This is a genomic window from Microbacterium sp. 3J1 (assembly GCF_001049495.1).
GTDB lineage: Bacteria > Actinomycetota > Actinomycetes > Actinomycetales > Microbacteriaceae > Microbacterium.
The window spans coordinates 113,726-226,401 of record NZ_CDWI01000010.1; the positions used below are offsets into that span (position 1 = coordinate 113,726).

At 69.4% G+C, this 112,676-nt stretch carries 111 protein-coding genes and 2 tRNA genes (2 of these 113 running past the window's edge); 70 read left to right on the forward strand and 43 right to left on the reverse strand.

All coding sequences use genetic code 11. The features are described 5' to 3' along the window. The 7 genes from BN2660_RS08295 to BN2660_RS08325 form a co-directional block, all read left to right on the forward strand. Positions 1-8, forward strand: partial view of a Gfo/Idh/MocA family protein gene (locus tag BN2660_RS08295; RefSeq protein ID WP_091230033.1) — the 3' portion only. Its footprint begins 1,084 nt before the window's first position; the window shows 8 of its 1,092 coding nt (coding positions 1,085-1,092); the start codon falls outside the window, past its left edge; it ends in the stop codon at positions 6-8. A gap of 225 nt (positions 9-233) precedes the next feature. Beyond that, positions 234-1,532 carry an ABC transporter substrate-binding protein gene (locus BN2660_RS08300; protein WP_091230036.1) on the forward strand — a complete coding sequence of 433 codons (1,299 nt, stop codon included), beginning with the start codon at positions 234-236 and terminating at the stop codon, positions 1,530-1,532. Positions 1,533-1,596: 64 nt separating this feature from the next. Further along, on the forward strand, positions 1,597-2,598 hold the full coding sequence (locus BN2660_RS08305; RefSeq protein WP_091230040.1) for a carbohydrate ABC transporter permease: 1,002 nt from the start codon (positions 1,597-1,599) through the stop codon (positions 2,596-2,598). Further along, positions 2,595-3,488, forward strand: a complete 894-nt coding sequence (locus tag BN2660_RS08310) for a carbohydrate ABC transporter permease (RefSeq protein ID WP_091230044.1) — start codon at positions 2,595-2,597, stop codon at positions 3,486-3,488. The genes BN2660_RS08305 and BN2660_RS08310 overlap by 4 nt, the downstream gene beginning before the upstream one ends. Positions 3,489-3,492: 4 nt before the next feature. Further along, positions 3,493-4,152 carry a hypothetical protein gene (locus BN2660_RS08315; protein WP_091230047.1) on the forward strand — a complete coding sequence of 220 codons (660 nt, stop codon included), beginning with the start codon at positions 3,493-3,495 and terminating at the stop codon, positions 4,150-4,152. 61 nt (positions 4,153-4,213) lie between these two features. Continuing rightward, positions 4,214-5,221 (forward strand): LacI family DNA-binding transcriptional regulator, encoded by a 1,008-nt coding sequence (locus tag BN2660_RS08320; protein ID WP_091230051.1) that lies wholly within the window; start codon positions 4,214-4,216, stop codon positions 5,219-5,221. Between the two features lie 88 nt (positions 5,222-5,309). Then, a tRNA-Ser gene (locus BN2660_RS08325) sits at positions 5,310-5,398 on the forward strand. A gap of 166 nt (positions 5,399-5,564) precedes the next feature. On the opposite strand, the gene BN2660_RS08335 is transcribed toward BN2660_RS08325, so the two are convergent. The 4 genes from BN2660_RS08335 to BN2660_RS08350 are packed head-to-tail and all read right to left on the reverse strand — an operon-like array spanning position 5,565 to position 8,429. Then, entirely contained in the window at positions 5,565-6,407 is an 843-nt protein-coding gene (locus tag BN2660_RS08335; RefSeq protein WP_091230060.1) for a cytochrome c oxidase assembly protein, read from the reverse strand. A 7-nt stretch (positions 6,408-6,414) separates the two neighbouring features. After that, positions 6,415-6,918, reverse strand: coding sequence for a DUF2243 domain-containing protein (locus BN2660_RS08340; RefSeq protein WP_091230474.1), 504 nt, complete (start codon positions 6,916-6,918; stop codon positions 6,415-6,417). A 30-nt stretch (positions 6,919-6,948) separates the two neighbouring features. Then, entirely contained in the window at positions 6,949-7,671 is a 723-nt protein-coding gene (locus BN2660_RS08345; protein ID WP_176697142.1) for a DUF2238 domain-containing protein, read from the reverse strand. Next, positions 7,668-8,429 carry an MBL fold metallo-hydrolase gene (locus BN2660_RS08350; RefSeq protein WP_091230063.1) on the reverse strand — a complete coding sequence of 254 codons (762 nt, stop codon included), beginning with the start codon at positions 8,427-8,429 and terminating at the stop codon, positions 7,668-7,670. The genes BN2660_RS08345 and BN2660_RS08350 overlap by 4 nt, the downstream gene beginning before the upstream one ends. 203 nt (positions 8,430-8,632) lie before the next feature. On the opposite strand from BN2660_RS08350, the gene BN2660_RS08355 reads away from it, so the two are divergent. From BN2660_RS08355 to BN2660_RS08370, 4 genes are all read left to right on the forward strand, one after another. Further along, positions 8,633-9,466, forward strand: coding sequence for a hypothetical protein (locus tag BN2660_RS08355; protein WP_091230066.1), 834 nt, complete (start codon positions 8,633-8,635; stop codon positions 9,464-9,466). Next, a complete protein-coding gene (locus tag BN2660_RS08360) occupies positions 9,444-9,857 on the forward strand; it encodes a phage holin family protein (RefSeq protein WP_091230069.1) in 414 nt (137 codons plus the stop codon). The genes BN2660_RS08355 and BN2660_RS08360 overlap by 23 nt, the downstream gene beginning before the upstream one ends. After that, positions 9,854-10,417, forward strand: coding sequence for a DUF3618 domain-containing protein (locus BN2660_RS08365; protein ID WP_091230073.1), 564 nt, complete (start codon positions 9,854-9,856; stop codon positions 10,415-10,417). The genes BN2660_RS08360 and BN2660_RS08365 overlap by 4 nt, the downstream gene beginning before the upstream one ends. Positions 10,418-10,497: 80 nt before the next feature. Next, on the forward strand, positions 10,498-11,571 hold the full coding sequence (locus tag BN2660_RS08370; protein WP_091230077.1) for a YihY/virulence factor BrkB family protein: 1,074 nt from the start codon (positions 10,498-10,500) through the stop codon (positions 11,569-11,571). 82 nt (positions 11,572-11,653) lie between these two features. On the opposite strand, the gene aztD is transcribed toward BN2660_RS08370, so the two are convergent. The 4 genes from aztD to aztB are packed head-to-tail and all read right to left on the reverse strand — an operon-like array spanning position 11,654 to position 15,922. After that, a complete protein-coding gene (aztD, locus tag BN2660_RS08375; protein ID WP_091230478.1) occupies positions 11,654-12,856 on the reverse strand; it encodes a zinc metallochaperone AztD in 1,203 nt (400 codons plus the stop codon). A 26-nt stretch (positions 12,857-12,882) separates the two neighbouring features. Next, on the reverse strand, positions 12,883-13,800 hold the full coding sequence (aztC, locus tag BN2660_RS08380) for a zinc ABC transporter substrate-binding protein AztC (RefSeq protein ID WP_255305091.1): 918 nt from the start codon (positions 13,798-13,800) through the stop codon (positions 12,883-12,885). A 3-nt stretch (positions 13,801-13,803) separates the two neighbouring features. After that, the gene (locus tag BN2660_RS08385; protein WP_255305092.1) at positions 13,804-15,033 is read right to left on the reverse strand and encodes an ABC transporter; all 1,230 of its coding nucleotides are present in this window, start codon (positions 15,031-15,033) and stop codon (positions 13,804-13,806) included. 28 nt (positions 15,034-15,061) lie between these two features. Further along, positions 15,062-15,922, reverse strand: a complete 861-nt coding sequence (aztB, locus tag BN2660_RS08390; RefSeq protein WP_091230080.1) for a zinc ABC transporter permease AztB — start codon at positions 15,920-15,922, stop codon at positions 15,062-15,064. 54 nt (positions 15,923-15,976) lie between these two features. On the opposite strand from aztB, the gene aztA reads away from it, so the two are divergent. Together aztA and BN2660_RS08400 are read left to right on the forward strand one after the other, a co-directional pair. Continuing rightward, positions 15,977-16,645, forward strand: a complete 669-nt coding sequence (gene aztA / locus BN2660_RS08395) for a zinc ABC transporter ATP-binding protein AztA (protein WP_141651264.1) — start codon at positions 15,977-15,979, stop codon at positions 16,643-16,645. A 9-nt stretch (positions 16,646-16,654) separates the two neighbouring features. Further along, entirely contained in the window at positions 16,655-17,629 is a 975-nt protein-coding gene (locus BN2660_RS08400) for an NAD-dependent epimerase/dehydratase family protein (protein WP_091230083.1), read from the forward strand. A gap of 71 nt (positions 17,630-17,700) precedes the next feature. On the opposite strand, the gene BN2660_RS08405 is transcribed toward BN2660_RS08400, so the two are convergent. Next, the gene (locus BN2660_RS08405) at positions 17,701-18,096 is read right to left on the reverse strand and encodes a VOC family protein (protein WP_091230085.1); all 396 of its coding nucleotides are present in this window, start codon (positions 18,094-18,096) and stop codon (positions 17,701-17,703) included. Between the two features lie 166 nt (positions 18,097-18,262). Here BN2660_RS08405 and BN2660_RS08410 point away from each other — a divergent pair, with 166 nt between their 5' ends. Then, on the forward strand, positions 18,263-19,087 hold the full coding sequence (locus tag BN2660_RS08410) for a sugar phosphate isomerase/epimerase family protein (protein WP_091230088.1): 825 nt from the start codon (positions 18,263-18,265) through the stop codon (positions 19,085-19,087). Further along, on the forward strand, positions 19,084-20,208 hold the full coding sequence (locus BN2660_RS08415) for a Gfo/Idh/MocA family protein (protein ID WP_091230090.1): 1,125 nt from the start codon (positions 19,084-19,086) through the stop codon (positions 20,206-20,208). The genes BN2660_RS08410 and BN2660_RS08415 overlap by 4 nt, the downstream gene beginning before the upstream one ends. Before the next feature lie 122 nt (positions 20,209-20,330). Here the strand turns inward: BN2660_RS08415 and BN2660_RS08420 are convergent, their stop codons facing one another. Both BN2660_RS08420 and BN2660_RS08425 read right to left on the reverse strand, forming a co-directional pair. Continuing rightward, on the reverse strand, positions 20,331-20,951 hold the full coding sequence (locus BN2660_RS08420; protein WP_091230094.1) for a TetR/AcrR family transcriptional regulator: 621 nt from the start codon (positions 20,949-20,951) through the stop codon (positions 20,331-20,333). Between the two features lie 73 nt (positions 20,952-21,024). Next, on the reverse strand, positions 21,025-21,969 hold the full coding sequence (locus BN2660_RS08425; protein WP_369690543.1) for an NAD(P)-dependent oxidoreductase: 945 nt from the start codon (positions 21,967-21,969) through the stop codon (positions 21,025-21,027). Between the two features lie 145 nt (positions 21,970-22,114). Between BN2660_RS08425 and BN2660_RS08430 the strand changes: the two genes are divergently transcribed. Continuing rightward, positions 22,115-23,176 carry a Gfo/Idh/MocA family protein gene (locus BN2660_RS08430; protein WP_091230097.1) on the forward strand — a complete coding sequence of 354 codons (1,062 nt, stop codon included), beginning with the start codon at positions 22,115-22,117 and terminating at the stop codon, positions 23,174-23,176. Between the two features lie 396 nt (positions 23,177-23,572). Here BN2660_RS08430 and xylB read toward each other — a convergent pair whose 3' ends face one another. Both xylB and xylA read right to left on the reverse strand, forming a co-directional pair. After that, a complete protein-coding gene (xylB, locus tag BN2660_RS08435; protein WP_091230100.1) occupies positions 23,573-24,859 on the reverse strand; it encodes a xylulokinase in 1,287 nt (428 codons plus the stop codon). Between the two features lie 5 nt (positions 24,860-24,864). Further along, positions 24,865-26,052: a xylose isomerase gene (gene xylA, locus BN2660_RS08440; RefSeq protein WP_091230103.1), complete on the reverse strand. Its 1,188-nt coding sequence runs from the start codon at positions 26,050-26,052 to the stop codon at positions 24,865-24,867. Between the two features lie 86 nt (positions 26,053-26,138). Between xylA and BN2660_RS08445 the strand changes: the two genes are divergently transcribed. The 4 genes from BN2660_RS08445 (at position 26,139) to BN2660_RS08460 (ending at position 29,837) form a co-directional block, all read left to right on the forward strand. Further along, positions 26,139-27,308: an ROK family transcriptional regulator gene (locus tag BN2660_RS08445; RefSeq protein ID WP_091230106.1), complete on the forward strand. Its 1,170-nt coding sequence runs from the start codon at positions 26,139-26,141 to the stop codon at positions 27,306-27,308. A gap of 82 nt (positions 27,309-27,390) precedes the next feature. After that, a complete protein-coding gene (locus BN2660_RS08450) occupies positions 27,391-28,254 on the forward strand; it encodes an AraC family transcriptional regulator (RefSeq protein ID WP_091230109.1) in 864 nt (287 codons plus the stop codon). 82 nt (positions 28,255-28,336) lie between these two features. Further along, the gene (locus tag BN2660_RS08455; RefSeq protein WP_091230112.1) at positions 28,337-28,969 is read left to right on the forward strand and encodes a GyrI-like domain-containing protein; all 633 of its coding nucleotides are present in this window, start codon (positions 28,337-28,339) and stop codon (positions 28,967-28,969) included. 70 nt (positions 28,970-29,039) lie between these two features. Further along, positions 29,040-29,837: a DUF1206 domain-containing protein gene (locus BN2660_RS08460; protein WP_091230116.1), complete on the forward strand. Its 798-nt coding sequence runs from the start codon at positions 29,040-29,042 to the stop codon at positions 29,835-29,837. 9 nt (positions 29,838-29,846) lie between these two features. Here the strand turns inward: BN2660_RS08460 and BN2660_RS08465 are convergent, their stop codons facing one another. Next, complete coding sequence (locus tag BN2660_RS08465) at positions 29,847-30,494, reverse strand: LysE family translocator (protein WP_091230119.1); 648 nt, start codon at positions 30,492-30,494, stop codon at positions 29,847-29,849. Between the two features lie 209 nt (positions 30,495-30,703). On the opposite strand from BN2660_RS08465, the gene BN2660_RS08470 reads away from it, so the two are divergent. The 15 genes from BN2660_RS08470 to BN2660_RS08540 all read left to right on the forward strand — a co-directional run bounded on the left by BN2660_RS08470 (position 30,704) and on the right by BN2660_RS08540 (position 47,929). Next, on the forward strand, positions 30,704-33,184 hold the full coding sequence (locus BN2660_RS08470) for a DUF7507 domain-containing protein (RefSeq protein WP_141651265.1): 2,481 nt from the start codon (positions 30,704-30,706) through the stop codon (positions 33,182-33,184). Between the two features lie 66 nt (positions 33,185-33,250). After that, complete coding sequence (locus tag BN2660_RS08475; protein WP_176697143.1) at positions 33,251-34,732, forward strand: SpaH/EbpB family LPXTG-anchored major pilin; 1,482 nt, start codon at positions 33,251-33,253, stop codon at positions 34,730-34,732. A 109-nt stretch (positions 34,733-34,841) separates the two neighbouring features. Further along, complete coding sequence (locus BN2660_RS08480) at positions 34,842-35,786, forward strand: class C sortase (protein ID WP_091230126.1); 945 nt, start codon at positions 34,842-34,844, stop codon at positions 35,784-35,786. Beyond that, a complete protein-coding gene (locus BN2660_RS08485) occupies positions 35,783-36,385 on the forward strand; it encodes a hypothetical protein (protein WP_091230129.1) in 603 nt (200 codons plus the stop codon). The genes BN2660_RS08480 and BN2660_RS08485 overlap by 4 nt, the downstream gene beginning before the upstream one ends. A 279-nt stretch (positions 36,386-36,664) precedes the next feature. Then, the gene (locus BN2660_RS08490; RefSeq protein WP_176697144.1) at positions 36,665-37,669 is read left to right on the forward strand and encodes an RNA polymerase sigma factor; all 1,005 of its coding nucleotides are present in this window, start codon (positions 36,665-36,667) and stop codon (positions 37,667-37,669) included. A gap of 364 nt (positions 37,670-38,033) precedes the next feature. Continuing rightward, positions 38,034-39,842: a sigma-70 family RNA polymerase sigma factor gene (locus BN2660_RS08495; RefSeq protein ID WP_091230135.1), complete on the forward strand. Its 1,809-nt coding sequence runs from the start codon at positions 38,034-38,036 to the stop codon at positions 39,840-39,842. A 113-nt stretch (positions 39,843-39,955) separates the two neighbouring features. Then, positions 39,956-41,293, forward strand: a complete 1,338-nt coding sequence (locus tag BN2660_RS08500) for a SufS family cysteine desulfurase (protein ID WP_091230138.1) — start codon at positions 39,956-39,958, stop codon at positions 41,291-41,293. Beyond that, positions 41,290-41,724 carry a Fe-S cluster assembly sulfur transfer protein SufU gene (gene sufU, locus BN2660_RS08505; RefSeq protein WP_091230141.1) on the forward strand — a complete coding sequence of 145 codons (435 nt, stop codon included), beginning with the start codon at positions 41,290-41,292 and terminating at the stop codon, positions 41,722-41,724. Before BN2660_RS08500 ends, sufU begins: the two co-directional genes overlap by 4 nt. Before the next feature lie 14 nt (positions 41,725-41,738). Continuing rightward, positions 41,739-42,677, forward strand: a complete 939-nt coding sequence (locus tag BN2660_RS08510) for a GNAT family N-acetyltransferase (protein WP_176697145.1) — start codon at positions 41,739-41,741, stop codon at positions 42,675-42,677. Positions 42,678-42,688: 11 nt separating this feature from the next. Further along, on the forward strand, positions 42,689-43,387 hold the full coding sequence (locus tag BN2660_RS08515) for an NADPH-dependent F420 reductase (protein WP_091230146.1): 699 nt from the start codon (positions 42,689-42,691) through the stop codon (positions 43,385-43,387). Positions 43,388-43,563: 176 nt separating this feature from the next. Next, entirely contained in the window at positions 43,564-44,178 is a 615-nt protein-coding gene (locus BN2660_RS08520) for a GntR family transcriptional regulator (protein ID WP_255305093.1), read from the forward strand. Positions 44,179-44,284: 106 nt separating this feature from the next. Further along, positions 44,285-44,494, forward strand: a complete 210-nt coding sequence (locus tag BN2660_RS08525; protein WP_091230152.1) for a heavy-metal-associated domain-containing protein — start codon at positions 44,285-44,287, stop codon at positions 44,492-44,494. A gap of 7 nt (positions 44,495-44,501) precedes the next feature. Next, positions 44,502-46,736: a heavy metal translocating P-type ATPase gene (locus BN2660_RS08530; RefSeq protein WP_091230154.1), complete on the forward strand. Its 2,235-nt coding sequence runs from the start codon at positions 44,502-44,504 to the stop codon at positions 46,734-46,736. Between the two features lie 73 nt (positions 46,737-46,809). Further along, complete coding sequence (locus tag BN2660_RS08535; RefSeq protein WP_255305094.1) at positions 46,810-47,055, forward strand: hypothetical protein; 246 nt, start codon at positions 46,810-46,812, stop codon at positions 47,053-47,055. A gap of 10 nt (positions 47,056-47,065) precedes the next feature. Further along, on the forward strand, positions 47,066-47,929 hold the full coding sequence (locus tag BN2660_RS08540; RefSeq protein WP_255305095.1) for a M48 family metalloprotease: 864 nt from the start codon (positions 47,066-47,068) through the stop codon (positions 47,927-47,929). Between the two features lie 31 nt (positions 47,930-47,960). On the opposite strand, the gene BN2660_RS08545 is transcribed toward BN2660_RS08540, so the two are convergent. Together BN2660_RS08545 and BN2660_RS08550 are read right to left on the reverse strand one after the other, a co-directional pair. Continuing rightward, complete coding sequence (locus tag BN2660_RS08545; RefSeq protein WP_091230156.1) at positions 47,961-48,695, reverse strand: phosphotransferase family protein; 735 nt, start codon at positions 48,693-48,695, stop codon at positions 47,961-47,963. Further along, positions 48,692-49,543, reverse strand: coding sequence for an SDR family NAD(P)-dependent oxidoreductase (locus BN2660_RS08550; protein WP_091230159.1), 852 nt, complete (start codon positions 49,541-49,543; stop codon positions 48,692-48,694). Before BN2660_RS08550 ends, BN2660_RS08545 begins: the two co-directional genes overlap by 4 nt. A 127-nt stretch (positions 49,544-49,670) precedes the next feature. Here BN2660_RS08550 and BN2660_RS08555 point away from each other — a divergent pair, with 127 nt between their 5' ends. Together BN2660_RS08555 and BN2660_RS08560 are read left to right on the forward strand one after the other, a co-directional pair. Next, a complete protein-coding gene (locus BN2660_RS08555; protein WP_091230162.1) occupies positions 49,671-50,252 on the forward strand; it encodes an asparagine synthase in 582 nt (193 codons plus the stop codon). A 67-nt stretch (positions 50,253-50,319) separates the two neighbouring features. Next, a tRNA-Arg gene (locus BN2660_RS08560) sits at positions 50,320-50,392 on the forward strand. Between the two features lie 271 nt (positions 50,393-50,663). On the opposite strand, the gene BN2660_RS08565 is transcribed toward BN2660_RS08560, so the two are convergent. Together BN2660_RS08565 and BN2660_RS08570 are read right to left on the reverse strand one after the other, a co-directional pair. Further along, positions 50,664-51,029: a cupin domain-containing protein gene (locus BN2660_RS08565; protein ID WP_091230164.1), complete on the reverse strand. Its 366-nt coding sequence runs from the start codon at positions 51,027-51,029 to the stop codon at positions 50,664-50,666. Next, complete coding sequence (locus tag BN2660_RS08570; protein WP_091230167.1) at positions 51,026-52,000, reverse strand: LysR family transcriptional regulator; 975 nt, start codon at positions 51,998-52,000, stop codon at positions 51,026-51,028. Before BN2660_RS08570 ends, BN2660_RS08565 begins: the two co-directional genes overlap by 4 nt. 72 nt (positions 52,001-52,072) lie before the next feature. Between BN2660_RS08570 and BN2660_RS08575 the strand changes: the two genes are divergently transcribed. Beyond that, on the forward strand, positions 52,073-53,803 hold the full coding sequence (locus BN2660_RS08575) for an L-aspartate oxidase (RefSeq protein WP_091230171.1): 1,731 nt from the start codon (positions 52,073-52,075) through the stop codon (positions 53,801-53,803). A gap of 3 nt (positions 53,804-53,806) precedes the next feature. Here the strand turns inward: BN2660_RS08575 and BN2660_RS08580 are convergent, their stop codons facing one another. Continuing rightward, the gene (locus BN2660_RS08580) at positions 53,807-54,118 is read right to left on the reverse strand and encodes a hypothetical protein (RefSeq protein WP_091230174.1); all 312 of its coding nucleotides are present in this window, start codon (positions 54,116-54,118) and stop codon (positions 53,807-53,809) included. 115 nt (positions 54,119-54,233) lie between these two features. Here BN2660_RS08580 and BN2660_RS08585 point away from each other — a divergent pair, with 115 nt between their 5' ends. Further along, positions 54,234-55,730, forward strand: coding sequence for an L-serine ammonia-lyase, iron-sulfur-dependent, subunit alpha (locus BN2660_RS08585; RefSeq protein ID WP_091230178.1), 1,497 nt, complete (start codon positions 54,234-54,236; stop codon positions 55,728-55,730). A 45-nt stretch (positions 55,731-55,775) separates the two neighbouring features. Continuing rightward, a complete protein-coding gene (locus tag BN2660_RS08590) occupies positions 55,776-56,531 on the forward strand; it encodes an AAA family ATPase (protein WP_091230181.1) in 756 nt (251 codons plus the stop codon). A gap of 31 nt (positions 56,532-56,562) precedes the next feature. Here the strand turns inward: BN2660_RS08590 and hrpB are convergent, their stop codons facing one another. From hrpB to BN2660_RS08605, 3 genes are all read right to left on the reverse strand, one after another. Continuing rightward, entirely contained in the window at positions 56,563-59,118 is a 2,556-nt protein-coding gene (gene hrpB / locus BN2660_RS08595; protein ID WP_091230185.1) for an ATP-dependent helicase HrpB, read from the reverse strand. 91 nt (positions 59,119-59,209) lie between these two features. Next, the gene (locus BN2660_RS08600) at positions 59,210-60,805 is read right to left on the reverse strand and encodes an SPFH domain-containing protein (protein ID WP_091230188.1); all 1,596 of its coding nucleotides are present in this window, start codon (positions 60,803-60,805) and stop codon (positions 59,210-59,212) included. 254 nt (positions 60,806-61,059) lie between these two features. Next, entirely contained in the window at positions 61,060-61,488 is a 429-nt protein-coding gene (locus BN2660_RS08605) for a MarR family winged helix-turn-helix transcriptional regulator (protein WP_091230191.1), read from the reverse strand. 292 nt (positions 61,489-61,780) lie between these two features. Between BN2660_RS08605 and BN2660_RS16445 the strand changes: the two genes are divergently transcribed. Continuing rightward, the gene (locus BN2660_RS16445; RefSeq protein ID WP_141651266.1) at positions 61,781-62,515 is read left to right on the forward strand and encodes a hypothetical protein; all 735 of its coding nucleotides are present in this window, start codon (positions 61,781-61,783) and stop codon (positions 62,513-62,515) included. A 358-nt stretch (positions 62,516-62,873) separates the two neighbouring features. Beyond that, the gene (locus tag BN2660_RS08615) at positions 62,874-63,650 is read left to right on the forward strand and encodes a CPBP family intramembrane glutamic endopeptidase (protein WP_176697147.1); all 777 of its coding nucleotides are present in this window, start codon (positions 62,874-62,876) and stop codon (positions 63,648-63,650) included. Between the two features lie 204 nt (positions 63,651-63,854). Here BN2660_RS08615 and BN2660_RS08620 read toward each other — a convergent pair whose 3' ends face one another. Continuing rightward, positions 63,855-64,478, reverse strand: a complete 624-nt coding sequence (locus BN2660_RS08620) for a GrpB family protein (protein WP_091230200.1) — start codon at positions 64,476-64,478, stop codon at positions 63,855-63,857. 161 nt (positions 64,479-64,639) lie between these two features. Between BN2660_RS08620 and BN2660_RS08625 the strand changes: the two genes are divergently transcribed. The 4 genes from BN2660_RS08625 (at position 64,640) to BN2660_RS08640 (ending at position 67,375) form a co-directional block, all read left to right on the forward strand. Beyond that, positions 64,640-65,224, forward strand: coding sequence for a 2'-5' RNA ligase family protein (locus BN2660_RS08625; protein ID WP_091230202.1), 585 nt, complete (start codon positions 64,640-64,642; stop codon positions 65,222-65,224). 419 nt (positions 65,225-65,643) lie between these two features. After that, a complete protein-coding gene (locus BN2660_RS16775) occupies positions 65,644-66,057 on the forward strand; it encodes a nucleoside/nucleotide kinase family protein (protein ID WP_255305096.1) in 414 nt (137 codons plus the stop codon). 287 nt (positions 66,058-66,344) lie between these two features. Continuing rightward, a complete protein-coding gene (locus tag BN2660_RS16450) occupies positions 66,345-66,962 on the forward strand; it encodes a hypothetical protein (protein ID WP_141651267.1) in 618 nt (205 codons plus the stop codon). After that, positions 66,959-67,375 (forward strand): hypothetical protein, encoded by a 417-nt coding sequence (locus BN2660_RS08640; protein ID WP_141651268.1) that lies wholly within the window; start codon positions 66,959-66,961, stop codon positions 67,373-67,375. The genes BN2660_RS16450 and BN2660_RS08640 overlap by 4 nt, the downstream gene beginning before the upstream one ends. A 40-nt stretch (positions 67,376-67,415) precedes the next feature. Here the strand turns inward: BN2660_RS08640 and BN2660_RS08645 are convergent, their stop codons facing one another. After that, a complete protein-coding gene (locus BN2660_RS08645; protein ID WP_091230213.1) occupies positions 67,416-67,679 on the reverse strand; it encodes a hypothetical protein in 264 nt (87 codons plus the stop codon). A gap of 187 nt (positions 67,680-67,866) precedes the next feature. Here BN2660_RS08645 and BN2660_RS08650 point away from each other — a divergent pair, with 187 nt between their 5' ends. After that, a complete protein-coding gene (locus BN2660_RS08650) occupies positions 67,867-68,670 on the forward strand; it encodes a MerR family transcriptional regulator (RefSeq protein ID WP_091230217.1) in 804 nt (267 codons plus the stop codon). A gap of 71 nt (positions 68,671-68,741) precedes the next feature. Here BN2660_RS08650 and BN2660_RS08655 read toward each other — a convergent pair whose 3' ends face one another. Further along, positions 68,742-69,731 (reverse strand): NAD(P)-dependent alcohol dehydrogenase, encoded by a 990-nt coding sequence (locus BN2660_RS08655; protein WP_218054108.1) that lies wholly within the window; start codon positions 69,729-69,731, stop codon positions 68,742-68,744. Positions 69,732-69,862: 131 nt separating this feature from the next. Between BN2660_RS08655 and BN2660_RS08660 the strand changes: the two genes are divergently transcribed. The 3 genes from BN2660_RS08660 to BN2660_RS08670 all read left to right on the forward strand — a co-directional run bounded on the left by BN2660_RS08660 (position 69,863) and on the right by BN2660_RS08670 (position 72,364). After that, positions 69,863-70,561: a DUF2306 domain-containing protein gene (locus BN2660_RS08660; RefSeq protein WP_091230220.1), complete on the forward strand. Its 699-nt coding sequence runs from the start codon at positions 69,863-69,865 to the stop codon at positions 70,559-70,561. 88 nt (positions 70,562-70,649) lie between these two features. Beyond that, on the forward strand, positions 70,650-71,681 hold the full coding sequence (locus BN2660_RS08665; RefSeq protein ID WP_218054109.1) for a sensor histidine kinase: 1,032 nt from the start codon (positions 70,650-70,652) through the stop codon (positions 71,679-71,681). Continuing rightward, positions 71,678-72,364, forward strand: coding sequence for a response regulator (locus tag BN2660_RS08670; RefSeq protein WP_091230226.1), 687 nt, complete (start codon positions 71,678-71,680; stop codon positions 72,362-72,364). The genes BN2660_RS08665 and BN2660_RS08670 overlap by 4 nt, the downstream gene beginning before the upstream one ends. Before the next feature lie 35 nt (positions 72,365-72,399). On the opposite strand, the gene BN2660_RS08675 is transcribed toward BN2660_RS08670, so the two are convergent. Continuing rightward, a complete protein-coding gene (locus BN2660_RS08675) occupies positions 72,400-72,741 on the reverse strand; it encodes an ArsR/SmtB family transcription factor (protein ID WP_091230230.1) in 342 nt (113 codons plus the stop codon). A gap of 57 nt (positions 72,742-72,798) precedes the next feature. Between BN2660_RS08675 and BN2660_RS08680 the strand changes: the two genes are divergently transcribed. From BN2660_RS08680 to BN2660_RS08690, 3 genes are all read left to right on the forward strand, one after another. Next, positions 72,799-73,206, forward strand: a complete 408-nt coding sequence (locus BN2660_RS08680; protein ID WP_091230234.1) for an arsenate reductase ArsC — start codon at positions 72,799-72,801, stop codon at positions 73,204-73,206. Positions 73,207-73,266: 60 nt separating this feature from the next. Continuing rightward, entirely contained in the window at positions 73,267-73,599 is a 333-nt protein-coding gene (locus tag BN2660_RS08685) for a DUF7882 family protein (protein WP_091230238.1), read from the forward strand. A 174-nt stretch (positions 73,600-73,773) separates the two neighbouring features. Continuing rightward, the gene (locus tag BN2660_RS08690) at positions 73,774-75,396 is read left to right on the forward strand and encodes an Ig-like domain-containing protein (RefSeq protein WP_141651269.1); all 1,623 of its coding nucleotides are present in this window, start codon (positions 73,774-73,776) and stop codon (positions 75,394-75,396) included. A 72-nt stretch (positions 75,397-75,468) separates the two neighbouring features. Here the strand turns inward: BN2660_RS08690 and BN2660_RS08695 are convergent, their stop codons facing one another. Next, complete coding sequence (locus tag BN2660_RS08695; RefSeq protein WP_091230245.1) at positions 75,469-76,023, reverse strand: small multidrug efflux protein; 555 nt, start codon at positions 76,021-76,023, stop codon at positions 75,469-75,471. 155 nt (positions 76,024-76,178) lie between these two features. Between BN2660_RS08695 and BN2660_RS08700 the strand changes: the two genes are divergently transcribed. Then, positions 76,179-77,402, forward strand: coding sequence for a sensor histidine kinase (locus tag BN2660_RS08700; protein WP_091230247.1), 1,224 nt, complete (start codon positions 76,179-76,181; stop codon positions 77,400-77,402). After that, positions 77,399-78,001, forward strand: coding sequence for a response regulator transcription factor (locus tag BN2660_RS08705; protein WP_091230250.1), 603 nt, complete (start codon positions 77,399-77,401; stop codon positions 77,999-78,001). The genes BN2660_RS08700 and BN2660_RS08705 overlap by 4 nt, the downstream gene beginning before the upstream one ends. Before the next feature lie 192 nt (positions 78,002-78,193). Here the strand turns inward: BN2660_RS08705 and BN2660_RS08710 are convergent, their stop codons facing one another. Together BN2660_RS08710 and BN2660_RS08715 are read right to left on the reverse strand one after the other, a co-directional pair. Continuing rightward, positions 78,194-78,853, reverse strand: coding sequence for a cation diffusion facilitator family transporter (locus BN2660_RS08710; protein ID WP_091230253.1), 660 nt, complete (start codon positions 78,851-78,853; stop codon positions 78,194-78,196). Continuing rightward, positions 78,853-79,185 (reverse strand): ArsR/SmtB family transcription factor, encoded by a 333-nt coding sequence (locus tag BN2660_RS08715; protein WP_091230256.1) that lies wholly within the window; start codon positions 79,183-79,185, stop codon positions 78,853-78,855. The genes BN2660_RS08710 and BN2660_RS08715 overlap by 1 nt, the downstream gene beginning before the upstream one ends. A gap of 115 nt (positions 79,186-79,300) precedes the next feature. Here BN2660_RS08715 and BN2660_RS08720 point away from each other — a divergent pair, with 115 nt between their 5' ends. Beyond that, the gene (locus tag BN2660_RS08720) at positions 79,301-79,807 is read left to right on the forward strand and encodes a GNAT family N-acetyltransferase (RefSeq protein ID WP_091230257.1); all 507 of its coding nucleotides are present in this window, start codon (positions 79,301-79,303) and stop codon (positions 79,805-79,807) included. On the opposite strand, the gene treZ is transcribed toward BN2660_RS08720, so the two are convergent. The 4 genes from treZ to BN2660_RS08740 are packed head-to-tail and all read right to left on the reverse strand — an operon-like array spanning position 79,788 to position 86,402. Further along, the gene (gene treZ / locus BN2660_RS08725) at positions 79,788-81,545 is read right to left on the reverse strand and encodes a malto-oligosyltrehalose trehalohydrolase (RefSeq protein ID WP_091230260.1); all 1,758 of its coding nucleotides are present in this window, start codon (positions 81,543-81,545) and stop codon (positions 79,788-79,790) included. The genes BN2660_RS08720 and treZ overlap by 20 nt on opposite strands. Continuing rightward, positions 81,542-83,890, reverse strand: coding sequence for a malto-oligosyltrehalose synthase (treY, locus tag BN2660_RS08730; protein WP_091230263.1), 2,349 nt, complete (start codon positions 83,888-83,890; stop codon positions 81,542-81,544). Before treY ends, treZ begins: the two co-directional genes overlap by 4 nt. Beyond that, positions 83,887-86,097, reverse strand: a complete 2,211-nt coding sequence (glgX, locus tag BN2660_RS08735) for a glycogen debranching protein GlgX (protein ID WP_091230265.1) — start codon at positions 86,095-86,097, stop codon at positions 83,887-83,889. Before glgX ends, treY begins: the two co-directional genes overlap by 4 nt. After that, positions 86,094-86,402 (reverse strand): hypothetical protein, encoded by a 309-nt coding sequence (locus BN2660_RS08740; RefSeq protein WP_091230269.1) that lies wholly within the window; start codon positions 86,400-86,402, stop codon positions 86,094-86,096. The genes glgX and BN2660_RS08740 overlap by 4 nt, the downstream gene beginning before the upstream one ends. A 208-nt stretch (positions 86,403-86,610) precedes the next feature. Between BN2660_RS08740 and thrC the strand changes: the two genes are divergently transcribed. Continuing rightward, positions 86,611-88,014, forward strand: a complete 1,404-nt coding sequence (gene thrC / locus BN2660_RS08745; protein WP_091230272.1) for a threonine synthase — start codon at positions 86,611-86,613, stop codon at positions 88,012-88,014. A gap of 47 nt (positions 88,015-88,061) precedes the next feature. Here the strand turns inward: thrC and BN2660_RS08750 are convergent, their stop codons facing one another. The 4 genes from BN2660_RS08750 to BN2660_RS08765 form a co-directional block, all read right to left on the reverse strand. Continuing rightward, positions 88,062-88,472: a VOC family protein gene (locus BN2660_RS08750; protein WP_091230274.1), complete on the reverse strand. Its 411-nt coding sequence runs from the start codon at positions 88,470-88,472 to the stop codon at positions 88,062-88,064. A gap of 96 nt (positions 88,473-88,568) precedes the next feature. Beyond that, positions 88,569-88,835, reverse strand: a complete 267-nt coding sequence (locus BN2660_RS08755) for a glutaredoxin domain-containing protein (protein WP_091230278.1) — start codon at positions 88,833-88,835, stop codon at positions 88,569-88,571. 64 nt (positions 88,836-88,899) lie between these two features. Next, on the reverse strand, positions 88,900-89,298 hold the full coding sequence (locus BN2660_RS08760; RefSeq protein ID WP_091230281.1) for a DUF1801 domain-containing protein: 399 nt from the start codon (positions 89,296-89,298) through the stop codon (positions 88,900-88,902). A 37-nt stretch (positions 89,299-89,335) separates the two neighbouring features. Continuing rightward, positions 89,336-90,346, reverse strand: a complete 1,011-nt coding sequence (locus tag BN2660_RS08765; RefSeq protein WP_176697148.1) for an FUSC family protein — start codon at positions 90,344-90,346, stop codon at positions 89,336-89,338. 85 nt (positions 90,347-90,431) lie between these two features. Between BN2660_RS08765 and BN2660_RS08770 the strand changes: the two genes are divergently transcribed. Continuing rightward, positions 90,432-91,766: a M20/M25/M40 family metallo-hydrolase gene (locus BN2660_RS08770; RefSeq protein ID WP_091230515.1), complete on the forward strand. Its 1,335-nt coding sequence runs from the start codon at positions 90,432-90,434 to the stop codon at positions 91,764-91,766. Between the two features lie 56 nt (positions 91,767-91,822). Beyond that, a complete protein-coding gene (locus tag BN2660_RS08775; RefSeq protein WP_091230284.1) occupies positions 91,823-93,277 on the forward strand; it encodes an MFS transporter in 1,455 nt (484 codons plus the stop codon). Positions 93,278-93,279: 2 nt separating this feature from the next. On the opposite strand, the gene BN2660_RS08780 is transcribed toward BN2660_RS08775, so the two are convergent. Both BN2660_RS08780 and BN2660_RS08785 read right to left on the reverse strand, forming a co-directional pair. Beyond that, on the reverse strand, positions 93,280-93,612 hold the full coding sequence (locus BN2660_RS08780) for a hypothetical protein (RefSeq protein WP_255305097.1): 333 nt from the start codon (positions 93,610-93,612) through the stop codon (positions 93,280-93,282). Between the two features lie 177 nt (positions 93,613-93,789). Further along, on the reverse strand, positions 93,790-94,557 hold the full coding sequence (locus tag BN2660_RS08785) for a siderophore-interacting protein (RefSeq protein WP_091230291.1): 768 nt from the start codon (positions 94,555-94,557) through the stop codon (positions 93,790-93,792). 102 nt (positions 94,558-94,659) lie between these two features. On the opposite strand from BN2660_RS08785, the gene BN2660_RS08790 reads away from it, so the two are divergent. The 4 genes from BN2660_RS08790 to BN2660_RS08805 are packed head-to-tail and all read left to right on the forward strand — an operon-like array spanning position 94,660 to position 98,464. Beyond that, positions 94,660-95,652: a siderophore ABC transporter substrate-binding protein gene (locus tag BN2660_RS08790; RefSeq protein WP_091230295.1), complete on the forward strand. Its 993-nt coding sequence runs from the start codon at positions 94,660-94,662 to the stop codon at positions 95,650-95,652. Between the two features lie 55 nt (positions 95,653-95,707). Further along, positions 95,708-96,694: an ABC transporter permease gene (locus tag BN2660_RS08795; protein WP_091230519.1), complete on the forward strand. Its 987-nt coding sequence runs from the start codon at positions 95,708-95,710 to the stop codon at positions 96,692-96,694. Further along, positions 96,687-97,712 (forward strand): iron chelate uptake ABC transporter family permease subunit, encoded by a 1,026-nt coding sequence (locus tag BN2660_RS08800; protein ID WP_091230298.1) that lies wholly within the window; start codon positions 96,687-96,689, stop codon positions 97,710-97,712. The genes BN2660_RS08795 and BN2660_RS08800 overlap by 8 nt, the downstream gene beginning before the upstream one ends. Next, positions 97,709-98,464: an iron ABC transporter ATP-binding protein gene (locus BN2660_RS08805; protein WP_091230301.1), complete on the forward strand. Its 756-nt coding sequence runs from the start codon at positions 97,709-97,711 to the stop codon at positions 98,462-98,464. Before BN2660_RS08800 ends, BN2660_RS08805 begins: the two co-directional genes overlap by 4 nt. A gap of 25 nt (positions 98,465-98,489) precedes the next feature. Here the strand turns inward: BN2660_RS08805 and BN2660_RS08810 are convergent, their stop codons facing one another. From BN2660_RS08810 to BN2660_RS08820, 3 genes are read right to left on the reverse strand one after another with little or no spacing between them, the layout of a single operon-like run. Then, complete coding sequence (locus tag BN2660_RS08810) at positions 98,490-98,687, reverse strand: hypothetical protein (RefSeq protein WP_091230305.1); 198 nt, start codon at positions 98,685-98,687, stop codon at positions 98,490-98,492. Positions 98,688-98,736: 49 nt separating this feature from the next. Then, positions 98,737-99,696: a DNA-3-methyladenine glycosylase family protein gene (locus BN2660_RS08815; protein ID WP_091230307.1), complete on the reverse strand. Its 960-nt coding sequence runs from the start codon at positions 99,694-99,696 to the stop codon at positions 98,737-98,739. A 34-nt stretch (positions 99,697-99,730) separates the two neighbouring features. Further along, positions 99,731-100,432: a winged helix-turn-helix domain-containing protein gene (locus tag BN2660_RS08820; protein WP_091230310.1), complete on the reverse strand. Its 702-nt coding sequence runs from the start codon at positions 100,430-100,432 to the stop codon at positions 99,731-99,733. Between the two features lie 397 nt (positions 100,433-100,829). Here BN2660_RS08820 and BN2660_RS08825 point away from each other — a divergent pair, with 397 nt between their 5' ends. The 4 genes from BN2660_RS08825 to BN2660_RS08840 all read left to right on the forward strand — a co-directional run bounded on the left by BN2660_RS08825 (position 100,830) and on the right by BN2660_RS08840 (position 107,044). After that, positions 100,830-101,069: a GNAT family N-acetyltransferase gene (locus BN2660_RS08825; RefSeq protein ID WP_091230524.1), complete on the forward strand. Its 240-nt coding sequence runs from the start codon at positions 100,830-100,832 to the stop codon at positions 101,067-101,069. Between the two features lie 202 nt (positions 101,070-101,271). Then, entirely contained in the window at positions 101,272-102,717 is a 1,446-nt protein-coding gene (locus tag BN2660_RS08830) for an MFS transporter (protein WP_091230314.1), read from the forward strand. A 115-nt stretch (positions 102,718-102,832) separates the two neighbouring features. Continuing rightward, positions 102,833-103,987 carry an exonuclease SbcCD subunit D gene (locus tag BN2660_RS08835; protein ID WP_091230317.1) on the forward strand — a complete coding sequence of 385 codons (1,155 nt, stop codon included), beginning with the start codon at positions 102,833-102,835 and terminating at the stop codon, positions 103,985-103,987. A 51-nt stretch (positions 103,988-104,038) separates the two neighbouring features. Then, a complete protein-coding gene (locus tag BN2660_RS08840) occupies positions 104,039-107,044 on the forward strand; it encodes an AAA family ATPase (RefSeq protein ID WP_091230320.1) in 3,006 nt (1,001 codons plus the stop codon). A 48-nt stretch (positions 107,045-107,092) separates the two neighbouring features. On the opposite strand, the gene BN2660_RS08845 is transcribed toward BN2660_RS08840, so the two are convergent. Beyond that, entirely contained in the window at positions 107,093-107,650 is a 558-nt protein-coding gene (locus BN2660_RS08845; RefSeq protein ID WP_091230324.1) for a phosphorylase family protein, read from the reverse strand. A 112-nt stretch (positions 107,651-107,762) separates the two neighbouring features. Here BN2660_RS08845 and nadE point away from each other — a divergent pair, with 112 nt between their 5' ends. The 3 genes from nadE to BN2660_RS08860 form a co-directional block, all read left to right on the forward strand. Further along, entirely contained in the window at positions 107,763-108,581 is an 819-nt protein-coding gene (gene nadE / locus BN2660_RS08850) for an ammonia-dependent NAD(+) synthetase (protein ID WP_091230326.1), read from the forward strand. A gap of 73 nt (positions 108,582-108,654) precedes the next feature. Next, positions 108,655-112,125, forward strand: coding sequence for a TM0106 family RecB-like putative nuclease (locus BN2660_RS08855; protein WP_091230330.1), 3,471 nt, complete (start codon positions 108,655-108,657; stop codon positions 112,123-112,125). Between the two features lie 10 nt (positions 112,126-112,135). Next, positions 112,136-112,676: the 5' portion of a hypothetical protein gene (locus tag BN2660_RS08860; RefSeq protein WP_091230333.1), read on the forward strand. Its footprint extends 239 nt past the window's final position; 541 of the gene's 780 nt are visible here — the first part of the coding sequence; the start codon lies at positions 112,136-112,138; its stop codon lies off the right edge, out of view.

A 112,676-nucleotide genomic window follows, 5' to 3' on the forward strand; every position in this document is an offset into this window, starting at 1 on the left:
GGCGGTAGGCGGCACCGATCCGGATCGGTGTGCGGCGATCCTCGTGAGAGGATCGAGGGCGGAACGGTAATCGATGTAATCCACCCTTCCCGATTGCCGGTTGCGAAACGTTTCAATCTGGTCTAGCGTGCAGGTAAGCGTTTTCCCTGCACCCGTGGAGACCGCATCGCATGACATGGACAGAGACGTTCCGCGGCTCAGCCGAACGAGGACGTTCACCAGAGAGGACAACGATGTTCAGCAAGAAGCGTCTGGCGGCCGCAGCGGCCGTCGCGACCAGTGCGGCGCTGGTTCTGGCCGGCTGCGCCGGTGGCGGCGCCCCCGAGGGCGACCCCACCTACGACCCCGACGAGAAGGTCACCCTCGATCTCGCGTTCTGGGGCAACGACGTCCGTGCCGACCTGTACAACCAGGCGATCGAGGCGTTCAACGAGGAGTACCCCAACATCACGGTGAACGCGACCTTCCTCGGGTTCCCGGAGTTCTGGGAGAAGCGTCAGACCGAAGCCGCCGGCGGCGGGCTCCCCGACGTGATGCAGTTCGACTACTCGTACCTGCGTCAGTACTCCGAGAACGGGCTGCTGCTCGACCTCGAGCCCTACCTCGGCAGCATCATCGAGACCGAGCCGCTCGCGCAGAACATCCTCGACATCGGCGTCGTGAACGACACCACCTACGGCATCACCACGTCGACCAACGCGTGGGGCATCTTCACGAACCCGGCCCTGCTCGAGACCGCGGGCGTCGAGGAGTTCGCCGGCGGCGACTGGGCCGACTACAACGACTGGGTCGCCGAGGTCACCGAAGCCGGCGGCGGCGCGTTCTGGGGCGGCTCGGACTACACGGGTCGCATCCAGAACCTCGAGCTGCAGCTGCGCAGCGAGGGCAAGAACCTCTTCGACGAGGATGGCACGCCCGGCTTCGACGAAGAGCGCCTCGCCGAGTTCTGGGAAGAGGGAGCGGAGGCCCGCGACGGCGGAACCGTCGTCCCCCAGCAGGTCGTCGAGGAGCTCACCCCCCTCACCGCCTTCGATGCGGCGAAGAACGCCAGCGAGCTGACCTGGGACAACTTCGGCGCCGGCTACCTCGGGAACCTCGGCGAGGGCTACAGCGAGCTGGGCCTCGTCGCACCGCCGGTCACGGAGGAGGGCGCGAAGGACCTCTACCTGAAGCCCTCGATGCTCCACTCCATCTCGGCGAAGACCGATCACCCCGAGGCCGCGGCCACCCTCGTGAACTTCCTCGTGAACTCGCCCGAGTCGGGGGAGATCTTCGGAACGAACCGCGGCCTCCCGGCATCCGAGACCGCGCTCGAGGCCGCTGACCTCGACCCGCTCAGCGAGCAGGTCAAGGCCTACGAGGAGTCCATCGCCGACCGCCTCGGTGACGCGCCTCCGGTGCCGATCGTCGGCTACGGCACGCTCGAGGAGAAGTTCCGTCAGCTCGGCACGGAGCTGAACTTCGGCACCATCACGGTCGACGAGGCCGTCTCGCAGTTCTTCTCCGAGATGGACGTCGTTCTCAACCAGTGATTCCTCCGGTGGGCCGGGTCGTCAGGACCCGGCCCACCGGTCCACACCGTCGGAAGGAGCCGTCATGACCACGACGGAGACGAGAACGATCGTCACGGACAAGGCGTCCGGCAAAGGCCGGTCGCTCCGCAGCGGCCGTCGCCCGGAGAAGGAGCTCGATCGGCCGGGCCAGCGCTCGCGGCTGCGTCGCGAGACCGCCACGGGGTACGCGTTCCTCACGCCGTGGCTGATCGGATTCTTCGGCCTGACGGCCGTGCCGATGATCTACTCCCTGTACCTCTCGTTCACGCGGTACAACATCTTCCAGCCGCCGAAGTGGATCGGGCTGGACAACTACATCCGCCTGTTCACCGACGACCCCAACTTCATCCAGTCGGCGCAGATCACCCTCGTCTACGTCTTCATCGGCACTCCGATCACCCTCGCCGCGGCGCTGGGCGTCGCGATGCTCCTGAACTACCGCGACAAGGGCGCCGGATTCTTCCGCTCGGCGTTCTACGCCCCGTCGCTCATCGGCGGATCCGTCTCGGTCGCGATCGTCTGGCGGGCGATGTTCGGCTCCGAGGGCCCGGTGGACAGCGGACTTCAGGTCCTCGGCATCGACCTCGGCGGCTGGATCGGCAACCCCTCGCTCATCCTCCCCATGATGATCCTCCTCGCCGTGTGGCAGTTCGGATCGACGATGGTCATCTTCCTCGCCGGCCTCAAGCAGATCCCGAAGGAGCTGTACGAGGCGGCCGAGATGGACGGCGCGAACGCATACCGCCGCTTCACGGCCGTCACCATCCCGATGCTCTCGCCGGTGATGTTCTTCAACCTCCTGCTCGGGCTGATCGGAGCCTTCCAGGTGTTCGCGTCGGCGTACATCATCTCCAACGGCACCGGCGGCCCCGCCGGGATGACCAACTTCATCACCGTGTACCTGTACAAGCGAGGATTCTCCGACGGACAGATGGGCTACGCGGCCGCGATCGCGTGGGTGCTGCTCATCGTCGTCGCGATCATCGCCTTCATCCTGTTCCGCACCCAGCGCTCGTGGGTGCACTACTCGGGAGACGACCGATGACCACCACCGAAGCCGTCGTCACGGCATCCGCACCGTCCAGCCGTCGACGCGTCTCGCGCAAGACCTGGCAGACCGTCGTCTGGTTCATCGGCCTGATCGCGCTCACCGCGCTCGTGCTCTACCCGCTCGTGTGGCTGTTCCTGTCGACCTTCAAGCCGAACGCCGAGTTCGGTCAGAACCCGGGTCTGCTGCCGAACGCGCCGACGCTCGACAACTACGTCAAGGTCACCGAGGGCATCGCCGGAGTGCCCATGTGGCGGTTCTTCATGAACTCGCTGATCCTCGCCGCATCCGCCGTGATCGGCACGGTGCTGTCGTCGGCGCTCGCCGCCTACGCCTTCGCCCGTGTGCAATTCAAGGGCCTCGGTGTCCTGTTCGCGGCGATGATCGGCACCCTGCTGCTGCCGTTCCACGTCGTGATCATCCCGCAGTACATCATCTTCAACCAGCTCGGGTGGGTCGACACCTTCATCCCGCTGATCCTGCCGAAGTTCCTCGCCACCGAGGCGTTCTTCGTCTTCCTCCTCGTGCAGTTCATCCGCCAGATGCCGCGCGACATGGACGAGGCGGCGCGCATCGACGGCGCCGGACACTTCCGGATCTTCTGGTCGATCATCCTGCCGCTCATCAAGCCGGCGCTCATCACCTGCGCGATCTTCGCCTTCATCTGGGCGTGGAACGACTTCCTCGGACCCCTGCTCTACCTCACGAGCCCCGAGAACTACCCGCTGCCGATCGCCCTGCGTCTGTACAACGACCAGACGTCGTCGTCGGACTACGGCGCCACGGTCACGGCCTCGTTCGTCGCCCTCGTTCCCGTGCTGCTGTTCTTTGTCGTCTTCCAGCGCTTCCTCGTCGACGGCGTCGCGACGCAGGGACTCAAGGGGTAGCGCCATGTCGGTCGTCAGCAGCGAACGCCGGGCGCACCGGGCCGCGAAACGCGAAGCGCGATCGGGTGCGGGTCCGACGGTCACCGGCATCGAGCCCGGAGCCAACCCCGGAGCGACGGCGAAGTTCGGCCTGTTCGGCGAGGTCCTCACTGTCGGACTCCTCATGACGATCGTCGCCCTCGGCGTCGTCACGCTGCCTATCGCACTGGCCGCCGGCATCCGTCATCTGCGTCGTTTCGTCGCCGCGGAGGACTCTCGCGCCACCCTGTTCTGGAGCGACATCCGCGTCGGCATCCTGCCGTCTCTGGCCGTCGGCGTTCCCGTCGTGCTCCTGGCCGGCGTCCTCGCGGCCGACGTCGCGCTGGCATCGTCGGGGATGCTGCCCGGCGGTGGGGTCATCGTCGTGGTCGGCTGGGCGGGATCGCTCGCGCTCGCCGTCGCTCTGCTCGCCGCCGCCGGCGCCTGGACGCCGCAGAGCGGCTGGGTCGCCGCGGTGCGCGCCGTGCCCGCGATCCTCCGAGCGGATGCCGTCGGCGCCGCGTATCTCGCAGCAGCCGCGATCTTCACGGGCGTCGTCACCTGGGCGCTCGCACCGCTGTTCATCGCCGGGATCGGCTGCGCGGCGCTCGCCGTCGTCGCCGTGCCCGCGCGTCGCCGGCGCTGACACCGCCGCCGGAGATGAGAAGGTTGTCGTTGGCGGACGAGCCGACGAGCGGAGGGGTGCCATGGCGGTAGGAGTCAAGGACGTCGCCGCTGCGGCCGGCGTCTCCGTCGGCACGGTCTCGAACGTGCTCAACCAGCCCGAACGGGTCTCGGCCGGGACGGTCGAGCGTGTGCAGCGAGCGATCCAGGAGCTCGGCTTCGTGCGCAACGACGCGGCGCGGCAGCTGCGCGCCGGACGGAGCCGCAGCATCGGACTCATCGTCCCCGACATCGGCAATCCCTTCTTCGCGGAGGTGGCGCGAGGGGCGGAGGACCGAGCGGCGGATGCCGGCATGACCGTCCTCCTGGGGAACAGCGACGAACGCGACGAGCGTCAGCAGGCCCACCTCGAGCTCTTCCAGGAGCAGCGGGTCAACGGCGTGCTGCTCACTCCCGCGTCGGACGACCTCACCGCCGTGCACCGCTTCGCCGCAGGAGGCACCCCCGTGATCCTCGTCGACCGCGAGGTGGAGGAGGGCGTGCTGCCGTCGGTCTCGGTCGACGACGTCGAGGGCGGGCGCCTCGCCGCCGAGCATCTGCTCTCGGCAGGGCGGCGTCGCATCGCCTTCGTGGGCGGCCCCGCGTCGGTGCAGCAGGTCGCAGATCGTCTCCGCGGCGTGCGGGCGGCCGTCGCCGAGCATCCCGACGCATCGCTCGAGATCATCGAGCAGTCCGCGCTCACCGTGCTGCAGGGAAGGGCCGCGGGGGAGGCACTGGCGGCGAGACCCGTCGAATCACGACCCGATGCCGTGTTCGCCGCGAACGACCTGCTCGCCGTCGGGCTGCTGCAGGCGTTCAGCTTCGTGTCGGGCATCCGCGTTCCCCAGGACATCGCGATGGTGGGATACGACGACATCGACTTCGCCTCCGCGACGATCGTTCCCCTCAGCTCGGTGCGTCAGCCCGCACGCCTGCTGGGGTGGACGGGGGTCGATCTGCTGCTGAAGGAACTGGACGGCGTCGCGCACGACCGGCGGGTGCGCTTTCAGCCCGAGCTCGTGGTGCGGGAGTCGAGTTCGGTCTCCGGGTGATCCGTCCGAGATCGGTGCGCGGTTCGTGACAGCCGCCGAGACCCGTTATGATTGCAGGGTGCATCCGATCTTCACGGAGCGGATGCCTGGAGACGTCGCATAGTCCGGCCGAGTGCACCACCCTGCTAAGGTGGAGTCCCCTCACGGGGACCAGGGGTTCAAATCCCCTCGTCTCCGCAGTAGATTCCCTGATCAGTGCTGAGTTCCCGAGGCCGACGATCCTCGAACCATCCGTGAATGTGGGTCGCGGCGGAGCTGCTCGCCGACCTCGACCGCCGGATCCAGCGGGCCATAACGGCCTGAGTCGCCTGACTCCCGTCGCGGGGGAGGTCCCGATCGATGGTCAGACGTGTCGCCACCTGGCCCGGATCGCCGTCGTCGCCGATCGATCTCGATCCCGCGTCGCCCGGTACCAGCCGCCGAGCAGCAGGACGATGAGGACGACGTCGATCGCATCGCCGCCGTAGTACATCACCTGCGCGCCCGTGCGCGCATCGACGACGTCGACGCCGGCCGGAGGATGCGCCCACAGCCACTTCGCGAGGATGGAGTGCAGGGCGATGAATGCGATCAGGACGGCTGAACGGACCGTGATCGACGCGCGGTGCGGGTTGGGGGCGGTTCCGACCATGGCTTCGGTGAAGAGGCAGCCCGTGAGGATGACGTGGGCATGCACCGCCGCGTGCGCCAGGGGGGACTCGTGCATGAGTCCGAACAGCGGAGTCGTGTAGAGGACCCAGAGCCCACCGATGTTCAGTGCCGCCGCGACGACGGGGTGGGCGACCAGTCGGATGACCGGGTGACCGAGCAGTCGAGTCAGCGATCTCGCGTTCTCGACAGTGAGCGCTCGAAGAAGGAGCGTGACCGGGGCGCCCAGCACCAGGAGGAGAGGCGCGAGCATTCCGAGGAGGAGATGTCCGACCATGTGCGCGGTGAAGCTGACATGAGCGGCGTCGGCGAGCGGTCCGAGAAGGCTCATCGCCGCAGCGACGAGCCCGGCGAGCCACGCCGCCGTCCGCCAGTGCGGCCAGGGGCTCCGGTTCCTCGAGGCCCAGAGAGCGACGGCATATGCGGCGGCGGCCGCGAGCAGCGCCAACAGCACGAGTCCCTCGAACAACGGCAGCGCGAGCTCGCTGCCGTTCACCGTCGAGCTGCCGGGATGATCGTGTGCGTCGTGTCTGAGCATCAGCGGGCTATGTCGCGCGGTGGGTCGGCCTCGTACGCCAGAGCATGATGAGCCCGAGCAGGAGGAGAAGGACGGCAGAGCTGATCCACACGGTGTCGTACAGGCGGAGGTCGACGCCGTAGCGGATCTGGTGGATGCCGAGGATCTTATGGTCGACCACACCGTCGAACAGCTGGAAGAAGCCGACGCCTGCGATCACCGCACCGCTCCATCGGCCCCAGCGGACAGCGCCTCTCCGGCGGACATCGGCGAGGAGGAAGAGGCCCCAGATCGTGATGAACCACCCGAACGCGTGGAGGAAGCCGTCGGAGATCAGCGCGACCTCCGACGTCGACAGGTCGTAGAAGTGATGCCACCGCAGCACGAGATGGAAGATGAACAGGTCGATCATCGAGGCGGCGATCCCGCATCCGAACAGGAAGCCCGCGAGGATCAGCCTGCGGTCGGGATCGCTCCATGAGCCGGCCCTGGAGGCGCCGTCACGGCCTCGACCGACTTCCGCTGCGCACATGCCCGAATCCTGCATCGCGGATCGGTTCCCTCAGAGGTGGTTGACCTCGCTGCCGGCATCCGGTATCTCGCGAACCGGTCCCTCTTGCCGCCGCCCACCGCCGGTGGAGCCCGGACGACTACGAGGACCTCTGACGTCCGACCGATCGACCGTCACCCGCGAGAGGATGACGCCCGCCACGATTCCGCCGAGACCGCCGAAGGCCATGTCGCCGATGGTGTCCTCGTAGGCGACGAAGATCTCGTCGCTGACGAACGCCCACCCCAGCCACTCGATCATCTCCCACACGGCGCTGATCGCGAGGGCGATGAGCGGCAGGAGCACGAGCGGCACGCGCGCCGGCTCGGCGGGGGAGATCGCGGCGACGCCGGTGCGGGTGAGGATCACGGCGACGGCGATCGCCAGGGCGCCCGTGCAGGCGAAGTGCAGCAGGAGGTCCCAGCCGGCGATCGTCTCGTACAGGCCCAGGACGTTGCTCCATGCCGCCGCGAGCACCGTGATGCCCAGCGTCACGTCGAACCAGGCCCGGAGCCCGAGAACGCGCGGGACCGCCAGCGCCGGGAGTGCCAGCGCCGCGATGCCGACGTCGGTGGGGTCGAACCACACCGCAGCGACCACCACCCCGAGCACACCGAGCACCCGCACCGCATCGGCCACCCATTCAGGGAGCGACTGCGGAGGGCGCAGGAGGTTCTCCGTCGCGCGGGTGCGTCGCCGCGGGGCGTTGCGCGGGGGGCTGCTCGTCGACGTCAATGCGGGCCGATCCGGCGGGCCGCGGCGACGTCCGCCCGGATGCCCTCCCGCGAGGGCTCGCCATGGCCCGAGAGCACGAGGGAGGCGTCGGTCTGCGCGAGCACGTCGAGGGAGCGCATGGCCTCGTCGCTGTCGGCGGTGGCGGCCCGCGCGACGATCTGCGCACCCCTCCTGCCCGTGTACGGATCGAGCGTCACGAGGGCGTCGCCGGAGATGAGCACTCCCCGATCCTCGAGGAGGTACGCACAGTGGCCGTCGGTGTGTCCCGGCGTCCACAGGGCGAGAGGCGAGCCGGGAGCGTCGACCGGCCGCCCGTGCTCGACCCTCGCCGAGGCGTCGACGCCCTTGACCGTCAGCGCGCCGTGCATCGCCATGCGCGTGATCACCGGGATGCCGCGGGGATGGCCGAGCACGTACGGCACCCGCGGAGACGCCGGACGGTAGCGGTACGGATGCCGGGCCAGCTTCGCGTCGCGGGGATGAACGAGGACGTCCGCGCCCTCTGCCCGCACATGACGGGCGATCCCGACATGGTCGAAGTGGCCATGCGTGAGGATCAGCGCATCGATGTCCGCCGTCGTCGCTCCGAGGTGCCCCAGCAGGTCGTCGAGCGGGCGCCTCATGCTCGGCAGGCCGGCGTCGAAGAGCGTGAGGCCGTCGGAGGTGCGCCACAGGTAGCAGTTCACGTCCGCGACGCAGATGCGGAAGAGGTCCACGTCGACCTCCGTCCAGGCACGGTCGGTCCGAGTGGGGGTCATGCTCCGACGGTAGGAAGAGTTCTCACGTACCGAGGAGGGGATTGACATCCGCGACTCCGGATGAAACGCGAGGCGGCCTCTGTCGCCCGTCGCGTTCTCCCACACAATCGGACCTCACGCAAGCCCCACTTCTCTTGGCATGGGACGCGGTACACCAGTAACTCCACCGAGCGAGATGCTCGATTCCGACCGAAGGAGAGACCATGTCAGACGGCAACATCGCCGCAAGCGGCGGCTCACCCCACGACGCCACCGGCGGCTCCTATGACGCCACCGGCGGACCCTACGACGCCACCGGCGGCTCCTACGACGCCAGCTCCGGTTCCTACGACGCCAGCTCCGGCTCGAACGACGCGAGCGGCGGCTCCCACAAGGTGGAGGACGCGAAGCAGGAGGCGGCGGATCTCAAGGACACCGCCACCGGCGCCGCCAAGGACGTCGCGGGCACCGCGAAGGACGAAGCCGCATCCGTCGCCCGCGAGACCAAGGCGCAGGCCAAGGATCTCTTCGACCAGGGCCGTCAGGAGTTCACCGACCAGGCGTCGAAGCAGCAGCAGCGCATCGCCGCGGGCCTCGACTCGCTCGGCACCGAGCTGAGCTCCATGGCGCGCAATTCCGACGGCTCGGGCATCGCGAGCGACCTCGTCCAGAAGGCGTCCGACCGGATCTCCGGAGCGGCGTCCTGGCTGGGCAGCCGCGAACCGTCGGGCGTGCTGCAGGACCTGAAGTCCTTCGCCCGTCGTCGGCCCGGTGCGTTCATCGGCGGGGCCCTGCTCGCGGGCATCGCAGCCGGACGCCTGACCCGCGCCCTCGCCGCGAACGCCAAGGAGTCCTCGACCGAGTCCTCCTCGAGCCCGGCTCTGACGAGCGGAGCATCGGCGCACAGCGTCTCGGCTCCCGTCGGCGGAGCGGTTCCGGTGGTTCCGGTCACGCCGCCGCCCCCCGCGCCGTACGAGACGCCGGTCTACACGGAGTCCGCTGCCCGCCTGGGCGGCACCGGACAGGGGGTGGCAGATGAGCGACCAGACACCCTCTGAGGAGCGCGCCGCATCGACCTCGCTCGGTGAGCTGCTCGGAGAGGTCACCCGTGACCTCTCGACGCTGATGCGCCAGGAGATCGCGCTCGCCAAGGCCGAGCTCAAGGAGTCGGCCACAGCGTCGGCGAAGGGCGCGGGGATGCTGGGCGGTGCCGGCTACGCGGCATCCATGGCGGTCCTGTTCCTGTCCATCGCCCTCTGGGCAGCCCTCGCCACGCTCGTCGGCGGGGGATGGTCGGGAGTGATCGTCGCGATCATCTGGCTGATCATCGCCGCCATCCTGTTCGTGGTCGGCAGGAACCAGACGAAGAAGGTGAAGGGGGCTCCGCAGACAGTGGAGACGCTGCAGGAGATCCCCTCGGCATTCAAGCGAAATGAGGAGAACCAATGACTGATTCACCAGACGCCATCCGCGCCGACATCGAGCGCACCCGTGAGGAGCTCGGTCTCGACGTCGACGCTCTCGCCGACAAGGTCACCCCGTCGAAGATCGCCCACCGTCAGGCCGACAAGGTCCGCGGTGTCTTCGGCTCCGTCCGCGAACGGGTGATGGGCGCGGCGGACGACGCCTCGTCCTCCGCATCCGGACTCGCACACGGCGCCGGAGACGTCGCACACACCGTCAAGGCGAAGGCCGAGGGAGCGCCGCTCGCGGTCGGTCTCATCGCGTTCGGGGCGGGCCTGCTCATCTCGTCGCTCATCCCTGCATCGCGCAAGGAGAAGGAGCTCGCGGAGTCCGTGAAGGATGCCGCCCAGCCCCTGGTCGACGAGGTGTCCGGCGTCGCGAAGGAAGTCGCCGCCGACCTCAAGGAACCCGCCCAGGAAGCCGTCGCAGCCGTGCAGGATCGCGCGACCGAGGCGGTCGGCACGGTGAAGGACGAAGCGTCCGGCGCCGCCGACACGGTGAAGGGCCAGGCTCAGCAGGCCAGGGAGAACGTCAGCGGCAGCTGACGCCCGTGGGGGACGGGAGCGATCCCGTCCCCCACCTCACGCCCGCCCCGAAGCACCCCCGTGCGAAGGAGTGATCCCCCATGTCACAGCAGACGTCATCCCGGTCGGACCGCGACGCCCCGCATCCCGAGGACGACCAGAAGCCCGACGCCCCCACGCAGCTCGAGAAGCGCTCCTGGCGCTACATCCTCGTGAAGACCATCCGCGAGTTCACGGCAGACCAGTGCGTGGATGCCGCGGCAGGCCTGACCTACTACGCGGTGCTGTCCCTCTTCCCGGCGCTCATCGCCATCTTCTCGCTGCTCGGCCTGTTCGGGCAGGAGGGAGCGGCCGCGAATGCGGTGATCGGCATCCTCAGCGACGTCGCGCCCGCGGACACGGTCGACGCCCTCCGCGGACCCCTCGAGCAGCTCTCCAACGCCCCCGGCGCGGGCTTCGCCCTCGTCTCCGGCATCCTGCTGGCCCTGTGGTCGGCGTCCGGATATGTCGGAGCGTTCAGTCGGGCGATGAACCGCATCTACGAGATCGAGGAGGGGCGCCCCTTCTGGAAGCTCCGGCCGATGCAGCTCCTCGTGACGATCATCACGGTGGTCGCGCTGACCATCGCCGCCGTCGCGCTCGTGCTCTCCGGCGACATCGCCAAGTCGATCGGCGAAGCGATCGGCGTCGGCGAGTCCGTGGCCGTGGTGTGGAGCATCCTGCGCTGGCCGCTCCTCGTGTTCCTCGTCATCTTCCTCGTCGCCGTGCTCTACTACACGACCCCGAATGCGAAGCAGCCGAAGTTCAAGTGGATCAGCCTCGGCGCGGTCATCGCCATCGTCGTGCTGGCGATCGCGACCGTGGGGTTCGTCCTCTACGTCACCAACTTCTCGAATTACGAGCGCACCTACGGATCGCTCGCCGGCGTCATCGTGTTCCTGCTCTGGCTGTGGATCGCGAACCTCGCACTGCTCTTCGGAGCCGAGTTCGACGCGGAGCTCGAGCGCGGCCGTCAGCTGCAGGCCGGTATCGCGGCGGAGGAGGACATCCAGCTGCCGGCGCGCGACACCCGTCAGATCGACAAGCGCGCCGAGAAGGAGAAGAAGGACATCGATGAGGGGCGACGCATCCGTCAGGATCAGGACGCTTCGGATTCGGATCGGTCGGATCCCTGACGGCTCCCGCCTCGGACTCCACGATGCAGAAGGGCGGTGTGCACGCGAGTGCACACCGCCCTTCTGCGCGCGGAGACGTCGGTCAGCCGACGGCCGGGGCGATCTCGTTCGGCGTGACGTCGAGCTCGACGCTCGTCAGCACCTCGCCGGTGGTGAGGTCGACCGCGTGCACGCAGTTCGCCGCGGGCTCGGTGACGTAGGCGATGTCGCCGGCGACGACGATCGCCGGGTGCGCGTCCTGCCACTCCGCGGGGCCCTCCCACGCCTCGACCACCGGGTAGCTGTCGACGATCTCTCCGGACTCCGGGTCGAGCACATGGATCGAGCCGTCGGCGCTGAGGATGTAGGCGTTGTCGTCCGGTCCGCGCACGACGTCGCGGAAGGTGTACTCGACGCCCGCCGGCAGGTCGACCACCTCGAGCGTCTTGGCGGCGGTGTCGATCAGCGTCACGGCGTGCAGCAGGTAGCCCTCGGCATCCACGTCGTCCTTGTAGTCGCCCACCACGATCGGGCTCGTCTCGCTCACGTAGGCGTTGCCCATGCGTCCGTACGGCTGGTCGGGGGCGCTGAGCTTGGTGATCTCGCCGTCGGCGTAGACGAGCGCGCCGTCCTCGCAGCCGAACACGACGGCCTCGTCCTTCGCGGTTCCCTCGCCGTGCACCCCGGGGCACTGGTCGGATGCCGCGATCTCCGCCCCGGAGGCGTCCTTCGCGACGATGCCGTTGCGGCCGTCCGCGTTGCCGACCGTGGTGAGGAAGGTGCCGTCCTCCAGCACGACGGACACCCCGTGATGTGCCTCCACGCCGTCGATCGTCTCGAACTCGGGCAGGGCGTCGCCGCCCAGATCGGCGGAGTCGAAGATCGTGGTGTCGCTCGTGCCGTCGGCGTAGAGCACTGTCTTGCCGGCGTGCCGCACGACGTGGCCGGGGGTGTCGGCGGTGAAGATCTCGTCGGTCAGCTCGGCGTCGTCGGTGGAGCCCGCGCCCGTGTCGAGCACCTGGAAGCCCTCGCTCATCGTGACCATGACGTGGCGGCCGTCGCCCGCCGCGTTGAGCCGCGTGAACGGCTCGGTCTCGAAGTCGCCGACCGTCTCGAGCGTCTCGCCGTCGAGCACGAGGATGCCGCCGTCGTAGGCGATCGCGACGCGTGCGCCGGCCTCGACAGGAGCCGGGGCGGCCGTGCTCGACGGGGCGTTGCCGCCGGACGAGCACGACGCCAGGGTGACGATCGCGCCGAGGGCCGCAGCGCCGATGATCGACCGCCGCAGTGGATGGGTCTTTCGCATGGATGCCTCTTTCTTCATGGGGAGCCTCACCGAGTGAGGCCGGTGGTGATGCGCTCGGTGTTGACGCGCATCATGGTCAGGTAGTCGGGGGCGCCGCCCTCTGCGTCGGTGAGCGACTCGGTGAACAGCTCGATGACGTCGACGTGCACGTCGGCCTCGTCGGCGAGGGCCTGCACGAGTCGATCGGGAGACGACGACTCGGCGAAGATTGCGGGCACCCCTGTCTCCTCCACTGCGGCGACGAGGTCGGCGAGATCGGATGCCGACGGTGCGGCCAACGTCGTCCCGCCGGGGATCACGGCCCCGACGACGTCGAAGTCGAAGCGCTCCGCGAGATAGCCGAAGACGTGGTGATTGGTCACGAGTGCCCGGCGCTCGTCCGGGATGCTCCCGAAGGCCGCGGTCATGTCGGCGTCGAGATCGTCGAGGTCGGCGCGGTATGCGGCGACGCTCGACCTGAGCGCTTCCCGGTCGACGCCCTCGATCTCGCCGAGTGCCGGTTCGAGGGCGTCGACGACGTCGATCATCCGCGCGGGGTCCGTCCAGAAGTGCGAGTCCGGCATGCCCGCGGCATCGCCCTCGGCGTAGTCGAGCATGTCGATCGCCTCACCGGCCGCGAAGCTCGGGACGTCCGTCGCGCTCGCCGCGTCGAGATGCTGCTGCAGACCCTCTTCGAGTCCCAGGCCGTTGGAGACGAGCAGGTCGGCGCTGCGCAGCGTCGCCGCCTCCTGGGCGGAGATCTCGAACGAGTGCGGGTCTGCATTCGGCTTCATGAGCGTCACGACCTGCGCCTGCGCGCCGACGAGCTCGCCGACGACGTCGCCGAGGATGTTCGTCGACACCACCACGAGGGGTCGGTCATCGGTGGGCGAGGTGCAGGCGGTGAGGCAGCCGGCGACGATCGTCGCGAGGGCGAGGGTCGGGAGCATCCGAGCGGCGCGCATGCGTCAGCGTCCGGTCTCGGCCACGAAGGCCGGTTCGGTGGGGGTGTCGAAGGAGCGCGCGATGCGCCCGGCGTCGGCGTAGTCGATCTCGAAGAGCCGCCGTTCGGTGGGCGCGCTCAGGTAGGCGCGGTGCTGATCGGCGATGAGCACAGGCCGGGTGCCGGCTGCGAGTGACGCGGAGACCAGCGGCTCGGTCCGGCTGAGCACCGCACCGTCGGCGCCGCTCATCACGAGCACGCTCCCGTCCTCCGCCAGGGCCAGCAGATGATCGCTCTCGTCGTCGACCGCGGTCACGCTCACCAGGGGAGCGGGCGACGGGAGCAGGGTCCACGCGCGAGAGCGGGTGTCCAGCATCCAGATGCCGTCGTCGCCCGCGAGCGCGGCGACCGTGGGGCGCCCCTCCCGATTGTCGAACTCCGTCGCTCGCGTCGCGTGGCTCCCTGGCGGGTACGGGATGCGCTCGACGCGCAGCTCGTCGTCGACGACGCTCGCGAGCAGGGCGCCGTCGCGGCACCCGATCACGGCGCCCACCCGAGTCGTGATCGTGCCGGCGGGGTCGATGCAGTCCTCCTCGAGGCCGGTGCGCTCGCCGTCGGCCGTGTAGCCGACCACGACCCCGCCACCCGTGTCATCCGCCTCGGTGAGCAGCGCGAACGACCCGATCGGGACGACGAGCCCCGCGCCCGTGCCGATGTCGAGGCGGAAGAGCTCGACGATCTCACCCTTCGACAGGGCTTCGGTGTCGAGCAGCACGGCCTCCGCGGATCCCGCGAAGAAGACGCCCGTGCCGCCGGTGGTCGACAGCGTGGTGGTCGCGACCGTGACGGGGCCCTCGCCCTCGACGGTCCCGAGCAGCGCGGGGGATGCGCGGTAGTAGTGGAAGTGATCGACGTGATCCCAGGTCCACCGGCCACTGTCGACGACGTCGATTCCGTCTGCCGTCTCGACGAACAGGTAGCGGCCGTCGGTCGTCAGTGCCGTCGGGGCGCCGGTCTCGCCGATCTCGGTGACGGTCTCGTCGAGCAGGTCCAGGTGGAAGACCCCGCCGTCGGGGTCGACGGTGGTGAGCCCGAGCTGCGGCTCGGCAACCTCCTCCGCGCCGGCGACCGCTCCGTGTCCTCCGGTGCTCGCGGTCGGAGACGGCGATGCGTCTCCTGGCGCCGAGGCGCACGAGGCGAGGGTGACGGCGAGGGCGCCGAGGAGTGCCAGGGTCGGCGTGATGGGGGAGTGCACGGGATCCTTTCGAGGGGGGGTGAGCAGGTCAGGCCGTCGCGACGGACGGATGCACGCTGCGGCGTCGACGCGCGATGACCGCCCGCACGGCCCAGGAGAGGGCGGCGAGCACGATCGCGGCGGCGGTGACGGATGCGCCGGCGGCGGTGGCCGCGTACCAGGACGCGAGGAGCCCGAGGACGACGGCGGCGATGCCGAACAGACAGGCGAGCACCATCCGGCTGGGGATGCGATCGGTCCACTGCGCGGCGGCGACGGCTGGGGCGAGCAGCAGCCCGACGACGAGCATGGACCCGACCGCCTGGTACGAGGCGACGATCGCGAGGGTGACGAGTCCGACGAGCGCCGCCTGGGCGGTTCTCGGACGAAGGCCCAGCACCGCGGCGATGCGGACGTCGAGCGAGAGCGCGACGAAGGAGCGGTGGAAGAGGGCGGCGAGGGTCACGCCCGCGGCCGCGGCGACGCCGAGCAGCACGAGATCGCCGGGGCTGATGGCGAGGATGTCGCCGAAGAGGATCGCGGTCGCGTCGGTCGCGAAGCTTCCCGAGTGGGAGATGATGATCACCCCGAGCGCCAGCATCGAGACGAACAGCAGGCCGATGCTCGTGTCGTAGGAGAGCTTCGCGCGACGTTGCAGCGCACCGATCCCCACGCTCATCGCCACGGCGCTCACGGCGCCTCCGGCGAGGACCGGCAGCGAGAGCACGGTGGCGAGAGCGACCCCCGGCAGCATGCCGTGGGCGAGCGCCTCGCCGAGGAAGGCCATGCCGCGGATCACGACCCAGGTGCCGACGACTCCGCACAGGATCGAGACGAACGCTCCGCCCAGGAGCGCGCGCTGGACGAAGTCGACCGCGAAGGGCGATGAGGTGAAGAGAGCGACAGGCACACCGGGGAGCCTAGACGTAAATGAGAATGATTATCAAACTCGTATAATGGAGTCATGACTTCCCCGCCGGTCGATCAGCGAACCGCCGCCCAACTCTCAGACATCCACGTGCTGTTCGGCGGACGCGTGGCGCTGGGCGGAGTCTCGCTCGCGGCGATCCCCGGCGCGATCACGGTGATCGCCGGGCCGAACGGCGCCGGGAAATCCACTCTCCTCGAGGTGCTCGCGGGTACCCGCGAGGCGACATCCGGAGTGCGTGTGGTGTCGGCGACCATGGCCTTCATCCCCCAACGGGCGGCGATCCCGCCTCGGTTGCCGGTCACCGTGCGAGACGTCGTCACCGTCGGTGCGTGGGGTCGCATCGGTCGATGGCGACGCATGTCACCGCAGATGCGCGCTCGCGTGGATCTCACGATGGACCGGCTCGAGGTGCGCGCGCTCGCACCCCAGCCGTTCGGCGCACTGTCGGGCGGCCAGCAGCAGCGCACGCTGCTCGCCCAGGGCCTCATGCGCGGTGCCGACCTGCTGCTGCTCGACGAACCCACCACGGGCCTCGACGCCGCTAGTCGTCACCGCATCCGACGGATCATGCGGGAGGAGGCCGACCGCGGTGCCGCGCTCGTCTGCGTCTCGCATGATGAGGACGTGATCGCCGAGGCGGATCAGGTGCTCCGACTCGAAGAGGGCCGGGTCGCGGGAGAGGTGACCGCCGCCGCTCGGTAGAGTTCCTGCATGGCTGCGACGACGGTGCTGTTCATCGGTGGAACCGGAATCATCTCCTCCGCGGCGAGCGCGCTCGCCGCACGCCGGGGCATGGAGGTGACCTTGCTGAATCGAGGGCGTTCGCGCAGAGCGCCCGCGGAGGGCGTGGAGGTTCTCACGGCCGACATCTCGGATGCCGCGGCGGTCGACGCCGCTCTCGCCGGACGGGAGTTCGACGTCGTCGCCGACATGATCGCCTTCACCCCCGATCAGGTGCAGCGCGACATCGATCGCTTCGAAGGCCGTGCGGGGCAGTACGTGTTCATCAGCTCGGCATCCGCGTACCAGAAGCCCGTGTCCCGCCTGCCGATCACCGAGTCGACGCCCCTGCGCAACCCGTACTGGCAGTACTCCCGCGACAAGATCGCCTGCGAGGATCTGCTCGCGGCGGCCTACCGCGACCGGGGATTCCCCGTCACCGTGCTGCGACCGTCGCACACCTACGACGAGTGGACCATCCCGGCCTTCGGCGGGTGGACGGCGATCGACCGCATCCGTCGGGGTGAGGAGATCGTCGTGCACGGCGACGGCACGTCACTGTGGACGCTCACGCACTCCCGCGACTTCGCCGTCGGCTTCGTCGGGCTCCTCGGGAACCCGCTCGCCTACGGTGACACCTTTCAGATCACCAGCGACTTCGTCTACACGTGGAACGAGATCTGCGGGATCCTCGGCAGAGCGGCGGGCGCCGAACCGCGGATCCGCTATGCGACGAGCGCTGCGATCGAGGCGCTGGCCCCGGATCGCGCCGGTCAGCTCACCGGCGACATGGCGCACTCGGTGATGTTCGACAACACGAAGATCCGGCGGCTCGTCCCGGACTTCGCCCCGGTCGTGCCGCTGCACGTCGCCGCGCGCGAGATCATCGACTGGCATGACTCGCACCCGGAGCTCCAGCAGGTCGACCCCGCGGTGAACGCGCTGTTCGACCGGCTGCTGGGCTGACCTCCGGGTCGGCCACCGGCCCGGTCAGCCAACGCCTCCGGTCAGCCGCTCCGATCAGCCGGCGGCTCCGGTCAGCCGGCGGCGAGGACGGCGAGGACGTTGCCTGCGGGGTCGCGGAACCACGCGATGTCGGGGCCGCTCTCCGGGCCGCCCCGAAGGATTCCCTTGTCGTCGGTGTCGAACTCCGAGTCGTCGTAGATCTTCGTGACGACGCCCTTGCCGTTCAGCTCGTCGACGGCGGCCTCGACGTCGTCGACGGGGAAGTTCAGGATCGTGAAGCTCGCGGGCTGATGGTTCGGCTTGGCGTACACGAGGATGGATCCGCCGTCGGAGAGCCGGAGGTCGAGGAAGCCCATGGCATTGGTCGAGACGTCCATGCCGAGGGTGTCGCCGTAGAAGGAGCGGGCGGCGTCGATGTCGTCGACGCTGAACCCGCTGAACGCATGCGTGGTCTGGAAAGCGGTCATGGGTTCATGATGCGCTCACTCCGGGCAGGAGTCCAGGGCATTCCGGAGCGCCGCCGTCGGGGCGATGTCGAGGGTGAGAAACCTATAACTTCCAGGTGGAGGTTTCTGCTAGTCTGGCGGCGGGCGTCATCGTCTGCGCCGTCTCGCACAATGAAGGAAGGTCAACGTGGCCCTGCCAGAAGCCTCGGTCCAGCTGTACACACTCGCCTCGGAGTTCTCCGCCGACATGGGGGGCTCGCTCGACAAGCTCGCCGCGATCGGCCTCCGCAACGTCGAGGCGTTCGACTTCGTCCGTCGTCCCGACGAGATCCGGGCCGCGCTCGACGCCTCCGGCCTCGCATCTCCCACCGGCCACGCCCCACTGCTGTCCGACGAGCTGTGGACCCCCGACGGCTCGATCCCGACCCCCGCCCCGGAGGTCGTCTTCGAGGCCGCCGCCACGGTGGGCCTGACGACCGTCATCGACCCGTTCGTCGCTCCCGAGCGCTGGTTCACGCTCGAGGGCGTCACCGACATCGCCGACCGTCTGAACGCGCTCGTCGAGACCGCGGCCGGGTTCGGCCTCCAGGTCGGCTATCACAACCACGCGCAGGAGTTCGTCGAGGAGTTCGACGGCGAGACCGCCTACGAGCGTTTCGTGGCTCTCACCGACGAGCGCGTCGCGCTCGAGCTCGACCTGTACTGGGCGCTGGTCGGCGGACAGGACGTCGCGGCTCTCGTGTCGCGCCTCGGCGATCGCCTGGTCGCCGCGCATGTCAAGGACGGCGTCGCGCCCGCGAAGAACCCCTTCGCGCCCGGTGCCGAGGACTTCGGTTCCGACAGCCTCGACCAGCGTCACGCGGGCACGGGCGACGTGCCCCTCGCGGAGTCGCTGCGCGCAGCATCCGGTCTGCAGTACGCGGTCATCGAGTACGACAACGCCCCCGGCGATGTCTTCGCCGACATCGCGGCGAGCTACTCGTTCCTCGTCGAGGGCGGGTTCGCCCGATGAGCGCCGTCGGAATCGGAATCATCGGCGTCGGCGTCATCAGCGACACCTACCTCGAGAACCTCTCGTCGTTCCCCGACGTGGAGGTGCTGATCGTCGGAGACCTGCTCCTCGACCGCGCTCAGGTGCAGGCCGAGAAGTACGGCGTCCCGGCGTTCGGATCGGCGGCCGACGTGCTCGCTCACCCGGGCGTCGACCTCGTCGTGAACCTCACGATCCCCGCCGTGCACATCGAGATCTCGCGTGCGGCGATCGCCGCCGGCAAGCACGTCTGGACCGAGAAGCCGCTGGGCCTCGACCGAGAGGGCGCAGCCCTTCTTCTGCAGGAGGCTGACGCTGCGGGTCTGCGCATCGGCTCCGCCCCCGACACCCTGCTCGGCCCGGGTTTCCAGGCCGCGCGTCGCGCGATCGAGAGCGGTGTCATCGGGCGTCCGCTGTTCGCGCAGACCACGTTCCAGACGCAGGGGCCCGACCTGTGGCATCCGAGCCCCGCGTTCCTCTTCGCCGAGGGTGCCGGTCCGCTGCTCGATATGGGGCCGTACTACTTCTCGGCCCTCGTCAGCCTGCTGGGTCCGGTCGATCACGTCGCGGCCGTCGGGTCGAAGGCCCGCGAGGAGCGGGAGATCCACACCGGACCGAACGCCGGCACGACTTTCCCCGTCGAGGTGCCGTCGACGATCCAGATCGTGACCGCGTTCGAGGCGGGTGCGCAGGCGCAGAGCCTCCTGAGCTTCGACTCCGCGCTCGAGCGCCACGGGATCGTCGAGATCCACGGCACCGAGGGCACCATCGTGCTCCCCGACCCGAACGCGTTCGCCGGTCGGATCGCGTACGTCAAGCCGCTTGGCGTGATCCGCGACGGCATGTCGTTCGAGCAGGAGTGGATCGAGGTCGAGCATGCCGACGTCGAGGTCGGGCGCGGCATCGGCGCACTCGACATGGTGCGAGCGATCGCAGCGGACCGGCCGCACGTCGCGTCGGGCGAGCTCGGATTCCATGTCCTCGACATCCTGCTGTCGGCGCAGGAGTCTGCGGCCAGTGGTCTGGCGGTCACCGTCGAGAGCACGGTCGCACCCGTCCCGCTGCTCCCCGAGGGCTTCGATCCCTTCGCCGCGACCCTCTGAGGTCAGGGCTGCATCACCCGAGCCGCGGGCATCGACGACCACCGTCGATGCCCGCGGCGTCGTGGTCCCTCCGCCGGCATCCGGGTGGCCGCCTGATATCCGGCGATCGCGGCGGGTGGATCTCAGCGCGAGCCGCGGTCTCCGGCCAGCAGGCGGTCGAGCATCTCGAGTGCCGCCTCGTGGTCCACCGACGGGTCGAGCAGCCACTGGGTCTGCAGGCCGTCGGATGCCGCGATCACGAGCGCCGAGACGAGGCCGGGGTCCAGGTCGGAGCGCAGATCCCCGCTCTTCTGGAGGTCGCGCACCCGGTCGGCCATGTCCTGACGGAGTCGTTCGAAGCGCTGCGTCGCGAACTCGTGCGCGGCCGGGTGGTCCTCTTCGAGCGCTGTGGCGACGAGGATGGAGTACAGCTGGACGAGACCGGGGATGCTGCGGTTCTCCTCCGCCGAGATCCGCATCATCATGGCGGGGCTGACGCCCGCGGGCGGATCGGGCTTGTCGGAGTCCGATCGCCTCTCCGACTCGCGATAGACGGCGACGAGGAGCTCTTCCAAGGAGCCGAAGTAGTGGGTCAATGCGGCGTGGGTGACGCCGACCTCCTGGGCGATCGCGCGCAGGCTGGTCTTCTTCGACCCGCGCTCGGCGAACACCTCGATCGCCTTGTCGAGGATCTCCTGGCGCCGAGCGATGCCCTTCGCATAGCGGCCCCGGGCGCGGGGCTCGTCGGCGGCGGCATCGGTCATGATCCGATGATAGCGAGCGGACGGCCTGAATACCTCCAATCGGAAGTTCTCGCGGCCCCGTCCTCTGACCTGCCTACGGGCGCACCTGATTCACGAGGTCCTCGCCCGCGGACAGCCTGCGCAGGTTGTCGTCGATCAGGGCGCTCGAGCCGACGGGACGGTTGCCCGCCACGTGCGGCGTGATCACGAGATTCGGCGCGTCCCACAGCGGGTCATCGGAGGGAAGGGGCTCGGCCTTCGTCACGTCGATCGCGGCGGCGCGGAGTCGGCCGGAGGTGAGCGCGTCGATCAGAGCGCTCTCGTCGACCGTCGCGCCACGACCGACGTTGACGAACACGGCTCCCGGCGTGAGTGCTCCGAACACCGAGGCGTCGAGCAGGTCCGCGGTCTCGGGCGTGGCCGGGAGGATCGCGACGAGGACGTCGGTGTCGGCGAGGACGGCCGCCGCGTCGGCATCCGCGTGCACGGTGAACCCCGCCCGGATGCCGGGGGTGCGGGCGATTCCCTCGACCTGCGCGCCGAGCAGTTGCAGCTGCGGAGCGAGGGTCGATGCGATCGAACCGAAGCCCCAAATCGTCACCCGGCTGCCGGCGAGCGTGTACCGCGCCTGCGTCGCTGCCGCGCCCTGAGCGTCGATGAACTCCTCGTCCCAGCGGTGATCGTGCTGGGCGTCACGCAGGCTGTCCAGGCGGCGGATGGCGCTGAGGATCAAAGCGAGGGCATGCTCGGCGACCGGTCCGTCGTGCAGAGAGCGCCCCGAGCAGATGCGCACGTCGTCGGCGAAGCCCGCGGCCAGCACGGCATCCGTGCCCGACGCGAGCGCCTGGACGACGCGGAGCTGAGGCAGGTCTCGTGCCGCGTCGCTCAGTCGAGCCGCGGAGTTGTGCCAGACCACGAGCATGTCGGCGTCGCGATGCTGCGCGGGGATGTCCGCATCGATGTCGTAGACGACCACCTCGGCATCCGCCGTGAGGTGCAGCTCGATGCTGTTCGGGATCAGGATCTTGATTCTCGCCATCCCTCCACCGTAGAGGGCGGGGTGCCGCGTAGAGCACCCGAGGTGCACGAGTCCGCGGCGGGTCGGCGATAGTAGTACTACGTCGGAGAGACGAAGAGCCGGATGCTCGATGAGGAGACTGCATGCCCGTGGTGGAGATCGATCGATGACCCGCGCCTACAGCTTCGATCCGCTGCCCGAGCCGGTCGTCGAGCCCGGCGAGTTCGTGTTCGCGGCGGTCGGACTCGACCACGGGCACATCCACGGCATGGTCGAGCAGCTGGTCGCCGCCGGCGCGACGCTGTCGCTCGTGTACGACCCGGATGCGTCGAAGATCGCGGACTTCCTCCGTCGGTTCCCGCAGGCCCGTGCGGCGGCGAGCGAGCGCGAGGTGCTCGATGATCCGACGGTTCGGCTCGTCGCGAGCGCATCGATCGCGAATCGACGTGCGCAGCTCGGGGTGCGAGTGCTGGACGCGGGCAAGGACTTCTTCGCCGACAAGCCGGCGATCACGACTCTCGACGACCTCGCCGCCGCGCGGGACGCGGTCGCGCGGACGGGTCGGAAGTATGCCGTCTACTACGGCGAGCGCGTGCATTCGGAAGCCGCCCTCTTCGCGGGGCAGCTGATCGAGCAGGGCGCGATCGGCAGGGTGCTCCAGGTGGCGTCGTTCGGTCCGCACCGCATCGGCTCGGGTCGTGCCGACTGGTTCTACGATCCGGAGCAGTACGGCGGGATCATCTGCGACATCGGCAGTCACAACTTCGAGCAGATGCTGCACTACACCGGTGCCACGAGCGGCGAGATCCTGAGCTCGACCGTCGCGAACTACGCCCACCCCGAGACGCCGGGACTGCAGGATTTCGGCGACGCGCACGTCGTGCTCGACAACGGCGCGACCGGGTATGTGCGGGTCGACTGGTTCACGCCGGCGGGACTCGACGTGTTCGGCGATGGCCGCACGACCCTGCTCGGCACGAACGGGTACATCGAGCTGCGCAAGTACACCGACATCACGACGGACAACGGCGGCAACCAGGTGCTGCTCGTCAACGACGAGGGGCAGTTCCGCTTCGACGCCACGGGGAGGACCGGGTATCCGTATTTCGGACGGCTGATCCGGGACTGCCTCGACCGCACCGACTTCGCCATGACGCAGGAGCACGCCTTCATGGCCGCGGAACTGAGCATCATCGCGCAGCGGCAGGCTCGCGTGCTCGCCGGCTGACGGCATCCGTTCGGGGAACTCGGGCTGCTGCGTCTTGTCGTGCCGTCTCGGGTCCCACCCTGTCGGGCGGAGAACCACGCGATGGGCGGACGGATGCAGTGGATTCGTCCGCCCGACGGGGAGAGTTCCGCCGGACGGGGTGGGTGGGCTGGGAGTCGAGGTCGCCGTCTACTGGGCGAGCTCTGGCTCGGAGGGTGGGGCCTTCGCGCGGCGGCCACTCGCGCTACGCCCGCCCTGTCGGGCGGAGCACCACGCGTGGGGCGGACGGATGTTGTGGATTCGTCCGCCCGACGGGGAGAATTCCGCCGGACGGGGTGCGACGGGGCCGGATGGGGCCGGACGGGGGCCGGACGGGGCCGGACGGGGTGCGACGCGGCCCGGGGCGACCGGCCGAGCTCAGGCCACCAGCGCCGCGGCCTGCCGCGCGGCGCCGAGCGCCACGTACTCCGCCGCCTCCGGCACCTCGACGGGCAGGCCGAGGATATCCGGGGCGATTCGACGCACGGCCTCGGATTGCGCGCCGCCGCCGATGAGCAGAGCGCGCTCGAGCGGGATGCCGAGATCTCGCAGCGCATCGAGCCCGGCGCCGAGTCCGCGCAGCATCCCCTCGACCGATGCGCGGGCGAGGTTCGCTCTGGTGGTCGAGGCGAGGGTCATTCCGGTGAGGGATGCCGTGGCGTCGGGCAGATTGGGCGTGCGCTCGCCCTCGAAGTAGGGCAGCAGCGTCAGGCCGCGGGCGCCCGGCTCCGCCTGCAGCGCGAGGTCGCTGAACTCCGCGTGCGTCACGCCGAGCAGCGCCGCCGTGACGTCGATCACTCGCGCGGCGTTGAGGGTCGCGACGAGGGGGAGGAAGTTCCCGGACGCATCGGCGAAGCCGGCCACGGTGCCGCTCGGATCCCGCAGCGGCGTCGAGCTGATCGCGCACACCGTGCCGGAGGTTCCGATCGACACGATCACGTCGCCCGGAACCGCCCCGAGACCGAGGGCCGCTGCGGCGTTGTCGCCGGCACCGGCGCCGACGCGCCGCCCGTCGGCATCCGTCACGAACTCGTCGTGCGCGAGCACGCGGGGAAGGATCACGTCGTGGCCCAGCGCGGCCACGAGCAGCTCGCGGTCGTACTCCCCGGTCGCAGGGTTCCAGTACCCGGTGCCCGAGGCATCCGAGCGGTCGGTCACGAGCTCCTCGAGCACAGGGTTCTCCGGGCCGAAGCCGCGCAGTCGCCACGTGAGCCAGTCGTGCGGAAGCGCGACGGCCGCGACCCGGGACGCGTTCTCGGGCTCGTGATCGCGCAGCCAGCGCAGCTTGGTGATCGTGAAGGATGCCACGGGCACGAGCCCCGTGCGCTCGGCGAGCACGGTCGCGCCGAACTCCGCGATCAGATCCGCCGCCGCATCCGCCGACCGCGTGTCGTTCCACAGCAGCGCATCGCGGATGACCGCGCCCGATTCGTCGAGCGCGACCATCCCGTGCTGCTGTCCGCCGATCGCCCACGCGTCGAGGCCGTCGAGGCCCCCGACGCCGTCGACCGCCTCCTGCAGAGCGTGCCACCAGGCCTCGGGGTCGACCGACGTCCCCTCGGGGTGCGACGCCCGACCGGCGCGGACGACCGCGCCGGTCGAGGTGTCGACGACCAGGGCCTTGCAGGACTGGGTCGAGGAGTCGACCCCGAGAACCAGCGGCACGGCGATCAGCGTGCGCCGAGCAGATGCTCGGTGGCGAGCTGCTGCAGACGTACGAAACCGAAGCCCTTGCCGCCGAAGTACTGCGACGCGTCGAAGTCCTCGTAGGCGGAGCGGTCGGCGAGGAAGTCGTCGTAGGACTCGCCCTCGCCGAGCGTCGGGGTGGACAGCTCGTCGACGCGGGCGGCGGCGAGCGCCTCCTGCACCTCGGGGTCGGCGCGGAAGGCCGCGGCGCGCTCCTTGAGCAGCAGGTAGGTGCGCATGTTCGCGGCCGCCGACTCCCACACGCCCTTCTCGTCCTCCGTGCGGCTGGGCTTGTAGTCGAAGTGGCGGGGGCCGTCGTAGGCGGGCACGCCACCAGGGCCGCCGTTCTCGAGCAGGTCGACCAGGGCGAAGGCGTTGTGCAGGTCACCGTGCCCGAAGACGAGGTCCTGGTCGTACTTGATGCCGCGCTGTCCGTTGAGGTCGATGTGGAAGAGCTTGCCGTGGTACAGGGCCTGCGCGATGCCGGCGGCGAAGTTGAGTCCGGCCATCTGCTCGTGCCCGACCTCGGGGTTGAGGCCGACGAGCTCGGGCCGCTCGAGCGAGTCGATGAACGCGAGAGCGTGTCCGAGCGTCGGCAGAAGGATGTCGCCGCGGGGCTCGTTGGGCTTGGGCTCGATCGCGAAACGGATGTCGTAGCCCTTGTCGGTCACGTAGTCGCCGAGCAGGTTGACCGCCTCGCGGTAGCGCTCGAGGGCGGCGCGGATGTCCTTCGCAGAGTCGTACTCGGCACCCTCGCGGCCTCCCCACATGACGAACGTCTGGGCGCCGAGCTCCGCACCCAGGTCGAGCTGGCGGAACACCTTGCGCAGGGCGTAGCGCCGCACGTCGCGGTCGTTGGAGGTGAATCCGCCGTCCTTGAAGATCGGGGCGCTGAAGAGGTTCGTGGTCACCATCGGGACGATGAGCCGGGTGTCGGCGAGCGCACCCTTGAGCCGGTCGATCTGCGTCTGACGCTCGGCGTCCGAGGAGCCGAAGGCGAACAGGTCGTCGTCGTGGAAGGTGAGGCCGTAGGCGCCGAGCTCGGCGAGCTTCTCCACCGCGTGCACGACGTCGAGCGCGGGGCGGGTCGGGCCCCCGAACGGGTCGGCACCGTTGTAGCCGACGGTCCAGAGGCCGAAGGAGAACTTGTCTTCGCGGGTGGGGGTGGGCATGGCTGCTCCTGTGCAGGTCGGCGAATATGTTGCGATTCACAACATATCGCAGGACAGGGCGGACGTCCACCCCCTACAGTGAAGGGATGCCGTCACCGACGAGTCCCGCGCCGGGCACGCGCCCCCACAATCTCGCCCGTATCCTCCGGCTCGTGCATGAGGAGGGCGGGCAGTCCCGAGCCGCGCTCACGGAGCGGACAGGACTCAACCGGTCGACCATCGCCGATCTCGTCGCCGAGCTCGTCCGCCTCGGCCTCGTCGACGAGCGGGTTCCCGATCTGCCTGGTCGGGTCGGGCGACCGTCGCCGGTCGTCACCGCATCCGCGGATGTCGTGGCGATCGCGGTGAACCCGGAGGTGGATGCGATCGAGATCGCCGCCGTCGGACTCGATCGCAGCATCCTCGTGCGCGAACGGCTTCCGAACCCCGAGCTCCCGACGCCCGAGCGGGCCGCCGAGGTGATCGCCGAGCGCATCACCGCCTGGCGCGAGGGCGAACTCGCCGGAGCGCGGCTGCACGCCGTCGGCATCGCCGTCCCCGGGCTCGTCCGGAGCGGGGACGGGGTGGTCCGCAACGCGCCGCACCTGGAATGGCGGGACGTGCCGTTCGCGTCGCTCGTCCGCACCGCCACGGGGCTCCCGGTCGCGGTCGACAACGACGCGTCTCTCGGGGCGATTGCCGAGCATCGCTACGGGGCGGGTCACGGCATCGATCACGTCGTCTATCTCAACGGCGGAGCATCGGGAATCGGGGGCGGCCTCATCATCGGCGGCGTGGCCGTCGCCGGGGCGGGTGGCTATGCCGGGGAGTTCGGCCAGAACCGGCCGCGCATCTCTGCCGACGCCGACCGGCGGACCACCGACGGCGTGCTGGAGGCCGAGGTGAGCCGTCGGCTGCTGCTCGACGTGGTCGGACTCGAGGCGGCGGATGACGAGACACTCGACGCCGAGCTCCGGGCATCCGAGTCGATCGAGGTCGCCGACGAGGTCACCCGGCAGGCGCACGTGCTCGCGAGCGCGCTGGCCAATGCGGTGAACGTCCTCAACCCGGCAGTGGTGGTGGTCGGCGGGTTCCTCGCGACGCTCGCCGCGCTGCGTGCGGACGAGATCCGCGACGACGTCGAAGCCCTTGCGATGTCGGAGAGTGCGGAGGGGCTGCAGATCCGGCCCGCCGCTCTCGGGGCCGACCGTCTGCTGATCGGAGCGGCGGAGCTCGCCTTCGCCGACCTGCTCGCCGAGCCGGCAGAGCGGGGCTGATCCGTGCCCGATCGGATCGGGCACGGATGATCGGGCGAGGCAGGATGCCCCGGACGCACGATGGTGGGGAAAGGAGGACCTCTTGATCGGAACGCTCAACGCCCTGGTCGATGCGGTCGACGGTACGACGGACGAAGATCTCGACGTCGCGGCGTTCGCCCGTGCGCACGGCACCACGGAATACCACCTGCGGCGGATGTTCTCGGCGGTGGCCGGTATGCCGGTGTCCGAGTACGTGCGGCGACGCCGGATGACCCACGCCGGAGCCGAGCTCGCCGCGGGCGCGGCAGATCTCCTCGACGTGGCCGTCCGGCACGGATACGGCTCGGTCGAGGCCTTCGGCCGCGCCTTCCGTGCCGTGCACGGGATCGGCCCGAGCGACGCGCGCCGAGACGGGGGCCCTCTCCGCACACAACCCGCGCTCCGGTTCCACGTGAGCGTCGAAGGGAGAAACCAGATGGACGTCACCGTCCGCACCATGCCCGAGATGATCCTCGTCGGCCACGCCGCCGAGGTCCCGCTCATCCACCACGGGGTCAATCCGCACATCCAGTCGCACATCGCCTCGATCGCCCCGGAGGAGCACGCGCGGCTGAAGGCGCTGAGCGACGCCGAGCCGCGGGGCATCCTCGCCGTCACGGGAGACACTGCACCCGACGCCCCGGAGGGAACCCCACTCACGTATCTGCACGGGATCTCCGTCGGAGCCGGCACCACCGTGCCGGACGACCTGCAGTCCCTTCGCGTCGAGTCGGGGAGCTGGGCCGTGTTCGTCGCCAGCGGCCCGTTCCCCGAGACGCTGCAGACCCTTTGGGCCGCCACTGCGACAGAGTGGTTCCCGTCGAACCCCTGGCGGCTGCGCCCGGGTCCGTCGATCGTCCGCTACCTGGAGTTCACCGGCTCGCACGCGACCTGCGAGCTCTGGATGGCGGTCGAAAAGGAATGACGGACGGCGGGGCGGGGCGGCCGATCGTCCGCCCCGCCTGTCCATCCTTCGTGCCACACTGGCCGGGACGGACGGAGGAGCGATGGCGACCGACCCGAAAAAGACGCTCGACGCCTACCAGGCGAAGCGCGGCGAGTTCCGCATCCTCACGGTGCCGCCGATGCGGTACCTGATGGTCGACGGAGCCGGCGATCCGAACACCGCGACGGAGTATTCGGATGCCGTCGCCGCGCTGTTCCCGCTCGCCTACACGCTGAAGTTCGCCAGCCGGGCGCAGCTCGGGATCGACACCGTGGTGATGCCGCTGGAGGGCCTGTGGCACGCCCCCGACATGGAGTCGTTCACCACCCGTCGCGACAAGTCGGCGTGGGTGTGGACGCTGATGATCATGGTGCCGCCGCACGTCACCGCCGCGATGTTCGCCGACGCCGTGTCGGCGGTCGAGGCCAAGCTCGCGAAGAAGAAGGAGAGCGCGCCCGCGCTCGCGTCGGTGCGTCTCGAGACGCTGGAGGAGGGGCTCTGCGTGCAGACGCTGCACGTCGGCTCGTACGACGACGAGGCGCCGGTGCTCGCCGACCTGCACGATCGCTTCGTGCCGGAGAACGGGCTTCGCATGACCGGCCGCCACCACGAGATCTACCTCAGCGACGTACGACGGGTCGAGGCGGCGAAGCTCAGGACCATCCTCCGCCAGCCCGTCGAAGCCCTGAGCTGAGAGAGGCCCGATCTCGCGCCGGGTAATCAACCCCCTCTTCGGCCGTCACGCGCAGCGATATCCTGCGAGGATGACCACTGCCAAAGACGCTGCCCGCACGGCGAAGCGGTCGGACGTCTTCCGCCGGGTCGCCCGTGCCGGTTTCGTCGTCGTCGGCCTCGTGCACCTGATCATCGGAGTGATCGCGATCTCCGTCGCCTCGGGTGGGGGAGGCGATGCCGATCAGGACGGCGCGATGGAGCAGATCAGATCGACCCCCGTCGGCGGACTGCTGCTGGGCGCGGTGGCCGTCGGGCTCATCGCGCTCGCCGCCTGGCAGGTGGTCAGCGCCTTCCTCGCGACGGGCGGGGAGCCCAGAAAGTGGGGGCAGCGCATAAAGCTCCTCGGCATCGCGGCGGCGTATCTCGTGATCGCCGGTCTCGCACTGATCTTCGCCTTCGGTGGTCACGTCGAATCCGAGAGGACGTCGCAGACCGTGAGCGCAGTGATCCTGTCGGCCCCCGGTGGTGTGGTGCTGCTCGTCATCCTCGGTCTGGTGGTCATCTCGGTCGGAGCGGGCTTCGTGATCGGGGGATTCACCCGCGGTTTCGAGAAGACCCTCGATCTGCCGGACGGACCGGCGCGCACGCCGATCGTGACCCTCGGCGTCGCGGGCTACATCGCGAAGGGCGTCGCGGTGGTGGTGACCGGATTCCTGTTCGTGGTCGCCGCCTGGACGCACGACCCCGAGAAGGCCGCCGGTCTCGACGCAGCGCTGCGGAGCCTCGCAGACCTGCCGCTGGGTCGGCTCATCCTGTGGCTCGTCGGAGCGGGCCTCGCGATCTACGGGATCTTCAGCATGGTGCGGGCGCGGTACGCACGTATGTGACCGCGCCCGTCAGGCGCCCGCGGGCTTCTCGTCCCAGAGCAGCAGGAAGCCGCCGAGGGCGATCATGAGCGCCCCGCCGGTCGCCCCCATCGCCTCGATCCGCCGCGGCGAGCGCGCGAACCAGTCGCGCGCCGCGCTCGACAGCAGCACCCACACGGCATCGCACGCGACGCCGATGGCGACGACGATCGCCCCGAGCACGAAGAGCTGCAGCGGCACGGACCCCGACTGCAGATCGACGAACTGCGGAAGGATCGCCAGGAAGAAGGCGATCGATTTCGGATTCGTGACGCCGACGACGAACCCCTCGCCGAGAAGTCGCGGGCGTGAGCGCGTCGTGATCGACCCCGAGACCGCGGATGCCGCGTCCTTGCGGTGCCTGATCGCCTGGATGCCGAGGAACACGAGGTAGCCGGCGCCGGCCACCTTGACGATCGTGAAGAGCACGGCCGACTGCGCGATGATCGTGCCGACCCCCAGCGCCACGGCGATGACGAGCACGATGGACCCGAGGGCGGTGCCGAGGATGCTGAGGAATCCGCCGGTCCTCCCGAGCGCCATGGCCCGGCCGATCGTGAATAGCACCGTCGGCCCGGGGATCACGACCATGATGAACGCCGCAGCGACGAACGTGACGAGCGTCTCGGCGCTGAACATGCTGCGAGCCTAGGACACCCTCGCGGCGGTCGATCGAGAAAGTTTTCTCACGGCGCCGTCATAAAACGTCGAGCGCCTGGTCTGGATAGGTAGCGGGCACGATCTGAGCTCGCCAGCACTGGGGAATCGACTGCACTGGGGACAGGCGCACGCCGTTCAGCTGCGCCGTCTGGCGCGCCGAGCGCGACGCCGGAATGGGACACACACACATGAGCCTGCGCTCACGCCGAACGATGGCGCGCACGTCGCACACCGCGACACCGCGCCGCCGAGCCTTCGCGCGCCTGGTCGGCGTCCTCGCCGTCGCCGGGGTGCTCGTCGCGGGTGGGACCCTCGCTCCGCACTCGGGCATCTCCGCCGCAGCCACCGTTCCGGGGACGCCGGGAACCCCGCAGCCGGGGACGCCGGTCTACACCGAGACCTTCTCGAACCAGAACGCGACGGCTGGGGCTCTCAGCATCCTCACGTATGCCGGCGGTGCGGCCGCGGCCAACTCCACGTACACGGCCGACTCGCAGTGGACGCCGCTGGGCGGGCAGTGCAACGGATGGATCCTCAACTCGTCCACGCCGATCCCGGCATCCGATGCCGGGTGCCTGAACAACCAGCCGAACGGCTGGCAGCAGCTGCGCGACATGGCGACCGCACTCGGTGTCGCTCAGGGGCAGACCGCGACCCAGGCTCTGACGAATCAAGCCCTCTCCGAGTACACCAACCGATCCACGGGCACGATCGCGGCCGGAACCCAGTTCCGCACGGTCAACACCATCCCGGCAGTCGGCGGCCATTACTACGCCGTCTCGGCGTGGTTCGCGGCGGCGAGCTGCCCGGCCGCCGGCGGCGCGAATCAGCCGAAGGAGACGTTCTCCCTGATCGTCAACGGCTCGCCGATCGTGCTGAGCACCGGCCTCAACCCGTGCTCGAACAGCACGGACTGGGCGCCCCAGATCAAGAAGCTGCAGTCCGCGGCCTACCAGGTGCCGGTCGGGACGACGGCGAACCTCGGTCTCTCGCTGTACAACGCGACCGCCAGCGGCGCGGGCAACGACGCCGCCTTCGACCTGCCGCAGATCGTCGACGTCACCCCGCAGCTCGACAAGGCCTTCAGTCCGACGGTGATCACCAACGGCGGCGTCTCGAAGATGACGCTGACGGTGACGAACACCAGCGACCTCATGGCCAAGAGCGACTGGTTCATCACCGACGCGCTGCCGACCAACCTGAGGATCGCCGCCGCACCGAACGTCGGCGGCACCTGCGTCCAGCGCACCGGCGCGGCCTACGCCGTCACGGCTCCGGCGGGCGGCACCTCGGTCTCGGTGACCGGCGGGGATCTCGCTCTCGGCCAGGCCTCGTGCACGATCACCGTCGATGTGACGTCGACCGTGAACGGCACCTACATCAACGGCCCCGCCAACATCACGACGAACCTCAACCCGCCGGCGAACGCATCGCTCGAGGTCATCAGGCCGTCGATCGACATCGTCAAGACGTCGAACATCACGAACTACGACTCCGTCGGCGACACCGCGACGTACACCTTCGTGGCCACGAACACGACGCCGAAGGCGCCGACCAACACCACCCTGAACACGAACCTGACCAACGTCGTGATCACGGAGGACGCCTTCTCGGGTGTCGGAGACATGAGCGCCCTCGTGTGCGACAAGCCCGCGCCTGTCACTCTCGCGAGCGGCGCGACGCTCACCTGCACGGCGACGTACGTGGTGCAGCAGGGCGACATCGACAACGCGCCGCTGACGAACGTCGCGCGCGCCACGGGCACGCCGACCGTCGGCCCGAAGGTCACCGACACGGACGACGAGATCATCCCGGCGGTGCTGACGCCGAAGCTCCTGCTCGACAAGACGGCGTCCGTCGTCGACATCGACCAGGACGGCGTCACGGGTCTGGGCGACCACATCATGTACGCGTTCGACGTCACCAACACCGGCAACGTCACGGTCGCGAACGTCGCGGTGACCGATGCCAAGCTCGCGCAGCTGAACATCACGGTCTCGTGCACGCCGACCACGGTGGCGCCCACCCAGGTCGCACACTGCGTGGCGAACGCCCCGTACGTGATCACCCAGGCCGACGTCGACGCGAAGACGGTCGTCAACACGGCATCGTCCGCCGGCACGACGCCGAGCGGCGCACCGGTGAAGTCGAACGACGACAGCACCACGACTCCGATCCAGCCCTTCCGCATCCCGCTGAAGATCGAGAAGATCGGCGAATCCTCCGCGGAGTCGTGGGTGCGCATGGACGGCTCGTCGTTCGCGGTCCTCGCCGACGTGAACGGCTCGCCGGGCACGACCGCGCTGCCCTTCACGATCAACGGCGTCGAGACCGGACTGTTCCAGATCGACAGCATTCCGGCCGGCACGTACTGGCTGAGCGAGCTGACGGCACCCGACGGATTCAGCCTGCTCGCCGCACCCGTGAAGTTCACGATCAATGCCGACCGGACGGTGAGCGTCCTTTCCGGAGGCGACACCGCCGTGACCGCATCAGGGCAGCTCATCACGGTCCGTGACGTACCGGCGATGGAGTTGCCGACCACCGGCGGCACCGGCGCCCTGCCCTACATCCTCGGCGGCTCGCTCACCGTGCTCCTCGCGGTCGGGCTCGCCGTGACCATCCGCCGTCGGCACTCCCGTGCCGAGGCCGAAGACCCGCAGGTCTGACCTGCACATCCCAACCCTCAACACCTGAAACCGCCAGGGCGACCTGGCCACCGAGAAAGAGACACAGTGAACACTCCGAACACTCCGCGCGGCTCCCGCGCTGCGGCAGGTCTGCTCGTTGCAGGCATCGCCGCACTGACCCTGGCGGCACCCGCCAGCGCCGCCACGCCCAACCTCGTCGACCCCGCCGCTGTCGGATCCCTCACGATCCACAAGTTCGAGGCCCCCGAGACGCCGACCGGCCTGCCGAACGACGGCACCGAGCAGAACGTCGCCCTGACGCCGCTGCCCGGCGTCGGCTTCACGGTCTACAAGGTCGACACGATCGATCTCACCTCCAACCAGGGGTGGATCGACGCGAACGATCTCGCAGACCTCGACCCCGACAGCGTCGCCGACATCACGGCGGCCGGCTACACGGCGAGCGCCGTCGGAGGCGAGACGCTGACCGACGCGAACGGCGAGATCGCCCTCGCGAACCTCGACCTCGGTCTCTACTTCGTCGTCGAGACCTCGCCGCTGCCCGGCTCGACCGGTGTCGCCCCGTTCCTGGTGACCGTGCCGCTCACCGACCCGGCGAACGACGACACCTGGCTGTACGACGTGCATGTCTACCCGAAGAACGCCCTCACCGAGGCCACGAAGACGGTCGAGGACTCGGAGGACGTCAAGATCGGCGACGAGATCGACTTCACGATCACGTCCGACATCCCGAACGTCGCGGTCATCGACGGCTACAAGGTCGTCGACACGCTCGACGCCAAGCTCGACTACGTCAGCGCTGCGGTCACGCTCGTCGACGGCACCACGCTCGCCACGACCGACTACACGGTCGTCCATGACGCCGCCACCAACGCGGTGACGGTGGAGTTCACCGCCGCAGGTCGCGCAGTGCTCGCCGCCCACAACAGCACCGAGGTGCAGGTCGTCATCACGGCGACCGTGAACGAGCTCGGCGAGATCGCCAACACCGCCGTCCTCTACCCGAACGCCGGTTCGTACACCGTCACCCCCGGGCAGCCCGGTGGCCCGACCGTCACTCCCGAGGTCATCACCAAGTGGGGTGGCCTCACCGTCGAGAAGACCGACAAGGCCGGCGCGCCGCTGACCGGTGCGGTGTTCTCCGTCTACCCGACGCAGCAGGACGCGATCGACGGAACCGACGCCATCGTCCTCGGCGGCGCGACCGAGTTCGCGGTCGCCGCTGACGGAACCGTGACCATCTCGGGTCTGCGCTACTCCGACTGGGCCGACAACGCCGCGGTCGCTCCCGGTGATGACGGCTACCAGACGTACTGGCTCGCCGAGATCGTCGCGCCCGACGGCTTCGAGCTGCTGGCCGCACCGATCGAGTTCACCGTCACGGCCGGCACCACCGCGGTGGGCGTCGACCTCGAGGTCGTCAACGTCCCCTCGAACGCGGGCTTCACGCTGCCGCTGACCGGTGGCGCCGGCACCACCCTGTTCCTGGCCGGTGGCGTCCTGCTGCTCGGCGGAGCCGTCCTGCTCGCCGTCCGCAGTCGCCGCAAGGCCGACGCCACGGCGTAACACGAAGACCGGCCGTGCGGGGGAGGTGGCGAGATCCTTCCCCCGCACGGCCCATTCGCACATCCGCTCTGCCGCATCCGCTCTGCCGCACACGCCCAGAAAGCCCCGCATGACTCTCATCGATGCCCCTGCTCCCGAGGCCCCGGCCCGGCGCACCACGCGAGCGCGCGCGAAGAGCGCGCGCTGGGGCTGGAGTCAGACGATCGTCGTGCTCATCGCCGCCGTCGGGATCGTCGTGCTCGTCTACCCCACCGCCGCCTCCTGGTTCTCGGCGTGGAGCCACGACACCGAGGTGGACGGGTACGTGCAGTCGGTCGAGAACGTGCCGGATGACGAACGCGAAGCCCTGCTCGCCGCAGCGCACGACTACAACGAGAACCTCCCGACTGGTCCCCTCCGCGACCCGTACGCTCTCGGTGCCGACGGTCAGCAGACCGCCATCGGCGATGGAGCAGCGGCGTACTTCGACACTCTCACCACGGGTGGGACCGACGCGATGGCCCGCGTGCGCATCCCGCGCATCCACGTCGACCTCCCGATCTACCACGGCACCGGCGAAGAGACGCTCGCCAAGGGCATCGGCCATCTCTACGGGTCATCGCTCCCGGTCGGCGGCCCGGGGACGCACTCGGTGCTCACCGGCCACAACGGCTTCGTCCAGGCGACGCTGTTCGACGACATCGATCAGCTCGTCGAGGGCGACGTCATCATCGTGACGACTCTGGGGGAGGACCTCTACTACGAGGTCGACCGGACGCAGACCGTGCTGCCCGACGAGACCGACATGCTCCGCCAGGAGCCGGGTGAGGACTACATCACCCTGGTGACGTGCACGCCGACGGGCGTGAACACGCACCGGCTCCTCGTCCGCGCCGAGCGGATCGACGCACCGAGGGGTGACGCCGGAGTCACCGCGATCGCCGATGCCACGAACCCCGCCGGATTCCCGTGGTGGGCGCTGCTTGTCGTCGGCGTCCCTGCGCTCACCGCCGTCGTCATCATGCCGCGCCGGCGCACGCGCCCCCGGCGATCGACAGAGACGAGCCGCACATGACGGCCGCGCTCGTCGCCTCCTCGGACCTCGATGCCCGCACCCCGGAGGGCGAGACCGAGCCGGCATCCCCCGCGCCCGGGCGCCGCGGTCGAATCGGACTGCTCGCGGCGAGCCTCATCCTGGTCGGACTCGGGTCGTCGTTCCTCGTGGCGTCGACACTCGCACCGGATGCCGTCGACAAGGCGACCGGCGAGATCAAGGTGGCGGTGTCCGAGCAGATGCGTCAGATCCTCGAGCCCGACCGGCTCCCCGAGATCGACCTGGGCGGGGAGGGCGGCATGCGGGAGCTCGATCGATGCGACGGCACCTCCACCGAGATGATCACGTACCGGATCGACGGTGTCCCGCCCCTGTTCGCCGCCCACAACAACTGCGGCGGCGACGTCATCCTCGGCTGGGAGGTCGGGCAGCGCGTCACGGTCGCCGGGTCGGACGTCGTGTACGAAGTGGTCGAGGAGCGGCACACGCCCAAGTGGTCGGACGTCGAGGCGCTCGTCGGGATGTCGGGCGAGCTCATGGTGCAGACGTGCTTCTACGGAGAGAACAGGATGCGATTCCTCGCACTGGCTCCGGTAGACCCGCAGCCGGTCGCCGGATGAACCGGCCCCGCGACCTCGGGCCCCGCGACGTCCGTCTCCGCGACGGCCGTCACGATTCGGCGCCGTCGTGGTCTTGTGAGTATGGCCCCAGGCCTGAGCGTCGGCTCGCCGCCGATGCCCCGCTTCGCGGGCTCGACCACTCCCCGGCCGACTTCGCGAGCCGGATCGACCCTCACGAGAGTCGGAGGGACGAGGCGCCCCCAACGCCTCGTCCCTCGTCCGAGCAGATTTCGGGCAGAGCGTGAGGTGCTCGAGACGGCGCACTCAACTCGGAGCACGATGACCCCCACGACGCGCGCCTCACACGGCGAAGGACCGCCGCTCGATCCCTCGGATGCCGAGGTCATCCGAGCGGTGCGCGCCGGGGACACCGGTGACTTCGCCCTTCTCTGGCGCCGCCATGCGGAACCTGCGCGCCGGGCCGCCCGTGCGATCGCGCCGTCGGCGGAGGCGGACGACCTCGTGAGCGAGGCCTTCGCCTCCATCCTGCGCGTGACGAGGGCGGGAGGCGGGCCGAACGGCGCGTTCCGCCCCTACCTCCTCGCGACACTGAGGAACACGGCGGCGCGCTGGGCGCGGGAGCGCGGAACGGTCTCGATCGACGCGGTGCCGCAGCGGGAGCCGGCGCCTGCCGACGACCCGATCGAGAAGATCGCCGAGCGCTCGAGCGTCGCGGCCGTCTTCACCCGGCTGTCGCCGCGCCATCGCACGCTTCTCTGGTATCTCGAGGTCGAGGGGATGAAGCCGCGTGAGCTCGCGCCGATCCTCGGTATGACCCCGAACGCGGTGTCGGCCCTCGCGCTCCGGGCACGGGGGAGCTTCCGGCGGGCGTGGCTGGAGGCGCACATCCACGATCCCTCGCGCCCGGCGGATTGCCGCTGGTTCTGCGAGCGGGTCGTGTCGCGAAGGGAGCGTCCGATCCGTGGCGCGGACGCCCAGCGCTTCGGGGCTCATGCGGACGAATGCCCGGGGTGCCGGGTCGTGGCGGCCGAGATCGAGACGGTCTCCCAGCGGTTGCGGTCCATCCTCCCTGCAGCGCTGATCGGCGGCACAGCGGCGGCGCTCTATCTCGACGACGAGCCGGCCTTCGCAGAGCTGGCTCTCGCGGGAGCGACGCCGTGGGGCGTGCTGCCTACGGCGATCCCCTTCGCTCTCCCCGCCATCGCGGTGCTCGCCGCCACGGCGGCGGTGGTGACCGGCGCCGTCTTCTTCTCGACGAGCGCCGTCGGGTCCTCCGACGATCCGGATGCCGCGTCGGCGCCCTCTCCCGGGGTGATCTCATGAGTCGCCGCTTCGCAACGTCAGCAGGCCGTCCGCAAGGCTCTGCCTGTCGTGCCATGTCGGCATATCGGTATCTAGGTGCCGGTCGGGTGAACTCCTGGTCGACTCTCGACCTAGAGTCGTCAACTGCCGGAGGAATCTGCACATCGGTTGAACCGGTGTACCGCAAGGCCGAGACCACGAGCACGGCGGTGCACGTCAAGAGCAGCCGACCACCGCTCACCCACCCGGCTCGATGGACCCGACCACCGCAGCATCGACGGGACATTCACATGGACGCCAGCGCTCACTCACTTCGACGCGTTCGAGCCGTGGGGATGATCGCGCACGACCGGCGGCCCGAGCCCGGAGGGAGCGGTGAGGTGCGATGACGACGGTGACACGAACGACCAGACGGTCGCGGTTCGACGCGGATGTGGGCGATGACGAACTCGTGGCGGCCACACGAGCCGGGGACGCCCGCGCATACGGTGTGCTGTGGGACCGGCATTCGCCGGCGGCGCTGAGGGCCGCACGGGCGATCACCAGCTCGATCGATCCGGAGGACCTCGTCAGCGAGGCGTTCGCCAAGACCCTGAGCGCCATCAGGAACGGCGGCGGACCGACCGACGCGTTCCGTCCGTACCTCTTCGCCGCGGTGCGAAGCGCTGCGGCGACGTGGGGCAGCAAGCAGAAGGACATCGCGCTGGAGTACATCGACGAGCTCCCCGTCGACGACGTGGATGACTCGCTGGATGTGCTCTCGGACAAGGCGTTGCTCGCATCCGCCTTCAAGGAGCTGCCCGAGCGCTGGCGCACCCTGCTGTGGTACCTCGAGGTGGAGGGGATGAAGCCGAGGGAGATCGCCCCGCTCATGGGCCTCAGCCCCAACGCGGTCTCGGTGCTCGCCTCGCGGGCGCGGGAGGGCTTCAAGACGGCGTGGCTGCAGGCGCACATCAAGGAGCCCGGTCGCGATGCGGAGTGCCGGTGGACGTGCGAGCGCATCGTGGCCCAGGGGAGGCGACGTCATGTCGCGCGCACGGATCGAAGCCGGTTCGACGCGCACCTCGAGAGCTGCCGCAGGTGCACGATGGCGAGCGAGGAGGTGTCGGAGGCCTCGTCGAAGCTCCGCGCCGTTCTGCTGCCGCTCCTCTTGGGCGGCCCCGCTGCCGCTGCGTACTCCGCCTCCTCGGCGACCCCCGCCTCGGCCGCCGTCGCGACAGGTGTTGCGGGTACCGCGGGCTCGGCGGAGTCGTCGTCGAAGACCCTCGCGCCGTGGCTCGTCGCATCGGGCGCGATCGTGGCGGTGGCGATCGCGGCGGCAGCGGTGGCCGTCGTCGGCCAGCTCGCCCCGGCCGAGGATCCCGGCGCCGTGGACGTCGGTTCGCGGGAATCCGTGGTGGTGCCGACGCCGGCGCCGATCGCTCCTCCCGCCACCGAGGAGGCAGTGCCTCCCTCGGGGGTCGTCCCGCCCGCTCCCGTCCCGGAGACCCCGCCGGAGGTCGTTCCCGTCGAGGAACCGGCGCCCCCGCGCGACGCTGTGACGCCCACGGATGAGTCGTCCGAGGCCGTCGCCCCGCCGGCTGCGCCCCAGGTCAGCCCCCCGGGCGAGCCCACCCCGCCGCCGCTCACATCCCCGGCAAGACCCCTGACGTTCTCATGGCTCCTCGCAGAGCCCGTGACCGTGCCGACGTCGATCACGGGCACCGGGACCCCGGGCGGAGAGGTGAGCGTCCTCGATGAGGCGGGCCGGACCATCGCCACGGCCGTGGTCGGGGCGGACGGGCTCTTCTCGGTGCTGCCCGACCCGGATGCGCTGCATCAGGGGATGTCCGTCTCGGTCCGACAGGTCGCGCCCACGGGCGAGGTGACCGAGAGCGCGGCCGTCGGCCCGATCGTCTTCGAGACGCCCGCGCTCAGCGCCGCAACCTCGGGCCGCTTCCGGGAGCGCACCGATGCCGACGGCGACGGCGAGGCGGACGACATCGAGCTCGGAATCGAGGGGATCGCCGGAGCATCCGTCGATGTCTCCCTGGACCGGGCGGGGTCCACACGAATCGTGCTCGACGGAGGGGCGGTCACCGCGCAGATCCTCGATGTGCAGCCCGGCCGGCAGCGCATCGACCTCCGCTACGTGGATCCTGAGTCGGGGGCCCTGGGCCTCGTCGTGACCGCCGAGGTCATCGTCCGGCCGTGACCTGCGGCCATGACCTGCGGCCGTGACCTCCGGCCGTGACCTGCGGCCGCGACGGGAGAACGGCGCCGACGCCGGGCGCGCCCGAGCGGTGCGGCAGGTGAGAAGCTAGAAGGATGAGTTCTCCGACCGCAGCACAGGCGATCGCCCGTCCGAGTGGCGGTCCGCTGGACGACCGCCCGCTGACCGACGCCGAGGTCCATGCACTGCGCATCGACTTCCCGATCCTGCAGACCGAGGTGAACGGGCACCCTCTGTCCTATCTGGACTCGGGGGCGACGTCGCAGCGTCCGTTCGCCGTACTCGATGCCGAGCGCACGTTCGCGTCCACCCTGAATGCCGCCGTGCACCGCGGCGCCCACACGCTCGCCGCCGAGGCGACCGAGGTGTTCGAAGACGCTCGCGCCACCGTCGCCCGCTTCATCGGCGCCGACGAGAGCGAGGTCGTCTGGACCTCGAACGCCACCGAGGCGATCAATCTCGTCGCCTACGCCCTGTCGAACGCGTCGCTCGGGCGCGGGGGAGCGGCAGCCGAGCGGCTGCGCCTGCGGGAGGGTGACGAGATCGTCACCACCGAGATGGAGCACCACGCGAATCTCATCCCCTGGCAGGAGCTCGCGGCACGGACGGGGGCCACGCTGCGCGTGATCCCCCTCGACGACGACGGCGCCCTGCGTCTCGACGTGGCCGCCGACCTCATCGGAGAGCGGACGCGACTCGTGGCCGTCACCCACGTGTCGAACGTCCTCGGAGTGGTGAACCCCGTCGAGGACATCGTCGCCCTCGCGCACGGGGTGGGCGCGCTCGTGCTGCTCGACGCCTGCCAGTCGGCACCGCACCTGCCGCTGGACGTCCGGGCTCTGGACGTCGACTTCGCTGTGCTGTCAGGGCACAAGATGCTGGGACCCACGGGGATCGGGGCGCTCTACGGTCGCCGTGAGCTGCTCGAGGCGATGCCGCCCTTCCTGACCGGCGGCTCCATGATCACGACCGTCGCCACGACCACCGCGGAGTACCTGCCGCCGCCGCAGCGGTTCGAGGCGGGCACCCAGCGGGTGTCGCAGGCCGTCGCACTCGCCGCGGCGATCGACTATCTGACGACGGTGGGCATGCCGCGCATCGCCGCTCACGAAGCGGTGCTCGGGCGTCGGCTCGTCGAAGGGCTGCGCGGCATGGACGGAGTGCGGGTGCTCGGCGCCGGCATCGACCGGCCCCGCGTCGGACTGGCGAGCTTCGACGTCGAGGGCATCCACGCGCACGACGTGGGACAGTTCCTCGACGACCTCGGCATCGCCGTGCGCGTCGGACACCATTGCGCGCAGCCGCTGCATCGGCGGCTCGGAGTCACCTCGTCGACACGGGCGAGCACGTATCTGTACACGAGCGAGGCCGAGGTCGACGCGCTGATCGACGGCGTCGCGGCCACCATCGACTTCTTCCGGAGGGGCGCATGAGCGATCTTCAGAACCTGTACCAGGAGCTCATCCTCGACCACTCGCGCACCCCGCACGGCTTCGGGCTGCGCGGTGAGGTCGCCGCGCAGTCGCACCAGGTCAATCCGACCTGCGGCGACGAGGTCACCCTGCAGGTGCACCGGGCCGGCGACGGCACGATCGAGGCGATCGCGTGGGAGGGGCACGGCTGTGCGATCTCGCAGGCGTCGGCATCTCTGCTGGCCGAGCTCGCCGAGGGGCTCACGGCTGAGGAGCTCGAGATCCGCATCGACGTCTTCCGCGAGGCCATGCGCTCGCGGGGCAGGATCGAGCCCGACGAGGAGCTGCTCGGCGATGTCGCGGCCCTCGGAGGGGTGTCGCGCTACGTCGCTCGCGTGAAGTGCGCCATGCTCGCGTGGGTCGCCGCCGAGGACGCCCTGCACAAGAGCTGATGCAGGATGGAGGCATGCCCGTTCAGCTGATGCCGCTCGCAGAGGACCGCTTCGATGCCTGGCGGGAGGGGACGCGGTCACGTCTGATCGCGCTGAGGCAGGAATCCGGGATGCAGGTGGGCGAGGACGCCGTCGCGCAGACGGATGCCGTGCTCGATCTGCTCCTGGCGGACGGCGCGGCCACGGCGACCTCGAGCATTCTGTCGATCGGCGACGGCGCCCGCGAGATCGGTTCCATCTGGCTCGCGTCGAACGACGGCATCCTGTTCGTCATCGATCTCGCCTTCACGAGTCCTCCCGAGAGCCGGCACCACGACGACCTGCTCGCCGCGCTCGTGGCGATGGCTCGGGACCATGGGGCGCATCGGATCAGCCTCTCGCTCTACGCGCCCGACTCCGCGGGACGCGCGTTCGTCGAGGGTCGGGGGTTCACCTGCGCCTCGATCCAGATGCTGCTCGAATCTCTGCCGAGACGCGAGACCCAGCCTCGACTCGAGCTGGAGCCCATGACCGCCGAGCGGTTCTCGGACTTCGCGACGGCCTCCGAAGCGGCGTTCGCGGACGACCTGGTCGCTTCGGGGCGGTACTCGGCAGAGGACGCCCGCGCCGAGTCGCGCCGGCAGATGAAGCTCGAGCTGCCCGACGGAGTCGCCTCGGCCGGACAGGAGCTCTTCACAGCGTCGGTCGGCGGCGTCGAGGTCGGAGTTCTCTGGCTGGGGGTGCGGACGCGCGACGCGAGACCCCACGTGTTCATCCTCGACATCGAGGTGGGCGCGGATCAGCGGCGCCGGGGCCACGGTCGTGAGATCATGCTCGCCGCCGAGCGCGAGGCCGTTCGGCTCGGTGCGGATTCGATCGGTCTGCACGTGTTCGGGTTCAACGCCGCGGCGATCCGGCTGTACGAGAGCCTCGGGTATCGCCGCACCGAGGAGCGGTTCCTGCTCTCCGTCTGACACGGCGGGCAGTGCGTCGAACGGCGTCGCGCCGGGAATATGGGAGTCCTCGCGACGTTGACGCCACCATGACAACTCTCGGAATCATCGGTGCAGGACACATCGGCAGCCAGGTCGCGCGCGTGGCTGTCGCGAACGGGTACGACGTCGTGATCGCGAACTCGCGCGGGCCGGAGACGCTCGCCGATCTCGTCGCGGAGCTCGGACCGAAGGCGACCGCCGCCACCGCCGCCGAGGCCGCCGACGCCGGCGACGTCGTCGTCGTCACGGTGCCTCTCGGCAAGATCGACCGACTCCCCGTCGAGCAGCTCGCGGGCAAGATCGTGCTCGACACGAACAACTACTACTTCGAGCGCGACGGGCACATCGAGGCGTTGGACAAGGGGGAGACGACGACCTCGGAGTTGCTGCAGAGGGAGCTCCCGACCTCGCGGATCGCCAAGGCCTTCAATCACATCCTCGCGGCCGACATCACCACCGACGGCGCTCCCGCCGGGACTCCGGATCGCCGCGCGCTCGCCACGGCCGGCGGCGACGCCGAGGCCGTGGAGTTCGTGACCCGGTTCTACGACGAGGCGGGCTTCGACACCGTGAACATCGGACCGCTCAGCGAATCGTGGCGCGTCGAGCGGGATCGCCCCGCCTACGTCGTGCGGCAGAACGCGGCGGAGCTCGAGGCGAACCTCGCGATCGCCAACCGGGTGCCCTGAGCCGCTGCGACCAGAAGGGGTGCGGATGCCACGGCATCCGCACCCCTCCTGCGTCGATGCCGGGGGTGGCCGGTCCATTCGCGCGTTGGGATACCAAACTTGTCGTGGCACGCCGCGGATGAGACAATCCCGATATGGCGGGGGTGGGGACTGCCGGCGAACTCGAGTCGGTGAGGGTGACGCGCATTCTGCGCGATGACATCATCCTCGGCAGGCGCGCGCCCGGATCTCGACTGGTGGAGCGCGACATCGCCGCCGAGCTGCACGTCTCCCGGCTTCCGGTGCGCGAGGCAATCCGCACCCTCGTGGGTGAGGGAGTGGTGGTCGCGCGCCCGCGGACCTGGGCCGTCGTCCGGGAGTTCACCCCGCAGGACATCCAGGATTTCGGCGAGGTGCGCGAGGCGATCGAGACCCTCATCTTCGTCTTCGCCGCGCAGCGACACTCTGCCGACGGCATCGCGCGCCTGCGCTCTGCGTATGAGCGCGAGCACGCGGCGGCCGTCGCTGGCGATGCCGAGTCCGCCCGCATCGCCGCCGGCGACTTCCACGCGATCTCGGCCGAGCTGGCGGGCAACGAGATGCTCGGCGAGCTGATCGGCGTCTTCGTCACCCGACTGCGCTGGTTGTTCGGCCAGCATGACGACCTGCTGGCGATGGCCGAGGAGCATCGGATGATCCTCGACGCGGTCGCCGAGCGCGACGTCGAGTCGCTGCGCCGGCTGATCCCGCGCCATCTCGCCAGTGGCCAGGCAGCGGCGGCTCGGCGTCTCGCCAGTCCGTCGTCGATCTGATCGCTGCCGACGACCCGGGAATACCCCCCGAGGGGGTACTGTTGTGAGTGGATGGATACCCCAGGGGGGTATTCGATCACTGATCGCCTCTCGAAAGGACCCCATCATGAACACCACCGCCTACGCCGTCACCGGAATGACCTGCGGCCACTGCGAGGGCTCCGTCCGTTCCGAGGTCGAGAAGATCGACGGCGTCACCGGCATCGATGTCAGCGCGACGACGGGCTCGCTGATCGTGACGTCCGATGCCGAGGTCGATGACGCCGCTGTCCTGGCCGCCGTCGACGAGGCCGGGTACAGCGCCCAGCGCGCGTGATCCGATCATGACCACCACAGCGACCCCCTACGATCTCGAGATCGGCGGTATGACCTGCGCCTCATGCGCGGCCCGCATCGAGAAGCGACTCAACCGCATGGACGGAGTCTCCGCCTCCGTCAACTACGCGACCGAGAAGGCGCACGTCGAGATCGCGTCGGGACTCGACGTCGACGATCTCATCGCCGAGGTCGTGCGCACGGGCTACAGTGCGGCGCTCCCGCGCACCGAGGGCCCGGATCGCGGCGACCCCGCCTACCGGCTGCTGCGGCTGCGGCTGATCGTCGCCGCCGCGCTGGCGGTGCCCGTCATCGTCCTCGCGATGGCGGAGCCCCTGCAGTTCGCCGGCTGGCAGTGGGCGTCGCTCGTCCTGGCGACTCCGGTGGTCACCTGGGCCGCGTGGCCCTTCCATCGCGCGGCCGTTCTCAATGCCCGCCACCGCGCCGTCACCATGGACACGCTGATCTCGGTCGGTGTGACGGCCGCCTATCTCTGGTCGCTGTACGCGCTGATCTTCGGGACGGCGGGCATGTGGGGCATGACCCATCCGTTCCGGTTCACGATCGAACGCGGCGATGGGCTGGGCAGCATCTACCTCGAGGTCGCGGCAGGCGTGACGATGTTCCTCCTGCTCGGACGCTTCCTCGAGCAGCGGTCCAAGCGGCGCGCGGGAGCCGCTCTGCGCGCACTGGGCGAGCTCGGTGCGAAGGACGTCTCGATCCTCCGCGACGGTCGGGAGGAGCGGATGCCTCTGGAGAGTCTCGTGGTCGGCGACGTGTTCGTCGTGCGGCCGGGGGAGAAGATCGCGACGGACGGCATCGTGCACGACGGCGCCTCGGCGGTCGATGCGTCGATGCTCACCGGCGAGTCCGTGCCGATCGAAGTGCGACCGGGTGACTCGGTGACCGGCGCGACCGTCAACGTCGGCGGGCGGCTGCTCGTGACCGCGACGCGGATCGGCGCCGATACGCAGCTGGCTCGGATGGCCACGCTGGTGGAGGAGGCGCAGTCGGGCAAGGCCGATGCGCAGCGGTTGGCCGATCGGCTGTCGTCGGTGTTCGTGCCCCTCGTCTTCGCCGCCGCTGCGATCACCCTCGCCGTCTGGCTGCTGATCGGCGGCGGCGCAGCCGCGGCCTTCACCGCTGCGGTCGCCGTGCTGATCATCGCCTGCCCCTGTGCGCTCGGACTCGCGACGCCGATGGCTCTGCTCGTCGGCACCGGACGGGGAGCGCAGCTGGGGGTGCTCATCAAGGGGCCGGAGGTGCTCGAATCGACCCGTCGCGTCGACACCATCGTGCTCGACAAGACGGGGACGATCACCTCGGGGCGCATGACGCTGCTCGATGTCGTGCCCGCTGCCGGCGAGGACGCGGCCGAGGTGCTGCGCCTCGCCGCCGCGGTCGAGGACGCCTCCGAGCACCCCATCGCCCAGGCCATCGTCCGAGGGGCGACCGAGCGGATCGGCGATCTCCCCGCGGTCGCCGATTTCCAGAACGTCCGAGGACGCGGCGTCACGGGTGTCGTGGACTCCCACGCCGTGATCGCAGGGCGTCCCTCGCTCCTGGAGGAGTGGGCTCTGCATCTCGACGCCGACCTCGCCGCCGCGTTCGACCGGGCGGAGCACGAGGCGCGCACCGCGGTCGCCGTGGCGTGGGACGGTCGGGTCCGCGGCGTCCTGGTCGTGGCAGATCAGGTGCGACCGACGAGTCCCGAAGCCGTCGCGGCCCTGCGGCGTCTCGGCCTGACGCCCGTGCTGCTGACCGGCGACAACGAGCGCACCGCGCGCCAGGTGGCCGAGCGGGTCGGGATCGACCGGGTGCGAGCCGGAGTCCTCCCGGAGGGCAAGGTCGCCGAGATCGTGTCCCTGCAGCAGCAGGGCAGGGTGGTTGCGATGGTGGGCGACGGGGTCAACGATGCGGCTGCCCTCGCTCAGTCCGACCTCGGCATCGCCATGGGCACGGGAACGGATGCGGCGATCGAGGCATCCGATCTGACACTCGTGCGCGGGGATCTCTGGGGCGCGGTCGACGCGATCCGGCTGGCCCGGCGGACGCTCGGGACGATCCGGGGAAATCTGTTCTGGGCTCTGGCCTACAACGTCGCGGCGATCCCGCTCGCGGCCCTCGGACTCCTCAATCCCATGCTCGCCGGCGCGGCCATGGCCTTCTCCAGTGTGTTCGTCGTGCTCAACAGCCTCCGCCTGCGGCGGTTCCGCACCGCAGCGCCTGCCGCTCTGACGTAGAGGCAGGCGTCCCGCAGGGATATATTGGCCCTACGGAATCGTTCCGGAAACACGTTCTGTTCTGGGGAGCGATATGCGGGGCGTCGCTGTGGTCACCGGGGGTCTGCTGTTGATCGGCGGAGCGGTGCTCGTCGCGGTCGCGGACCAGCAGCGGACCGATGCGCTCGCAGAGGCCAGGGCCGCCGTCGTCGAGGTGCAGGAGACGCTCGATGCCACTCGCTCGGCGAACTACGCGCTCGCCGAGCGGCTGACGGCGCTGCGCGCCGAGATCGCACGTCAGGATGCCCAGCTCTCGGATGCGACAGGGTTCCTGCCGTGAGGTGCGGTCTGTGATCCGAAGGCTGCTGTCGGTCGTCATCGTCGCCGCTCTGCTGCTCGCTGCAGGGGCGGTCAGCCGGGCCGCGGCGCTGGATGCCGAGCGGACATCGGTGATCGCGGAGCTCCGCGCGCTGACGGATTCGACCCGCACGGCGCAGATGCGCACCGATCATCTCGAGGGCGCTGTCGAGATCGCCGAAGCCGACTCCGCCGACCGTGCCGCCGTGCTCGAGATGCGCCCCGCCTTCCTCGCCGAGATCACGGCGCTCAGCGCGGCGATGACCGCCGCCGACGGCAGGGTCGACGTCTCGACCCACCGGGCGTCGGCGCTCTCCGTGCAGCAGACCGTGCTCGCCGAACGTCACGACCCCGCGGTGGTGGCTGCGGCGACCGCCACCGTGCACGCCCTCACCGCGAAGGTGGGTGAGGAGGTCGCGGTCTGGCGGGCAGGACAGTTCGCGGGTCCCGGCGGGCCGGCGTGGTCGTCGAGCGGACCCGATGGCTATGCCCGGGTGCGCGCTGCGCTCGATCGCGTGGGCGGGGGCGGAGTCGGGCTCTACGAGTCGTCCTCCTGCGCCGGCGGCACCGCTCCGGCATGCGCCAACAGCAACGGCTACATCAAGTACCGGGCCGACATCGTGGACTGGAGCGCGGATCGCCTCAACTGGGCGATGGCGCACGAGCTGGCCCACATCTACCAGTTCCAGGTCTGGGGCGCGCTGAACGCCTCCGCAGCATACGAGAGCATGTTCGGCGGTGATCCCGAGTTCCTCGCGAACTGCATGGCGGTCGTGCGCGGATACCCCGGCTCGGTCGGATGCGACGGCGATCAGCAGGCGTGGGCATCCGGCATCTGGGTGGGCGCCGTCCGCTGACCCGACCGCGCCAGGCCTGCCGCGACCGCGATCACCCTCGCCTCCACTCGTGCAGCTCGCGGGTGAGCTGATGCAGATACTCGGGCGGCCCCGCCTTTGCGAACCAGAGCCACAGCTCAGCGGCGTGGATCGCGTCCCAGGCGTGGACGAGCGCGGGATCCGCTCCGTATGCCTCGATCAGCGCGTGGGCGGAGCGGGCGTCCTTGCGGCCGGCACCCCACGCCGCCCGGGCGAGCTCGCGGATCGGATCGCCGACGTGCGCGGCCTCCCAGTCGACGATCCCGGTGATCCCGGCTCCGGTCGCGAGCAGGTTGCCGTCGGTCCAGTCGCCGTGGCAGAACACGAGGCCGGATGCCGGGGGGATCCGGAGCGGAAGCGGAGGACCCCCTGCCCGGCGGTAGCGCGCGATGATCGTGGCGTCGTCGGGGGCGGGCAGGAGGCCCTTCGGGGGCGTCTCCTCGTGGAGTCGGCGAAGCAGCGGCCCCGACGCCCTCAACCTCGCGAGCCGCGTCTCCGGATCCTGGGCGTCCAGGCGCTCGCCGGGCATCTCTGTCATGACGATGACGCCTGGTCGCTCGTCGACCAGCTCGGGCGTGGGCAGATCGGCGCGCTCGAGAGCCCGCAGCGCTCGCACCTCGTTGTCGTGTCGCGCCGGGTCGGTCAGCCGCTTCTCGACGAGATGACGTCCGTCGCGCTCCACCCGTCGGACCATGCCGACCGCTCCCTGTCGCATCATGCCGACCGAGCCCGCATCGTGCGCGCTCACCGCGCGGGGGTCGTGGTGTCGATGGCCGCGCGCAGGGGCCGCCGCAGGGCGCGCCAGTAGGTCGAGGGGGCGAGTCGCACCAGCGCGTCGATGATCCGGGCCTCCCGCCCGACCATGGCGCGGGGGCGGCGGCGCTCGGTGGCGCGCACGATCTGCGCCGCGGCATCTGCGGGCTCGGTGAGGTACATCGCCGCCTGGGCAGCGGCGGCGCGTGCCGCGATCGCGGGATCGACGGCCGCTGCGTATCGTCCGTGCAGGATGATGCCGGTCCGAACCCCCGCCGGGTAGATCGCGCCCACCGTGACCGTCGACCCCTCGAGCTCGTGGCGCAGCGCCTCGGAGAAGCCGCGCACGGCGAACTTGCTCATGGAGTAGGGAATGCGTCCGGCCGGCGCCGCGAGCGCGTAGACGCTGGCGAGGTGGGTGATATGTGCCGCGGGGGCGGCGCGCAGCGCGGGCAGCAGCGCCTTCGTGATCGAGACCGTCCCCCAGAGGTTCACGTCGACGAGCCACCGCATCTCCTCCATGGTGAGCTGGTCGAGCGTGCCGAGCATCGACGACCCGGCGCAGGTGATCAGCGCGTTCAGCCGCGGATGCCTCGCCGTGATCTCGTCGGCCACGGCGAAGACGGCGGTGTCGTCGCGGAGGTCGACGACGTGCGTGGTGATCAGCGCGCCGGGGGCTCGCGAGGTCAGCTCCGACGCGACGGAGGCCAGCCCTCCGGCGTTGTGGTCGAGGAGAGCCAGGTGCACGCCGCGCGAGGCGAGGAGGCGGGCGATCTCGGCTCCCATCCCGCTCGCCGCGCCGGTGATCACGGTCGTGCTGCCGGTCAGGGCGAGACGCGCCATGGCTCCTCCTCCCGGCGTGATCGGGAGCGCCGCCGGACCCGCGCGGGTCGCGTCGACCCGATTTCGAACCATTCTGGCCCAGTGCGCGGGGGAGGGGAACCGGTACCCTCGAAGGAAGGAGGTCGTGGTGGGACGAACTGCGGATGCCATCGCCGAAGGCGTGGCCATCGCGACCGCTGCTGCGCGCCTCGCGGTGAAGAATCACATCCTCATCGGCACGATCGCCGAGGGCGGCGTCTTCGACACGGACAAGTACATGGCTGACGCGCGCGAGGCGCTGCGTGCCATGGCCGAGGAATCCGAAGAGGTCGAGCGCAATCTCACCGAGTTGCGCAAGCGCGCCAGGGGCCGCCACTCCGACCCGTCGGGCACCCATGACTACCGCGACCGTGACGTGCGCAACCTCCGCCGTCGCGCCAAGCAGTCGCACGGCGTCGCCACGAGGCTGCGGGAGCTGATGGACGATGACGCCGCGCTGCGGACGATCGTCGAAGAGGCTCGCGAAGGGGCCTGGGCGGACGTGCGGCACAACCTCGACCGGCGTCTGCGCGTCGAGGGCATGCGCCCCGACCAGGACCCCGACTACGACCGGATGCGCGAGGCGCGGATGCAGGCTCTCCGCCTCGTCGATCTGCAGGCTCTGTCGTCGCTGCAGCGCGCGAAGGCCAAGCGGAAGAAGCGACAGAAGGAGCCAGACCCGGCCACCTGATGCGCTCGATTCGCAATCAGGTGGCGACTGTTATAAGCTGTTCTACGGCCCGCTGAGCGGTCCAGGAGCGCCCGTAGCTCAATGGATAGAGCATCTGACTACGGATCAGAAGGTTAGGGGTTCGAGTCCCTTCGGGCGCACATCACAAGAGATCCCCGTCGCGTGAGCGACGGGGATCTCTGTTTTTCCCGTCATCGACGGCCGATGATCGCGGTGATGATCGTGACGACGACCATCACGCCGCAGAAGCCGATCATGGCCACAGGGGCGCTCATCCAGTCCATCGGATTCCCTTCAGTCGATCCCGGTGTCGGGGATCGCTCGGAGGGCGCACCGGAAGCGGTCACCCGCTTAAGAGACTCGCCGCACGCGAGTTCATTACGCGTATCGGCCCGATGGCGCGCCGATGCGTCAGTCGAGTTCGCGCAGCGTCGCGGTGCGAGCTCCGCCGGCGTCTCCGGTGTTGACCGTGCCCTTCGGCTCGAAGAGGATCGCGTGAACCTCGTCGGTCGCCTTCGGGCAGTGCTCGACACCGCGCGGCACCACGAACACGTCGTCAGGGTTCAGGACGACGTCGCGGTCGCGCATCTGGATGGTGAGCTGACCGCTCACCACCATGAACAGCTCGTCGGTGTCGGGGTGGGTGTGCCAGACGAACTCGCCCTGCAGCGTGACGACCTTGACGTCGTAGTCGTTGATGCTCGTCAGCCGATGCGGCTGCCAATGCTCGGTGATCGCCGCGAGCGCGTCGCGCACGTTGCGCACATCGTCTGTCATTCTTCGGAGTCTAGCCGCGTGACGTTCGCGGGCCGGGCCTCCTCCAGCAGGCTCGTGATCGCGGGGTCGCGGCGAGCGACCTCGGCGGCGGTCGCGACGATCACGCGGCGCATCGCCGCGACGGCGACGGCGGGCGTCACGTCGGCGCGATGCGCGAGGCTCACCGTGCGACGCATCATCGGGTGCGTGAGCCGCACCGAACGCAGCGCCGGCTGGTCGAGAAGCACCATCGCGGGCACGACGGCGACCCCCACCCCGCGTTCGACGAAGCGCAGCAGCGCATCCATCTCCGCGCCCTCCAGCACGTGATTCGGCGTCAGCCCGGCCGAGCGGAACGCGGCATCCGTCGTCGCCCGCAGCTCGTACGTCTCGTCGAGCGCGATCAGCGGCAGCGTCGCGAGGTGCTCGAGGCCGATGGCCGGAGTCACGGCCACCGGGGGAGCGGATGCGGCGGAGACGACGACCAGCTCCTCGGTGAGCAACGGCATCCGCGCGAGGCTGAAGCCCGAGGGAGGCGGGCCGTCCGACTCGGTGATGAGAGCGATGTCGACGGCGCCCACGGCGAGCTGCTCGACGAGCAGCCGCGATCCGCTCTCGTCCAGGTGCAGGTCCACCCCGGGGTGATCGGCGTGAAAGGCGCTGATGGCCTCGGCGACCAGGCTGATGCAGAGCGTCGGTGGTGCTCCCAGACGTACGCGGCCGCGACGGAGTCCCGCGAGCTCGCCCATCTCCTCGCGGATGGACTCCGCCTCGGCGAGCATCCGCTGGGCGCGCGGCAGCAGAGCCTCGCCGGCGGCGGTGAGCCCGATGTGGCCTCGGGCGCGATGGAAGAGCTCGGCGCCGAGCTCACGCTCCAGCGTCGAGATCTGGCGGCTCAGTGAGGGCTGGGCGAGGTGCAGGGACTCGGATGCGCGCGTGAAATGTCCGAGTCTCGCGACCTCGACGAATCCGCGGAGCTGCTCGAGATTCATGCCCGGAGTCTATCGAAACGAGTAGAACTATGCATTGGACGTCATCAGGATCGCCTGCCTACCGTTGAACGCATGAGTACACGCGAACGGCAGATCTCCACCACGGTCCTCGTCATCGGCACCGGCGGCTCGGGCCTGCGTGCGGCGATCGAGGTCGCGGAGCACGGCATCGACGTCCTGGCCGTCGGAAAGCGTCCGCGTCAGGACGCGCACACCTCGCTCGCCGCCGGCGGCATCAACGCCGCGCTCGGCACCATGGACGAGGGCGACAGCTGGCAGCAGCACGCGGCCGACACCATCAAGGAGAGCTACCTGCTCGCGAACCCGCACACCGTCGAGATCGTGACGCAGGGCGCGGAGCGCGGCATCCGCGACCTCGAGCGCTGGGGCATGGACTTCGCCCGCGAGGACGACGGCCGCATCTCGCAGCGCTTCTTCGGCGCCCACACCTTCCGTCGCACGGCGTTCGCCGGCGACTACACGGGTCTCGAGATCCAGCGCACGCTCGTCGCCAAGGCCGAGCAGCTCGAGGTGCCGATCCTCGACCACGTCTACATCACGAGGCTGCTCGTGCGCGACAACGTGGTCTTCGGCGCGTACGGATTCGATCAGTCCGACGGCACCCGCTACCTCATCCACGCGGATGCCGTCATCCTGGCCGCCGGCGGTCACAACCGCATCTGGCGACGTACCTCGTCGAGGCGCGACGAGAACACCGGGGACTCGTTCCGACTTGCGGTCGACGCCGGAGCGCGCCTGCGCGACCCCGAACTGGTGCAGTTCCACCCGTCGGGCATCATCGAGCCCGAGAACGCCGCGGGCACCCTCATCTCCGAGGCCGCTCGGGGAGAGGGCGGCATCCTCCGGAACGCGCTCGGGGAGCGATTCATGTCGAAGTACGACCCGGAGCGCATGGAGCTGTCGACCCGTGACCGCGTCGCACTCGCCGCCTACACCGAGATCGCCGAGGGGCGCGGAACCGAGAACGGCGGCGTCTGGCTCGACGTCTCGCACCTGCCGCGCGAGACGATCATGACCCGCCTGCCGCGCGTCTACCAGACGATGATGGAGCTGCAGATGCTCGACATCACGACCGATCCGATCGAGATCGCGCCCACGGCGCACTACTCGATGGGCGGCGTGTGGGTGCGGCCCGACGACCACCAGACCGACGTCGACGGCCTGTACGCGATCGGTGAGGCGTCGAGCGGGCTGCACGGAGCGAACCGCCTGGGCGGCAACTCGCTGATCGAGCTGCTCGTCTACGGACGCATCGTCGGCCAGGCGGCGATGGCGCACGCGGCCGGGCTGGATGCGCAGCGGCGGTCGGCGGATGCCGTGGCGCAGGCGCGCGCCGAGATCGAGGATCTTCTGGCCGCTGACGGGCGGGAGAACGTCCGGGCGCTGCAGCGGGCGATCCGCAACACGATGACCGAGCACGCGGGTGTCGTCCGCTCGGATGAGGGTCTGCGCGCAGGCCTCGCCGACCTCGACATGATCGAGGGCCGCATGGAGGACGTCGGCATCCACCCGGACATCGCCGGGTTCCAGGACCTCGCCCACGCCTTCGACCTCAAGGCGTCGGCGCTCGCCGCCCGCGCGACCCTGGAGGCTGCGCTGGAGCGACGCGAGACCCGCGGCTGCCACAACCGCAGCGACTACCCCGACACCGACCCGACGCTGCAGGTCAATCTCGTCTGGTCACCCACCACGGGAGTGACCCACGAGCCGATCCCCGAGATCCCCTCCGAGATCGCCGAGCTCATGCGCGAGGTCGACACCGAGGGGAAGCTCGTGGAGTAGAGGTCAGTCCTCGGACTCCGGGGCGTCGACGACTCCGATGCCGATCGCTTCGTGATCGGGCTCCGGCTCGTCGCGCTTCGGGGCTTTGGGCTCCTCGGACGGATCCTTCTCGGTGCTCGGCTCCGCGAGCTCCTCGGTGCTCGGCACCTCCGACGGGTCGGCATCCTCGGGGGAGTCCGCCTGCGCGGGCTTCTCGGCCGTTCCCGCGGGGTCCTTGAACTCGCCGGCATCGCCGGAGGCCGGCGTCGGAGTCGGTGCCTGGGCCTCGGGGTCGAGGTCGGAGGTCGGATCCTGCTCAGGAGTGCTGTTCGTCATGGTCGTTCCTTTCGCATCGAGTGCAGGACCAGCATCCCCGCGTCGCGCGCACCGGGGAAGGGGCTTGACGTGAGGTCGCGGCCGGAGCGCGAGACCGACGACGTACGCTGGAGGGGTGACAGCGTACGTCTCGGCCTTCGACCTCTTCTCCATCGGAGTGGGACCCTCGAGCTCCCATACGGTCGGGCCGATGCGGGCGGCGCTCGATTTCGCCCGACGCCTGAGCGACTCGGCATCCATCGCGCGGGTCGCGCGGGTCGGCTGCACTCTCTACGGCTCGCTCGGAGCCACCGGGATCGGGCACGGGACGCCGGATGCCGTCGTGGCCGGTCTGCGCGGGCTCGCGCCTGAGACCTGCGACCCGTCTGCGGTGCGCGCAGCGTGGACCGAGTTCCCCGTCGGAGGCACGCTGCTCCTCGACAGCGTCCAGGAGGTGGCGTTCGCGAAGGAGGACATCGTCTTCGCACCCAGGACGCGCCTGCCAGGACACCCGAACGCGCTGACGATCACGGCCTGGGACGACGCCGGCGACATCGTGTCGGAGGAGACGTACTACTCCGTGGGCGGCGGCTTCATCCGACGCGACGGCGAAGAGGCGCGGGTCGCCGCATCACCCTCGCTGTTCGCCTACACGGATGCCGCGTCCCTGCTCGCGCTCTGCGACGAGCACGGGCTGTCGATCGCCGAGGTCGCGCGAGTCAATGAGACCGCGCTGCGGGATGAGGCGGACGTCGCCTCCGGGCTCGACGCGATCTGGGATGCGATGGCCGCCTGCGTGGACGCGGGCCTGCACTCCGACGGTGTGCTGCCCGGCATGCTCAAGGTCAAGCGGCGCGCGAGCGTGATCCGCGGTCAGCTGGAGGAGGCCGAGTCGGACGGCCATCGAGAACTGCCCGGCGAGTGGCTCGGAGCCTTCGCGCTCGCCGTCAACGAGGAGAACGCCGCCGGCGGGCGCGTCGTCACGGCACCGACGAACGGTGCCGCCGGCATCCTGCCCGCCGTCGCGATGTACTGGTGGCGGTTCCTCGCCGACTCCGGACTCGCAGCGGGCAACGCGGTCACGCCGTACGGCGAGCTCGTCGGCAGCGCGCTGCTCGGCTTCGACGGCGCCCGCGCGCTGGAGGCGCCTGCGGGCGACGGCGGCGACCAGGCGGTCGCCGAGGCGAACCGGCGCCGCGGCATCCGTCGATTCCTCCTCACGGCCACTGCCCTGGGTTCGCTGTTCAAGGCCAATGCGTCGATCTCGGGTGCCGAAGGCGGATGCCAGGCCGAGGTCGGCTCCGCCTGCGCGATGGCCGCCGGCGGTCTCACGGCCGTGATGGGCGGGACGAACCGGCAGATCGAGAACGCCGCCGAGATCGCGATGGAGCACCACCTCGGGCTCACGTGCGACCCGATCGGTGGACTGGTGCAGATCCCGTGCATCGAGCGGAACGCCATCGCCGCATCGACGGCCGTGACGGCAGCACGCCTCGCCCTTCGCGGTGACGGCAGCCACTACGTCTCCTTGGACGCGGTCGTGGAGACCATGCGCCAGACCGGGATCGACATGTCGACGAAGTACAAGGAGACGAGTGAGGGCGGCCTCGCGGTGAACGTCATCGAGTGCTGACCCGTGCGCAGCGTGGTGTCGTCACCGCCCGGTAGGGTCACGGACGTGGAGTCCATCTGGAAGCCGGGCAGTCGCCGGAGGCGCGAGCAGCCGATCGTGTCGGTGCGGGCGAACGACGATGCGCCGACGCCGGGCGGGCGGTGGCCGACGAGCATCCCCGCGGTCGCGCAGGTGCTGAGCGACGGCATCGACCTGGCGCCCGGGGTCACGTTCCTCGTCGGGGAGAACGGCAGCGGCAAGTCCACCATCGTCGAGGGCGTCGCGGTCGCGTACGGGCTGTCGCCGGAGGGCGGATCGCGTCAGGCCATGCACAGCACGCGGCCCACGGAGTCACCGCTCTCGGACTGGCTGCGGCTGCAGCGAGGGATCGGCGCCAGCCGGTGGGGCTTCTTCCTGCGGGCCGAGACGATGCACTCGTTCTACACGTACCTCGAGGAGAACCCCTCGATGTCCGGCGGCGACGTGCCGTTCCATGAGATGAGCCACGGCGAGTCGTTTCTCGCGCTGCTCGACAGCCGCTTCGACGAACCCGGCTTCTACTGCCTCGACGAGCCGGAGGCGGCGCTGTCGTTCCAGTCGACGCTCGCGCTCATCGCCGTGCTCCAGCGCATCGTCGACGACGGCGGGCAGGTGCTCTGCGCCACGCACTCTCCCGTGCTCGCGGCGCTTCCGGGCGCGAAGATCCTCGAGGTGGGGGAGTGGGGCATCCGTCCTGCGGACTGGGGTGACCTCGAACTCGTGAACCACTGGCGCTCGTTCCTGCAGGATCCGCCCCGGTACCTCCGGCATCTGCTCGACTGAAGGTCGAGCGCGACGAACGAGGGCGCGCCCCTCACCGCCGTGCGGCGCGGTTCTTCGTGTGCTTCGTCGGCGCCGCGGCCCAGGGATCTTCCGGCCACGGATGCTTGGGGTAGCGCCCGCGCATCTCGGCGCGCACCTGCGAGTAGGGACCGGACCAGAACGAGGCGAGGTCGTCCGTGACCGCGAGCGGACGCCCTGCCGGAGACAGCAGGTGGAACAGCACCGGCACCCGCCCGTCTACCAGCTGTGGAGTCGCGGCCCACCCGAAGCACTCCTGCAGTTTGACGGCGACGACGGGCGGCGCGACCGCGTCATCCGGTTCCGGGTACTCGATGCGGACGCGGGATCCGCTCGGAACCTCGAGCCGTTCAGGAGCCAGTTCGTCGAGGCGTGCCGCCTCCGGCCACGGCAGCAGGCGGCGAAGCGCCGATGTGAGATCCAATCGCGCCACCGGAGTGCCGCTCGCGAGGGCGTCGAGCTCCGGTGCGAGCCACGTGTCGAGCGACGCGAGCAGACCGGCATCCGACACGTCCGGCCAGGGCGCACCGAGCTCCCGGTGCACCAGCGCCAGCCGGCGGCGCAGAGCGTCGGCGCTGTCTCGCCAGGTGAACATGCTCAGCCCGTCGCGCCGCAGCGCCCGACGAACGGCATCCCGCCCCTCTTCCGCCGACGCCCGCACCGGCGCCGACGAGCGCAGGATGGCTCCGATGCGGCGCTCGCGACGGGCCTGAACGCGGCCCCCGACGAAGTCCGCCTCGACCCGGTCGCTCATCAGGTGGCTCGCGGCCTGCTCCATCTGCGCCTCGGTGAGCGCGGCGGCCGACCGCACGATCGCGCCCGATCCCGCGGTCGCGTTCCCGGAGGCGCGCGCGACGTCGGCGACGGCGATCCACTCGATGGCCGCGAGCGGACCGCGCACGCCCGCACGGGTTCCGGATGCGAGCAGGAAGGTCGCTCCTGCGGCGGTGCGCTCCACGCGACGGGCGATCCGCTCGGGGAAGGCCAGCGCGATCACGAGCCCGACGCCGTCGAGATCCGAGCTCACCCCCGACGTCGTGGGTGCCAGGCGCTCGAGGCGATCGGCGTCCTGACGCCACCTGCGGGCCTCCGGTGTTCGTCCGCTTCGCATGGCGACGAGCGCCTGGGCCACGTCTGCCTCGGCGATGCGCACGTCGCCGCCCAGCAGCGCGACGATCTCGGCGACGAGCCGGGCCCCCACCGCCGGACTGCCGTCGCGAAGGGCGCGAGCGAGGCGCGGATCGGTCGGGATGCGAGCGAGGGCGCGCCCTTCCGCGGTCGCGCGTCCCTCGTCGTCGATCGCCCCGAGACCGCGCAGCACGCCGAGAGCGTCGGCGAGGTGGGCTGCGGGCAGCGGCTCGATCAGCCGCAGACCCGCCCCGCCAGGGGCGCCCCAGCACGCGAGCAGCAGTGCCGCATCCGCGAGATCGGTGACCGCGATCTCCGCGACCGGTCGGGCGGGAGCGGCCGCATAGGCGCGCTCGTCGACGCAGCGGATGACGATCCCCGGGCCCTGGCGGGTGGCGCGGCCCGCACGTTGCACGCACGACGAACGGGATGCGGAGGCAGTGACGAGACCAGTCATGCCGCGGGCGGCGTCCCGCTGCGGACGTCGAGCCAGGCAGCTGTCCACGACGAGGCGCACACCCGGCACCGTGAGCGAGGACTCCGCGAGCGAGGTCGTGACGATGATGCGCGGAGGGTCCTCCGGCCGGCGCCCGCGGATCACGGCGTCCTGCTCGCCCGCGGGGATACGGCCGTGCAGCTCCCGCACATCGAACCCGGGGCTCGCGTCGCGCACCCGGCGGGCGATCTCCGACACCTCGCGCACGCCCGGCGCGAAGACGAGCACATCGGCTGCGGGCTCGTCGCGGATCAGCTCCACGGCGGCAGAGCTCGTGACGCGCGCCATGTGATCGAGGAACGCCCAGGTGACACCGCGCTCGTCGAGCCGTGGTGCGGCGCTCGGCGCCCAGCGCACGGTGAGCGGGAAAGCTGGGACGTCGTGGTCGACGATCGGGGAGGGGAGGTCGTCCGTGCCGAGGACGGCGGCGATGCGCTCGGCGTCGAGCGTCGCCGACATGGCGACGACCGCGAGATCGTCCCGCAACTCGCGCACTTCGGAGAGAAGGCCGACGAGGAGGTCGGTCTCGAGCGCCCGCTCGTGGACCTCGTCGATGATCACGGCATCCACACCGTCGAGCCCCGGGTCGTCGAGCATCCGTCGCAGCAGGACTCCGGCGGTGACGAACTCGACCCGCGTGTCCGGTCCGACGGCGCGCTCGCCGCGCACGGTGAAGCCGACGCGGGTGCCGAGCGGTGAGCCGTCGAGCTGCGCGAGTCGCCGGGCGGCCGCACGGGCGGCGACCCGGCGCGGCTGGGTGACGATCACGCGGCCGGTGCCTCGCGATGCGATCAGCGGAGGTACGAGCGTGGTCTTGCCGGTGCCGGGCGGTGCGCTGACGACCGCTGTCGTGCTCGCGTCGAGAGCGGTCGACAGCTCGTCGAGTGCGGCCGCGAACGAGAGTCCTGCGCCGATCGCGGCGAGGTCGAAGGCGGCGGACGTCATCCGTCCAGTCTGCCCGCTCTCCACAACTCCGCAGGCGACGGATGCCGCGACCGATCCGGCCGCGGCATCCGCCTGTGTTCGTGTGCGCTGACTACTCCGCGGCGGGAGCCGGCGGCGCGGGGGGAGGCGGGCTGGTCGGGGTCGACTGGCGGGGTGCCGGAGCCGCCGCGGCGGCCACGCCCTCGCCGATGCCGCGGCCGACCGCCTGGCCCTGGATGATCGACGCGAGGTCGAGACCGGTCGCGGCGCTGACGCTGTCGAACACCGACTTGAGCGCCTTCGCGCTGTCGGCCCCGACGACGTTCGATGCTCCGTCGTCGCTCGATCCGCCGATGATCGACACACTGCCGATCGCGGCGTAGCCCTTCGAGAACTCGGCCATGATCGAGGGCAGGGTGTCGAGCACGCGCTGCGAGAGGAAGGCGTCCTGATTGGACGCGATGGCCTTCGCCTCTGCCTCCACGGCGGCGGCTCGCGCCTCACCCTCGGCCCGGATCGCGTCGGCCTCGGCGTTGGCACGCAGACGTCGAGCCTCCGACTCGGCCTCCGCCTGGGCGCGCAGCGCGTCGGCTTCACCGGTCGCGCGGGCGATGGCGGCTGCGGCCTCACCATCGGCCTTCGCCCGGTCGGCCTGGGCCTGCTGCTCGGCGATGCGGGTGCGGGCCTCGGCCTGCTTGACCTGCTCGATCGCCGCGGCTTCCGCCGAGCGCTCACGCGTGTACAGCTCTGCCTGGGCGCGGGTCTCGGCCTCGTAGCGCTGAGCGTCGGCGACGCGCTTGACGTCGGCATCCAGCTGCGCCTGTCGGTTCTCGGCCTGCTGCTGCAGCACCGCCTGCTGCGCCTGCTCGCGGGCGAGGTTCTCGGCCTGCTCCGCCTCGGCGCGCGCACGGCCGATGCCGGCGTTCGCGTTCGCGGTGTTGGTGTCGAGAGCGGTCTGCTCGACGAGGTTCGCTTCCTGGTTGGCGATGTTCTTCTGGTTGATCGCGCGGTCGGCGTTCGTCTGCGAGATCTCTGCGGCCTGACGCTTCGCCTGGATCTCGGGAGCACCGAGCGACTGGATGTAGCCCACCTTGTCGGTGATGCCCTTGATCTGGAACGAGTCGAGGATCAGACCCTGCTCGGCGAGCTCCTGCGAGACGTCGGCGGCGATCTGGTCGGAGAACTTCTTGCGCTCTCGCATGAGCTCGACGACCGACAGTGTCGCGACGATCCCGCGGAGTGCACCTTCGAGCTGCTCGGTCGTGAACTGCTCGATCGCCTTGTCCTGCGACGCGAATCGCTCGGCCGCCCGGCGGACGTAGAGCGGGTCGGAGCCGATCTTCACGATGGCTACGCCGTCGACGTTGAGCGTGACGCTGTCGAGCGACTGGGCCTCGGCATTGAGGGAGACCTGGCGGGACCGCAGCGAGATGATCTCGTGGCGCTGCGTGATCGGGTTGACCAGCGACTTGCCGTTCACGATCACCGTGACGGGCGACTCCTCCGTCTCGCCTCGGGTCGTGCCGTCGGCCGCGATGACGGTGCGCTGCACCTTCTGCTTGCGGCCCGAGATGACGAGCGCCTCGTCGGCTCGCGCCACCTTGATCCAGCTGCGCGCGAACAGCAGCAGGACGAGCAGCAGGACGACGGCGACGGCCACCGCGATCCCGACGATGACGAGGATGCCGACGATTCCGGCGATCTCCATGAATGACCTCCCTGGTCCCCCCGAGGGGGTGGTCTGCGACTCCGACGCGATGATGCCGGAATTCGGTTCCACCCTGCCAGAAAACGGGGGAGCACGTCGGGGGAGTTCCGCACCTGGCCCCCGCCCGAATCGCACACGATGTCCCGCTGTGCACACCAGCCGGGGCAGAACGGATGCCGCACGGGGCGACGTGTGCGATTCGAGGCGCCTGACGGCCGGCCCGGCACGCCAGCCCGGGCGTGAGCGCCCGGGGGTCAGCGGTTGCGCAGCTTCTCGGTCAGGTCGCGAAGAGCCTGTAGTTCGTCGTCGTCGAGGCGCGACATGCGCTCGGCGATCGAACGGCCATGCACGGTGGCGATGCTGCGGAATGCCCGTGCCCCGGCATCCGTCGCCCGGATCAGTGCGCCGCGTCCGTCATCGGGGTCGGGGCACTTGGCGACGAGCCCGCGTGCGACCATGCGGTCGACGAGGCGCGAGACGCTCGGCTGGCTGATGAGCATGTTCGACGTGACGTCGCGGAGTCGTGCGGACATGTCGGGTGACCGCGTCACGGTGAGCAGGACGTCGTACTCGGCCTGCGCGAGATCGCCGTGGTCGAAGTCCGCGTTCATCTCGTTGAACAGTTCGTGCTGCGCGCGGAAGAGGCTCTCCCAGGCCTCGAGGGCGAGCTTGCGATCAGTCATGGAGAACAGCGTACTGGCAACGGTAAAGGGCCGGTCGGAGAGGCTCCCGACCGGCCCTTGTCCCTTGCACCAAGAGTGTCCTGCAATCACATGAGGTGGATGCCACAGCAAACATTCACCGTGCGATCACTCTATAACGGCGAGATAACGAATGCAACGGTTTGATCACAGAATCTTCGCGACACCAGCGGCCCGCCATTCACGTCCTCCGGCGCCAATCGAGAGAGGCTTTCGGTCGGACGTCGGGTGCCCGCTGTGGACGCGCGAAGCGTTCCATCGGAGACGACAAGGAGTGGCTGACGTCTCGAAGACAAAACCGGTCTGTCAGTATGGCGTCATGTCCGGCACACACAAGCTTCCCGCTGTACTCGCCGCACTTGCCTTGACGGCTGCTGCCGCGCTCACCGGGTGCACCGCCACCGCACCAGCGGCAGTGCAGACGCCCACGGCACCCACTGCGACGGCTGTCGCTGAGCCGGCTGCCGAGGCTTCGCCGACGCCGGAATCCACCGAGCCGGGAACCTGCTCCGCTTTGTCTGAGGTCATGAGCTACACAGACGGTTTGTATTGGGAGCGGCAGGGGACTCTTCGAGATCTAGGAGCACGCGAGTTCGCGCGCGGCGAGGTGGCATTCGATGAAGAGGGCACTCCCGTGACCTATACCGTCGAGCCGGGCGATGTCGAGGCTGTGATCGCCGAACGGCTCTGCGCGTACCCAGCCCTCGGCTCGATGAACCACGTACGCGTGATCCAGCCGGGGCAGGTGCTCTGGCTCACCCCTGACCCTGACACTCCCTGGGTGCCTTACTACAACCCTGCTGACGCGCCCGCTGGGTTCCCGCAGATTCCATATCAGCAGGCCATCGAGTCCGCGGGCAGGGCAGTCGACGCCGGTGACGTGGACACCGTGCGGGCGATCTGGAACGACACACTCAAGGGCATGTTCGCGAACCAGGAGACCATCGACGCCGTGCAGACGGTGGTCGACTCCGGTGACCTCGACGCGCTTCGCCAGATCTTCTCCTGACACTGGCCCGGGCGCAGCACGGCTGCCGAGGTCGGGTGCGTCACCGAGAACTGTAGTTCGCCGTGAGTCATCGTCCACGGCTGCTCTTGCCGCCCACAGCTCCCGCCAAGGGATCGGAGAGACAGGGCAGGCCACACCCGCTGAGCACGATCGCGCTCTTCAGTACAGACCTGCACCCGCTAGCCTTCACACAAGCGCAAGATCAGTTGCTCCAGTACGCAGCGGTTCGTATGCCTCGTGACAACGTCTCGAGCCCTCCGGTCAGGGCTGCGCGTCACCCAGTGGCATACCCGGAAGGAACAACATGACAACGGTCAGCACTCCGCGTCGAGTGACGGTGTGGACCGCGCTTCTGGCCGTGATCGTCTACATCGCAATCGCTGTCTTCCTCGGCGATTTCCTGAGCGGCTTGGCCGATGACGACCAGCCCCTCCTGCAGTTCGTGTTGGGACACCTCGGCGCGTTGCCAGCGGGCATCGTCATTCTCCTGCTCTACGTCCGCTGGGCGGGGAACAGTGCTGATGTCTGGCGTGAGCGCCCCACGCCGATGCTCAGACCACGCCGTCTGTGGCTGATCATCATCCCCGTTCTCGCGCTTGTCGTCGCGATATCGAACCTCTTCGATGTCGTGTGGTCGGAGACTTCGTTGGCCATGGCTGCCTTGATCGCCAGCGGTACGCTGCTGGTCGGTCTCGGGGAGGAACTCGCGATCCGCGGTGTCCTGCTCACTGCGGTTCGCGCCCGCCACGGCGAACTCGCCACGCTCCTTGTCACGTCCTTCGTCTTCGGCCTCGCCCACGCCCCGGGATACGTGATCAGTGGCCTCCCGCCGCTGCTGATCGTGGTCCAAGTCTTCGCCCTCGCCGCCGCTGGCGCCGTCTTCTACTGGGTTCGACGCGTGAGCGGTCTCCTCTGGGTTGGAGTCCTTCTCCACGCATTCAGCGACTGGGCGCTCTACATGGGGACCGCGACCGAACTGCCCTCCACCTCCATTCCTCAGGACCATGCCGCGTCTTCCGATACCACTCTCGTCGGGCTCCTGCAGGTCGCGCTCTGGGTCGCCCTCGCCGTCAGCGTCATCAGCGTGATCAGGGAAGACCGCCGCAACAAGCGGCAGAAGGCCGTCCTGGCGTAAGCCCTCACTACGTCCGCCAACTCCTCTGGATCAAACGGCCACACCGGAACCGTCTGCGGAAACGTGGTTCTGGGACCCCTTCGTCGCAGCACCTGACCATCACCCGGCTCGATCCGACCGCAAACGATCGTTTCTGGCGTGATGGAGCGGCGTGCTCGTCCGAGCCGCCACGAAGGCTGCCCGGACACCGCTCCGCAGAGTGAGCTATTCGACAAGGGCGCGCGGGTGCGGGTCGTGGGCGTGCTGTGCGTCAGCGGTGAAGGCTCGCTCGTAGATGTCGTACACCGCAGCTGCTTTCAGATCGTTATAGCGGGCACTCCCGTCCCCCGCTGAAGCGGCGGCCTTCGCGGCGTTGTATCGCAGCCGGTCTGTCAGGTTCGTCCTGAGCCAGTCCGCGAAGACCACGTGACGTTGCGGCTCGATAGCACCCGGGCTCCAGACGTGCAGATTGGTGTTGGGTCGAGCGAACGTTAGCTGGCGGTGAGGATCTCCGCTCATCACGTCACGGAAGATGAGACGAAACCCAGCGGCCTCCAACCGAGGCATGTAGCTGTGTTCATCTTCCACATCGCGAACGATCACGTCGACATCGATGACAGGCTTCGCAGCAAGACCGGGAACTGACGTCGATCCGACATGGGAAATCGATAGCGCGAGGTCTCCGATCGTCTCCATGAGCACCCTGCGAATCCCCTCGAATTGCTCTCCCCAGTCTTCGTCGTGTGCCTGCACGGCACCGGGAGCTGTCTGTCGGGTTGCGACTCGCTCGCCCTGGCGGGCGGCATTCGCGCCAGGGTTGAAAGGTCGCCAGAGAGGATGTGTGTGCATGACGCAACCATCGCATGAGTGGTGAGCCTGCCGATCCCCGCACCCGCCGAAACGATCGTTTCTGGCGCTGGGACTTGGGATTCTCTGCGAGCGCCCCGCAAACGGTCACCGAAGCACGTAACAACGTTCAGTGCCGTACGGCCCATGAGTAGGGTCATCGTATGCGCCGACCGTTCATGAAGAATCCTGGGCAGCTTGAGTCTCTCGAGGGGCAGCAGTACCTCGTGCTTCGCCCAACTTCAGGGGTGGCGGATCGATATGTGAGGGAGCAGAATGACGCTTTGGCTGTGGCGAGGCTGCCGCATCCCTACACCGGCCACGTGACGCTCCGAGGCTTCTACGAGCCAGCACGTCGTGAGGAGCTAGCCGCCCTCATACGTAGCTGGGCTTCCGAGCAACAGCCGATCGAAATCATGGGCGAAGCAATCGATGCGTTCCCAGAGCCCTGGCAGATCCTCATCCTCCGGCTCGCCCGCACCCGCTCTCTGGTCTCCGCCTACGCAACATTGACCGAGCTGCTAGATGCGACTGATTTCCGACGGCTCGGTGAACTGCCCTTAGACGACTGGACTTTCCACATGTCGATCGTCTACGGCAAGACTTTGTCGGGCGAGGCCTGGGCGGCGATCGAGTCTGAGCGGGTCCAGAAGTTTGAGCACCCGATTCAGGAAACCGTCTTCGAAGCTGAGCTTGTCTCATACTCGGATGGCACGGAACACAGCGAGATCATTTTGCTCGGTCGCTGAGCTGCTCTTCTCCGGCGCGTCGGTCATCCGCGGGCAGCACGCGACTCGCCGAAAACGATCGTTTGCGGCGGGAGCCGGAGTTCGACATTGAGTGCACGCCGGAAGTATCTTTCGAATGCTGTGTGAGCCGGCGGTTACGGTGGGCTGTGCAGATTTCAGACTCGCGCTCGACCGTGTTGACCCAACTGCTGAAGGAGATCGAGGACGTTCGGCCGCACGATCAGGCCCTCATCGCTGTAGATGGTTTCGACGGGGCTGGGAAGACGCATCTTTCTGGTGAACTAGCCGCCGTGTCCCGAGTGCGAGGCCGCAGGCCCATCGTGACCGTCAGCATTGACGGATTTCACCGCCCGAGGTCGGAACGTCGAGCCGCGGGCACGGGGCCTGAAGGTTTCTATTCCGGGTCGTATGCGTACGACATGTTCTACGCGCAGGTCGTAGAGTCGCTTCGCACGCGAGGCACTATCAAGGCCGCAGTCTGGGACGTTGCTCGTGACGAACCCGTGGACGCACCGGAGATTAGCGTCCCGCTGGATGCCGTCGTCCTCGTCGATGGCATCTTCCTCCAGCGCCCGGAGCTTAGAGAAATCTGGGACGCTGCGGTCTGGGTCCATGCACCGTTCGAAGTCAGCGTCCCGCGAGGTAACGCCCGATTCTCGGGGAACCACGACCCCGATCCGGAGGCCCCAGAGAACCACCGCTACGTCGGGGGTCAGCGTCTGTATCTCACACAGGCCCGGCCCGCGGAACGGGCGACATGGGTCTGGAATAACGAGGTACTCGATCAGCCGAGTTTGGGACGAAACCAGGAACGCCGGAACTCGATGAAGTAGCGACGTAGCGTTTCGCGCGGCGCGAGGTCGTGGTCCCACGACCTCGCTTCCGTAAACGATCGTTTGCGGCGCGCTTCACCGTTCAGGCTTCGAACGCGTGCCACGCGCGCTCATCGTAACCACCAAACGGCAGACCTTTTCGTCAAGCCGACCTTTGCCGATCGGTTCGAATCAGGGTCTGGAACCGAGACTTGGGCTGGCCCGCGTTCATATCGGCGACAGGCGCACGAGTCTGTCCACCGAAGAGAGGACAGACGCTGGATCGCGGATCACGCCAGAATGCAGGAATGGCAAAGCGGAGCAGTGTCGTAGCGGCGGGGGCGCTCGTATGTCTCCTGTCTGGTACGACGGTCCTTCTCTCCGGATGCGTCGCGCCGGTATCGGGCGCCCCCGCGTCGCCCTCAGCGATCGCGTCGGCGCCGAGCGCGGCCTCGACCCAGCAGCCGGCCGATTCGGCCACAATCGACCCGACGCCCGAGTCCCCGCCGACGGCCGAACCCACACCGGGCTGCATGCGCGCGGATGGAGGCGGAATCATCCTGCCCAGTGGACTGCTCAACGTGGACCTGTATGTGAGAATGCACGACTACGGAGCCCGAGAGGGAGCGACCGGCACTGCGCAGTATGCCGAGGATGGCTCACCCGCCTCCTATGAAGTCGCGTCAGGTGACTACGAAGACGCGATTCTGGACCGGTTCTGCGTCGGCTATTACTACCTGGATGCACTGAACGCGGTACGGCGTGGAGGTGTCAGCTCTGTGGGTACGGCCCACCAGGTGTACTTCGCGAACCCCCACGTCGGTGACACTCTCAATCTCAGCCCGTACACGATCACGACCGTCGGCGACGTCAACGGCGAGGTGTTCGCCTACGAGACGAGCTTCGTCCTGCCGCTGCAGCGATGAAAGTGCCTCAGCTGCACCGGCAGAAGCTATCCGCCAGTAGCTCCGGCTCAAGGAGGGGCACGTCGAAGATCGTCGTCCTGGTCATGGTCGCAGGATCTGTCTCTCTCGGGCTGGCTGCCTGCGCGCCACCTGAGCAGAGCGCCGAAGAGCGTGCCCGCGAGATCGCGGAGCGGTGGATTGACGCGAGCCAGTGGGGTGATGAAGAGTCCGCGCAGGAATTGTCCTGCGGGCCGATTCTCGGAGGCGTGAACTCCGACATGCCAGAACTCGAAAGTCATACATTGGACGTCACCCCGCACCGGGACGGTCAGTTCGTCATCAGGGTGACGAAGGTGTTCTCGGATTACCCCGACCTCGTGACGAACCTGGGAGTGCGGACGGACGGCGAGCTCTGCATCTCGTGGGTCAGGTGACAGTGCCCCTGAGCGGGTGGCTCATCGCCACTTGCGTGTGTCACGGCAGCGTGTCTATCTCCGCCCCGTACTGCTCCGCGTTCTGCGTCGTCGACATCAAGATCGAATCATCGCCGGCGTCCTCCTCGATAGCCGGCGGACAGTCGAGATCGCCGATCGAGAGCGGGTTAGGTGAACTTGCCGGTGAGCATTCCACAGGGGTGACGCGATCGGCTAGTGGAAGGCAGTCCGGAAGCTCGATCCACGCTCGACTGAAAACGGAGAACGTCACGGATCCGTCAGCGTTCTCGACGATGTCGAACACGGCACGCGTCCGAACGGTGTCCGCTGGGTCATGCGTCGGTCAGTCCCACATGAGATCCAATCCAGTGGAGGGCGCGTAGCGGCTCCCGCAAACGGTCGTCACAAGCAGCCGACGGCACGGGATTCCGGCGGGCCCGCGCGACGGCGATACTTGACTCTGACACTGTGGAAGGCGAGAGAACTGAGACATGTTATCCATCGGAGCCTTTGCGCAGGTCGGCCAGGTGACCCACCGGATGCTGCGGCATTGGGACACCGCTGGTCTGCTCATACCAGCTCACGTGGACGAGTACAGCGGCTACCGCTCCTACGATCCTTCGCAACTTGAACGCCTGCATCGGATCGTTGCACTGCGGCAGCTCGGCTTCGGTCTCGACGACATCTCGTCGATTCTTGACCGCGGAGTCGATGGGAATCGCATCGCCGCTCTGTTGCGTATCCGACGCGCTGAGGTCGAGCAGGAACACCGCATCGCTGCTGACCGACTCGTTGACGTGGAACGGCGGCTCCAACTCATCGAGAAGGAGAACCACATGTCCCGGATAGAGATCGTCGAGAAGTCGCTGCCGGCTGTCCGCCTGGCCGCCCGCCGCGTAGTCGTCGCAGATCAACCTGAGGTCGCACGTGTGGTGGGCCCCGCGTTCGATGCCGTTTCCGAGATCATCGGCGATGAGTGCGGGTCTCTGACGACGCCGATCGCACAGTACGAGACGATCGAAGACGGTCTGCAAGTCATCGCCGGCTACGCCTACAACGGACCCGTCCGTGATGGCTTCGACGTTGTCGATCTGCCCGCCGCTGAAGTAGCCGTCTGTGGCATCCATCTCGGTTCCATGGATCACATCGCCGAAAGCTGGCAAGCGATCCACGCTGAGATATTCGCCCGAGGGCTCGTTCACTCAGGGCCGTGTCGGGAGCTCTATGTCCGGGCGGTCTCGGAAAACCAATCCGATTGGGTGACGGAGTTGCAGCAGCCTGTTCGTCGCAGCTGAAGGCTGTCTATGACGGACCCGCATCCCCTCTGGCTGTTCACAACGGCTTGAGTCCCCAAATCCGTCGCCGATCACGGGATGCGCAGCACGACGTTGCCGCGTTTGCGCCCGGTGTCGACGTAGCGGTGCGCATCGACGATGTCGGCCAGGTCGTAGGAGCGATCGATCACGGGCTGATAGCGACCGGAGTCTGCGAGGCTGACGAGGTGGGCCAGTTCTTCTGCGCCGGGCTTGTCGACATCCCAGATGACGAGCTTCCCCGATCGGCGACCCTGCCGGCGGCTGCGCAGCATCGATCGCAGGTCGCTGATGACGAGCAAGAGGGCTCCGCCGGGGTTGATGGACTCCTCGACCCGGTCGAAGGTGGCGTTGCCGACGCAGTCGACGATGACGTCGTACGTCTCATCTCCTGCGGTGACGTCCTGACGCGTGTAGTCGATGACCCGGTCGGCGCCGAGCGACGTGACCAGCGGGGCGTTGCCGCTGCTCGTGACGGCGGTCACCACGGCGCCGAGGTGCGTCGCGAGTTGGATCGCGGCTGTGCCCACCGCGCCTGACCCTCCGTTGACGAGCACCGTCGTGCCCGGCCCTATCGCGACCTTCGAGAAGAAGGCCTGGGCGGTGATGCCTCCGAACACGAGTGCCGCCGCCTCCTCGAGCGACAGGGAGGTGGGGGCTCGGGTGATCGCCCCGTCAGCGGCGATGCACACGTACTCGGCGTGACCGCCGAACGCTGCGCCCATGGCGGCGATGACCCGGTCGCCCGGGGTGAAGGCGGTGACGCCGGAGCCGACCGCCTCGATGACACCCGCGGCGTCCATGCCCAGGACGGGACGGCTGGGTCGGAAGACGCCGAGCCCGACGGCGGCGAGCATCCCCAGACCGGCCGGAATGTCACGAGCGCGAGCCCGGTGGTCGGCCACGCTCACCGTACTCGCGTGCACCCGGATGAGCACCTCTCCGGCTCTCGGCGCCGGGATGGCACGCTGTTCGATGTGGACCTCTTCTGGGGCGCCGAAGCGGCGGTAGACGGCCGCGGTCATGGTCGTGTCGGTTGTCATGTCTCGATGCTCCCCGCCGCGCGTCCGGGCGTCATCGGCCGGGCGACCCGGATCCGATCGGCCGAAAGTACGAGTCCGAGTCCGTGCGGAGGGCCGATGTCCGCCGCGCGCGGCCGCGCCAGCATCGAGACATGTCGCAACCGATGAAAGTCACACGCCCGACGCTCGGCCCGAAGGAGGAGCGTCGGCGATCGAAGAGCGGATGGCTCGCGATCACCGGCCTCCTGCTGCTCAGTGCGCTCCCCGTGCTCGGCGGTGTCCTGCGTCTGACGGAGGTGGGCGCCGACCCCGACGGCACGCCGCTCCTGACCTCGACGGTCGCGTTGATCGCTCACGTCGTGGCGATGACCGTGTACTGCGTCCTCGGCGCCTTCCAGTTCTCTCCTGCCCTCCGGACGCGACGCCGGTGGCACCGTGCCGCCGGCCGCGTACTGGTCCCTGCGGGGTTCATCGCGGCCCTCTCCGCCATCTGGCTCGCGCTGTTCTTCGGCGGGCCCGCTGACGAGCTCGCCCTGGCGATGATCCGCTTCGTCTTCGCGGTGGCGATGACGATGTTCCTCGTGCGAGCAGTGATCGCGATCAGACGTAGAGACTTCGCGGCACACGGAGCATGGATGACCAGGGCCTACGCGATCGCCATCTCCGGCGGAACCCAGGCGCTCGTCTTCGCACTGTGGACCATCCCGCTCGGCGAGGTCGACGCGTTCGGAGAGGCGTGGCTCGTCGCCGCGGCGTTCGTGATCAACAGCGTCGTGGCGGAGTCGCTGATCCGGCGGCGATCCGCACGGCGGACGCGCGGTGTGTCGAGCCGTGGCGCACTTGTATCCTGACCTGGTGACCGGGCTCTTGCGTTCCGCGTGGAGTGCGCCGAGCGCCGTGCCCCCTCCGCCGCCCCGAGTGTGGCGGGATGGGGTTCTCGTGGCCCTCGTCGCGGTGCTCGCTGTGGTCGAGGGCATCCTCCGCACCGACCTGCAGCAACCGCTGCTCTCGGTGATCGCGCTGTTCGCCGTGCTGCCGACCGTGCTGTGGCGCCGCACGAAGCCGCTCGCGATGCTCGTCGTCGCGATGGTGCCGCTCCAACTCCTCCCGCCCGACTCGACCCTCTATACGAGTCTTTTCATCATGGTGAACGTCTATGCCCTGTTCCGCTGGGGCTCGGGCCGCGAGCTCATCATCGGCTCGGCTGTCCTCGTCGCAAGCCTCGGCCTCACATTCGTGCGCGGGGGAGGCCTCGACGACCTCATCGGCGGATTCGCGCTGCTGGTCACGGTCGTGCTCCTCGGCATCGCCTTCCGCTACCGCGCGGGCTCGCGACAGCGCAGCCTCGACAGCATCCGGATGCGGGAGCGCGAGCACCTCGCCCGCGATCTGCACGACACGGTCGCCCATCACGTCTCCGCCATCGCGATCCGCGCCCAGGCGGGCATCGCCGTCGGGGTGCGCGATCCGCGGGCTGCGCAGGACGCGCTCGGCGTGATCGAGGCGGAGGCGGCCAAGACGCTGACCGAACTGCGGTCGATGGTGCGAGTGCTGCGACAGGACGATTCCGCCGAGCTCGCCCCGAGCCCGCGGCTGGTCGACATCGAGCAGCTCGCGGGAACGAGGCCCGGCGGTGCCGTCGTTGCGGTCGACGTCACGGGCGATGACGGCAGCATCCCCCCGCCGGTGGCCGCCGCTGTCTTCCGCCTCGCGCAGGAATCGGTCACCAACGCCCTTCGTCATGCCCGGCAGGTGAGCCGTGTCGACGTGCTGGTGAGGGCGGACGACGGCGGAGTGCGGATGGACGTGACGAATGACGGAGACGCCGCCGCATCGCCGGTGCCCGGTTTCGGCATCATCGGCATGATGGAACGGGCCGCCCTGCTCGGCGGCACCTGTCAGGCCGGCCCGGCGCCCGGCGGCGGGTGGGCCGTCACCGCTGTGCTCCCTCGTGCGGGATGGGCGCCATGACCATCCGCGTGCTCATCGCCGACGACCAGGAGCTCGTGCGCACGGGCCTGAGCATGATCCTGGGCGCGCAGCCGGACATCGACGTCGTCGGTCAGGCCGGCGACGGCACCCACGCCATCGCCCTCGCCCGCAGCCTGCGACCGGACGTCTGCCTGTTCGACATCCGGATGCCCGAGCTCGACGGCATCGAGGCCACGCGTGTGCTCGCCGGCCCGGGCGTCGTCGATCCGATGGCGGTCGTCGTCATCACGACCTTCGATCTCGACGAGTACGTCTTCGCGGCGCTGCGAGCGGGTGCGAAAGGATTTCTGCTCAAGGACGCCGGATCGGAACTGCTCACCCAGGCGATCCGCGCGGCGGCGAGCGGCGATGCTCTGATCGCCCCCAATGTCACCGTGCGGCTGCTCGAGGCCTTCGCCGATGCGAGCCCGGCCGCACCACCCCCGCAACCGATAGAGCCGCTCACCGAGCGCGAAGAGCAGGTGCTCGTGGAAGTCGCCCGAGGCTTGGGCAATGCCGAGATCGCGAGCGAGCTGTACATCACCGTCAGCACGGTGAAGACGCACGTCGCGAGCCTCATGACCAAACTCGCGGCGCGCAACCGCGTCGAGATCGCTATCTGGGCGCACCAGACGGGGCGAATGCGCTCGCGACCTTCGGGCCGAGGCATCGGCGGCCGCTGAGAGAAGCCCCGTCCGTCAGCGCTCTGACGTCCGGGTCACGCCGTGCGGAGGGCGTCGGCGGCGGCGTCCAGCGTCTCGGTGTTCAGCGTGAAGTACGCCCACCGGCCGCGCTGCTCCCGAGTCACCAGGCCGGCTTCCGCGAGCAGCCGCATGTGGTGGGAGACCGTCGCCTGAGAGAGGCCGACGGGGTCGGTGAGGTTGCAGATGCACGCCTCGCCGGCCTCTCCCGCAGCGATGAGCGAGAGCAGCCTGACCCGGGTCGGATCACCGAGCGCCTTGAAGACCCGGGACGCACGCTCGGCGTCACGGATGCTGAGAGAGGTCGTCACGCGCGGCACGCAGCACGCGGTCGCGTCGATGGTCGTCGGCAGAGTCACGGGTGAAGTCTGCCACGTATTGACATTCTTCGATAGGTCGGCGAAGGTGAGAAGACCATGACTGATACGCCCACCAAGCCGTCCGTGCTCTTCGTCTGCGTCCACAACGCGGGTCGTTCGCAGATGGCGGCGGGCTTTCTCCGTGACATCGCGGGCGATCGCATCGAAGTGCGCTCGGCAGGCTCGATGCCCGCCGACGAGATCAACCCGATCGCCGTCGAGGCGATGGGCGAGCTCGGCATCGACATCACGTCCGAGCAGCCGAAGGTTCTCACGACCGAGGCCGTGCAGGCATCCGACGTGGTCATCACGATGGGATGCGGGGACGCCTGTCCGTTCTTCCCCGGCAAGCGCTACGAGGACTGGAAGCTCGACGATCCGGCGGGCCAGGGCATTGACTCGGTGCGCCCCATCCGCGACGACATCCGCGAGCGTATCGAGCAGCTGGTCTCCGAACTGCTCTGACCGGGAGACCGGGAGACATAAATCTCCGCGCGGCGATATGCCGCGCGCTATGGTCGAAGCATGGGAATGCTGTACTACGGCGTGGCCGAAGATCCGATTCACATCGAGGACCGCGCGCTCGCTCACCTCAAGGTGGCGATCGCGACAAAGCTCCGTCGGCAGGAGAGCTTCACCCTCTCGTGGAAGCACCCGGAAGGAAGCCCCCAGGGCCGGTCGACCATCTGGCTGCATCCCTCGATCCCGCTGCGCTTCGTGTTCGATGAGCCCGAGACGCCGCAGCTGAATGCGCGCTGGATCCAGGAACTGATGATGAACGCCAGCTCGTCCGGCGGCATCGGCCTGATCGACGAGGTCATCGACGGACCGGAGCCCACGGAGGAGCTCGAGGCCTGACGGTCGTCGCCTGCGCCTGAGGGGCGTGGATCGGGGCGCGCCCCGCCCGACGATGACGCATCGAGTGCTGGCATATCGGCGCTGTATACCGGATTTCACGTCATCGAACTTCTCTTTTCTGATCTCTTAGATGTGTCGCGACTGGGCGCGACGAGGATCGGACTGGGGAAGACGATGACTGTGGACCTGTATCTCGTGCGTGCCCGCGCGCACGCCGCGAAGAAGACGACGGCGGTCACTCGCCTCGTGCGGCAAGGGCGCGCGGCGCTCGCCGCCGTGATCGGACTGCTCGCCGTGGTCGTCGGGGTGTGGGGTGCGACGTCGCCGGCGGCGGCCGCGCCGACCGTGACCTACGCGGGAGCGATCAGCGGCGTCGCGCTCGAGAGCAGCGGTGGCGGACCGCTGGGACAGGGTGGCAACGTCCGCATCAGCGGCTCCTGGTCGGTGCCTGCGGGCGCGGTGAGCGGCGAGACGTTCGGGATGACGCTCCCTGTCGAGTTCACTCGAGAGGGGGCAGGAGGCTTCGACATCGCGGATGCCGAGACCGGAACCGTCATGGCGACCTGCGTGGTGTCGGCGGGAGCCGGGCCGGATGTGGTGTGCACGCTGACCGACGCCGTGAGCGGCCTCGAAGAGGTGGGCGGAACCTTCTGGATGCAGGCCAACGCCTCTTCCGTGACGAAGAGCGAGACCGTGATCTTCGATCTCGGCGAGACAGTCGAGATCGTCGACCTGCCGGGCGATGGCGGCATCATCCCCGCCGATCTCGTCGAAGACGGAGCGCCGTACAAGTACGGCGGAGCGACGACGGCCGATGGGCGCCTCGTCTGGGGCGTCGGAGTTCCGAGCAAGTACGTAGCCGACGGGTCACTCGAGATCTCGGATTCGCTCGACCCCGGACTCGCCGCTCATCACTACACCGGCGAGCTCAAGCTGAACCAGCGACCCGTCGTCGACGGCATGCTCACGGGCGAGTGGACCGCGGTCGACCCTGCCCTCTACCAGGTGGTCTTCGCGAGCGACGGGCAGTCCTTCGAGTTCGCGGCGGCGGGGCTGCCCGCGGGAGGATTCGCGTACGAGCTCATCTACTACACGCAGGCCGACGGCGACGTGCTCGCGGGTGATGTCTTCGGGAACAAGGCGGTGGTCGAGACCGTGAAGACATCGGCGACGTACACCATCACCGACTCGGGCGGCGGCGACGGTTCGGGTGTCGCGTACACGCGGTTCTCGATCGTCAAGGCCCTGACCGGTGCGCAGGCCCCCGCCGCGCGCGACGCGGTCTACACCGTCGAATACACCATCGAGGGCTCGGACGCTCCCGCCACCCGCGTGACCGTTCCGGTCGGCGAGCCCGTGCTCAGCACGCGGGCTCCGCTCGGCACCACGTTCGTGATCGAGGAAGTCGATCTCCCGGTGATCGACGGCATCACCTGGGGCGACTGGACGATCTCCGGCGAGGGCGTGACCGCCGTCGGCGACGGCACCTTCGCGGTGACACCCGGTTCCGCCGCAGCGGTGGCGCTCACCCTCATGAACACCGCGAATCCCACTCCGGCGACGACGACGCCGCCCCTCACGCCGAGCGCGACCCCGACCCCCACCCCGACCGTCACGCCGACGAGTTCGACGCCGAGGCCGACGCCGACACCTGCTGCGGCGGCGCGCGAGCTCGCGCTCACGGGCGGATCGGGTGCTGCGCCGTTCATGGCGCTCGCGGGCGGGCTGATCCTCGGCGGCAGCGCCCTGGCCTCCGTCGCCGCGGTGCGCCGACGGGCGGCGTCGCGGACGTGGTGACGCTCCGTTCCACAGCAAGAGGCCGCTCGCTGGTGCGAGCGGCCTCTTGCGTGATGAACGACGTCGACCCGCTCAGCGGATCGCGTACACCGCGCTGCCGACGAGGACCGCGACGACCGTGGTCCAGCCGATGATGGCGACGGCCTGCCAGATCAGGATGCGGGCCTTGCCCACACCGGCCGCGGCGAGCATCGTCGCCGTGAAGTGGGTCGGCAGGAGGAGCGGACCGAGCAGGCTCACGCCCGGCACGCCGTAGCGCTCGAAAGCGCGCTGGAACTTCTCGCGCCGTACCGCTCCGCGGTCGGTCTCGACCGACCCATCCTGGAGGCCGCTCGCGCCGCTCGCGACGCCCGCATCTCCCGCTGCGACAGCCTGACGTGCACGGGTGCGGTTGACGATCGCAGTGCGGGCTCCGGAACTGGCGAGCACGAGGATGGCGACGCAGACGAAGTTGCCGACGATCGCCGCGATCGCCGCGACCACCGGGTGGATGCCGCCGATGATGCCGATCGACACCGCCCCCTCGCCCTCGATGAAGGGGATCGCGGCGGCGAGGGCGACGATCAGCGGCTGGACGAGCTCGGGCACCTGGGCGACGAAGCCCTGGAACGTCTCGATGAGGTTCATGCTGTGCTCCTACGTGGTCTGCGCGTCGGTGTCTCCGTCGCGATGTATCCAGTCCATCGCCTCCGCCACCGCAGCGGCAGTGTCGACCCGTCACCCGTTTCCGGGTGGTTCGCCCGTCGCATCCATGACATCTGTCACGCCCGTAGGGTGAAGTCATGAGCAGCCCCTCCGCCCTGGTCAGCCCGTTCGGCGATCCTCCGCCCGGCGCCCGCCAGCTCGCACGCGGCGTCACGGCCACGTGGTGGTACACCCTCTCTGCCGTCGTCTTCCTCGAGATCTTCCTGGTGCTCGTCTGGGCGCTGCGGGTGCTCGCCGAACCCGGCGATTCCGCCGGCGCCGCCGCCATCGTGACCGTCGGCGGTCTCGTCTGGTTGGCGTCGACCACGGTGCTCCTGTCGGCCTACAGACGGCGGGCGCACGCGGAACCCGGCATCCCGTGGGCGCGTATCGCGGTTCCGCTTCTCATAGCCGTCGCATACGGGGCCGTCGCCGGGCTCGTGGCGAACAGCTGGCAGCTCGCGCTGATGCCCCTCGCGCAGTCGCTCGTGCTCGTGCACTGGCCGAGAGGTGTGCGCATCCGTGTCGTCCTGCTGGCGACGCTGGTGCTCGTGTGCCTCGCTGTCGTCGACGGAGTCCGCGGTGCGGTGGCGGATGGTGTGCCCGAGTGGGTGCCGCTGCTGTACACGATCTCCATCCCGGGAATGACGGTGAGCTCGCTGTGGTGGTGGGACGTCCTGATGACGCTCGACCGGGCGAGGGCGTCGGAGGCACGGCTCGCCGCCACCCAGGAGCGACTGCGGGTGGCGACGGACGTCCACGACCTCCAAGGACACCATCTGCAGGTGATCGCGCTCCAGCTCGAGCTCGCGGAACGTCTGATCGACCGCGACCCGGCCGCGGCTCTCCAACAGCTGCGTCTCGCGCGCGCCAGCGTCGACGATGCGCGCCAGGGCACTCGCGACCTCGCCACGCGATTCCGGTCGGTGCCGCTCGGCGACGAGGTGGCCAACGCCCGAGATCTCCTGAGCGCTGCGGGGCTCACGGTCGAGGCGGAGATCGCCGCGGATGCCGATGCGGCCCCCGGCGTCGCGCTCGGCCCGGTCATCCGCGAGACGACCACCAACGTTCTGCGCCACGGGGCAGGCAGGCATGCCCGGCTGCTGCTCGCGCGGACGGCCGGCGGGTGGCGGTACGAGATCGCGAACGACGTGGTCGTCCGCACCGCGGTCGAGTCGATCGGATCGGGTCTCGACGGAGTCCGACGCCGGATCGCCGAGGTCGGCGGGACTCTGGAGTTCGGTGAACATGACGGGGAGTTCGCCGTGGTGGTGACCGTCCCCGACGGAGTCGCCCTGTCACCGGCCGAGGAGGACCGATGATCCGGGTGCTGCTCGCCGACGACGAGGGGATGATCCGCTCGGCGCTCGCTGCGCTGCTGCGACTCGAGGACGACATCGAGGTCGTGGCCGAATGCGCCGACGGCGAGGAGGCCGTCGCGGAGGCGCTGAGGCTGGTGCCCGACGTCTGCCTCCTCGATCTCGAGATGCCGCGCCTCGACGGGGTGGAGGTCGCCGAGCGACTGAACCGATCGATCGCGACCCGCTGCGTCGTGGTGACGCGTCATGCGCGACCGGGAGTCCTGCGCCGGGCGCTCGCCTCGGGGGTGGCCGGGTTCCTGCCGAAGTCCCGTGGCGCCGATCAGGTGGCCGACGTCATCCGCCGCGTCGCTGCGGGCGCTCGGTACGTCGACCCCGAGATCGCCGCCGACGCGTTGAGTGACGAGCGCTCGCCCCTCACCGATCGCGAACTCGATGTGCTGCGCGCCGGACGGCGCGGGGAGACGACGGGGCAGATCGCCCGTTCGCTGTCCCTCGCGCCGGGCACCGTGCGCAACCACATCTCCGCCGTGCTGGCGAAGCTGGCCGTGAGCACGAGACAGCAGGCCGTGCTGCTGGCCGAGGAGCGGGGCTGGATCTGAGCTGAGGTGAATGGCGGGTGGGGCCTGGGAAGTGACCCCACCCGCGAGCCGCGCCGTGGTGGGGAACAGCGGGGCCCGGACTCGAAGCGTCCCCACCCCCAGGGTGTGCTTCTGGTCTCGCCTTCAAGACCCTCGGCGCCCGGGATCATGACGCGGTAGACGAAACCAATTCCGGAACGCCGGTCGAATCGGTCAGCGATCGTCGCTGTGCTCGCTCTCGAGGATCATCCCGACCGAGGTCGCGCAGGCATCGCCCTTCCACGCCTCGACACCCTCGCGCACGGCGAAGACGGCGATGACGAGGCCCGCCACCGCATCCGCCCACCACCAGCCGAACAGGCTGTTCAGCGCGAGACCGACGAGCACCGCGACGGACAGGTAGGCGCAGATCAACGTCTGCCTCGAATCGGCGACCGCGGTGGCGGAGCCGAGTTCGTGCCCCGCTCTCCGCTCGGCGAGCGAGAGCAGCGGCATGATGATCACGCTCAGACCGGTGAGGACGAGGCCGAGGGTGCTGTGCTCCGGACGCCCGCCGCCGACGAGCGAGAGCACCGAGGACGTGCTGACGTAGAGGGCGAGCGCGAAGAAGGCGACGGCGATGACGCGGAGGGTCGGCATCTCCCAGCGTTCGGGGTCGCGGCGGGTGAACTGCCATGCGACGGCCGCGGCGGACAGCACCTCGATGGTCGAGTCCAGGCCGAAGCCGATCAGCGCGGCAGATGACGCCGCCGCCCCGGCCGACAGGGCGACGACCGCCTCGACCAGGTTGTACCCGATCGTGATCGCGACGATGAGGCGGATGCGGCGGCTCAGCGTCACGCGTCGGTCATGGGTCAGAGCGGGGGACGGCATCAGCAGGTGCAGCCTTCTCCGTCGCAGCACGTCGGTTCGATGATCAGCGTCACGCGGACGAGCTGCTGCAGGGCCGCTGCGAGATGCGGGTCGGCGAGCCCGTAGCGGTTGCGGCGGCCGTCGGGTGTGCTCTCGACGAGACCGCACCCGCGCAGGCAGGCGAGGTGGTTCGACATGACCTGGCGACTGACGCCGAGCTCGTCAGCCAGCTCCGACGGGTACGCGGGGTTCTCGCGCAGCGCGAGCAGGATCGCCGCGCGCGTGGCGTCGGAGAGCGCATGGCCGAGCCGTGCGACGGCTGCGGTGTGGCTCGACGTGGCAGTGAGGGACATGCGTCACACAGTACAGGAAACGCTGAACTGATTCGACGCGGAGCGATCCGCGGCAACATCGCTGAAACCTCGTGCGGCTAGCGTGGCGCAGCATCGGCCCGGCGGAGGAGGTTCCATGAGCGTGACGATCGAACGGGTGCCCTGGTCGCATCCCGACGCGGAGCGCCTCCGCGCGGCGCAGCGGCGTGAGCTCGACGCGCGGTACGGCAGCGACGATCATGAACCCGGGGTCGCTCCCTCGGCCGACGACGTCCCGGTGTTCCTCCTCGCGCGAGACCAGAGGGGCGAGGCGGTGGTCTGCGGCGGCATCCGTCCTCTCGACGCGGAGGTGCGCGGCGCCGACGTCGCCGAGATCAAGAGGATGTACGCCGCGCCCGCTGCGCGCGGCACGGGTGCGGCGGTCCTGCTGCTGCGTGCTCTGGAATCCGAGGCGCAGCGCCGCGGCATCCGCCTGCTGGTGCTCGAGACGGGCACGGAGCAGCCCGATGCCATCCGCTTCTACCAGCGCGAGGGGTACAGCCCCATCCCGCTCTACGGGCACTACATCGGCAGCGCGATCTCACTGTGCTTCGCGCGGGAGATCGCGGTCGACGAGAAGCTCGTCAGCGCAGCGGACCGGTGATCGCCGCGGACTCACGGGCGACCGTGATGCGCTGATCGGTCACTCGAGCGGGCGACGTCTCGAGCAGGACGGTCTGTCGATCGCCGAGGTCGAACTCGACCTCGGCATCCGTCAGATTGACGAGCACGGACACCTCTCCGCGGCGGATCCGATACGCACGCCGGGAGGGCGTGCCGTCATCGCGCTCCACGACCGCCGACGTGCGCGTCATGTCCGGGTCGGTGAGCTCGGGCACGTCGCGCCGCAGCTCGATGAGGCGACGGTGCAGATCGAGCAGGCGGGCGTGCGGCGACGCCTCCACCTCCGCCCAGTCGAGGTGGGATCGCCGGAAGGTCTCGGGGTCCTGCGGGTCGGGGACCTGCGCAGGGTCCCACCCCATGCGGGCGAACTCCGAGATCCGCCCCTCGGCCGTCGCGCGAGCGAGTTCCGGTTCCGGATGCGAGGTGAAGAACTGCCACGGCGTGGATGCGCCCCACTCCTCGCCCATGAAGAGCATGGGCGTCCCGGGAGCGGTGAGCGTGAGCACGGCGGCCACCGCCAGCCGGTCCGGGCTGAGCGAGGCGGCGAGACGATCGCCGGCCGCGCGGTTGCCGATCTGGTCGTGGTCCTGTGCGAACGTCACGAGGCGCCACGCCGGAACCGTCGGCGGCAGGGGCGCCCCGTGCTCGCGGTCGCGGAAGGACGAGAAGGTCCCGTCGTGGAAGAACCCGCGTTCCGACACCTTCGTCACGGCATCCGACGCGGCGAAGTCGGCGTAGTACCCCTCGGTCTCACCGGTCAGTGCGACGTGCACCGCGTGGTGCCAGTCGTCCGACCACTGGGCCGTCAGGCCGTATCCGCCCGCCTCGCGAGGGAGGATCAGCGTGGGATCGTTGAGGTCCGACTCGGCGATGAGGGTCAGCGGCCGGTTGACCTGAGCGGAGAGAGCGTCGACCCGTTCCGAGAGCTCGCGCAGGATGTGCGTGTCGCTGTCGTCGTGCAGCGCGTGCACGGCGTCGAGACGAAGGCCGTCGACGTGGAAGTCGCGCAGCCACATCAGCGCGTTCTCGATGATGTACTCGCGCACGGCCGGCTCGTCGAGGTTCACAGACGCGCCCCACGTCGTGTGCTCACCGTCGCGCAGGTACGGGCCGAACTCCGGCAGATGGTTGCCGCTCGGACCCAGATGGTTGTAGACGACATCCTGGATCACGGCGAGACCGCGATCGTGGGCCGCCTCCACGAAGCGCTGGTACGCGGCCGGGCCGCCGTACCCCTCATGCACCGCGTACCAGAGCACGCCGTCGTAGCCCCAATTCCACTCGCCGTTGAAGGCGTTCACCGGCAGCAGCTCGAGGTGGGTGACGCCCAGATCCACGAGGTGGTCGAGCCGGGCGATCAGCGCGTCGAGGGTGCCCTCGGGCGTGAAGGTTCCGACATGAAGTTCGTAGACGACCGCGCCCGCGAGCTGCCGGCCCGTCCACGAGCCGTCCGCCCATTCGAACAGGCTCGGGTCGAAGACGGCCGTCGGGCCGTGGACTCCGGACGGCTGGCGGAGAGAACGGGGGTCTGCCCGGAGCTCCTCGCTGTCATCCAGGAGGAAGCCGTACCGTTCCCCCTCCCGCAGCGCGACGTCGGCGGTCCAACGACCTTCGCCACCGTCGACGAGGGCCAGTTCGTGCTCGCCGATCACGGCCCCGGCGGGGGTGAGTCTTCTCATCCGCACACGCCGAGCGCGCGGCGCCCATACAGAGATCATCGATCCTCCACCAGCAGTGCGACAGGATAGGTCTCCAGGAGCTCGGCCAGCCGCACGGGTCCTGCAGCGATGCGGCGACCGGTCAGGACGTCGGTCGCGGACAGCTCGCGCCGCATGATCACGGTGTCGCCCCATCCGCCTCGCGCGGCGAGGGCGACCGGGAGCCGGGTCGCGACCGCCGTCACCCCGCCGCGGTCCATCACGATCGCGTGCGCCGACGCCTCGCCGGCGGCGACGCCGGGGCGGTACCGATCGAAGAGCTCGGGGTTGTCACGGCGGAGCCTCAACGCGCGGGACGTCACGAGCATCTTCGCCAGGCCCGAGTCGTCGACGGGCGGCAGGGACCCTCTGGCCACGTCGGCGTCGAGTCGGCGCAGCATCCGGGCCCGTTCCGCGAAGTCGACGGGGCGGCGATTGTCGGGGTCGACGAGCGAGTGGTCCCACAGCTCCGTGCCCTGGTAGACGTCGGGAACACCGGGAGCCGTGAGCTGGAGCAGCTTGGCGGACAGCGAGTTGCTCCGTCCGGGGCCGACGATCTCGGCGACGAAGTCCTCGATGATCTGCCGAGCCTCGCCGTTCGCGGCCTCGGCGATCGCCTCGACGCCCTTCTCGAACGCCGCATCCGGATGCTGCCAGTGCGTCTTCTCAGCCGCTTCGCGGGCTGCCTTGAGTCCGTACGCGAGCAGCCTCTCGGACGGGATCGGCCACGCCCCGACGGCGGCCTGCCACAGCAGGGCGTCGAACGGTCCGTGCCCGGTCGATGCGACGGCGCGGAGCTCCTGCAGCACGGCGGCCCAGCGCTCCGGGACTTCGGCGAGCACCGAGAGTCGGGCGCGGACGTCCTCCGAGCGCTTCGTGTCATGGGTGGAGAGCGTGGTCATCGAGTGCGGCCAGGACGCCAGGCGCGCGCTCTGCGCCGCGTGGAACTCCGCGACGGGGATCGCCGCGATCGACGGGTCTCCGCCGACCTCGGTCAGCGTGCCGAGGTGGGTGTACCGGTAGAACGCCGTGTCCTCGACGCCCTTCGCCATCACCGCTCCGGTCACCTGCGGGAATCTCTCGGCGACCTCGAGGCTCGGGTCGTGCAGCAGGGGAGCGAGCTGAGCGAACGCGGTGGCGAGGTCGGGGCGTCGCTCGGTGGCGTCGTCGATCGCGTGCTGCAGATGCTCCCGCCCGGCGGGGAGATACGAGCGGTAGACCGGGAACGACGCGACGATCTCCGACAGGGCGTCTGCTGCGCCGACCACGCCGTGTGGGAGTGCGCGGACGAGTCGACGGATCTCGGACTGCAGCAGCTCGTCGGCGATCATGCGCTTCGTCGAGATGATGAGGTCGTGCCATGGCAGGGCATCCGGCAGCTGCGTCTCGGTGCGAAGGGCCGCGTCGAGCTCGACGAGCGCCTCGACGCCCTCGGGATCGATCAGCACTCGGTCGATCTCCGCGAGCGCGTCGTACCCCGTCGTGCCGTCGGTGCGCCACCACGGGGGAAGCTGTTCTCCCGGCTCGAGGATCTTCTCGACGAGCGTGTACGCGGCACCTGTGGCGTCGGCGAGGCGTTCGAGGTATCCGCCGGGATCCGCGAGGCCGTCGGGGTGGTCGACGCGCAGCCCGTCTGCCAGGCCGTCGGTGATCCAGCGGGCGATCTCCCGGTGGGATTCCTCGAAGACGTCGGCGAGCTCGACGCGGATGCCGGCGAGCTCGGAGACCGCGAAGAAGCGGCGGTAGTCGAGCTCGGTGTTCTGGTCCTGCCAGAACCGCAGCTCGTAGTTCTGAGCATCGACCACTGCGCGCACGTCGCCGCCGTGCGCCGCGGATCCGGGCGCCAGCGGGAGGACGTGATCGAAGTACCGCAGGGTTCCGTCGGGAGCATCGTCGGCAGGTGTCGCGTCGATCACGATCTCGCCGGACGAGAGCGCCTCGTCGAGCGAGGAACCCAGGATCGGCAGACGCACGCGTCCGCCGCTGAGTCGTGCGTCGACGTCGAACGCCACCGCATGCCGCGACGAGCGTCCGAGCCGCAGGAAGTCCCACCACCACCGGTTCGCCCGAGGCACGCCGACGCCGACATGGTTCGGGACGATGTCGACGAGGATGCCGAGGTCTGCCGCCCGGGCCGCGGCCGCGAACCGCTCCAGCCCGGCCCGGCCCCCGCGCTCAGGATCGACGAGCGAGTGGTCGACGACGTCGTACCCGTGGTCCGATCCCGGCGTCGCGGCCAGGAGAGGGGAGAGGTATGCCCAGGAGGCACCGAGGTCGGCCAGGTAGTCCGTCACCCCCGCGGCATCGTCGAGCGTGAATCCCGACCTGATCTGCAGGCGATATGTCGACAGGGGCCGGTGGGTCATCGAGGCAGCTCCGGGGACGGCGCGGGCGAAGGAGTCTCGGCGCGTTCGGTCTGGATGCGGAGAGATGCCTCGACCGAGTCGTCGGTGGGCTCCTCCTCACCGTCGATCTCACGCAGGACGAGGAGCGACGCGGGCTCGAGGGTGATCGCTGCCCCGGGCTCCAGTGGACTCGAATTCGCCCGCTCGCCGGCGGTGTCGATCACGACGTCCCACGCACGACCGTGCCGCTCGTCCGGGAGCACCGCCTCGACCGCATCCATCCCGCTGTGGAAGTACACGAGGAAGTTGAGATCCGTGACGGGGCGGCCACGGCGATCCTTCTCCCTGATCCCACGACCGTTGAGGAACATGCCGATCGCGAGGCCGAATCCGGAATCCCAGTCCTCCGGCTCCATCCGGCGTCCGTCCGGACGCAGCCAGACCACATCCGGCATGCGCTCTCCGTCTTCCGATCGCACCGGGCGGCCGTCGAAGAAGCGGCTGCGCCGGAAGATCGGGTGACCGCGCCTCAGCCGCGAGACGGCGGCCGTGAACTCCACGAGAGGCAGATCGGCCGACTCCCAGTCCACCCAGGTCGTCTCGTTGTCCTGCGCATAGCCGTTGTTGTTGCCGTTCTGCGTGCGACCCAGCTCGTCGCCGTGCGCGATCATCGGCACACCCTGCGACAGGAGCAGCGTCGCGAGGAAGTTGCGCTGCTGCCGGGCGCGCAGCCGATTGATCCCCTCGTCCTCCGTCGGACCCTCCGCACCGTGGTTGGACGAGCGGTTGTGGGATTCGCCGTCGGCGTTGTCCTCGCCGTTCGCCTCGTTGTGCTTCTCGTTGTACGACACGAGGTCGCGCAGCGTGAACCCGTCGTGGGCGGTGACGAAGTTGATGGACGCCACGGGGCGGCGGCCCGAGTGCTCGTACAGGTCGGCCGACCCGGTCAGACGGGAGGCGAACTCGCCGAGAGCCTGCGGCTCGCCCCGCCAGAAGTCGCGCACGGTGTCGCGGTACTTGCCGTTCCACTCGGTCCACTGCGGGGGGAAGTTGCCCACCTGGTATCCGCCGGGACCGACGTCCCACGGCTCGGCGATGAGCTTGACCTGCGACACGATCGGGTCCTGCTGCACGAGCTCGAAGAACGCCGCCAGTCGGTCGACGTCGTAGAACTCGCGGGCGAGCGTCGAGGCCAGATCGAACCGGAACCCGTCGACGTGCATCTCGGTCACCCAGTAGCGCAGCGAGTCCATGATCAGCTGCAGTGCGTGCGGGTTGCCGGCGTTGAGGCTGTTGCCGGTTCCGGTGTAGTCGGTGTAGTAGCGACCATCCTCTTCGAGGCGGTAGTACGCCTCGTTGTCGATGCCCCGCAGCGACAGCATCGGCCCGAGGTGGTTGCCTTCGGCGGTGTGGTTGTACACCACGTCGAGGATGACCTCGATGCCGGCGGCGTGCAGGGCTCGCACCATCGCCTTGAACTCCTGCACCTGCTGACCGTGGTCGGCGCTCGAGGAGTACTCGTTGTGCGGCGCGAAGAACGCGAGGGTGTTGTACCCCCAGTAGTTCGACAGCCCCTTCTCCTCGAGGGTCGAGTCGTGCACGAACTGGTGCACGGGCATCAGTTCGATGGCGGTGACCCCGAGGTGCACGAGATGGTCGATGACGGCCGGATGCGCCACTCCGGCATACGTTCCACGGAGCTCCTCCGGGATCTCGGGATGCAGCTGAGTGAGTCCCTTGACGTGAGCCTCGTAGATGACGGTCTGCGCGTACGGGATCTTCGGAAGGCGGTCGCCCGCCCACTCGAAGAAGGGGTTCACCACGACGCCCTTCACCATGGTCGCGGCGGAGTCCTCGTCGTTGCGCGAATCGGGGTCGCCGAAGTCGTAGCCGAAGAGAGGCTGACCCCAGTCCAGGCGGCCTGCGACGGCCTTCGCGTAGGGGTCGAGCAGCAGCTTGTTCGGGTTGAACCGATGCCCCTGCGACGGATCGTAGGGGCCGTGCACCCGGTAGCCGTAGAGCTGACCCGGCTGCACCGACGGGAGATAGCCGTGCCACACGAACGCGTCGACCTCTTCGAGCGGGACGCACTCCTCGTTTCCCTCGTCATCGAACAGGCACAGCTCGACCCGCTCCGCCCCCTCGCTGAACAGGGCGAAGTTCGTGCCCTGGCCATCGAAGGTCGCGCCGAGCGGATAGGGGGAGCCGGGCCAGACGTCGAGGCTCACCGAGCGCGCCGCATCGCGACAGCGCGGTGCAGGACGGTCTGCACGGCGTTGTGGAAGTCGTGCACCTGCGCGACCTCGTCCGCGCGGGCATAGGGGTGGCCCACGTAGCAGACGAAGACGGGGGAGACGTGCTCGACGTAGCCGACGGGCCCGTCGTGCAGCACGACGTAGCGATCGATGTCCACCCGCTCGTACAGCGGCTCCGCGGGGACCTGAGTCGGGGCGGGTGCACACTCGGGAGCGTCCGGCGGAGCCTGGCCGTCTGCGAGTTCGCGGTCATGAGCGGTGCGGATCTTCGCGGTCATGAGGGCTCCTGATTCTCTTGGTGATACACACGGTACGAGGTCGGAACTCCCTCGGATATCCCATTGCCAGGAGGCCGAGCAGGCGGTATACCAACGCAGAAAGGGTCCGCTGCAGGCGACGGAGAGCCCGCCTTCCGACCGTGCGATCGGGTCTCGCGCACCTGCGACAATGGAAGCTCCGCGTCGATTCCCGAACCGAGGAGCCCCCGTGCAGTACATCTCCACCCGAGGCGGCATGCCGCCGATGCCGTACTGCGAGACGCTCCTCGAAGGCCTCGCGCCCGACGGCGGTCTGGCCGTCCCCGAGGTCATGCCGACGGTCGACGGCGAGACCCTCGAGCGGTGGCGTGCACTCACCTATCCGCAGCTCGCGACCGAGGTGCTCGGGCTCTTCGCGACCGACATCCCCCGTGCGGATCTCGCACGCATGACGGCCGCCGCATACGAGCCGTTCCCGGAGGAGGTCGTGCCGCTGCGATCGATCGGCGAGGGACTGACCCTCGTCGGACTCTCAGAGGGCCCGACGCTCGCCTTCAAGGACATGGCCATGCAGTTCCTCGGCCAGGTCGTCGAGTACGCGCTGGAGCGCAAGGGATCCGTCCTGAACATCCTCGGCGCCACCTCGGGCGACACCGGCTCCGCCGCCGAGCACGCGCTTCGGGGCAAGGAGCGCATCTCCGTCTTCATGCTGTCTCCGAAGGGTCGCATGAGCGCGTTCCAGAGAGCTCAGATGTTCTCGCTCGATGACGACAACATCCACAACATCGCGGTCGACGGGGTCTTCGACGACTGCCAGAACCTCGTGAAGAAGCTCGCCGGCGACCTCGACTTCAAGCGCGCGCAGAACCTCGGCGCGGTCAACTCGATCAACCTCGCGCGCATCACCGCTCAGGTCGTCTACTACTTCTGGGCCTGGCTGCGGGCGACGGACGCCGGCGGCTGGACCGAGCTGTCGTTCACCGTGCCGTCGGGGAACTTCGGCAACATCCTCTCCGGATTCTTCGCCAAGCAGATGGGTCTCCCGATCCGACGGCTCGTGCTCGCCGCGAATGAGAACAACGTCCTCGACGAGTTCTTCCGCACGGGGGTCTACCGCCCGCGCAGCGCCGCGCAGACCCTCGCCACGTCGAGCCCGTCGATGGACATCTCCAAGGCCTCGAACCTCGAGCGCTTCATCTTCGAGCTCGTCGGACGCGATGCCGCTCGCCTGGTGGCCGTGTGGAACGACCTCGACACGAAGGGCTCCTTCGACTTCACGGCCGATCTCGCGCGCTTCGTCGACGAGTTCGGCATCGTCAGCGGCACGTCGACGCACGACGACCGCCTCGAGACCATCCGCTCGGTCTACGAGCAGACCGGCGAGATCATCGACCCGCACACGGCGGACGGCGTCAAGGTCGCCCGCGAGTTCTCGGAGTCCGGCGTGCCGATGCTGGTCCTCGAGACTGCGAAGCCGCAGAAGTTCGCCGACACCATCCGCGAGGCGATCGACGTCGAGCTGGACTACTCGGACGAGCTGCGCGAGATGCTCGACGCTCCGCAGCGTGTGACCGAGATGGCGGACGACGAGCAGGCGCTCCGCTCGTTCATCGAGGCCCACGCGCTCCGCTGATCGACGCATGGCGCGCCGCCCCGAAGGTCGGGGCGACGCGCACGCGATCATTCAGGGTCGCCGTGCAGCATCCACGGCACCCCGAAACGGTCGACGAGCATCCCGAAGCTGCCGCCCCACGGCGGGGTGTCCAAGGGCATCGTGACCGTGGCGCCGGCGGACAGGGCGTCCCAGACCTCTTGCGTTCGCGCCTGGCTGTTCCCGCTCAGCGAGACGGAGAAGCCCTGCGGTGTCTCGTAGGGCATGCCGTCGGGAGAGTCCGACGCCATCAGCACCAGCCCGTCGGACGTCGTCAGCTGCGCATGCATCACGAGGTCCTTCTGGTCGGGGTTCTGCACCATGTCGGGGAACTCCCCGAACACGTTCACCTCGAGCTCGCCCCCGAGCACGCTCTGGTAGAACTCCATCGCCTCCCTCGCCTCGGTGCGAAAGGACAGGTACGGATTCAGGTTCGCCATTCTTACCCCCAGTGATGTCGCGCGGAGACGCGGTCGGCCCCGTCGCACGCTCATTCTGCGCCGGGCCTCCGACATCTGCAAGAGGTCGGCGGAGGCTCAGGAGGGGAGGGCTCTGACGGCGGCGGTGAGCACCTGCGGTACGGTCGGCACGCCCTCCGCCCGGAAGACCTCGGCACCGGATCCGTCTCGCACGATGACGGTCGGGGTGAAGCGGATGTCGAGCGCTTCGGCCGCGTCGGGATCCCGCGCGACGTCGATCTCCGTGACTGTCGCATCGGGGAGGTAGCGGCTCGCCTCGGCGAGCACGGAGCGCGTCCTCGCGCAGGCGCCGCAGAACGCTGACGTCACCAGGGTGAGTTCCATCGCCGTCCTCTCATGGATCTCCTGACTGCAACGTCAGGGAGCGCGGTGATGTTCCGCCGCGCGGTCAGAACACCGTGCGCTTCACCAGGCCCCGGTTCGTGCGGATGTGCTCGTAGTCCCACTGGATCTGCCGCGATTCCGCCAGCCATCGACGGAGCGTGGGGACATCGAGGTCCGCCACCTCGTCGATGCGCAGCTCCGCGGCTTCGAACGACCCCGAAGCCGCAAGGCCGGGAGTGCCGAAGGACTGCCCGCTCCAGAACATCAGGCGCAGGGAATCCTTCAGTCTGCTGTAGCCCACGATCGGATTCCCCTCGAGGAACCACACCGGATGCGCGTGCCAGACCCTGCCCTCCGCCTCGGGCAGCGCGCTCGCGATCTCAGCGGCGAGCAGCTCGCTGATCTCGCGGTCCTCGGGCGAGAGGCTGCGGTGGTACTCGTCGATCGCGGGTGCTCGTGTCATGGAGTGAGTATGACCGGCCGCGGCGCGTACGTCGAGGTCAGCGCGGACTCGAACCCGTGCGCGGATGGAGCAGACCCGACGCGGCTCCGAGCGCCGCGCCGACGAGGGTGTCGACGATCCGCTCGAGGGCGACGTCGAGCGAGCCGATGTCGCCCGTCGCCGCGCCTGTGAGGAGCAGCACGAGGGGAGTGATGAACACCAGCGCGAGCGCGTAGTGCCGCACGACCACGAGCTCGATCGCGAACTGCAGAGCGCCCAGCAGCAGCGCCAGCCACAGCCCGGCCGGGTGCAGAAGGGCGAGCAGCGCGTACAGGCCGGCACCGACGACCGTGCCGAGCATGCGATGCAGACCTCGCTGGAAGGCCGCGCGACGGGCGGCGGCGACGCCGATCACGGCCACCGCTGATCCGACGATCCAATAGGTGCGCACCGGATCGATGATGAGCCCGAGGAGCACGCCGAGCACCGAGACGATCGCGACTCGGAGCAGCAGCATCCTCGCATCCGCGTCGAACGACGGGCCCGGCAGCAGCTCGCGCAGCGGCCGCGGGGCGATCGCCCGCGTCCGGGGGAGCATCAGGGGCATCAGGGCGATCGCATACGAGAACGCACAGCCCGCCGCGAGCGCGCAGATGTAGACGAGCGGCGAGACGGACGAGCTGACGGAGACATGCGCCGAAAGACCGTAGACGAGGACGAAGAACAGGGGCCCGGGAGGGCCGAGGCGGAACCCGAAGCTCAGCGCGGCGCTGACGATCGCCACGACGACCACGCCGATGCTCACGAGCCAGGCGTTCGAGGCGGCGACGACCCCGAGGATGGCGCTGACGATCAGCCCGGCGCCCACCAGCGGCAGGATCCGAGCGCGGTCCACGACGGGCGCCGACCCCGCGAACAGCACGGTGAAGGCTCCGGATGCCGCGACGTAGCCGAGCGACGGCTGTCCGAGCAGCGTCATGACGGCGATGGGAGCGGCGATCCCCAGCGCTGCCTGCGTCGCGAGCGGCCACCGCGGACCGCGGGACGGGGCGAAGGCGAACAGGCTCACCCCTCGATTCTCTCGCGCTCCGCGGGGCCCTCCGACCGCGGCACGACACGCGACCCGCACGCCGACCGCCGATACGATGACCGACATGACCGAACCCCGCCCGGGCATCGCCGACCGCCTGTCGCGCATGATCCAGCTGCCGACCGTGTCGGCCGAGCTCGAGCAGCGCGGCACGCAGCCGTTCGAGGACTTCGTCGCGCTGCTCGCCGACCTGTATCCGCTCGTGCACGAGAAGCTCGCGCTCGAGCGGCACACCGAGTTCGGGCTGCTGTACCGGTGGGAGGGCGCCCCCGCCGCATCCGGCGGGCCCCTCGTGCTCATGGCGCACTACGACGTGGTCCCCGTCGATGAGAGCGACTCCTGGACGCATCCGCCGTTCGCCGGGGTGGTCGCCGACGGCGTCGTGTACGGGCGCGGAGCCCTCGATGACAAAGGTCCTCTCGTCGTCGTGCTCGAGGCCGTCGAGAATCTGCTCGCGCAGGGATTCGTCCCGGCGCGCGACGTCTACCTCTCGTTCGGGGGGAATGAGGAGACCTACGGTCACGCAGCCGAGGAGATCGCCCGGGTGCTGCACGCGCGCGGCGTCGTCCCCTGGCTCGTGGTCGACGAGGGCGGCGCGGTGGTCGACGCTCCGTTGCCCTTCGTGCCGGGTCGTGCCGCGATGATCGGTGTGGGGGAGAAGGGCGTGATGACCGTCACGCTGTCTGCGAGAGGTGAGGGAGGGCACGCCTCGGCACCGCCCGCGCTCACCGCGGTCCGGCGCGTGGCCCGCGCGGTCGACCGCCTGGGTCCGACGACCTTCCGGCCGCATGCGTCGAAGGCGATCGGACGGATGCTGGGGGAGCTCGGTGCGCAGACGCCCGGGATCCAGGGGCGGCTGCTGCGGCTGTTGGGAGCGGCACCGCTCGTCACTGCACGGGTGTTCGCCGCGCTCGGCGGCGAGCCCGCCGCACTCGTGCGCACCACGGTCGCGCCGACCATGCAGTCGGGAGGCACCGCGGCGAACGTCCTGCCGTCGCAGGCGACCGCGACGGTGAACCTGCGCATCGCCCTGGGTGAGACCACGCAGCAGGCGGTGCTGCGCCTGCGTCGCCGCATCCGCGACCCGCTCGTGACCGTCCGGGTCGTGGAAGCGAGCGAGCCGTCACCCGAGTCCGCCACCGACAACGCGCAGTTCGCACTGCTCGCCGACGCCCTCGCCGTCTCCCATCCCGGCGTCCCGGCGGTGCCCTACGTCATGATGGCCGCCACCGACTCCCGCCACTTCCATCGGTACGCGCCCGCCGTCTACCGGTTCGCGCCTCTCGACATGTCGAACGCGCAGCGTGCCTCCATCCACGGTGTCGACGAGCACGTCGAGATCGCCGCGCTGGAGCGCGGTGAACGATTCCATCGCGCTCTTCTGCAGCGGCTAGGGTGATCTCACCCTTCTCCGCGCCTCGGCGCGCGGATCCTTCCTCGCCTTCAGGAGTCGCGATGACGCGCACCCGCACACTGGGAACCCTGGCCACCGTCGTGGGGTTCCTCGCGTTCGTCGAGTTCACGAGCGGCGTCCTGCAGGGGTACTACACACCGATGCTCACGGACATCGCGCGGCACCTCGGCATCCACGACGCCGACGTGAACTGGCTCGAAGGCACGCAGCTCATGCTGTCGGCCCTGGTGGTCCCCGCGTTCGCGAAGCTCGGCGACATGGTCGGGCACAAGCGGATGCTGTTGATCTCCACCGCGCTCACCGCGGCCGCAGCGCTGGTCCTGCCGTTCACCGACTCGTTCCCGATCTTCCTGATCGGGTGGACGCTCATGGGCTTCTACGTGGTGTGGCTGCCGCTGGAGATCGCGCTCATCTGGTCGCGGTCGCGGCGCATGGAGGGGCGCTCGTCGATCACCGCGAAGGCGGCCGGCCTGCTGGTGGCCGCCCTCGAGGGTGGGGCGATCCTCGGAGCGCTCGCCGGGGGCGCCCTCATCGACGTCCTGCCGCTGACCGTCGTGCTTCTCATCCCGGCGATCCTCATCGTGGTGTGCTTCTTCGTGATCCTGTTCGGGGTGAAGGAATCGCCGGATCCCACGGGAGGCGTCTTCGACACCGTCGGCGTGGTGCTCATCTCGCTCGCCCTCATCTGCTTCACCGGCGGCCTCAGCCTGCTGCGGCTCGAGGGTGGCCTCGTCAACCCGTGGTCGTGGGCCGTCGTGGTCCTCGGGCTCCTGCTGGTCGTGCCCTTCGTGCTGTGGGAGCTGCGCTGCGACGACCCGCTCATCGACGTCCGCATGTTCCGCTCGCCCGCGCTCGGCCCGGTGTTCCTCACCGCAGGCCTCTTCGGTGTCAGCGTGCTCGGCGCGCAGGCGCCCCTCTCGACCTTCGCGCGCACCGACCCTGCCGAGTACGGCTACGGGCTCGGGACCACGGGCTTCGCCACCTCGCTGATCATCGGCGTCTACCTCATCGCGATGATCGTCGGAGCACTGCTCTTCCCGGTGATCGCCAGGACGCTCACCCCGAGGCTGACTCTGATGGGCGCCTCTCTGCTCGTGGGCATCGGGTTCCTCCTGTTCCTGCCCTTCCACGACTCGTACCTGCAGGTCGTGACCAACATGTCGATCGTCGGTCTCGGTTCCGGTGCACTCGTCGCGGCGCTGCCCGCCGCGGCGGCGTCCGCCGCTCCCGCGTCGCAGACCGGCGTGGCGACGGGGCTCACCAACTCGGTGAAGACGGTGGGCGGCGCCATCGCATCCTGCGTGTTCGGCATCGCGCTGCTGAACGGCGCGGCCGGTGCCGTGGAGGGTACCGCCGGCTCACTCGCCGGGTACGTCACGGTCTGGATCGTGTGCGGAGTGACGGCGCTGATCGCGGCGGCCGTTCTCGTGTTCGTTCCCAAGGCGGCGTTCACCGACGCTGCGGATGCAGAGGTCGTCGCCGCCCCCGTGCTCTGACCTCACTCTCGATCGAGCCCGAAGGTCCGCTTCACGAGGGCCTGCACGTCACGATCGAGTGCGTCGATGCGGGTGTTCACGGCGTCGAACCGAGCGTCGACGGTGTCGAAGCGGCCGTTCAACCCGCCGATCTGGCCGTTCATCTCGCTGCGGAGCCCGCCGATCTGGCCGTTCATCTCGCTGCGGAGTCCGCCGATCTGGCCGTTCATCTCGCCGCGGAGCCCGCCGATCTCTGCTCTGAGCACTCGGACGAACAGTGTCGAGACGACCGTGAGCATGCCGAACATGAGAGCGGTGAACGCGCCGATCATGGTCCAGATCTGGGCGTCGTTCATGAGGGGCATCCTGTCATGGTGCCATGTTCTCGGGTGCGGATCACCGGCAGCGTCCGCTGTATATCGAGATCCCACGGTGCGGGGAGAACTTCTCCGATCCGAAGGCCGTGCAGGCCGTGTCTGCCCGTCCAGGTGAGCCGGCCATGCAGGTGCGGGTCGTCGTTCAGACCCCCGGGATCAGTGCGGGGCGTGGTACTCGGCTTCGCCGCGCTTCCAGTACCCCTTCACCACGGCGTTCACGGTCTCGACGCCCCAGCGCTCGAGCAGCGCACGGCCCGGCTTGACGATCGCCTGTTCTGCAGCGATGAACACGAAGGGGTCGTCGCCGACCCGGTCGTCCGGCCCCAGACCGTCGAGGAACGCGACCAGCGCGGATCCGGCCGGAGCGTCGCCGCGGTGAAGCCATTCCACACGCACGGGAGCCTCGATCTCGACCTCGCGGCCTGCCGCAGTCGTCTCGACCACGATGCGCCCGGCGGCTCCCTCCGGCATGAGGGCGGCGAAGCGGCGGATCGCGGGGATGGCCGTCTCGTCACCGACGAGCAGCCAGGAACCGGGGGTGCCCACCAGCACGGCGGATCCGCGAGGGCCGCCGACGCCGATCGACGAGCCCAGCGGTGCGGTGGCCGCCCAGGGTGCTGCGACGCCCGCATCGCCGTGCACGGCGAACTCCACGTCGAGCCAGTCCTCGTCCCACGCCAGAGGCGTGTACTCCCGGCTCGGCGCTGCGCGCATCTCCTCGACGGACTGCACCGGGCCCGCCGGGAAGAAGAGCCTCATGTGGTCGTCGGATCCGGGGGAGTCGAATCCCCGGAGATCGCTGCCGCTCAGGCGGACGCGCACGAAGTCCGGGGCGAGCCATTCGCGCGCCGCCAGTGTGACGGTGCGGAAGCGCAGCTCGAGGCCGCGACGCTCGATCGAGAAGCCGGATTTCGTATCGCTCATAAAGTAAGGCTAACCTACCTTTGAGGGTGATTAGGGTCTCCTAACTCCGCTCGTCCCGCGCCCTTCGAGCGCAACATCGCACCGCAGAACAGGAGTCTCTCCATGTCCATGCCCAGAATCCTCACCGCCACGAGCGTCGGCGTCGTCGGCCTCCTCGCCCTCGCGGGCTGCGCCTCCGGCGCCGAGGCCGAGCCGGAGGAGACCGAGGCCGCTCCCTCCTCCGTCACCGTCGAGGACAACTCCGGCTCGCACGAGATCGCGACCCCTCCGGCGTCTGTCGTCGCCCTCGACAACCGCACGTTCCAGACACTGTCCGACTGGGGCGTCGAGCTCTCCGCCGGGGCCGTCGCGCTCATGCCGGACACCGTCTCGTACATCGACGACGACTCCATCGTCGACATCGGGCTGCACAGCGAACCGAACCTCGAGGCGATCGTCGCCGTCGAACCCGACCTCATCATCAGCGGCCAGCGCTTCACGCAGCACGACGAGGCGATCTCCGAGCTCGTCCCCGAAGCGACGATCATCGACCTCGAGCCGCGGGAAGGCGAGCCCTTCGACGAGGAGCTCAAGCGCCAGACGACCGTGCTCGGCGAGATCTTCGGCAAGCAGGACGACGCCCAGGCGCTCGTCGACGACTTCGACGCCGCCGTCGAGCGCGCGAAGGCGGCCTACGACGACGCCGACACCGTCATGGCGGTCAACACCTCGGGGGGCGAGATCGGCTATCTCGCCCCGACCGTCGGGCGCTCCCTCGGTCCGATCTACGACATCCTCGGCCTGACGCCCGCCCTCGAGGTGGACGACGCGAGCGACGACCACCAGGGCGACGACATCTCGGTCGAGGCCATCGCCGCCTCCGACCCCGACTGGCTGCTCGTTCTCGACCGCGACGCGGTGTTCGCCGCGGAGACCCCGGACTACGTCCAGGCATCGGAGATCCTCGAGGATTCCGAGGCGCTCGCGGCAGTGACCGCCGTGGCCGACGACCAGATCGTCTACATGCCCACCGACACGTACCTCAACGAGGGCATCCAGACGTACACGACCTTCCTGAACGACCTCGCCGACGCGCTCGAGGCCGCTCAGAAGTAACCGCTGCATGGCGGCATCCGTCTACCGAGCGGATGCCGCCATCCGGCGTCGCATCATGACCCGTCCCGTATCGTCAGAGCCGCCCCGCGTCGCCGGGCGGCTCTTCGACGTGAAGCTGCTGATCGGCGTGCTCGCCGTCGTCGCCCTTCTCGTCGCCTCCCTGTTCACCGGCGTCTACGACATCGCGGGCGCCGCCGACGGCGCGGAGATGTTCCAGATCACCCGCGTCCCACGCACGATCGCGCTCGTCCTCGCCGGCGCGGCGATGGCCATGGCCGGCCTCGTCATGCAGCTGCTCACGCAGAATCGGTTCGTCGAGCCCACGACGACCGGCACGACCGAGTGGGCCGGGCTCGGCCTCCTCGCCGTGATGGTGCTCGTGCCTCAGCCCTCCATCCCGCTGCGCATGGCCGGAGCCGTCGTGGCCGCCTTCATCGGCACGCTGGTGTTCTTCGCGTTCCTGCGTCGGGTGTCCCTGCGGTCATCCCTGATCGTCCCTATCGTCGGCATCATGCTCGGGGCCGTGGTCGGGGCCGTGTCCACGTACTTCGCCCTCGCGACGGACTCGCTGCAGGCCATCGGCGTCTGGTTCGCGGGCAGCTTCACGTCGGTGCTCCGCGGGCAGTACGAGATGCTGTGGATCGTGGCGATCGTCGGCGTGGTCGTCTTCATCGTGGCGGATCGCCTGACGATCGCCGGACTCGGCGAGGAGATCGCCACGAACGTCGGGGTGAACTACAACCGGGTCATCCTGCTCGGCACGATCCTCATCGCCGTCACCACCGGGGTCGTCACCGTCGTCGTGGGGAACCTGCCGTTCTTGGGGCTCATCGTCCCGAACATCGTCTCGATGGTGCGCGGCGACGAACTGCGAAGCAACCTCCCCTGGGTGTGCCTGCTCGGCATCGCGATCGTCACGGTGTGCGACATCATCGGACGCACGATCATCATGCCCTTCGAGGTTCCGGTGTCGTTGATCCTGGGCGTCGTCGGCGCGGTCGTCTTCATCCTCCTCCTGTTGAGGCAGCGGCGCCGTGGCTGACCTGCTGACCGTCCCCACCCGCTCGTCCGGCCCGTTCGCGACCTCGCGGGCACGTCGGCGCTACGTCGGCGTCGTCGCGGTGCTGGCCGTGCTCGCGGTCGGCTTCGGCTTCGCGCTCCTGGCCTGGGAGAACCCGATGCCGCTCGGTTCCCCCGGGTTCTGGCGCATCGCGAACCATCGGGCCACGAATGTGACCGTCATGGTCGTCGTCGCGGTCGCGCAGGCGGTGGCGACCGTGAGCTTCCAGACGGTCACCACCAATCGCATCATCACGCCGTCGATCATGGGTTTCGAGTCGCTGTATCGCGTGGTGCAGACGACAACCGTGTACCTCTTCGGCGTCGCGGGGCTCGTCGCGATCCAGGGCGTGTGGCAGTTCGGACTGCAGGTCGTCATCATGGTCGGGCTCGCGATGGCGCTGTACGGCTGGCTGCTGTCGGGCCGCTACGGCAACCTGCAGATCATGCTGCTGATCGGCATCATCATCGGGGGAGGCCTCGGCGCGATCTCGACCTTCATGCAGCGCCTGCTCACGCCGAGCGAGTTCGACGTGCTCGCGGCACGGCTGTTCGGCAACGTCTCGAACGCCGACGCCTCCTACCTGCCGCTGGCCATCCCCCTCTGCCTCGCCGCCGCCACGCTGCTGTGGATGCGCTCGCGTCGTCTCAACCTCATGGCTCTCGGGCCGGATGCGGCGCGCTCCCTCGGCGTCGACCACCGGCGGGAGCTGCTGATCGTGCTCTTCCTCGTGGCGGTGCTCATGGCGACGTCGACCGCTCTCGTCGGCCCGATGACATTCCTGGGCTTTCTCGTGGCGACCCTCGCCTATCAGTTCTCGGACACGCACGACCATCGCCTGATCTTCCCGGTCGCCGTGCTGACCGCTTTCGTCATCCTGGCCGGGGCGTACTTCGTGATGAAGAACGTCTTCTACGCGCAGGGCATGGTCTCGATCCTCATCGAGCTCGTGGGCGGAACCGTCTTCCTCATCGTCATCCTCAGAAAGGGCAGGCTGTGATCGCACTCGACGGCGTCCGCCGTGACTACAGCAGCGAGGTCGCCATCGGACCCGTTGACCTCGAGATCCCGGCGGGCGGGATCACCGCGCTGATCGGTCCCAACGGCGCAGGCAAGTCCACGCTGCTCACCATGATCGGACGACTCGGGGGCATGGACGCCGGCACCATCGAGATCGCGGGGTACGACGTGGCGTCCACGAAGTCGAAGGACTTGGCGAAGATCGTGTCGATCCTCCGTCAGGAGAATCACTTCGTCACTCGTCTCACCGTGCGGCAGCTGGTCGGCTTCGGCCGGTTCCCCCATTCGCAGGGACGGTTGACCCGCGCGGATGAGGAGATCGTCAGCAGGGCCATCGACTTCCTCGATCTGGGGGCGTTGGAGGGACGCTATCTCGATGAGCTCTCCGGAGGACAGCGGCAGCGCGCCTACGTGGCGATGGTGCTCGCTCAGGACACGGAGTTCGTGCTCCTCGACGAGCCGCTGAACAACCTCGACATGAGGCACGCGGTGCAGATGATGAAGCACCTGCGGCGGGCGTCGGAAGAACTCGGTCGCACGATCGTCATCGTCCTGCACGACATCAACTTCGCCGCGCACTACGCCGACCACATCTGCGCCATGAAGGACGGGACTGTCGTCGAGTTCGGCACGCCGAGGGAGATCATGACCGATGAGGTGCTGACCCGTGTGTTCGACACGGAGGTGCAGGTGGTCGCGGGCCCCACCGGTCCGCTCGCCGTCTACTACTGACGCGGGTCCGACGGGTGCGGGTGTCTCAGAGCTCGATGCCCTTGTCCTCGTCGTTGACCCCGGCGTTGCGCCCGCGGCGCGACTCGTAGCCCAGGAACCACCCGAGCCAGACGATCGCGGCGAGCAGGATGCCGAGCCACACGTTCTGGAAGATCAGGCCGATGATGATGCCGAGGACGAGGAGTCCTGCCGTGACGGAGAAGCGGAGGACGTTGCGGGACATGGCCTCAGCATAGAACGGACGGAGGGGTGACCGGATGCTGCGCGCAGGCTCAGCGGCCTCGGTGGTCTTCGGGGGAGAACCGGGGACCGCGTCGGGCTTCGCTCACACCGCTCGCGAAGATCAGCCGGATGACGCGCTGGCGGTGACCGGCCCAGGGTGCGAGGAGCTCGAGCATCCCGTCGTCGTCCGTGCGGTGGCCGGTGAGGGCGTGTCCGACCTCGTGTGCCAGGTGGTAGTCGCCGACACTGACGGCGTCGGGGTCGCCGAGCGCCCGGAGCCGGGTCTCCGCCGACGTCCAGACGCCCACTCCGGGGAAGCTCGTCAGGATGCGGTCGCGGTCGTCGCCGTTCGTCGCGGCCAGCACTGCGCGGGATATGCTCTCGGCCCGCTCGGCGACGCGGACGATCGTCTTCGACTGCGGTGGCTGCACGGCGACACGATGCCAGTCCCACGACGGGATGCGCCGCCACTCCTCAGCGGTGGGTGCGGTGTACATCGGGCGCGGCGTCGGGCCGGGAGCCCGTCGTCCGAACTTCGTCACCAGCTGCCTCCACGCTCGGAACGCCTCCAGGCCCGTCACCTTCTGCTCGATGATGGCGCAGGCGAGCGCGTCGAACACCTCGACGGTGCGCGCCAGCCGGAGGCCGGGGGTGCGGCGTGCGGTGTCTGCGATCAGCGGATGCAGCGAGGGGTCGAAGCCCTCGTCGTCGTCTTCGGCGCCGCAGAGCGCGGGCACGCGGTCGAGCGCGAAGTCCGCGCCCGCGCCCCAGGCGCTCACACGGATCTCGCCGCTCACCGCGCGGAGCGCGAGAGTCGCCGGTCCCTGCGGGCTGCGGATGGTGCGCCAGATGAGGGGGCCGTCGATGACCATCGTGGGATCACCCGGTCCTCGGCGAAGCATCCCGACCGTGCGCCGCAGGTCGAGCGGCCTGGCGGGGCGATAGACGGTCTGCCGCGGTGCGTCGACCGGCGCTGCGTCGGCAGCTCCGGCATCCGCGGTCAGGGTCATGCGGCCACCGTACGCGGCGGGCCTGACATTCCGATCAGAAGCGGTCGGGCGACGGGGTGCCGTGGCCGTAGCGGATGACGACGTCGGCGTGGCGGTCGAAGCGGTAGCCGATGCCGCGCACGGTGCGGACGATGTCCTCGTAGCGGCCGAGCTTGGCGCGGAGGCGACGCACGTGCACGTCGATCGTGCGCTCGCCGGGGGTCTCATCGTCCTGCGCCTGCCACAGTGCCGAGACGAGCTCGCTGCGCTCGATCGTGCGGCCCTCTCGGAGGACGAGGTACTGCAGGAGCTCGAACTCCTTGTACGTGAACGCGGCCGACTCGCCGTCGATGAGCACGCGCTTGCGCGAGATGTCGACGACGACACCGCCCTCTTCGTCGGTGGTCTCCTCCTCGGCGGCGGCCTTGGTGCGGGCGATCGCGCCGGGCTCCTGCAGAGCGAGGCGCACGACGTCGAGGTCTCGTCCTCCGGAGCCGTGCGGTGCGAGAGCGACGGTGGCATGGGTCTCGGCACCGGGGGCCAGTTCCGCGAGCGTGCGGCGGAGTGCGTCGACGAGCAGCGGAAGGCTGACGCCGGCCTCCGCGGCCTTGATCTCGTCGAGGCCGACGTAGAGGGCGAAGCCGCGGGGCGAGCGGACGGCGGGGAGGTCTGCGGCGAGCGGCGCGGAGTCGGCCTGCGCGGGAGCGGTGCGGGCGGCGGTGGCGACGGGACGCTCGAGAAGTGCGGTGTTCGACATGATGATGAAGTCCTCAGGACGTGAGCCGGAGAGGCTCTGATGCGTTGCGTGAATGACCGGGCGAGCCGGAAGAGCGAGCAAAGGGTGGATGCTCGGAGACCCCTGCCTCGCAGATCGCGAGTAGTCAGGTCAGACGGAGTGGCTGTTCGTTCAGCGACACATTCGGCAACACATGCCAACGCGACCGGGCATCATCATCCCGGCAGTCCTGTTCGCCTCCTGGGCGGACAAAGGGCTTGCGTTGGTAGTCATGGGGGCGATTATGTCCGAAGAAGTCCGGGCGTGTCAAAACGGCCCCCGGTGCGCGCGGCGGGCGTAACGTGGTCGCGTGACTCCTTCGACCCTTGCAGCAGGCTTCATCCTCACTGACGAGAAGGACGCCTCGCGGTACACGCTGATGCGAGACGGACAGCTCGTGAGCGTCCTCGACTACCGCGACGACGGCCGCACGATCGCGCTGACGAGGGCCTTCACGATCCCGAGTTTCCGCGGCCACGGGTACGCGGGCACGGTCGTCGAGGGTGCGGTGGCCGACATCGAGGCGCGCGGAGATCGCAAGGTCGCTGCCGTGTGCTGGTACGTCGCGGACTGGTTCGCCGCGCACCCCGAGCACGCGTCGCTGCTGCGCTCCCGCTGACGCGCCGTCGTGTGACGCCGTGTTACGAGGCGCGCTCGCGATGAGCGTCGCCCGGGGTCCGCGAAGCACGGAACCACGGCCCCGTGTCGGGTACCATGGAGGTCTGCTCAGCCCCGTCGGCTGAGGTGGTCAGGCGCCAGCGGCGCGCTGGTCCGAGGCTCGAAACCTCCGGCATCCGTCACACGACACCGGAGGTTCTTCCATGTCATCGTCCTTGCGCGCCCGCCCTCAGACCCGGTGGTGGGCGCTCGCCGTCCTCTCCCTCACTCAGCTCGTCGTCGTACTCGACGGCACCATCGTCAGCATCGCCCTCCCGCAGGCGCAGGCCTCGCTCGGTCTCAGCGACGGGCAGCGGCAGTGGGTCGTGACGGCCTACGCGCTCGCGTTCGGCGCGCTCCTCCTGCTCGGCGGGCGCATCGCCGACTATCTCGGACGCAAGCGCACGTTCATGATCGGGATGGTCGGCTTCGCCGCGGCATCCCTGTTCGGCGGTCTGGCGCAGGAGGGATGGGAGCTGATCCTCGCCCGCGGCCTGCAGGGGGTCTTCGCCGCCCTGCTCGCACCGGCGGCGCTCGCCCTCCTCACCGTGACGTTCCCGTCGGGGCGTGACCGCAACACGGCCTTCGCGGTCTTCGGCACCGTGGCGGGAACCGGCGCGGCCGTCGGCCTGCTCCTCGGCGGATTCCTCACGGAGTTCACCGACTGGCGCTGGTGCCTGCTCGTGAACCTGTTCTTCGTCGCGATCGGCGTCGTCGGCGGCGCGCTCTTCCTCACCGAGAGCCGGGCGGAGGGCGACAACCGCTACGACATCTGGGGCGCGATCACGGTGACCCTCGGTCTCGGGGCACTCGTGTACGGGTTCAGCCTCGCGGAGAACGGGTGGGGCGAACCGCTCACCGTCGGCTTCCTGGCGCTCGGAGTCGTGCTGCTGAGCCTCTTCGTCTGGATCGAGACGCGGGTCGCGCAGCCGCTGCTGCCGCTGCGGGTCGTGGCGGACAGGGTGCGCGGCGGCGCATTCCTGATCCAGGGCGTCGCGGGCGCGATCATGATCGGAGCGACCCTCTACCTCACGTTCCATCTGCAGTTCGTGCTCGGCATGGGCGCACTGCAGGCCGGCGTGGCGACCCTGCCGCTCCCGATCGCGACGATGGTGATCGCCCCCGTCGCGACGAGGCTCCTCAGTGTGATCGGACCGCGTCCCATGCTCATCGTGGGCCCGCTCATCGCCGCGGTCGGCCTGTTCCTCATGTCAGGCATCACGCCGGACGGGTCCTACCTCGTGCAGGTGGCGCCGGGGCTGGTGCTCCTCGGCATCGGCATGGGCTTCGTGTTCATCCCGCTGCAGAACCTCGCGCTCACCGGAGTCGCCCCGCACGATGCCGGCGTCGCGTCCGCGGTCGCGAACTCCGCCATGCAGATCGGCGGGTCCATCGGGCTGTCGGTGTTCACGGCCGTGTACGCGGCATCCGTCGGAGGGCACGCCCAGTCGGAACTGAGCCCGTGGCGTCTCACCGACGCGTACGGCTGGATCTTCATCGTCGCGTCGATCCTCATGGTGGTCGGCGCGGTCATCGCCGCATCGATGGTGCGGGGCTCGAAGAGCGAGCTGATGCCCGTGCGGACGGAAGCCGCGGTGGGCGCCCACTGAACCCCGGACGAGCGAACCCGTTCCCCGACCCCTGCACCGTTCGGCTGCGGGTCGGGGAACGGCTGCCGCGGCACGCCTCGGACCGAATGTCGGTGGTGGTTCGTACCGTATGAATATGCGAATCCTGCACACCTCCGACTGGCACATCGGCCGCACGTTCCATGGCAACTCGACCATGGACGCGCTGGCCGAGGTCCTCGACGCGCTCACCGCGCAGGTGCGCGAGAACGACGTCGACGTCGTGATCGTCGCCGGCGACGTGTTCGACTCGGCGACGCCGGCGGGGCCCGCCTACACGCTGCTCGGCGATGCGCTCGTGGCGCTGCACGAGACGGGCGCACGAGTGATCGTCACGAGCGGCAACCACGACTCCGCCGCACGGCTCGGCTTCCAGGCACGCCTGCTGCGCGACGGCATCCACGTGCTCACCGATCCGCTCTCGATCGGCACCCCGGTGACGCTGGCGGACGACGACGGTCCCGTGCACTTCTACGGCATCCCCTATCTCGAGCCGGCCATCGTGCGTCAGCACTGGAGCGGCACCGAACTGCGCACGCAGGCGCAGACCCTCGCGCACGCCATGGACCTCGTCCGGGCCGGGATGCGGGAGCACACCGGGCGGTCGGTGGCGATCGCCCATTGCTTCGCGGCCGGGGTCGACGCGACGATCGGCCTCGAGCGCGAGGTCCGTCAGGGAGGGCTCGACGTGGTCCCGCTCTCGGTCTTCGACGGACCCGACTACGTCGCGCTGGGACACATCCACGGTCGTCAGCAGGTCAGCGAGCGTGTGCGCTACTCGGGTGCCCCCTTGCACTACAGCTTCGGTGAGCAGCACAAGCCGCGCGGATCCTGGCTCGTCGATCTCGACGCGTCAGGCCTCGCCGCGGTCGAGTGGATCGACCTCCCCGTGCCGCGGCGCCTCGTCACGCTCACGGGAACCCTCGACGAGATCCTCTCGGCCGACAACGTCGCCGCGCACGCCGATGACTGGGTGTTCGCGGTGTACACCGACGCACTCGCTCAGACCGAGCCGATGCGCCGACTCCGTGAGCATTTTCCACACTGCGCCATGGTGCAGCACCAGCCCTCCGTCGATGCGGACCGCGTGGAGCGCTCATACGCGGAGCGGCTCCGAGGCGCTGTCACGGACACGGAGCGGATCGACGCCTTCCTCGAGCACGTGCGCGGGGGTCACGGGCCGAGCGAACGCGAGAGCGAGCTGATCAGAGAGGTGCTCGACGATCGAGTGCGCGCCGAGGCGTTGGTCTGACCGCGTGATGACCGGGCCGGTTGACGCCTCGACGGCGGAGGAGATGTCCTGATGCAGCTGCATCGACTCGAGGTGGAGGGATTCGGTCCCTTCCGTGACCGCCAGAAGGTGGATTTCGACGCGTTCGCCGATGACGGCATCTTCCTGATCGCGGGGCGCACCGGCGCAGGGAAGTCGAGCATCCTCGATGCGGTCTGCTTCGCCCTGTACGGCGGCGTCCCTCGATATGAGAGCGGTGACAAGCGACTGCGCAGCGACCACTGCGAGCCCGACGACGCCACCGAGGTCGTCGTCGAGTTCAGCACCCCGGCCGGACGGTATCGCGTCTCGCGCTCGCCCGAATACGAGCGACCGAAGAAGCGTGGCGGCGGCATGACGATGCAGGCCGCCGCAGTGCAGCTCGACGCACTCGTCGGAGGCCAGTGGATCGGGCTGGCGGCGAAGGAGCGCGAGGCGGCCTACGAGCTCGACGAGATCCTGCAGCTCAGCCGCGAGCAGTTCCTGCAAGTCATACTGCTCGCGCAGAATCGCTTCTCCGAGTTCCTGCTGGCCGGCAGCAAGGAGCGCCAGGCCCTGCTGCGACGGCTGTTCGGCACCGAGCGGTTCGAGAACGTGCAGGCGCGGTTCGACGAGCGACGCAGGGCAGCCGAGCAGGCTCTCGGTACGCGCCTCGCCACGGTGTCGGCGCGCCTCGACGAGGGGGAGCGGCTCGTGTCGGCGGCGGATCTCGGCTCTGACCTCGACGCGGAATCGGCGGAGGGGCATCCCTCCGCTGAACAGGTGCGAACCGGCGCGACGACCGACGAGCGTCTCGACGCGCTGCGCCGCGCCCAGGCGCGCGCCGACTACCGGGCCGAACGCCGAGCAGCAGAGCGGGCCGATGCGGAGCAGACGCTCGCGGAGGCGGACGCCGCGCTCGCGGCGCTGCGCGAAGACCTGCGCGCACAGGCCGAGAGGAACCGGGCGAGGGCGGCTCTCGAACGACTCGACGCCGAGGCGTCGCTCATCGCGGCCGCACGGTCGGAATGGGAGGCTGCCCGTGCCGCGGAAGCGCTGCGCGCTCCCATCGCCGCGGCGACCAAGGCGCGCGCGGAGCAGGAGGCCGCGCGAGTGGTCGAGGCTGCGGCCCGCGAGACATGGGACGCGCTGGACGTCGAGACGGGCACCGACGACCTCGCTGCGTGGATCTCAGGACGCACCCGCCAGCTCGGTGCTTGGGAACGCGCGGACGATCTCGAACGGTCCGTTCCCGAGCTCGAGTCCGAACTCGCGCGCGCAGCGGACGCCGTCGCATCGGCCGAGGCCCGCGCGAAGGCTCGGGACGCGGAGCGCTCGTCGCTTCCCGAGCAGCTCGAGCAGCTGATCGTCGAACGCGACGCGGTGCGTCGACTCGCCGATCGCGCCGACGACCTGGCCACGGCGCGACAGGCGGCGACCGACCGCCTCTCGGCGGCCGAGCGGGCGGTGGCACTCGAGGCCGAGCAGACGGCGGCGGACCGAGGTCTCGCCGATGCCAGCTCCGCGCTGGCCGCCGCGCAGGCTGAACTCGCGAGCCTCCGGCAGCGACGGCTGGACGGATTCGCCGGCGAACTCGCGGCCGGGTTGAGGCCGGGAGACGCCTGCCCCGTCTGCGGCGCCCACGAGCATCCGGCGATCGCCGCCCATTCCGATCCCGTGTCGGCCGAAGACGTCGACGAGGCGGAGGCCCGGCGCGATCGCGCAGCACGAGCGGAAGCAGACGCGGCCGAGCGCTCGTCGGCACTGCGGGTGGAGCTCGCGGCGGCGCGCACCCGGGCAGACGGCCGGTCGGTCGACGTGGCGGCGGCCGAACGGGAGAGCGCCACGACGCTGCTCGACGAAGCCATCGCCGCAGCCGACCGGCAGAAGGAGCTGGACGACGATGTGACCTCGCTCGCGACGCGTATCCGCCGTCTCGACGACGACCGCGAGAAAGACGCCACGGCTCTCGCCGCCGCGCGCGAAACCCAGGCCGTGCTCACCCAGCGACTCGCCGATGCGCAGACGGCCGTCGCCGAAGCGCGAGGGCCCTTCGCCACGGTCGCCGCGCGACTGGCCTCGATCAGCGCCGAGATCGACGCGGCGTCCGCGCTGGTCGACGCCGCCGCCGAGCGCGCGCGCAAGGACGACGCGGCCGTGACCGCCCTCGCAGACCAGGAGGTCGCGCTCGCCGCCTCGGAGTTCGACGATCCATCGGCCGCCGAAGCGGCGCTCCGATCCGGTGCCGAGCAGGCGGCTCTCGAGTCGCGCATCACACAGCATGCCGTCCAGCGGGAGAAGGAACGGGAGATCCTGTTCGACCTCGAACTGCGGACCCTGCCCGAGGAGCCGATCGACCCGGCGCCGGCGGAGCACGCGGCACGAGCGGCGCGAGACGGCTGGTCGAACGCCGTCGACGCCGCGAGTCGAGCCGCAGGCACGGCGGAGCAGCTCACCGCCCTGATCGCCGCCGCCGCCGACGAGCATGCGCGCACCGCGGCCGACGCCGCGGACTTCGAGACCCTCAGAGGTCTCGCCGACACGATCGCCGGTCGAGGCGCCAACACCCGCAAGATGACGCTCGAGACCTTCGTCCTGGCGGCCGAGCTGGAGGAGATCGTCGATGCCGCGAACCGACGTCTCGACGACATGTCCTCCGGCCGCTACCGGCTGCGGCACTCCGACGCGCTCGCGGCGCGAGGGGCGGCATCGGGTCTGGGCATCGTCGTGTTCGACGCGTTCACCGGTCAGACGCGCCCCGCGCAATCGCTCTCCGGCGGCGAGACGTTCCTCAGCTCCCTGGCCCTCGCTCTGGGACTCGCCGAGGTCGTCACCGCGCGCGCAGGCGGCATCCGACTCGACACGCTCTTCATCGACGAGGGGTTCGGATCGCTCGACGGCGACACCCTCGACGTCGCGATGCGCACCCTCGACGAACTGCGCCAGGGCGGGCGCACCGTCGGCGTGATCAGCCACGTCGAGGCGATGCAGGAGCAGATCCCGGCTCAGATCTCCGTGCGTGCGCTGGCGAGCGGACCGAGCGTCATCGAGATGCGCTGAGGCTCACGCCGACGTCGTCGCAGACCCGCCTCCGGCGGACGTCCGTTCTCAGACGCCGTACTCGCGGCGGATCGCGTCACGCAGCTGCACGCTGCACCGAGCGATCGCCTCGCGGAAGTCGACGAGCGCGCCATCCTCGGCCCGATCGGAGATCGCGCGGAACGCGCGGATCGGCACTCCGAACTGGTCGGCGACCCAGATGTACGCGTAGGTCTCCATGTCGACGAGTCCTGCGCCGGACAGGCGGATGTCGGCGGTGAGCCCCGCGTTGCCGACGAAGCTGTCGCCGGTCGCGATCAGCACGCCCTCCCTGCCGGTGTGCACCCGCGCGGGCAGAGACACGTGGTGACCGGCGACACCGTCGAGGTCGAACACGTCATGCTGCAGTGCGCTGCCGATCTCGTGCACTGTCGCATCGAGTTCAGGGTCGATCCCGCCCGCGGTCCCGACGACCACCACCTCGGAGTACTCCCTGGCGTCGAGGGCACGGGTGAGGGCGAACACGGCCTGCATCTTGCCTTCGCCGGTGACGAGCTGGTCGAATCCCTCGAGATCCTCCGGGAACGCTGCGAGTTCGGAGGCCATGGCTGCGACGAGAAGCTTCACTCCGCCATCCTGCCAGGTGTATCGTCCGCCGCGAAGTCAAGCGCGTGCGACCGACGTCATCTCGGTGTAACACTGGGGGAGGATACTGACGTCGGGCAGACCGGAGGAACACATGACCCTGCAGCAGCAGATCTCTGAAGCACTCGGTGTGAAGGCCGAGATCGATCCCGAGGCCGAACTCGAGCGCCGCGTGCGGTTCCTCGCCGACTACCTGCGAACGACCGGCGCGAAGGGGTTCGTGCTGGGCATCTCGGGCGGGCAGGATTCCACGCTGGGAGGACGCCTCGCACAGCTCGCCGTCGAACGGGTGCGCGCTGAGGGCGGTGAGGCGAAGTTCCTCGCGGTCCGGCTGCCCTATCGGGTGCAGAAGGATGCGGCCGATGCTGCTGCCGCACTCGAGTTCATCGCCCCCGACGCGTCGGTCGAGGTGAACATCCAGAACGGCGTGGACGGCGTCGAAGAGGACATCGAGTTCGCCGTCACGAGCGATATCAGCGACTTCAACCGCGGCAACATCAAGGCTCGACTGCGCATGGTGACGCAGTACGCCCTCGCCGGTCACGACGGCCTGCTCGTCATCGGCACCGATCACGCGGCTGAGGCCGTGACAGGGTTCTACACGAAGTTCGGCGACGGCGCCGCGGACGTCCTGCCGCTGGCCGGTCTCACGAAGCGGCAGGGGCGCTCGCTGCTCCTCCTGCTCGACGCACCGGAGCAGCTCGCCTACAAGGTGCCGACCGCCGACCTCCTCGACGGCCAGCCCGGCCGCTCGGACGAGGACGAGCTCGGTCTGACCTACGAGCAGATCGACGACTTCCTCGAGGGCCGGGAGGTCGACCCCGAGGTCGCCGGACGCATCGAGGCGCGCTATCTCGCGACGCAGCACAAGAGGCACCTCCCCGTCACGCCCGAAGACACCTGGTGGCGCTGAGGCGACACCGCTGCTGAACGCCCGTGTCGGATGCCGCGGCTAGTGTCGAAGCATCCGAGGGAACGGGAGAATCGTGCGGATCGACACCCAGACGCAGCGCGTCATCTGGAGCGCCAGCGACCTCAAGGCGGCTGCGGAATGCGAATACGCGTGGTGTCGGGCGATCGACGCGAAGCTCGGTCGCGTTCCCGTGGTGGAGGAGCCGGAGGACGCGACTCTCGCGAGGGCGGCGCAGCTCGGCGACGTGCACGAGCAGAACGTGCTCGCGCGGTACATCGACGATCTCGGTGACGACCGGGTGCTCCGCATCGAGAAGGTCTCGTCCGTCGACGCAGAGGCGCTCGCGGCGGCCGTCGAAGAGACGATCAGGGCGCTGAGCTCTGACGCGCTCATCGTCTTCCAGGCGGCCTTCGCCACACCCGAGTTCGTCGGCTTCGCCGACTTCCTGAAGCGCGACGATGACGGCCGTTGGCGGGTGCAGGACTCCAAGCTCGCCCGCACCGCAAGGGTGACGGCGCTCATGCAGCTCGCGGCATACGTCGACCAGCTCGACCGGCTGGGCATCCCGCGCTCCGACGAGGTCGATCTGATCCTCGGCGACGGCACGCTGAGCACCCACTCGGTGGACGACCTCCTCCCTCTCTTCCAGGTCCGCCGAGCACGGCTCCGGGCGCTGATAGCGGACCGCCGCATCGACTCCTCGGCTGATGGTGAGCCGCTCGCGTGGGGCGACGACCGAGGCGACCTCGAGATCGTCGCCTGCGGTCGGTGCGCGACGTGCGAGGAGCAGGTGGTCGCCCATCGGGACCTGCTCATGGTCGCTCGCATGCGACCCGTGCAGCGTGCACGGCTGCGCGCCGCAGGAATCGAGACCATCGACGCGCTCGCCCTTGCGACCGATGCGCCGTCGGGCATGAACACCGACACGTTCGAGGGGCTGCGTGCCCAGGCCAGGCTGCAGCTCCGCGCCGACGCCGAGGGCGAGACCACCTACGACGTGCACTATGCGGCGGCCATCCACACCCTGCCCGTACCCAGTCACGGCGATATCTTCTTCGACTTCGAGGGTGACCCGCTCTACACGGAGCCGGCGCCCGACGGTCATGTGCAGTGGGGGATCGACTACCTGTTCGGATGGGTCGACAACGACGATCAGTACACGGCTCTCTGGGCGCACGACTTCGCGGCCGAGCGTGTGGCGTTCGAGCGGTTCCTCGACTTCGTGAAGCTGCGACGCCAGACGCATCCCGGCATGCACATCTACCACTACGCCCCCTACGAGACGTCGCATCTCGTCGCGATGGCGGCTCGACACGGGGTTCGAGAGGGCGAGGTCGACCGGCTGCTGCGCGAGGGCGTCTTCGTCGACCTGTATCCGCTCGTCCTGAGGACGGTGCGGGTGGGTTCTCGCTCCTACTCGATCAAGAAGCTCGAGCCGCTCTACATGGGAGAGGACGTGCGCACCAGCGACGTCCAGAAGGGCGACGACTCGATCGTGCAGTACGTCGCAGCCCGCGAGTTGGTGGCGGCAGGGGCGCAGCACGAGGCGGACGAGGTGTTCGCAGACCTCGCCGACTACAACCGCTACGACTGCGTCTCGACCAGGCGGCTGCGAAACTGGCTCATCGACATCGCCCGCAGAGAGGGTGTGAACCCGGCTCCACCGGACGAGGCAGACGAGATCATCTACGAGCCGTCCCCGCGGTCGGTGGCGCTTCTCGCCGACGCGGAGCGTGCCGTCGTGGCGGGCGGCGACGGGCAGTTGCATCGCATCGCCGCCGCAGCCATCGACTACTTCCCCCGTGAGGCGAAGAGCTTCTGGGTGTCGCACTTCCAGCGGCTCCGTGAGCCGGTCACCATGTGGGAGACCACTCGTGACGTGGTCCGCGTCGACGCCGGCTCGTCGGTGGTGAGTCGAGACTGGAGCATCGGCGAGGGGCGACGGGTGATGTCGCGGGACATCGAGATCCGGGGCGAGGTCTCGCCCGGCACCACTCTCGGCCCGGGGGCGCAGCCGTTCGCCCTCTACGAGGTGCCGGCCCCGTTCGACATCGACGTGCCGTCGCGGGCGGTCCACGCACCGCACACCGTCACCGTCGCCGAAGTGCTCGACGACGGATACCTCATCACCGAGACGGCGATCCAGGGCCAGACGTGGGACGAGCTGCCCGTCGCGTTGACCCCCGCCGCGCCGCCGAGGGTCGTCTCGCTGCAGGGCGCGATCGACGAGTGGGCCGACACGGTTCATGCCGCCGCGCCCGACTTCCCTCACGACGCGGCGACGGACGTCCTGCGGCGGATCCCCCCGCGCACCCGCTCCGGCGGCCCGCTGCCGACCCAGGGTGGCGGCACCGTCGACGCGATCGTCCGGGCCGTCCTCGACCTCGACCACAGCTACCTCGCCGTGCAGGGCCCTCCGGGAACGGGCAAGACGTACACGGGATCCCAGGTGATCGCTCGACTCGTCCAGGAACACGGCTTCACCGTCGGCGTCGTGGCCCAGTCGCACGCGATCATCGAGAATCTCCTCGAGCGGATCGTCGCCGACGGCGTCCCCGCGTCGCAGGTCGCGAAGGCGCCGAAGGACCCCGCATCGGCCCCGTCCTACACCGTGATGCCGAAGAACGGCATGGCGACTTTCCTCGCCGAGCATGCCGAGCACGGCGCCGTCGTGGGCGGCACCGCGTGGGACTTCAGCAACACGTCGCGCGTCGATCGACGGGGTCTCGATCTGCTCGTCGTCGACGAGGCCGGGCAGTTCTCGCTCGCCTCCACGATCGCCGTCGCCGCGGGCGCTCAGCGGCTGCTGCTGCTCGGGGACCCACAGCAGCTGCCGCAGGTCAGTCAAGGAGCACATCCAGAACCCGTCGACACGTCCGCGCTCGGGTGGGTCATGGACGGCGACGCCGTCGTGCGACCCGACTACGGGTATTTCCTGGCTCGCTCGTGGCGGATGCATCCTTCGGTCGCCTCGCCGGTGTCGAGACTCGCGTACGCGGGGCAGCTCGCTTCCGCGCCCGGCACGGAGCTGCGGTCGATCGAAGGCATCGAGCCCGGGCTGCACGTGCTCCCTCTTCGGCACCGCGGAAACGCCACGCAGTCGACGGAGGAAGCGGAGCAGGTCGTGGCCCTGGTCCGTGACCTCCTCGGGCGGCGATTCACCGACAACGATGCGCAGGCCTCGGTCCGGCCGCTGTCGCAGTGCGACATCATCGTCGTGGCCCCCTACAACGCCCAGCGCCAGACCGTCCATGATGCGCTCGCCGCGGCGGGGTTCCCCGATGTCCCGGTGGGCACCGTCGACAACTTCCAGGGCAAGGAGGCGGTGGTGTCGATCACCACCCTCGCGGCATCCAGCGGAAGGGATGCGCCCCGCGGGCCCGAGTTCCTGCTGCTGCAGAACCGCCTCAACGTCGCGATCTCGCGAGCGCAGGTCGTGGCCTATCTCATCCATTCGCCGGCACTGCTCGATGATCTCCCGCGGACCCCGGACGGCGTGGCTCGGCTGAGCGCCTTCGCCCGACTCGTCGGCGCGGCCGACTGAAAAGAGAACGATGACTGCACACACGACCCAAGACGTTCTCCGCGCGTCGGCAGCCTGGGTCTGGTTCCCCCGCGGCAGCGAGCAGCATAAGGGCCACCTCCAGCTCGTCCGATATCCCGAGCGGTTCGGCGGGGGAGTCAGGGGCTCGCAGGTCGATTCGGATGCCGACCCCGCGACGGTACTCGATGATGCCATCGAGTACACCCGATCACGGAGCGAGAGCGAGTTGCGGTTCTGGACGAACGCCTCGGACCGTCCCGATCTCGAAGAAGAGCTGCGTCGCCGCGGAGCGGAACATTTCGACACCGTCGCCGTCTTCGCTCGCCCCCTCGGAGGGGCGGACGTCGAGGTGCCCGACGGGGTCACCGCCGAGGTCGTACGCACACTCGATCAGGTGCGCGAAGTCGACGCGATCAACGTGCCGGTGTGGCAGCAGCAGCCGCTCGACGAAGAAGGTCTGCGGGTCGAACTCGACGAGGTCACCTCGGCCCTGGAGGCCGGCACACAGCTCCGCGTTCTCGCCCGACTCGACGCGGACGGCCGGGCGGTCA

Coding starts and splice junctions, on each gene's coding strand:
- BN2660_RS08300 (WP_091230036.1), top strand. CDS start 234: ATGTTCAGCAAGAAGCGTCTGGCGGCCGCAGCGGCCGTCGCGACCAGT.
- BN2660_RS08305 (WP_091230040.1), top strand. CDS start 1,597: ATGACCACGACGGAGACGAGAACGATCGTCACGGACAAGGCGTCCGGC.
- BN2660_RS08310 (WP_091230044.1), top strand. CDS start 2,595: ATGACCACCACCGAAGCCGTCGTCACGGCATCCGCACCGTCCAGCCGT.
- BN2660_RS08315 (WP_091230047.1), top strand. CDS start 3,493: ATGTCGGTCGTCAGCAGCGAACGCCGGGCGCACCGGGCCGCGAAACGC.
- BN2660_RS08320 (WP_091230051.1), top strand. CDS start 4,214: ATGGCGGTAGGAGTCAAGGACGTCGCCGCTGCGGCCGGCGTCTCCGTC.
- BN2660_RS08335 (WP_091230060.1), bottom strand. CDS start 6,407: ATGCTCAGACACGACGCACACGATCATCCCGGCAGCTCGACGGTGAAC.
- BN2660_RS08340 (WP_091230474.1), bottom strand. CDS start 6,918: ATGTGCGCAGCGGAAGTCGGTCGAGGCCGTGACGGCGCCTCCAGGGCC.
- BN2660_RS08350 (WP_091230063.1), bottom strand. CDS start 8,429: ATGACCCCCACTCGGACCGACCGTGCCTGGACGGAGGTCGACGTGGAC.
- BN2660_RS08355 (WP_091230066.1), top strand. CDS start 8,633: ATGTCAGACGGCAACATCGCCGCAAGCGGCGGCTCACCCCACGACGCC.
- BN2660_RS08360 (WP_091230069.1), top strand. CDS start 9,444: ATGAGCGACCAGACACCCTCTGAGGAGCGCGCCGCATCGACCTCGCTC.
- BN2660_RS08365 (WP_091230073.1), top strand. CDS start 9,854: ATGACTGATTCACCAGACGCCATCCGCGCCGACATCGAGCGCACCCGT.
- BN2660_RS08370 (WP_091230077.1), top strand. CDS start 10,498: ATGTCACAGCAGACGTCATCCCGGTCGGACCGCGACGCCCCGCATCCC.
- aztD (WP_091230478.1), bottom strand. CDS start 12,856: ATGCGAAAGACCCATCCACTGCGGCGGTCGATCATCGGCGCTGCGGCC.
- aztC (WP_255305091.1), bottom strand. CDS start 13,800: ATGCGCGCCGCTCGGATGCTCCCGACCCTCGCCCTCGCGACGATCGTC.
- aztA (WP_141651264.1), top strand. CDS start 15,977: ATGACTTCCCCGCCGGTCGATCAGCGAACCGCCGCCCAACTCTCAGAC.
- BN2660_RS08400 (WP_091230083.1), top strand. CDS start 16,655: ATGGCTGCGACGACGGTGCTGTTCATCGGTGGAACCGGAATCATCTCC.
- BN2660_RS08405 (WP_091230085.1), bottom strand. CDS start 18,096: ATGACCGCTTTCCAGACCACGCATGCGTTCAGCGGGTTCAGCGTCGAC.
- BN2660_RS08415 (WP_091230090.1), top strand. CDS start 19,084: ATGAGCGCCGTCGGAATCGGAATCATCGGCGTCGGCGTCATCAGCGAC.
- BN2660_RS08420 (WP_091230094.1), bottom strand. CDS start 20,951: ATGACCGATGCCGCCGCCGACGAGCCCCGCGCCCGGGGCCGCTATGCG.
- BN2660_RS08425 (WP_369690543.1), bottom strand. CDS start 21,969: ATGGCGAGAATCAAGATCCTGATCCCGAACAGCATCGAGCTGCACCTC.
- BN2660_RS08430 (WP_091230097.1), top strand. CDS start 22,115: ATGACCCGCGCCTACAGCTTCGATCCGCTGCCCGAGCCGGTCGTCGAG.
- xylA (WP_091230103.1), bottom strand. CDS start 26,052: ATGCCCACCCCCACCCGCGAAGACAAGTTCTCCTTCGGCCTCTGGACC.
- BN2660_RS08445 (WP_091230106.1), top strand. CDS start 26,139: ATGCCGTCACCGACGAGTCCCGCGCCGGGCACGCGCCCCCACAATCTC.
- BN2660_RS08455 (WP_091230112.1), top strand. CDS start 28,337: ATGGCGACCGACCCGAAAAAGACGCTCGACGCCTACCAGGCGAAGCGC.
- BN2660_RS08460 (WP_091230116.1), top strand. CDS start 29,040: ATGACCACTGCCAAAGACGCTGCCCGCACGGCGAAGCGGTCGGACGTC.
- BN2660_RS08465 (WP_091230119.1), bottom strand. CDS start 30,494: ATGTTCAGCGCCGAGACGCTCGTCACGTTCGTCGCTGCGGCGTTCATC.
- BN2660_RS08470 (WP_141651265.1), top strand. CDS start 30,704: ATGAGCCTGCGCTCACGCCGAACGATGGCGCGCACGTCGCACACCGCG.
- BN2660_RS08480 (WP_091230126.1), top strand. CDS start 34,842: ATGACTCTCATCGATGCCCCTGCTCCCGAGGCCCCGGCCCGGCGCACC.
- BN2660_RS08485 (WP_091230129.1), top strand. CDS start 35,783: ATGACGGCCGCGCTCGTCGCCTCCTCGGACCTCGATGCCCGCACCCCG.
- BN2660_RS08490 (WP_176697144.1), top strand. CDS start 36,665: ATGACCCCCACGACGCGCGCCTCACACGGCGAAGGACCGCCGCTCGAT.
- BN2660_RS08495 (WP_091230135.1), top strand. CDS start 38,034: ATGACGACGGTGACACGAACGACCAGACGGTCGCGGTTCGACGCGGAT.
- BN2660_RS08500 (WP_091230138.1), top strand. CDS start 39,956: ATGAGTTCTCCGACCGCAGCACAGGCGATCGCCCGTCCGAGTGGCGGT.
- sufU (WP_091230141.1), top strand. CDS start 41,290: ATGAGCGATCTTCAGAACCTGTACCAGGAGCTCATCCTCGACCACTCG.
- BN2660_RS08510 (WP_176697145.1), top strand. CDS start 41,739: ATGCCCGTTCAGCTGATGCCGCTCGCAGAGGACCGCTTCGATGCCTGG.
- BN2660_RS08525 (WP_091230152.1), top strand. CDS start 44,285: ATGAACACCACCGCCTACGCCGTCACCGGAATGACCTGCGGCCACTGC.
- BN2660_RS08530 (WP_091230154.1), top strand. CDS start 44,502: ATGACCACCACAGCGACCCCCTACGATCTCGAGATCGGCGGTATGACC.
- BN2660_RS08535 (WP_255305094.1), top strand. CDS start 46,810: ATGCGGGGCGTCGCTGTGGTCACCGGGGGTCTGCTGTTGATCGGCGGA.
- BN2660_RS08550 (WP_091230159.1), bottom strand. CDS start 49,543: ATGGCGCGTCTCGCCCTGACCGGCAGCACGACCGTGATCACCGGCGCG.
- BN2660_RS08565 (WP_091230164.1), bottom strand. CDS start 51,029: ATGACAGACGATGTGCGCAACGTGCGCGACGCGCTCGCGGCGATCACC.
- BN2660_RS08570 (WP_091230167.1), bottom strand. CDS start 52,000: ATGAATCTCGAGCAGCTCCGCGGATTCGTCGAGGTCGCGAGACTCGGA.
- BN2660_RS08575 (WP_091230171.1), top strand. CDS start 52,073: ATGAGTACACGCGAACGGCAGATCTCCACCACGGTCCTCGTCATCGGC.
- BN2660_RS08580 (WP_091230174.1), bottom strand. CDS start 54,118: ATGACGAACAGCACTCCTGAGCAGGATCCGACCTCCGACCTCGACCCC.
- hrpB (WP_091230185.1), bottom strand. CDS start 59,118: ATGACGTCCGCCGCCTTCGACCTCGCCGCGATCGGCGCAGGACTCTCG.
- BN2660_RS08600 (WP_091230188.1), bottom strand. CDS start 60,805: ATGGAGATCGCCGGAATCGTCGGCATCCTCGTCATCGTCGGGATCGCG.
- BN2660_RS08605 (WP_091230191.1), bottom strand. CDS start 61,488: ATGACTGATCGCAAGCTCGCCCTCGAGGCCTGGGAGAGCCTCTTCCGC.
- BN2660_RS08620 (WP_091230200.1), bottom strand. CDS start 64,478: ATGCACACACATCCTCTCTGGCGACCTTTCAACCCTGGCGCGAATGCC.
- BN2660_RS08625 (WP_091230202.1), top strand. CDS start 64,640: ATGCGCCGACCGTTCATGAAGAATCCTGGGCAGCTTGAGTCTCTCGAG.
- BN2660_RS16775 (WP_255305096.1), top strand. CDS start 65,644: ATGTTCTACGCGCAGGTCGTAGAGTCGCTTCGCACGCGAGGCACTATC.
- BN2660_RS16450 (WP_141651267.1), top strand. CDS start 66,345: ATGGCAAAGCGGAGCAGTGTCGTAGCGGCGGGGGCGCTCGTATGTCTC.
- BN2660_RS08640 (WP_141651268.1), top strand. CDS start 66,959: ATGAAAGTGCCTCAGCTGCACCGGCAGAAGCTATCCGCCAGTAGCTCC.
- BN2660_RS08650 (WP_091230217.1), top strand. CDS start 67,867: ATGTTATCCATCGGAGCCTTTGCGCAGGTCGGCCAGGTGACCCACCGG.
- BN2660_RS08655 (WP_218054108.1), bottom strand. CDS start 69,731: ATGACAACCGACACGACCATGACCGCGGCCGTCTACCGCCGCTTCGGC.
- BN2660_RS08660 (WP_091230220.1), top strand. CDS start 69,863: ATGTCGCAACCGATGAAAGTCACACGCCCGACGCTCGGCCCGAAGGAG.
- BN2660_RS08670 (WP_091230226.1), top strand. CDS start 71,678: ATGACCATCCGCGTGCTCATCGCCGACGACCAGGAGCTCGTGCGCACG.
- BN2660_RS08680 (WP_091230234.1), top strand. CDS start 72,799: ATGACTGATACGCCCACCAAGCCGTCCGTGCTCTTCGTCTGCGTCCAC.
- BN2660_RS08685 (WP_091230238.1), top strand. CDS start 73,267: ATGGGAATGCTGTACTACGGCGTGGCCGAAGATCCGATTCACATCGAG.
- BN2660_RS08690 (WP_141651269.1), top strand. CDS start 73,774: ATGACTGTGGACCTGTATCTCGTGCGTGCCCGCGCGCACGCCGCGAAG.
- BN2660_RS08695 (WP_091230245.1), bottom strand. CDS start 76,023: ATGAACCTCATCGAGACGTTCCAGGGCTTCGTCGCCCAGGTGCCCGAG.
- BN2660_RS08700 (WP_091230247.1), top strand. CDS start 76,179: ATGAGCAGCCCCTCCGCCCTGGTCAGCCCGTTCGGCGATCCTCCGCCC.
- BN2660_RS08705 (WP_091230250.1), top strand. CDS start 77,399: ATGATCCGGGTGCTGCTCGCCGACGACGAGGGGATGATCCGCTCGGCG.
- BN2660_RS08710 (WP_091230253.1), bottom strand. CDS start 78,853: ATGCCGTCCCCCGCTCTGACCCATGACCGACGCGTGACGCTGAGCCGC.
- BN2660_RS08715 (WP_091230256.1), bottom strand. CDS start 79,185: ATGTCCCTCACTGCCACGTCGAGCCACACCGCAGCCGTCGCACGGCTC.
- BN2660_RS08720 (WP_091230257.1), top strand. CDS start 79,301: ATGAGCGTGACGATCGAACGGGTGCCCTGGTCGCATCCCGACGCGGAG.
- treZ (WP_091230260.1), bottom strand. CDS start 81,545: ATGATCTCTGTATGGGCGCCGCGCGCTCGGCGTGTGCGGATGAGAAGA.
- treY (WP_091230263.1), bottom strand. CDS start 83,890: ATGACCCACCGGCCCCTGTCGACATATCGCCTGCAGATCAGGTCGGGA.
- BN2660_RS08740 (WP_091230269.1), bottom strand. CDS start 86,402: ATGACCGCGAAGATCCGCACCGCTCATGACCGCGAACTCGCAGACGGC.
- BN2660_RS08750 (WP_091230274.1), bottom strand. CDS start 88,472: ATGGCGAACCTGAATCCGTACCTGTCCTTTCGCACCGAGGCGAGGGAG.
- BN2660_RS08755 (WP_091230278.1), bottom strand. CDS start 88,835: ATGGAACTCACCCTGGTGACGTCAGCGTTCTGCGGCGCCTGCGCGAGG.
- BN2660_RS08760 (WP_091230281.1), bottom strand. CDS start 89,298: ATGACACGAGCACCCGCGATCGACGAGTACCACCGCAGCCTCTCGCCC.
- BN2660_RS08770 (WP_091230515.1), top strand. CDS start 90,432: ATGACCGAACCCCGCCCGGGCATCGCCGACCGCCTGTCGCGCATGATC.
- BN2660_RS08775 (WP_091230284.1), top strand. CDS start 91,823: ATGACGCGCACCCGCACACTGGGAACCCTGGCCACCGTCGTGGGGTTC.
- BN2660_RS08780 (WP_255305097.1), bottom strand. CDS start 93,612: ATGAACGACGCCCAGATCTGGACCATGATCGGCGCGTTCACCGCTCTC.
- BN2660_RS08785 (WP_091230291.1), bottom strand. CDS start 94,557: ATGAGCGATACGAAATCCGGCTTCTCGATCGAGCGTCGCGGCCTCGAG.
- BN2660_RS08790 (WP_091230295.1), top strand. CDS start 94,660: ATGTCCATGCCCAGAATCCTCACCGCCACGAGCGTCGGCGTCGTCGGC.
- BN2660_RS08795 (WP_091230519.1), top strand. CDS start 95,708: ATGACCCGTCCCGTATCGTCAGAGCCGCCCCGCGTCGCCGGGCGGCTC.
- BN2660_RS08810 (WP_091230305.1), bottom strand. CDS start 98,687: ATGTCCCGCAACGTCCTCCGCTTCTCCGTCACGGCAGGACTCCTCGTC.
- BN2660_RS08815 (WP_091230307.1), bottom strand. CDS start 99,696: ATGACCCTGACCGCGGATGCCGGAGCTGCCGACGCAGCGCCGGTCGAC.
- BN2660_RS08820 (WP_091230310.1), bottom strand. CDS start 100,432: ATGTCGAACACCGCACTTCTCGAGCGTCCCGTCGCCACCGCCGCCCGC.
- BN2660_RS08825 (WP_091230524.1), top strand. CDS start 100,830: ATGCGAGACGGACAGCTCGTGAGCGTCCTCGACTACCGCGACGACGGC.
- BN2660_RS08830 (WP_091230314.1), top strand. CDS start 101,272: ATGTCATCGTCCTTGCGCGCCCGCCCTCAGACCCGGTGGTGGGCGCTC.
- BN2660_RS08835 (WP_091230317.1), top strand. CDS start 102,833: ATGCGAATCCTGCACACCTCCGACTGGCACATCGGCCGCACGTTCCAT.
- BN2660_RS08840 (WP_091230320.1), top strand. CDS start 104,039: ATGCAGCTGCATCGACTCGAGGTGGAGGGATTCGGTCCCTTCCGTGAC.
- nadE (WP_091230326.1), top strand. CDS start 107,763: ATGACCCTGCAGCAGCAGATCTCTGAAGCACTCGGTGTGAAGGCCGAG.